The organism is Ochrobactrum sp. Q0168, assembly GCF_016427605.1.
Lineage (GTDB): Bacteria > Pseudomonadota > Alphaproteobacteria > Rhizobiales > Rhizobiaceae > Brucella.
Window position 1 is genome coordinate 457608 of sequence record NZ_JAELXQ010000001.1, and the last position, 115343, is coordinate 572950.

Below are 115343 nucleotides of genomic sequence, written 5' to 3' on the forward strand. Positions count from 1 at the left end.
TTCCTGTCCAATCGTTCGAGTTTCAGTTTAATCCAATGGGTGGTTCGCAACGCGCCAGTCAGGCCGTCCGACACCCCTTGGCCAAGGGTAGACTTCGCGGTCGTTAAAGTAGACAACGGCTGTCAGTTCCGGGAATTCAGGTTGAGGCTTGTTCGCCTCTGCTGCCCAGGCCCGAACATAGTCATCGCTGCCTTCATAGCCGAGTTCCGCGATCACGATCGGCTTGTTGAAGGCCACCACGCGGTCGTAACCGGGTTTCGCGCGCTCGACGAAACTGGTGGCGCGCCCGAGCTCCAGCTTGTCATAAGGTTCATAACCGAACACCGAGAGGCCGATCACATCCACAAATGCATCACCCGGATAATAGGCCTGAAGCCCTTCTTCGCCCTTCGGCGACCACATATATTTGGCGTTTGGCAGTGTTTTCCGGCAGACCGTCACGGCATGCTGATAAGCGGCGACGTATCCCTGCGGCGACCAGTAAGACCAGGTGAACTGGCCTGTCTTGTCATCCATTTCCTGAGCCCAGCGAATAGTTACCGGGCTTTTCAGCTTCGACGCCGCCGAGCAGACAGCGGCCATGTTGGAGTCGTAGCGACCATTCTCAATACCGCTCAGCAGTGCATCGGGTGCAACGCGCCAGTCGCGCGCCCATGACCATGGCTCGATGGTGATCAGCAGATCACGACCGCGTTCCCGCGCATAGGCATCAGCCGCACTCAGGCTCGTCAGATCCACATCTTCCCATGGCAAGAACAGATGTTCGATCTTCGAATTGGGATCATTGGTATAATCCCCATGCGGGTCATAAGCGCCGGGGGTGATCGACTTCGGCGTTATGACTGGTCGCTTGTCGTGGAACAGATTGCGCGTATCCACCGTCGCACCCGAAACACCGCTTGCGGCATAGACAGCGCTGGAAACGAATGCTCCGCAGAGCAAAATGGAAGCTATCTTGTAAGGGGTTTTCATGGCCCCCTCCCTTCTATTGTTTTGGCGTTTGCGGAATTTCTGCGTCCGCTTTCAATTCGCCATTCTTTTGTTCCGTTGAAAGACTGATCGAAATAAGCTTGCGCGCCTCGTCGTCCGCACGACCATCTGCGTGACGGAAGACATACCAGACGCCGTCGGGCTCGCGCTTCTGATAGACCACACCATCGCCGATACGGTGCGAAAAGCATGTCTTCACCGGAAACTTGCCCTTTTCGGTGTGCCAGTCAGCCTTGAAGCACATCCGCCCGGTCTCGGTAATCATCCAGCGACCTTCCGCCCAGGCTTTGCCCTTCTCGCCATCGACGCGCGCCGTAAAACGGCGATCCGTACTCACCATCTGGCCGGAACCGTCGGTCCACTGCCAGTTTTTGTCGCGGTAGAGCACATAGATTTCAAACGGCGTCATCACGCGCGTCCCGGCGGGAATATTATCGCCCGGCATGGTGGCTGCATCGTTGGCGCCTGCCGCGAGACCCGTCATGGCAGCCGTCAGTGCCACAAATGCCAGAGCCAGCTTGCTCCGGCGGTTAAGAGAGCGGCCAGCATCAAACATCGATAGTTTCATTTGATCCTCCCACAATTTTAAGATTGCGCGCGCCCGCCTGGGGTTCTTGTGGTTGGCGGACGCGCGCCTGCGGCAGCAAGTTTGTTGGTTTTATTTCCTGCCGCAGATGAACGGGGCGACCGATGGTCGAAACACGAAAGCCAAGCCTTTCGGCCATCGCCCGGGAAAAGACATTTCTGAGATCGACGAGAACAGGCTGGTGCATCAGCCGCTTCATGCGAACGAGGTCGAGCTTGCGGATGCTGTCCCATTCGGTCACGACAACGGCGGCGTCGGCATCGGCCACACAGTCATAGGCGTTCTCGCAAAACTCCACATCGCCGAGGATGCGACGTGCATTTTCGATGCCGACCGGATCATGCGCCTGAATACGGGCGCCAAAACGCTGCAAGGTTTCGATCAGCGGAATGGACGGCGCATCGCGCATATCGTCCGTATCGGGCTTGAATGTCAGCCCGAGCACGGCAATGGTTCGACCCTCGATATCGCCGCCAAGCGCATCCATGACCTTCAGCGCCATGCGGCGCTTGCGCGCTTCATTGGCTGTCACGGTTTCCTCGACCAGACGCAGAGCTACGCCATGGTCCTGCGCGGTGCGCAGCAACGCAATCGTATCCTTCGGAAAACAGGAGCCGCCATAGCCGGGACCAGCATTCAGAAAACTGGTACCGATCCGCTTGTCCAGCCCCATGCCCAAAGCCAGATCAGAAACGTCGCTTCCAACTTCCTCGCAAAGATCGGCGAGTTCGTTGATGAAGGTGATCTTGGTGGCGAGGAAAGCATTCGCCGCATATTTGATCAGTTCGGAGGTGCGGCGCTGCGTCACCACGATGGGCGTCTGGTTTGCTTCGAGCGCCGCGCTATAAAGCGCGACCAGAAGCTTGCGTGCGCGCTCGTCCTCCACGCCGATCACGACGCGGTCGGGTTCCAGAAAATCACGAATGGCGACGCCTTCGCGCAGAAACTCCGGATTGGATGCAACCGAGAATGTGCCGGGCTTGCGCACAGAGCCGATGATCTTCTGCACCACATCGCCGGTCCCGACCGGAACGGTGGATTTCACCACAACAACCGTGTTGTCATCAATGAGCGGCGCAAGTTCACGCGCCGCCATATAGACGAAAGACAGGTCCGCATCGCCATGGCCAGCCCGTGCAGGCGTGCCGACGGCGATGAGCACAAGCTCAGCGCCTTTGACGGCTTCGGCCAGATTGCAGGTGAAGCTGAGACGGCCGAAGGCAAAGTTGCGTTCGACCAGTTCGTCCAGCCCCGGTTCGTAAATAGGCACAACGCCGCGTTCCAGTCCCGTTATCTTCTGCGCATCCTTGTCCACGCAGACGACCTCATGTCCCCAGGCAGCGAAGCAGGTGCCGCTGACCAAACCGACATAACCCGTTCCAATCACAGCGATCTTCATAATAAGTCCCGCCTCTTCGCTAGTTGTTTTCGTTGTTGGACCCATTGGACGGTGTCTCACGCCAACGTGGGTTGAATATCGTTCTGTGAACATCTCGCCCGCCGACGCCTGCTCCAGCGACTGAGAACCGGTCTTCAAACAGGGTGAAACTCTTCGTGCCCCAGGCCAGCGCTTCGATGCCATCGCGTCCGCGTTCGGCAGTGGTGATACCTGTCACAGCCACGAGCACCATGAAGCTGCTGGCCAAGGCAGAGCGGTAGAACCCGCTCTTCGCACGCACCTTGTTTTCGCGGGCGTGCTGCACGATGATGACCACCATCAACATGAGATAGGCGCATGTGTTGATGATCGAGAATGCGTAGAAGCCGCGTATCTGGGCCGCGTCCTGCACCAGCAAAACCGGCAGGATGGAAAGCAGCGCGATCAGGCCATAGGGCGCCAGCAGACGAAACGGAACCGGATCGACTTCCGAAGCGCCTTTGGGCGTGACACGAAAATCAACGAATGAACCGGTCATCCAGTCGCGGATCGCAGCGAGTGTTCCCGCCATGGCCCACGGCCACCGTGCGAGCAGAAACAATGTGGCTTCCCAGCTGAATACCTTGGCGTCGACAGGACGGAAGGTCTTGCTTGACCGCCACCACAACGCCAGCAACAGCATCATGACCGACTGCGGCAGGAAATGGAGCAGAAAGTCGGGATAAGTCACGCTGACGAAATTGTCGCCGGAAACCAGAATGATGATGGGCAGCAGGAAACCCAGCAGCAGAAAGAAGGCGTAGAGTGGATACCACAGCTGCGAAAACAGAAACTGGAACTTGAGACGCAGCGGCAGGCGACCAATCAGCTTCGGCGTATACTGCAACAGCAGCATCACCAGACTGCGCGACCACTGAAACTCCTGTGTTACCAGATCGCCGAACGTCCGTGGACCGTCGCCATGCGCGATGGCATCCAGGGCATGGACACCGCGCCAGCCATGAGCGTTCATGAAAAGCGTGGTCGAGTGATCTTCGGCCGGCTCTGGTCCAAGACCGCCGATTTCCCTTAGCGCAGCCGTCCGCACTGCATAATGCGAGCCGATGCAGAGCGGGGCAAAGCCGCCATTGTAACCGGCCTGCAGGGAGCCATGCATGCTCGCCTCGACATAAAGGCGTCCGCGTGCCGACCAGCTTTCATGCGCATTTCGGTCGCAGATGCTCGGTGCTGAAACATACCCGACTGCTGGGTCCGCGAACGGACGCAGAATATTGTAGAGATAATCGGGCTCCGGCACATGATCGGCGTCGAGCTGCGATACGAAGTCATAACGGTCATAACCGTAATGATCGTAGAAGAATGCGAGATTGCCTTCCTTGCAGCGTGTACGGCGCGGCCATGTCTGCCGGTGATAGTCTGCACGTCCCTTGCGCGTCGATACGAATACGCCATGTTCGCGGCACCAAGCCAGCGTGGATGGCGACGGGTCTTCGTCCGCAAGCCAGGTATCGTGTGGCACGGTCTGCGCCAACATGGCCAGCAAGGTTTCCGCCACCACTTCAAACGGCTCGGATGGTGCCTTGGTAACCACCATTGCAACCCGGCTGCCTTCCGGCAGTCGCAGCGAGCCCGTCGGTCGCGAGGCATGAAAAAAGATCAGGATGAAATAAAGCGGCAGTATGGTCACCCAGGCCAGCAGCGCCGTGACCAGAATAGAACCAACGAGGTGGACGTGCTCGGCGCTGATCAGCCACCATTGCCAGAAATAGGCGATAGCCATGGCCCATGCGGTGATGCCGATGATATATTCCACCCGCTTGCGGCCCGTGAAAATCGGCGTCAGCAATGGTTCCTGATTATCTGCGACAGGAGCGACCCGAGGCGTTTTCATGATCGCGCCTCCAGACCGAAGAACGGAGCAGCGGTACGAATAATCGTATCGAGATCGGAATGAAGTGTCCTGAAGCCTAGCTTTTCTGCAGCTTCAGCCGGGTCAGCGTAGAGTACTGGCGGATCACCTGCCCGGCGTGCGCGCATTTCGACCGGCACTTGACGTCCCGTCACCCGCCCGATGGCATCGACGATTTCCTTGATTGACGTGCCGCGCCCGGTTCCAAGATTGAGAATCAGATTACCGCCGCCATTCACCAGATGTTCGACAGCCAGTACATGGGCCCGCGCCAGATCGACTACATGGATATAGTCGCGAATGCAGGTGCCGTCCGGCGTATCGTAATCATCGCCGAAAACTTCAAGCACATCAGCGCTTCCCGCAGCCGCCAGCATGGCGCGCGGGATAAGATGCGTTTCGGGATCGTGCTTTTCGCCCAGTTCCCCGTCGATATCCGCGCCGCACGCGTTGAAATAACGCAGCGCCGCATAACGCATCCCATAGGCTGTCGAATAATCGGCAAGCATATGTTCTGCGATCAGCTTGGTTCGCCCATAAGGATTGATCGGACGCTGCACCTCGCCTTCGCGGATCGGCAGGCGATCCGGAATGCCATAGGTCGCGCAGCTGGATGAGAAGATGATCGGACGACCGCCCGTCAAACGGCAAGCTTCCAGAAGCGATTGCGTGCCGCAGACATTGTTCTGGTAATATTTGGCTGGGTCGGTGACGGATTCACCGACATAGGCCGAAGCCGCAAAATGAATGACTGCAACAGGATCATAGGTCTCAATCGCTGCGATGAGCTTTTCCTGCGAGAGAATATCGCCTTCGACGAATTCGCCCCAACGTACCGATGCCTTGTGACCGGTCGACAGATTGTCATAGACGACCGGGGAAAATCCGTGCCCGGCCAAAAGCTTGGCCGTATGGCTACCGATAAAGCCAGCACCGCCGGCAACGAGTACGTTTCGCCTGGTCATCATGCCACCTCAACAAGCTCTCCCGAAGGTCGGACCAGCTGGCGCTCAAAGTAGGAAATCGTCGACTTCAGCCCTTCGGTGAGGGCAATCGCCGGTTCCCAGCCAAGCTCGCGCTTGGCAACGGTGATGTCCGGGCGACGCTGACGCGGGTCATCGGTTGGCAGCGGACGTTGTACAATCCGCGATGACGAACCGGTCAAAGCTATGATCTGTTCTGCCAGTTCACGCACCGTGAATTCGCCGGGATTGCCGAGATTAACCGGCGTGTGAATGGCAGGCTGACTGCCCATCAAGCGGCAGAAGCCTTCGATGAGATCATCGACATAGCAGAAGGAACGCGTCTGGGAGCCATCGCCGTAGATGGTGATGTCATCGCCCTTGAGGGCTTGCACGATGAAGTTGGATACGACGCGGCCATCATCCGGGCGCATGCGCGGACCATAGGTGTTGAAGATACGCACGATGCGAATATCGACGCCGTATTGCTTATGGAAATCGTAGAACAGGGTTTCAGCCGACCGTTTGCCCTCGTCATAACAGGAGCGCGGACCAAACGAATTGACGTTGCCCCAATAGGATTCCGGCTGCGGATGCACCTGGGGATCACCATAGACTTCAGATGTCGAAGCCTGAAAAATCCGTGCCTGATAATGGGCGGCCAGTTCCAGCAGATTGAGCGAGCCGATAACGCTCGTCTTCATGGTGTGCACCGGATCGGCCTGATAATGCGGCGGCGAAGCCGGGCATGCCAGATTGTAGATTTCATCAACCGGCAGATCGAGCGGATGCACAATGTCATGGCGAACGAAGCTGAATGTGTCATAACGCAGCAGATTGCGCAGGTTTTCGATACGCCCCGTGGAAAAATTATCGACGCAGATAACGAAATTGCCTTCGCGCAGAAGCCGCTCGCAAAGATGCGATCCGAGGAAACCCGCACCGCCAGCAACAAGAATCCGGCGTGTCGGCATACGTTCTGCAAATATACTCGAAGATTTGAAGATGATGCTCACAAAAACCTCCCGCGATACTCATCCGGTTTATGTCAATTCTTCAAATGCAAAGGACATCCCCCAGCGTCCACATAGCAGCGGCCACTTTGAACATTGTTTTCGGATGCCCTTTATTAGATGATTGACGATAACCGCACGGACTGGCTCTGTCGTTAGCGTAGAATCCTGAAACTTATCCGCGCGTCCAAATCTTCATAGAAACGAGACGAAAAGACTTTTCTGCCGAGAAAATTGAAATGCAGGCGATCTTAGCCCCAAGAATTGACAGTGAAAGGTCCCGAAGCCGCTCGTTAATAACCACCGGTCCGGGAGCATCTGGCGTTTCATGCAGTTCGCGTCAGATTTAGCTTGGTTTATGAAAATAAGTCATTGATGCGATTGCGAGGTTCAGCTAGAAACGCGGCAGAACAGGCTTTCAGCCGTCCAGTTTGCACCCGTAGCTCAGCTGGATAGAGTGCTGCCCTCCGAAGGCAGAGGTCACAGGTTCGAATCCTGTCGGGTGCGCCATTTTCCAGATAGCTCTAAAATTTGCTCAGGTCGGCTGTAGCCAGCCGTCGATACCTTCGGCTGCGGCAACGCCCATTGCGAAACAGGCCGTCAGAAGATAGCCCCCAGTGGGCGCTTCCCAATCTGCCATTTCACCCGCAACAAAGATGCCGGGCATTTTCCGCAGCATCTGCTTCTGATCAATCTCATCCCACACGATACCGCCAGCCGAAGAGATAACTTCTTCGATCGGTCGGGTACGCAGCAGCGGAACGTGCAGCGCCTTGATGGCGTGTGCGAGCTTATCAGGATTTTTATCCCGTAGAAATTCCGCGACAAGCGCTGCCTTCACACCGGTCAGGCCAGCGCCCTTACGCAACAGATTGCCAAAGCTTAGCTTGCGGTCGTGCCGTTCCAGATCAGCTTTCAGACGCTGGACACTACGCCCTGGTGCAAGATCCAGCACCAGATCAGCCTGCCCGTTTGCCGCCAGGGCGTCTCGCAAAGCTGCGGCATGAGCATAAACAAGGCTGCCTTCGACCCCCGTCTTGGTGACAACGAATTCGCCCTGAGTCGTACCGGCAGCGCTCGTGATGGTGACGGATTTGACTGGCTCGCCTGCAAAACGGCTCACCAGATGCTCACTCCAGGCGACATCAAACCCGCAATTTGCGGAGCGCAACGGCGCAATCGTAATGCCCTTCTCGGCAAAATGCGGGACCCAGGCGCCATTTGAACCGAGTTTCGGCCAGCTTCCGCCGCCAAAAGCAAACAGCGCAGCATCGCATTCCACTGCTTCATGGCCATTGGCCGCTTCCACAACAGGAGTATTGCCATCAAAGCCCACCCAGCGATGGCGCGTCAACACCCGCACGCCTTGCGCTTCCAGACGACGGCCCCACGCGCGCAGAAGCGGTGAAGCTTTCATCGCCTTTGGAAACACCCGATCCGAGGAGCCCACAAAGGTTTCAGCGCCAAGCCCGTCAGCCCAGTCGCGCAATTCATGAGGCCCAAAGTTTTGCAGCATTGGTAGAAGCCGGGCATTGGCCGCGCCGAAACGGGTTGCGAAGACCGCAAAATCTTCCGCATGGGTAATGTTGAGGCCGGATTTTCCAGCCAGCAGAAATTTCCGTCCAACGGTCGGCATCTGCTCATAGACGGTCACGGCGTATCCGAGCGCGGATAGTTTTTCGGCTGCAATCAGTCCGGACGGACCGCCGCCGAAAACCGCGATGCGGCGGCTACCCATAACTGTCTTGCCGGAACGTCGACCTCAAATCCATCAGTCCTGCTTCTCCAGCATTTCCTTCACAGTCGTCGCCAACTGCTTGAGCGAGAACGGCTTTGGCAGGAAGCCGAACTTGGCGTCCGCAGGCAGATTGCGGGCGAAAGCGTCTTCCGCATAACCGGAAACAAATACGAATTTGATATCCGGATAGGTCTTGCGGAGTTCACGCAACAGTGTCGGGCCGTCCATTTCGGGCATAACCACGTCGGAAACGACGATATCCACCTCGCCGCCCAGCTCTTCCATGATTTCCAGCGCTTCCACACCGGAAGCCGCTTCATGCACCGTATAGCCGCGCGACTGGAGTGCGCGCACGCCGCCCATACGCACGGCATCCTCGTCTTCCACGAGCAGAACCGTGGCGGAACCGGACAGGTCGGTTGCCTTTTCGACCTTCTTTTCCTTGACTGCAACAGGCGTGTCTTCGGCGCTCGTCTCCACGATGAGGCGCGGCAGGAATATCTTGAAGGTCGTTCCCTTGCCGACTTCGGAATCGCAATAGATGAAGCCGCCTGTCTGTTTGATGATGCCATAGACCATCGACAGGCCAAGACCGGTGCCCTTGCCCACTTCCTTGGTGGTGAAGAACGGCTCGAAAATCTTCTCCAGCACATCGGCTGGAATGCCGGTGCCGGTGTCTTCCACCTCGAAGACGACATAGTCGGCTTCTGGAAGATCGCGATAATTGAGCTTTGCCGCTTCATGGACAGGCACGTTGCGGGTCCGCAGCGTGATTGCACCGCCTTCCGGCATAGCATCGCGAGCATTGACAGCGAGATTGACGGCAACCTGTTCGAACTGGCCCAGATCAGCTTTGACCGGCCACAAATCGCGACCATGATCGATCTTGAGTTCGATATCCTTGCCGACAAGGCGCGCCAGCAACATGCGCAGATCGGCCAGAACATCGGTGAGATCAAGCACTTCCGGACGCAGCGTCTGGCGGCGCGAGAACGCAAGCAGCTGGCGCACAAGCGAAGCCGCGCGGTTGGCGTTCTGCTTGATGTTCATGATGTCCGGGAAAGACGGATCAGATGCGCGATGATTGGTCAACAGCAGGTCCGAGGACATGATGATCGCCGTCAGAACATTGTTGAAGTCGTGCGCGATGCCGCCGGCAAGTTGACCGACAGCCTGCATTTTCTGGCTCTGCGCCATCTGGTTTTCGAGCGCTTTCTGCTCCGTCGTTTCAACGGCGGAAATGATTGCGGCTTCTTCCGACGATTCCCCGCCCATATCACTGACCGGGCTCATATAGAAACGAATATGCCGTTCCTCATTGCCCGGAAGCACCGTGTCGACGGGTGAAATGCTGGCCTGCCCGGCAAAGGCCGCAGCCAGTGCCTTGGTGAAAACCTCGCGGTCGCGTTCGTGTACGACATTTTCGAGCTTCACGCGCCGGTCGACGGAATCACGATCCACGACTGACGAGAAAATGTCGAGGAAGCGCGCATTGGTGCGCAGCGTGTGGCCTTGCGCATCGACGGCGGCAATGGCCATCGGCGCGGAATTGAAGAAGCGCGTGAACCGCACTTCCGCCGAACGCAGCGCTGCGGATGAATCATCCCCCTCCGCACGATCCAGAACGATGGTGCGGCTTGTGCCGCGCGTGCCGTCGCGCGCCGCCTGCACTCGATGATAAAAGCGCACGGCGAGGCTCTGGCCGTTGCGCTTGATGAGATCGAGATCGATCACCGTGTTGCGGCTGGTGCCAGGTTCGGCCTTGACGGCCTTGATAAGTGCCATGCCGCTGCCCGCAACGATCTCGTTGAGCGTCAACGAACCCGGTGTGAAGGCCGTGAGATCCACGCCCAGCCATTCCGCCAAAGTGGCGTTGAGATAGATGATGCGGCCCGACGGATCGGCGGAGAAGAAGCCTGCCGGTGCATGATCGAGATGGTTGATCGCTTCCTGCAATTCCTGAAAGAAGCGTTCCTGTTCGGCGCGTTCCTCCGAAATGTCGGCAATCTGCCACGCGACGAGCGGGCCTTTGTAATCCTGACCTGCTTCGATGGGGCGAGCCTTGATCCGATACCAGACCGGAGCCAAAGACCCGTGCGCCTCGCGCGATAACCCGCCGGAGAGCCTCACTTCTTCCTGCCCAGAAAGACCGTCGCGCACTGCATTTGTAAGACGGTAGATCGCGTCGGATGCTGCCGGTTCCGCCGTCAGAACATTGTCGAGCGAGCGGATGCCGTCCGCAGTGGCGACGCCGGTCATATTGGCATAGGCCTGATTGGCATAGACGATCTGACCGCGAGAATCGGAAATGACCGTGCCTTCCGGCTGCGAATCCATGAAGGAACGCGCCAGATCCTGCCCGCCTTTCCGCTGGCTGAACTGTATGAGGCCTGTGGTCGCGCCCAGAAGATAGAAGACGCCGACCATAGATAGGATGCCCATCAGGATGAGCGCGAAGCCATCGCCGATCCGGTCGCGAAACAGGAAATAGACAACCGCCAGCCCGGTCAGCAGGAGGCCGACGATCAGCAGACGCAGCGCGCCGCTGGAATTGCGCTTCGGTGTGACGAGCGGTTTCGGATATGCGTTGTCCGTCTGTCGAGACATCAAGCCCACCGACCTTCCATGCTGCATGACTGTTCTCCGCACGCAACGACTGCGCCGCGCATTGTTTCAATCAGCCAAGACGTCTTTTCACTCATTAAGCAATCCGATCCTGTCGCCACCCATTTCCTTACGCGTTCTTCCTAAACGATCGCGCAGTGGGGCGAAACGCCATGCATCTGGGTATATCCGATTCGCAGAATGCGTTAATCGGCGAGCAGCACAAGCGTTGCTACACGGAAACGGTGTAAACTGGGGCGTTTTTCACTGTTTTGGTTGGGGATCATAGATTTCCCGTAATTCAATGGAACATTCCCAAGGCTTGCAAATTCAATTACTGTCCTGAAAATGCAAGTTACGCGATGATGCGGAATGTCGGGGGATGCGCAATCTCCGTTTCATCAGCGTTTTTCGAATAGTGAATTTAAGAGGGTATCCGCATGAAGGAATGGCTCAGCGGCATCGTTGGAGAAAGCGCGGCTAATATTGTCGGCTTTGTGCTTATATTTGCGATCATTCTCGGCGGAATTTTCGTTGTCTTGAGTATTATCCGCCGTTTCAGCGGCGGCAGCTTCACATCGAACGGGCGGTCGCGCCAGCCCCGCCTTTCCGTCATGGATGCCGCGGCGGTGGATAGCCGCCGCAAGTTGGTTCTCATTCGACGCGATGATGTTGAGCACCTGCTGCTCATCGGCGGACCGACCGATGTGGTGGGCGAACAGAATATCGTCATGGAATCACGTGCGCATGCCCGCGTGCAGACCTCGCGCATCGAGCCGGAACATATCGAGCGCTTTCGCCAGCACGAGGCGACGATTGCCAGCGATGTAAGCGAGCGCCCTGCTCTGTCATCACATAACTCCGCGCCAGAATCAGCGCCGGAAAAGGATGAAGCGATCCAGCTCAGCTCGGCTATCGAGACGCCGGTCTATCGCAAGCCGGAACCGCCGAAGGAAGAGCCCGTTCGGCAGGAAGCCCCGCAGGTTGTTGCGCCACGTGTGTCGCCACGCCCCCCACTGGCACCGACTGTTGCTCCCGCGGCCCCGCAGGCACCTGCCCGCCCTCCGGTCGCACCACCTGTACAGGCAGCACCGCAGAACCGTCCGCAACCGCGACCCGCACCAAATTATCCGCCGCAGCCCCGCACCGTGCTTCCAGTCCAGCCGCCGCAGCCTTTGCAGCCGCCTGCACGCGCTCATCCTGCCTATCCGCTTAGCCAGGTATCGCGCGGCGTAGTCAGTTCCACGTCGAACTTGGGGACCACCGCCGCGACAGCTGGCGCTGCTGCTGCAACGGTCGCCGCGGCAACTCTCGGCAGCATCGTGCCGGAGCGTGAACCGGCTTCCGCACCAACAACCGCGCCTACACCGCCGCTTGATGTAACCAGCCCATCCGTTTCGTCCACCGTAACGCCGGATTTTACCAATATAGCCGAACCGAAGCGTGTCGAGCCGGAAGTGACGGTCGCAGCACCGGTTCAATCGACACCGGCAACAGGAACGGAAGACGATGGCCTCGAAGGACTGGGCGGTGCATTGCACGACGCGATCATGGCCGATCTTGAAACAGAAGCTGCGCCGGTGAAGGAAGAAGCGTCTGAATCGGAAACGGATCTGACAGCTGATTTCTTCGAGAACGAACTTTTGAGCTCGCTCGACATCTCGGCAGCCGACGACACGCCTTCGGATGACATCGAAGATGAGATGGAAAAGCTTCTCGGCGAACTGACGAAAAACGAAACCCGCCCATAAACGAGCGCTCGTCGTTTCGCCATCCACGCGCCAGCGGTTATGCCGCTGGCGTTTTCGTTTTAGGAACATACAAAACAAAAGGCTGCGGTTGCCCGCAGCCTTCGAAATTTCTCAAACCAACGTTATGTTCTTAATCGTCGCGATAAACTTTTTCACGACGCTCATGACGTTCCTGCGCCTCAATAGACAATGTCGCGATTGGGCGTGCATCCAGACGCTTCAGGCTGATGGGCTCGCCGGTTTCTTCACAGAAACCATACGTGCCTTCGTCAATTCGGCTCAAAGCCGCATCAATTTTGGAAATCAGCTTCCGCTGTCTGTCGCGAGCCCTAAGCTCAATTGCCCGGTCCGTTTCGGAGGATGCCCTATCCGCCAGATCGGGATGGTTTGCATTTTCCTGCTGTAGCGCATCAAGCGTTTCACGCGCTTCGCGCAGAATATCATTTTTCCAAGCGATCAGTTTCGCTCGGAAGTAAGACTTCTGCCGTTCATTCATGAACGGTTCGTCTTCAGTGGGCCTATAGTCAAGGTCGATTAATTCACTCATTCTGAATCACCCCACATCTAGGAGACGCGTGCGGTTATATAAGTCCATCGTCCAGTCGACACAACATCAAAGAAACGTATCCCACTACTTTTTAGTGCATCAATTTTGTGTGTATTTGCAAAAAATTTGTGCAAATAAGGCGTCCCATAGATACGCCGCCCATTATGTCTGCAGGATGACGGCGGCGATTAAATTTAGATTGCAATGGGAAACATGAATTCACAATTTCAGATTTCGTTGCTCTATCATGCCCAATAAATCGGCATAAATCCGCTGTGAACAACGTCAGGCAACGGTGGAAAATTACACCTCACAGCACAGCGAGCGCGCATTCTAACGAAAATCATGGCAAAACATCCGTGTAGCCACGTTCGGGACGGTATGATGAGTCGATTGCTTCTCCTACGACATGCCAAAGCCCTCTGGGCAAAGCCCGGAATGAAGGATTACGACAGACCGCTCGATGTGGAAGGCCAGACCGCGCTCGATCGGCTCGCCCAAGCGATGCGCGCAGCAGACCTCGTGCCTGACCGTGTGGTGCTGTCCGGTTCCTGCCGCACACGGGAAACGGCCTCCGGCCTGCTGACGAGACTGGGCGTGGAGGTGGAAACCATCATAGACGACGAAATCTATAGCGGCGGCGCGGCAGAATATCTCCGATCCATCCGCGCGCATGGCGATGTCGAAACGCTGATGCTGGTCGGACATAATCCGAGCATGGAAGATCTGGCGCTTGCATTGTGCGCCAAAGGCGACCCGGACAGCCTCGACCGGCTGCATGCGGGTTTTCCCACCGCCGCGCTCGCCACCATATCCTTTCCAGAAAAGCTGAGCGATCTCAGCCGCGAACACGGATTTCTTGAAAGTTTTCCGCAGCCATGAGCTCTGGACAGTGGGCCTGCCGCGCGCTCTTCTTGCGAAACAGGTTCCTCATCTTATTTATAGCGTGAATTGGGTCTCACCCTGCGAGGACATCATTGGCAAAGCTTACCAGTATCGGCGATGAAGCCAAAATCGCGCTGGACACATTGACGGAACGTGCGACCGGGCTTCTTTCTCCGTCGCTGCGCCTCGGTGTGACGGGCCTGTCCCGCGCCGGTAAAACGGTTTTCATCACCGCACTGGTCCATAATCTTGTTCATGGCGGCAGACTGCCGATGTTCGAAGCTTATAAGTCGGGGCGGATTTCCCGAGCGCTTCTGGAGCCGCAGCCCGACGACGCTGTTCCGCGTTTTCAATATGAAGAACATCTCTCGGCCCTTATCGATGAGCGCATCTGGCCGGATTCCACGCGCGCCATTTCGCAGCTTCGCCTGACTATTGAGTATGAAACCGCATCGGCATGGGGACGCTGGCTGTCGCCCGGACGACTTTCTGTCGATATTGTCGATTATCCGGGTGAATGGCTGCTCGATCTGCCTCTGCTCGGCAAGAGCTATGCCGAATTCAGCGCGGATTCTTTCGCGCTCGCCAACGAACCGACCCATATCGATCTGGCCCAGCCCTGGTTGGCGGAAGCTGCCTCGGTCGATCCGACCGAAAAAGCGGACGAATTGACGGCGCAGCGGCTGGCAAAAAGCTTCACCGCCTATCTGCGGGCAGGCAAGGCTGACGAACGTGCCTTGTCCACCCTGCCACCCGGACGGTTCCTGATGCCCGGCGATCTCGACGGCTCTCCCGCGCTCACCTTTGCACCACTGCCCAATCTTGCACCGGAAGACATTAAGGCCGGATCGCTCGCCGCCATGATGGAGCGGCGCTACGAGGCCTATAGAACCTATGTCATAAAGCCCTTTTTTCGCGAACACATTGCGCGACTGGACCGCCAGATCGTGCTGATCGACGCGATGCAGGCCATGAATGCCGGGGGAGCAGTGGTCGCGGACCTTGAACGTGCACTGACAGACATTCTGTCCTGTTTCCGGCCCGGACGCTCCAATCTGCTGACCGGCTTTATCCAGCGCCGCATTGGGCGCGTTCTGGTAGCCGCAACCAAGGCCGACCATCTGCATCATGAAAGCCATGATCGTTTGCAGGCGATTGTCCGCCGTCTTGTGGAACGCGCCATCGAGCGCGCTAACTTTTCAGGCGCTGATATCGATGTTCTGGCCATGGCTGCGGTGCGTGCAACGCGGGAAGCGACCGTCACACAGGGAAAAGAGGTTCTTCCCGTCATCGTCGGGACACCGCTCAAGGGTGAGCGTATCGATGGCGAGATATTCGACGGCGAAACAGAAACGGCTATATTTCCCGGTGACTTGCCAAAGAATCCTAATGCGATTTTTGAACAGGTTTCCACACCGGATGATCCCGCCATTCGCTTCGTACGGTTCCGCCCCCCGCGCCTTGAGCGCACCGCCGAAGGTGTGACGCTGTCGCTCCCCCATATAAGGCTGGACCGCGCCCTTCAGTTCCTGATCGGAGATCGTCTGGCATGAGCGATGACACACCGCGCAAACCGACCTCCTTCAAGGTTGATGCTCCGCCACGCGCAAAACCCCTCCCGGAAGCTCCAGACGAGACGCCACGCCGACCTCGTGCCGTCAAGGATCTGGAGCAGATCGTCGTGGAGCCCGATATTTTCGAACTCAGCGACGAAGAAGCCGCCGAACTCGAAATCCTTGATCCAGCTTTCGAAGCGCCCAAACGCAAAGGCTGGTTCAGCGGATGGTCGCTCGGAAAAATCCTGACCGGCGCCTTGGGTATTCTGGTGTCCTTCACCATCGGCATCTGGACGGAAGACCTTATTCAGGCGCTATTCGCCCGTGCCGACTGGCTTGGCTGGACCGCACTGGCAGTGGCGCTCGTCGCCCTCGCCGCGTTCATCGCCATCATCACCCGGGAATTGCTAGCCCTGCGACGGCTCGCCTCCGTGCAGCATCTGCGCAAGGATGCAGCAGACGCCGCCGAGCGTGACGATATGGCTGCCGCCCGCAAAGCTGTCGATGACTTGCGCGCCATTGCAGCCAATCTGCCGGAAACGGCGCGTGGACAGCTCCTCGATAGCTTGACCGACGACATTATCGACGGGCGCGACCTGATCCGGCTTGCGGAGACGGAAATTTTGCGCCCGCTCGACCGTGAAGCGCGCGCCCTCATTCTCAACGCATCGAAGCGCGTATCGATTGTGACGGCGATCAGCCCGCGGGCGCTTGTCGATATCGGCTATGTGATTTTCGAATCGGCGCGGCTCATTCGCCGGCTGTCGCAGCTTTATGGCGGCAGACCGGGCACACTGGGCTTCATCAAGCTCGCACGGCGCGTTCTTGCCCATCTGGCCGTCACCGGCACACTTGCCATGGGCGACAGCGTGATCCAGCAGCTGGTCGGTCAGGGTCTGGCGTCGCGGCTGTCGGCCAAACTCGGCGAAGGCGTGGTCAACGGCCTCATGACAGCGCGGATCGGCATAGCGGCAATGGACGTCGTGCGCCCCTTCCCGTTCAACGCCGAAAGACGCCCCGGCGTCAGCGATTTCATCGGGGATCTGGCCCGCGTCAATTCCGATAGAGCCGCTGCATCGAAGCCCGACAAGGCATCAGCGCGTAAAACACAGCAATGAGTTTTCGGGAAAACAGACCGACTTTCAGCCCGATGAAAACCAAGCGTTAACCATTCAAGACGATTATTAGCAGACAGAAATCCTGCATCAGAATCGAGTGATCTGGTCGTTTGGCACAAACCTGTTTCGATGTTGCCCACCCAGTCCGATTGTTTCTGATATTGCCGGTCATTCCGGCTTTTTGCAGCGTATGACACGACATTCGGTCGTGACATGCTGACCAACAATGATTAGGAATAGCGTCCAGTTGAGGTCGCAAATTCCGGGACAGAGCCGACTATGAAGAATTGCATCGCTGCCTGCCTGACGCTGCTGCCCGTCTCGCTTTCCGCTGCGCCGGTTCTGGCCGCAGACAAGGACAAGCAGTTTTTCCAGACGATCGAAGGCCAGTGGTCCGGCCCCGGTGAAATCGTTGCCGGCAAGTACAAGGGCACCAAGTTCGTCTGCAATCTCGCTGGCTCCACGCCGGATGATGCGGTGGGCATGACGCTGGATGGCACCTGCCGCGTCGGTGTCTTTTCGCAGCCTATGAAGGCGACCGTTACCCGTGTCGGCTCCGGTTATTCCGGTAAGTTCAACGACGGTTCGGAAGGCAAAGGCCTCGACGTAACGTCGGGTTCCGTCAGCGGTAACAAGATGGTTTTCGGCCTCAATCGCAAGCAGCTGAACGGCGCCATGCTGGCTCGTGTTTCCGATCCGAACACGATGAATGTCACCGTGTCCGTGCGTGTCGAAAAAGAACTCGTTCCGGTCATCGGCATGAGCCTTAAGCGCATTGATAATGTCGCTGTCGGCAGCATCGCCAAGAACTGATTTTTACAGTTTTATTGGTTCCACCAGCCCGCATCTGTGCGGGCTTTTTCTATTTCGGATAACGGCACATCGGCTTTCCACGCAGCAACCGTGCGTCCGGCTACCTTCAGTGACGGTGCGATATCGTTGAGCGGTACGAGAACGAAGGCCCGCTCCTGCATACGCGGATGCGGCAGCTGAAGTTCCGGCAGCGCCATCGCAACAGGCTGCCCGGCAGCATCTTGCATCGCAAGAATATCGATATCGATAATGCGTGGTCCCCAACGCTCCAGCCGCACACGTTTCAGCGAGCGTTCCACATCGAGACACGTTTCAATAAGTTGAAGCGGTTCCAGCGTGGTTTTTACCTCGGCGCAGGCATTGTGAAACCATGCTTGATCGGTCTTTCCCCATGGTGGAGTGCGATAGACAGACGAAACAGCCACGACGTTTGTATCGGCGCGCGCATCCAGCATGCGCAACGCCTGGGCCATCGAAATAACGGGATCATCAATATTCCCGCCAAGGCCAAGCCAGGCGCGATAAGGTCCAGGGGCAGCACTCACTGGGGATAGACCACCGTCACTTCGACATGATCAAGAACGCCCGGCACTGGAGCGTTAGGCTTGCGGACGGTAATTTCCGCACGTTTAATCTGCGGAAACCGCTTGCTCAGAGCCTTGGCGACATCAAGCGCCAGCGTCTCGATCAAATAACGCTGGCGACCGGTGATAATTTCCTCGATCACTGTGAAAGCCGTCCCATAATGGACCGTACCTTCAATATCGTCGCTTTCCAGCGCATTCCCCGGATCAACATCCAGAACGGCGTCGACATAAAAACGCTGACCGAGTTTGTGTTCTTCGTCGAAGACGCCGTGGTGCGCAAAGAATGCGCAATTCATAATCCGGATCGTGTACACGGCTTCACTTTCTCATATTCTCGCTGCGTTTCACTTGCAGGATAGCATCCGCAACTGCAAGAGCGTCTCTATTAAAAGCGACATTGTGAACGCGAAAGATGTCGGCTCCTGCCAGTCGCAATGCCACCGAAGTCGCAGATGTAGCTATATCACGCTTCAGAGGATCGGTCTCACCTGTGATCGCACCCACAAAGCGTTTGCGGGAGGTGCCGACCAGCCACGGATAGCCAAAACGCTGCAACTCCTCCATCCGCGCCATCAAAACCACGTCGTCTTCGACAGTCTTGCCGAAGCCGAAACCCGGGTCGAGAACAATGCGGGATCGATCAATATCTGCCGCTGCCGCGATCTCCAGCGACGTGTTCAGAAAGACAGCGCGATCCTCGATCACATCAGGATCAGTTTCCCGGTCGCGGGTCGTATGCATGATGACAAGCCCCGCCCCGGTGTCGCGGGCAACATCGGCAATATGTGGTTCGCGCTGCAAGCCCCAGACGTCGTTGACGATATGCGCGCCAGCCTCCACTGCCACCCTGGCGGTTGAGGCCCGATAGGTATCAACCGAGATAATGCAGCCGAAACGTTCCGTCAGCGCCTTGATAACCGGAACGACGCGGCCCTGTTCAGTTGCTGCGTCCACACTCTCTGCGCCGGGTCTGGTCGATTCTCCGCCAACATCGATGATGGTCGCGCCATCCTCGATCATCTTTCCGGCAGCAGCGAGCGCTGTTTCGAAATCGCTATGATGCCCGCCATCGGAAAAGGAATCCGGCGTGACATTGAGAATGCCCATGATCACGGACTTTTCCCCGAACTCAAGGCTACGCCCGTGAGCCAGATGCCAGATTTTCGCCATTTCCGGATATTCCTGTATAGATGCTAATTAAGGCCCGCGATGCAACCAAGCTGGCCGAATGTCATTTAACCAAAGCGTTATAGTTCTCTTGACGTTTGCATGCCAAGCTGCGACGGCAAAATATGAGTTTATTCAGAGTTTAGAAAAAAGGTGCCAGAATATGATTTTCAAAAAGCGGATTCTGGCTATTGGCGCAGTTCTTGCAATCGTTGCATCTCAGGCCGACGCCGCAGCGATCTTCCGTGAATTCAAATATTACACCATCAATGGCAAGACAGCCGCGGAACTCGATAAGGCGCTATCCCGCAGCGGCCCCTTTTTGAAGAAAACAGGACAACATCATCCGGGCGCCGCGGAAATCCGCTTCGACGCCAAAGTCCGTTACGGCCGCGCAGCAGGCAAGGCCTGCAAGGTGCAGGACGTTTACGTCAATGTTCACGCAAAAGTCTCGCTGCCGCGCTGGGCGCAGCGCCGCAAGGCGACAGCGGAACTGGCACTGATCTGGGACACGCTTTATCAGGACATTCGCCGTCACGAGGAAAGCCATATCGTCATCGCGCGCAGCCATGCCAGCGAGATGGAACGCCAGATTCGCGCGCTGCCGTCCCGCTCAGACTGCGCTGTTTTGCGCAAGGATATCGACAAGGTTACTGCGCGTCTCATGGAAGCGCATGACGAAGCCCAGCAGCGCTTCGACCGCGTCGAGACCATTAATTTTGAAAAGCGTTTTGAGCGCCTTTTGACCTATCGTCTTGAAAAGATGAACCAGCTGCCGCGCTGATTACGGGGATCCGGCTTTCTGTAATCTCTTGCGCACGGCCTGCGTCATGAGAGCGGCTTCATGAAAACCGGACAAGATCAGCTTCAGTTTGCCCGGATAATGGCAGGCATCGCCAATCGCGTAGATATCGGCCTGTGATGTTGCGAAGCTCTCGGGCGAAACAGCAATCGCATTGCCTGCCCGCTCCAAGCCAAGTTCGGCCAATGGATCGGGGCGAACGATCTGACCGTCCGGTCCGAACGCCCCCAGACCAGAAGCGATCACTACGGCGTCAGCCGCAAATGAAGCATCGTTGTCCGTCGTCAGGACAAGGCGATCTCCAGCGCGTACCAACGCCGTAACGGTCTGACCATAATGAAATTTGGGTTCGTAAGGTTCGATCTGTTCTAGGAGCCGCGACACCAGCTCGTCACCCATGATCGTTGGGAAACCCGGAATATCGAAGATTGGCTTATCAGGGTAAAAGACAGAACATTGTCCGCCCGGTCCATCAAGCGCGTCGATAAGCTGACATCTGAACCCGAACAGGCCAAGCTGGAATACGGCGAAGAGTGCCACCGGCCCTGCTCCGATGATCGCTATATCGTTTCCTATACCGATCCCCGGAGCCGCCACCATTTTCTTAGTTCTGGCGTTCCGGCACCTGCACGACGAGACCGTCGATAGCATCGGTCACCCGGATCTGACAGGACAGACGCGAAGTTGGACGCACCTCATAGGCGAAATCCAGCATGTCCTCTTCCATCGGATCGGGTCCGCCAACTGTTTCCGTCCATTCTTCGTCAACATAAACGTGGCAGGTCGCGCAGGCGCAGGCGCCGCCGCATTCGGCATCAATGCCCGGAATGCCATTGCGAATGGCCGCTTCCATCACGCTGGAACCGTTATCAGCTTCAACTTCGGTACGTGTCGCGCCGTCAGCGGATACGAATACGATCTTGGTCATGTTCATTCCTTGAAACGCGTGAAGCACGCGATCTTTTATCCCTTGCGACGGACCGCCTGAAATTGGGATCTGTACGCATAATCTCGCAAAGGCAGATACGGCGTTCCGGCGTTAGTTTCAACCGCAAGAGCTCCGTTAAGCCCAACTGCGCCAATATGCCGTGTTTTATGATGTATAAGCGGTGCGCCAGCGCCGATATAATGGGTTTTCTGCAAAACTCTGCCTTGCCGTTGCGCAAGATTGCAGCATATGATGACAAAACGGGAATGCGGACACGTCGGATGTGCGAATCCTGTACCCGGAAAATACAGCTTATGATTGCGCTATCGGATATCGAATTCGAAATACGAGCAATTTTGTTAACGAATTTGCGTCGCCTTTCGAACTGTAAAAAGCGACCCCTGCTGATTTCCACAACTTGCTGATAATTGCAAAAAGCCCGGAAATACCGCATTTTTATGAAGCTAAACGTTTTCTGTTAACCTTGTATTTAAAGTTTTAGGCATCAGCAGGCGTCGCCTATTTCCTTAACAGGACCGAGCCGATACGATGCAAAATGGCGGATAAAGTTTAGTAACGGCTCTTTGACGATCCGGCCGTCACGGTAATTGAGTACGAGGTAGGCGAACAATGGCTTCCAAATCCAAGGCACAGAAGCTCGACCTTGAGGTTGAAAAGGCACTAGAACAGGCACTCGACATCGACTTCGGCGATGATCTCGATATCGATATGGATTTAAGTGCGTTCGACGAGAGTTTTTCGGTCGACGATCTGGAAGAGCAGATTTCGCGCGCCGCTGAAGAGCTGGTCGCGGAACAGAAGACGAAAGCCGCAGAACCCGAGAAGGTTGCAGCCTTGGCCGCCGAAACGAAGGTCGCCCCGATCGTTTCTGCATCCGTGATCGCCACGCCTGCAGCACCTCCCGTGCCGCCGGTGGTCAAGGCCGTGTCTTCCGCACAGCAGCCTGTACAACAAATCGTCGCCAATACGCCGCATAAGCCTACCCCGATCAAGCCCGACACGACCCAAGCTGCTCCTTCGCCTCAGCTTGCAGACGTGCCGGAAGCTCCGGAGGCCATCCTGCGCCCTGTTGCACCGGCAACGACCGTCAGCGTTGCAACACCTGCCGCACGCACGCCCGCCAACGACGACTCCCGCAACGACCGCGCCATCGCAACCGCGCCGCGCCGCGTGACCGAACGTTCGTCCAAGCTGTACTTGACGACCACGGCCATCAGCGTGCTTTGGGCCGCCGGTGGCGTTGCACTCAGCAAGGCTATCGATCCGGCTGTCTTCTCCAGCCTCGAAGCCACCAAGAACTTCTTCACCTCACCCGCTGGCATTGGTGTGGTTGCAGGCGTTGCCCTGCCCGTCGCCATGTTCTGGGGCTTTGCGCAGCTTGTGAAGCGCGCGCAGGAAATGCATAACGCCGCGCGTAGCATGTCTGAAGCCGCCATGAAGCTGCTTCAACCAGAAGCCGTGTCGGCTGACCGGGTTTCGACGCTAAGCCAGGCTGTGCGCCGCGAAGTGGCTGCAATGAATGAAGGCATCGAACGCACGCTTGCCCGTGCCGTCGAGCTGGAAACCCTCGTTCAGTCCGAAGTCAATCAGCTTGAACGCGCCTATAGCGACAATGAAGTTCGCATTCGTTCGCTGGTAGGCGATCTGGGCAATGAGCGTGAAGCCGTGGTCAGCCATGCTGAACGCGTCCGCTCCTCTATTTCCGGTGCGCATGAACAGCTCAAGGAAGAACTGTCGAGCGCATCCAACATCATCCGTGACAATGTTCTGTCTGCGTCCCAACAGCTCAGCTCACTGTTGAGCGAATCCGGCGAACGCTTGATTGGCAGCATTAACGAGAGCGGCAGCGCCATTGCCGAAGCCATCGAGACCCGCACGGGCGATATCGGCTCGCGCATCACGACTTCGGGCGAGGCTTTTGCCAATCTGCTCGACACGCGCATCGCGACGCTGGACGAACAGTCCCGCACGATTTCGGAACGCTTCACCACGGCCCTCGATGAACGCGCCGCTGGCATTGCCAACCTGCTGGGCAGCTCGACGCAATCCATGGTCAGCGAGTTCGACACGCGCCTTGCCAATCTGGAAGGCACCCTGTCCGAACGCGGCCATGCCCTGCTTTCCGAGTTCGAGGCACGCGCCCATGCGCTCGACAGCAGCACGGAAAAGCTCAACGCCGCTCTGGAAACCCGCTCGCGCCAGATCAATGAAAATCTCATCGCCCGCACGCGTGAAATCGCCGAGACCTTCTCCGGCGGTCGTGCTTCGCTGAGCTCAATGATCGACGAAACCAAGACGAAAATCAGCGACGATCTGACCTCGATCGGTGAGAGCGTCGGCAATCTTCTCGGTGAAAAGGCAGCAGCTTTCGCGGGCAAGCTTGCCGAAAGCCGCGATGTGCTGGCCGCTTCGCTCGAAGGCGAGACCGACCGTGTGTCGGCAGTCATTCGTGGCCACGCCGATACGCTGGCAGCCCGCACGGATGATATCCGCAATGCGATTGACGGCAGCGCATCGGCGCTCAACTCAGTCGCCGACAACCATGCGGCCATTCTGGCTGAGCGCACCAATGCGCTGCAGCAGGCCATGGCGAGCCATTCGGCACAGCTGGATGCAAGCTTTGCCGATCACGCCCGCTCGCTGGAAGAACGCGCTTCCGCTCTGAATACGGTCATCACCGGCAATCAGGCCATGCTTGCTCAGCTGATGGATGAACGCACGGCGGCAATGCGCGATAATTTCAACGAAAATCGCGAAGTCATGGCGCGCGCTTTCGATGAACGCGTCAACTCGCTTCAGACATTGATTGCAGAGAACCAGTCTTCGCTAACGCGCATACTTGACGAACGCGCAGCAACGCTCGGCCAATCCATCACCGCCGGACGCGAGGCTTTCGAAGCAACGCTTGGCGACCATGTTCGTCAGGTCGAGGAACGCACGAACGGCCTGCGCGCTGTTTTGAGCAACCATAACGAATCGCTCGTCGATATTCTGAACGGCCATGAACAGACGATTGAAACGCGCGCATCAGCAATCCGTGCGACGCTGAGCGACAGCACGTCTACGCTGAATCAGGCGCTGCAAGACCATAGCGACGTTCTGGATCAGCGCACCGCCAATCTGCGCGGCGCAATTGCCGACAGTGCCGCTGCCATCGGTCAGGCTTTTGAGGGCCAGACCGGTATCATCGAAGGGCATACGGCTAATCTGCGCAGTGTCATCGCGGAAAGCGGCGCCGTCATCAACGATGCGTTCGCTGGCCAGACCGGCATCATCGAAGAACGCACGCAGACCATGGAAAAGGCGCTTTCCATCGGCGTCGACAATGTTCGCCGCGCACTGGAACAGAGCGCTGGTGTCGTTGCCAGCTCGCTTCGTGAAAAGATCGGTGAAGCGGCAAGCACGCTTTCCGCAGAAGCAGCCAAGGCCGGTCAGGCTCTAGACGGCTTCGGCGAAGCATTCAGTGCACGCCTGATCGACAATCTGTCGGGTACGGAAGCCCGTCTCGGTGACCGCGCCGATGCGATTGCCGGACGCCTCGGCGAAATTGAAACCCGCCTCACCGGCGAACTCGGTTCCATCGAAGCGCGCATTGCTGACACGGCAGCCAAGACGAGCGAGACCCTTGCCGGTCATAGCGAAGCTTTCGCATCGAGCGTTGTCGAAAATCTGGCTGGCACCGAAATCCGCCTCAACGAACGCGCTGGCGCCATTGCAAGCGGTCTTGAAGCTATCGAGAACCGCCTCACGGGTGAGCTCAGCGCCATCGAAGCCCGTATCGCCGACACGGCATCGAAGACGAGCGAGACCCTTGCTGGTCACAGCGAGACCTTCTCAGCCAGCGTTGCCGACAATCTGGCAGGCACCGAAGCCCGTCTCGTGGAACGCGCCGATGCAATTGCCACCCGTCTCGGTGACATTGGCTCGCGCATCACGATGGAGCTCGGTTCCGTGGAAGCCCGCATCGCGCAGGTCACGGATACGACGGCTGTTACCCTTGAAGAGCGCACGCGTGAACTCAATGCAGTTCTCTCAGCTCGCTCGCAGGAAATCACCAAGATCCTCAACGATACCGCAGAGCCGCTGGTCCAGCGCCTTGCCGATAGCGGACGCGGTCTGGCACAACAGCTTGAAGAAGCAACCCATGCAGCAACCGACCGCCTGCGTTCGGAAAATGCCGCGCTGGTCAATGCGCTGGCAAACCGTACAGCAGAAACCATTGCAGCCGTTCAGCAGGCAAAGGCCGGTCTCTCCGACAATGTCAGCGAACTGATCGACCGTCTCGCCGCTTCTAACGGCGAACTTGGCAAGCTGATCGACGCTGCAACGCGCAACCTAACGGATATCGATGGACGCCTCGTCGACACCACGTCGAGCTTCGTCGAAAACACCAATCGCGCTGCGCAGATGTTCCAGGCATCAACCGGCCTGATCGACACCAATATCGGCACGCTGCGTGCGCTTTCCGATAGCACCCTGTCGCAGATCGCCGACATTGCTGACCGTTTCGAAGACCATGGAAAGGTTCTTTCCTCGGCCTCCGACATGATCAATTCGGCCCAGAACGGTCTTGTCACCACGCTGTCTGACCGCCAGCAGGCGCTCGACAAGCTGGCTTCCGGCCTTGTCGAGAAGTCGGAAGGCATCGAGAAGCTCATGCAGTCCTTCGAAACTCTGGTTGCCTCGGCATTCCAGCGTGCAGAAGGCCAGACCCGGGCATCGGCGGAAAAGATGCGCGAAAGCGTTTCGGAAATCGTTGAACAGGCAGCGCAGAAGTTCTCGGCAGCAACCGACGATATCCGTCGCACCGCTAGCGAAATCCGCACCGAGCTCAACACCACCCGTGGCGAGCTGAAGCGTGGCGTGCTCGATATGCCTGCCGAAGCCAAGGAAACGACCACCGCCATGCGCAAGGCCGTGAGCGAGCAGATCAGCGCGCTTAAGGAACTGGCTGAGATCGTCAACAAGTCTGGCCGTTTGGTCGATGTTGGCGAAAGCCGCGCCGACCGTCCGGTTTCGCGTCCAGCGCCAGCTGCACAACGCCCGGCCCCGGTTCAGGCGCCTGCGGCTCCGGTCGCGCAGGCTGATGTCGCCGTTCGCCAGCGTCCGGTTGAAATGCCGAAGGCTCCGGCTGCATCGGCACCTGCCGCTACTGCTGAAAAGCCCCGCGGCTGGGTTTCCGATCTTCTTGCCCGCGCATCGCGTGAGGATGACGAAGCCATTCAGCCCAAGGCACAGCCAACCGCCGCTCCGCGTTCGCCGAGCCATGTGGTTGAGTCGCTGAACTCGCTGTCGGTCGATATCGCCCGCGCTATCGATCATGAAGCATCGGTTGAACTGTGGGATCGCTATCGCCGTGGCGAGCGCAATGTCTTCACCCGTCGCCTGTACACACTCAAGGGCCAGCAGACGTTTGACGACATCAAGCGCAAGTATCAGACGGATGGCGAGTTCCGCCGCGCCGTGGACCGTTACATGGACGACTTCCAGCGTCTGCTTGAGGACGTTGCCCGTAACGACCGCGACAACATGGTGACGCAGACCTATCTGACGTCTGATACCGGCAAGGTCTACACCATGCTGGCCCATGCCAGCGGTCGCCTGCGCTAACAAGCGTCAGAGACAAAACCATTCAGAACGCGGCCTTCGGGCCGCGTTTTTTGTTTGCCGAACGGAATAGGAATGACGCAAATCTCCACCAGGAGATGGGGTAAAATGCACCGAAGCCTAGGACGACCGAATTCCGGCGCCCTCGCAGGACAAAAGAAAAGCGGGGTTTGAACCCCGCCTTTTCATTTCAACCGTTTTTGGGCGTTGTGCGTCTTAGAGCGATGAAACCGTCCAGCTAACGATTTCATTCGCCGTACGATCAAAGGCTGCATCAAGCGCCCTCACGTAAGCCGCATTGCCGGTTCCGCTGACCGGCGCGGAATTCCGAAATACGCGTGTGGCGCGCACTTCACCGGTCTTGTCGTTCATAAGCTTGATTGCCAGTTCCACAACAGCCGTTCTGGAGCCGCCGCTAACCTGAACACCGAACATGCGAAGATCAGTCAGAATCTGATAATTGATGGCGAGACCATCACCCGGACGCCCAACGCCACCAAACACTCCAGTATTTTCGTAGGCCTGGACGAGGCGAGACTGGACGATATTCGTCAGCCTGTCGCCCCATTGCGCACCCTTCAGATACTCGATGGAACCCGGCGCGGAGCTGATCACTATGTTTTCGCTGTCGAGCGCCTTCAATGCCGTCGGCGTCGGAACCAGCAGTTGCAGGCTCTTACGGCTTGGGGATGAGACCGCGGGCTTCGGCGCGGAAAGATTGAATGTATCGAGAGGTGTCGTCCCACAGCCCGCGAGCAGCGCCGCTACCAGAAGCGAAACAGAACCTGACACAACGAGCTTACGACGCGATTTCAAGCCAATTATCCCGCCTGTTGAATTTTCGCTTAAGAAAATCAATGACGCGCCCTTCCGTTATACTGAGGTACACTGCCTTGCCCGCCAAAAATCAGACGCTGCGGGTTACGTTCAAGATCTGTGATCGCCTGCTCGATACGTTGTATGGAACGCCGGCTATCCACAACCACCGACTGCACGTCCCGAAGCCCCTGCCCAGAGAAGCGCTGCAAATTCTCTGCGATCGGTGCAAGGCGCTTGTCGAGATTGTCAGAGGTCTGGCGAATGGATTCGAGCGTCGCTTTGGCCTGTGCCACCACGCCGTCCTTGTCATCCGTGGACAAGAGCTTGTCGGTCTTGGCCAGAATGCCATCGACACGCACAGAGGCAGCATTGAGACGCGCCATCATATCCTTCGCATCCGCGATGATCTGCTTGATATTGCCGGTGTTGGAACCCAGCTCGTCGACGATATCGGCATTCTTTGCCAGTGCATCGGTAAAAGTCTTGGTGTTGTTGATCGTATCGGTCAGAGGGCCGCGCGCTTCTTTGACAAAACCTTCCAGCTCGCCGAGCACGGTGTTGGCACGTCCGAAAATGTCCTGCGCAGTGGCAAGCAGATTGTTGACCGCAGACGGATCGGCATCAATGCGCGCGACGGTATCTTCCTTCGCCGCTTCGGTCAGCAGGTTCGGCTCGTCCAGACTGCCGCCCTTCAGTTCGATATAAGCCTGACCGGTCAGGCCCTGAAAGCCCAGTGTTGCAGCCGTGGAACGCGTGATCGGCGTGCTGCCATTCACGCGCGTCTGTACGATCACCATCTCCGGGTTGCTTTCATCGAGGCGCAGACGACGGACATCGCCAACCTTGATACCGTTGAAGAGAACCTGGCTACCGACAGTCAAGCCTGTCACGGAGCCGGGAATGCGCACATCCATGGGAATGGAATCGCGCGCCTCACCGAAGCGCGCAATCCAATACACGAATCCGAAAGCCAGCAGGCTGACAAGCAGCGTGAACACCCCGACCAGAACGTAATTGGCTTTTGTTTCCATATTTTATCCCGTCTGCAAGCGGCTGTCCGGCCGCCTTCTTGATGGCGCCGAAGGATCGATCTGGCGCGCACGCTTGCCCCGAAAATAGGATTTAACCCATGGATCGTCTACATGCAGCATGTCTTCTATCGTGCCGCTGACCAGTACTTTTTTGTTCCCCAGAACCGCTATGCGGTCGCAGATCGCAAACAGACTGTCGAGATCGTGCGTGACCATATAGACCGTCAGGCCCATCGTATCGCGCAGGTTCGCGATCAGTTCATCGAACTCTGCCGCACCGATCGGATCGAGCCCCGAGGTCGGCTCGTCAAGAAAAACGATGTCCGGATCGAGCGCCAGAGCACGCGCCAGAGCGGCGCGCTTGATCATGCCGCCGGAAAGTTCCGAGGGAAATTTCTCTGCCGTATCCGGCTTCAGCCCCACGAGATCGATCTTCAGTCGCGCCAGTTCATCCATCAGCTTTGGCGACAGATCGAGATATTCGCGCATCGGCACCTGAATATTTTCAAGCACATTGAGCGCCGAAAACAGCGCGCCATGCTGGAAAAGAACGCCCATCCGCATGTCGATGGCCATTTTTTCCAGTTCGTTGAGGTGATCAATGTTGCGACCGAGAATCTCGATTTCGCCAGACTGCTTCTTGTTCAGCCCCAATATTGTGCGCATCAGCACCGACTTGCCCGATCCGGATGGACCGATGAAGCCGAGAACCTCGCCCTTGTAGATATCGAGGGAAAGCTTATCGAGTACCGGTGATCGGCCAAACGACACCGTCACGTCGCGCACCGATATCATCGGTGTCGCCGTGTGATGGCTTTCATCCTGCCGTGGTTGCGACTCCGCGTCGATACCGTTCTCCATATCTATTCTTTAACCGAGCCAAGCTTCCGACTGAACAGCCGAAAGCGACCGCAGGTTCAGTTTTCTGTGTAACTGTGTCTCAAAGAACCCAAACAAAACAACGGCCATATAAATCTCTAGAAATTAATAGCTGCGTAGAACATCGCGAACAGCCCATCAACGACGATGACCACAAAAATAGCCTTCACAACCGACGCTGTAACACGGCGTCCAAGTGATTCTGCACTGCCGCCGACTTTCATACCTTCGACCGAAGCAAGAATACCGATGATCATCGCCATGAACGGCGCCTTGATCAAACCAGCGAAATAGGTGTTCAACGCCACGGCGTCATGCAAACGACTGATAAAGGCCTCCGGCGAGATATTGGAATAGAACCATGCGACGCCGCCTGCTCCAACCAATGCAGCAAGATTGGAAATGATGGTCAGCAGCGGCAGCACGATGACCAGCGCAACGAGGCGCGGAAACACCAGAACGCCAACAGGATTGAGCCCGATGACCGTCAGCGCGTCGGTTTCCTCGCGCATTTTCATGGAGCCGATTTCCGCCGTGATGGCGCTGCCGGAACGACCGGCAATCATGATCGCGGTCAAAAGCACGCCCAGTTCACGTAAAACCAGAATGCCGACGAGGTCGACCACGAAAATTTCCGCACCAAAATAACGAAGCTGAAAAGCACCCTGCTGTGCGATGATTGCGCCAACAATCGTCGACATCAGCACGATGATTGGAATAGCGCCGACGCCCATCCGATCCATCTGCGTCACGATGGCAGCAATCGGAATCCCGCTCCCGCGACCATATTTCAGCTGCGCGCCGCGAATAGTGGCGCCCAGAATATGCATCGACATCTTGAAGTCGTCGTAAATCGAGACGACACCGCCACCAAGGGCAGCCAGAAAAGCAATGAGAAAGAACGGCTTTTTCGCACGGGGAACATCCAGCGCCCGCTCAACGGCACCGCCCACTTCATCCATCAGCGGAGTCCAGGATTCGCGGATACCTTCGAGCTGAACATCGGCCTTCTGGGTGATGAGACGCTGCCTCAGCCGTTCGACCAGCCAGGCACCCGCCGTATCGAGGCCGGAAATGCCGGAGGCATCGATATGCGTGGATTGGCCGCCTGCAACTTTTTCGAGACTGCGCATCTTGTCATCGACAAGATGGACGCTCTGCGAAACCCAGCGTCCGCTCAAGCGAACGAGACGCACGCCATCCTGATCCGTCACATCGATCTTTGGCGCGACATTCGCGGCAGCTCTTGCTTTGTCAGCAGTGTCGGTCAACATGGCAAACCTCATATACGAGTCGTAACACGACCGAAATACAGCGTATTGGAGCATCCGCCCGATGAATCAGACGAATACCCCAATTTCGCGCTCTCACGCACTATCTCATCCAAAAAGCCCATCAACTTTTCGGGATTGAGATTCGGAAGGCTCTCCATGCAGAATACCTTGAATATCCTTGTCGAACGCTATCCTATCGCCGGAAAATTTACAATTTCGCGCGGATCGAAGACCGAAGCAGCGGTGGTTGTGTGTGCAATCGGCAACGGTGAACATCAGGGACGCGGCGAATGCGTTCCCTATGCACGCTATGGCGAAAGCATCGAAAGCGTCACTGCAGCAATCGAAGCCGTCCGGGCTGAAATCGAACGCGGCGCAACGCGTCAGGACATTCAAAAGTTGATGCCCGCCGGTGCTGCGCGTAACGCGGTCGATTGCGCCTTGTGGGATCTGGAAGCCAAGACCGCTGGCAAGCGCGTTGCCGATATGCTGGGCGGTGAATTCAAGCCACTTGAAACGGCGATTACCGTTTCGCTTGGCACGCCCGAAGAAATGGCGGAATCGACCGCGAAAGTCGCGCATTACCCTCTGATCAAGGTGAAGATGGGCGGCGAGAACGACATTGAGCGTATTCGCGCCGTCGCTGCGGCAGCACCAAACAGCCGCATCATCATCGATGCGAATGAAGGCTGGACCGACGCGAATATTGCCGAACACATGCGCGCCGCCGCCGATGCGGGCGTGATCCTGATCGAGCAGCCCCTGCCCGCAGATAAAGATGCGATCCTGAGCGAGATTGAACATCCGGTCATGATTTGCGCCGATGAAAGCGTCCACACGTCCGAGGGGCTGGAAGAACTGGCCAAGCGCTATGATGCCGTGAATATCAAGCTCGACAAGGCGGGCGGACTGACCGAAGGGCTGGTCATGCGCGAGAAAGCCATCAGTCTCAGCCTGAAGATCATGGTCGGCTGCATGGTCGGCACATCGCTCGGCATGGCCCCTGCGGTGCTGCTGGCCCAGAAGGCGACGGTCGTCGATCTCGACGGACCACTGCTGCTTGCGCATGATCGCGAACCGGGCCTTCGTTACGATGGCGCGCTTGTTTATCCGCCAGAAGTGACTGTCTGGGGCTGAGCAGTTTCCTGATAGGTGTGGGAAGGACGATCACCAGCAATAGAGGTTAAGGCCTCTTCAAAGAGGTCGGCACAGGTTTCCCACGTAAAGGGCTTTAGAACCTGTTCGGGATCGAAGGGCCCAAGCTCCAGCGCGGCCAGACAGGCCGCGCGCAAATCTTCCGAAAGAACACCTGCGCCCGTCTCGCCGATAACATCTTTCGATCCGGGCACGGGAAATGCCGCAACAGGCAGCCCGGACGAAATCGCCTCCAGCAGCACGAGGCCGAACGTATCTGTCCGGCTTGGAAAAACGAATACATCAGCCGAAGCATAGGTTTCGGCCAGCGCCTCGCCTTCGCGCTTGCCGACAAATACAGCATCTGGAAAGCGTGATTTCAAATCATCGAGCGCCGGGCCGTCACCAACAATCAGTTTGGTGCCGGGTAGATCGAGACTGAGAAAGGCCGGAAGGTTCTTTTCCGTCGCCACGCGACCAACGCAGATGAAGACAGGTTCCGGCAGGTCGCGGTCCACATTGGCGCGCGCATGAAAGACGCCCCGATCCACGCCGCGCGTCCACAGATTGAGGCCAGTAAAACCGCGCTCTTTCAGATCATCCAGAATGGATTGGGTTGGAACCAGCGTATGCGAGGCGGCATTGTGAAACCGCCGCAGAAAGCCGTAGCTCCAGCTGAGGGGCACCGGAAAGCGCTCCGCCACATATTCAGGAAAGCGCGTGTGAAAACTGGTCGTGAAACTCCACCCCATTTTCAGGCACGCCTGCCGGGCCATGTAGCCCAGCGGACCTTCAGTGGCGATGTGGATATAATCCGGCTTCATCTTTACGAGCCGCCGCCGAAATGCGCCGGGCGTGGTCAACGCCAGTCTGATCTCGGGATAGGTCGGACATGGAACCGACTTGTAGTCGAGCGGGGAAACGACGATCACCTCGTAGCCCCGTGTGCGCATCATCTCCTGACATTTGGTCAGTGTCCGAACGACGCCATTGACTTGCGGATGCCAGGCGTCGGTGACGATGACGAGCTTGTTCATCCGGCGATTTTCGCCACATTACGGGCCGGACGTGGCAGCCGGACTATTCTATTGTCGTCGGCCCCGTTTTCGTGAGCGATGGCCCCGCCACCGGGCGCTTTCTTGTCGCGCATCTCCGTCCATTTGAGGAGCTCCATGCGCCCGTCGAAATGCTCCAGAACCGCCGTACAGCTTTCCACCCAGTCGCCGGTGTTGATATATTCAACATCGTTCATCTTTTCGATGGTGGCGTGGTGAATATGGCCGCAAATGACGCCATCGACACCGATACGCTTGGCCTCTTCGGACACCACCGTTTCGAACTCGCCGATGAAATTAACCGCCTTTTTTACCCGGAATTTCGCCCATGCGGAAAATGACCAGTAACGCAGCCCGAAGAGAGACCGCACGCGGTTCATAACCGTGTTGATCCAGATCGCGGTATCGTAGGCCCAGTCGCCGAGATAAGCGATGAAACGGGCGTTGCGCACCACCACGTCGAACTGATCGCCATGGATCACCAAAAACTTGCGGCCATCCGCCGTCTCGTGAATGGCGCGGTTCATCACTTCAATGCCGCCGAAATGCGTTCCCTGGAAATTGCGCAGGAACTCGTCGTGATTGCCGGCGATGTAGACAATGCTCGTACCCTTGCGGCTCTTGCGCAGCAGCTTCTGGACAACGTCGTTGTGTTCCTGCGGCCAGTGCCAGTTGCGCCGCAACCGCCAGCCATCGACAATATCGCCGACCAGAAAAATCGTATCCGCATCATGGTAGCGCAGGAAATCGAGAAGCAGATCGGCCTGCGCGGCCTTAGATCCCAAATGCACGTCCGAGATGAAAATCGTGCGGAGTTTCTTCGCCTGTGCTGCATCGGTGCTCATTTGGTTGTCCTCTCAATGGCAACCTGAAACTAGATGCAGAGAACCTGATTCATGTCACAGGGGCATGACGAGACTGTAACGCGCATATGACAGCGGCAGACCAGCCAATTACGATCACCGAATATTGAGCGTGAAAAACACCGAAAAATGGTCAAATGAGCGTCGAGAAAAGTGGACACATCAGCGCGTCAACCAGAATCCGGTTGATTGCACTTGTCGCTTGGTGGCATGTCTCCATGACCTTTAAAAAAGCAAAGAGGATCGAGCCGTGGATTTGGGCTTGAAAGGTCGCAAGGCAATCGTATGCGCTTCCAGCAAAGGTCTGGGTCGCGCCTGCGCCGAAGCACTGGCCGAAGCAGGATGCGATATCGTCCTGAACGGTCGCAGTGAAGAAACTCTTCTTGAGACAGCTGACGCCATTCGCTCGGCCTACGGTGTCAATGTGGTCACCGTCGCCGCCGATGTTTCGACGCCGGAAGGCCAGCAGGCACTGCTCGCCGCCTGCCCCAACCCAGATATTCTCGTCAACAACAATGGCGGACCACCCTTCCGCGACTTCCGCCTGCTCGACCGCGAAGCCCTTCTCGAAGGCGTGACGCAGAACATGGTCACCCCGATCGAACTGATCAAGGCGGTCATTGACGGCATGGTTGAGCGCGGCTTTGGCCGTATCGTCAACATCACCTCCACCTCGGTCTATGCGCCCATTCCGGGGCTTGACCTGTCGTCCGGGGCCCGTGCCGGATTGACGGCCTTTCTCGCTGGCGTCGCCCGCACCGTTGCAGGTGCCAATGTCACGATCAACAATATCCTGCCCGGTGCATTCGACACCGATCGCCTGCGCAAAGGCTTTGCCTTCTCGGCGCAGACAACCGGCACCACCGCTGAAGCGGAAGCCGCCAAGCGTGCTGCCCGTATTCCGGCGGGACGCATTGGTCAGCCGGAAGAGTTCGGGAAAGCTTGCGCCTTTCTCTGCTCGCAGCATGCAGGCTATATAACGGGCCAGAATCTGGTTATTGACGGCGGCGCTTATCAGAGCGCCTTCTGACACGGCCATTACTTTACAGATAAACTCATTCTCCAAAACGGGCCTAATGGAACGTCCGGGTTTGAGTTAAAACCCGAAGTGCCCGACCCACGTGTTTAAAGGCTCGGTGTGCATGTGATTGCACCCTCCACGCGCCGCTCATCATCCCGGCGGTGCGGAAAAATGGAAAGCGATGCGACTATGACCAAGAAAACTCCTTCCACGCCGACGCGTTCGGACTTCGATGAAGCAGCCCTGTTTTTCCATCGTTATCCGAAGCCCGGAAAGCTGGAAATCCAGGCAACCAAGCCGCTCGGAAACCAGCGCGACCTTGCGCTCGCTTATTCGCCGGGTGTGGCAGCACCCTGCCTCGCCATTCAGGAAGACCCGGCAACCGCTGCCGAATATACGGCGCGGGGCAACCTCGTAGCGGTAGTTTCGAACGGTACGGCTGTTCTCGGCCTCGGCAATATCGGCGCGCTCGCATCGAAGCCGGTCATGGAAGGCAAGGCCGTCCTGTTCAAGAAATTCGCCGATATCGATGTTTTCGACATCGAAATCGACGCGCTTGAAATCAATCGCGTCGTTGACGTGGTTGCCGCTCTGGAACCGACCTTCGGGGGCATCAATCTGGAAGACATCAAGGCTCCGGAATGTTTCGAAGTGGAAGAACAGCTTCGCGCCAAGATGAACATCCCGGTTTTCCATGACGACCAGCATGGGACGGCGATCATCGTGGCTGCCGCCGTGCTGAACGGTCTGGAGCTTGCAGGCAAGCAGATTGCAGACGCCAAGATCGTCACCTCGGGTGCCGGCGCCGCGGCTCTCGCCTGCCTCAATCTTCTCGTCAATCTTGGCGCCAAGCGCGAAAACATCTGGGTCTGCGATCTGGAAGGCGTGGTCTATGAAGGCCGCAATACGCTGATGGACCGCTGGAAAGAAATCTATGCCCAGAAGACCGACGCGCGCACGCTGGCCGATGTCATCGGCGGCGCAGATGTGTTCCTCGGTCTTTCGGCAGCAGGCGTCCTGAAGCCGGAACTGCTCAATCAGATGGCGGAAAAGCCGCTGATCATGGCGCTTGCCAATCCGAAGCCGGAAATCATGCCGGAAGAAGCACGCGCTGCGCGCGCCGACGCCATGATCTGCACCGGGCGGTCTGACTATCCGAACCAGGTGAACAACGTTCTTTGCTTCCCGTATATTTTCCGTGGCGCGCTCGATGTCGGCGCAACCGCGATCAATGAAGAGATGAAGCTTGCCGCCGTGCGCGCCATTGCGTCGCTTGCACGGGAAGAGCCTTCCGATGTGGCCGCCAAGGCCTATTCCGGCGACACGCCAACCTTCGGCCCGGATTACATCATTCCCTCGCCTTTCGATCAGCGCCTGATCCTGCGTATTGCTCCGGCTGTCGCCAAGGCTGCGATGGAAACCGGTGTCGCCACGCGCCCGATCGAAGACATGGAAGCCTATCTCGACAGGCTGAACCGCTTCGTGTTCCGCTCGGGCCTGATCATGAAGCCGGTCTTCGCTGCCGCCCGTTCGCAGGACAAGCCAAAGCGCGTCATCTATGCCGATGGTGAAGATGAGCGCGTGCTGCGCGCCGCGCAGGTGGTGATCGAAGAACGCATCGCCGCGCCGATTCTCGTCGGTCGTCCGCAGGTTGTTGAAACGCGCCTGCGCCGCTACGGCCTGAAAATCCGTCAGGGCGTCGATTTCGAACTGATCAACCCTGAAGACGATCCGCGCTACCGCGACTATGTCGATCTGTATCTGTCCTATACGGGCCGTCAGGGCGTCACGCCGGAAGCTGCCCGCACCATCGTGCGCACCAATTCGACCGCCATTGCGGCACTTGCCGTGATGCGCGACGAAGCGGATGCAATGATCTGCGGTCTTGAAGGCCGTTTCGAGCGCCATCTGCGCGTTGTGCGCCAGATCATCGGCATCGTGCCGGGTATCCGCGATTACTCCGCGCTCAGCCTGCTGATTTCGCAGCGCGGCGCGCTGTTCCTGACCGACACCTATGTGAATGTCGATCCGAATGCGAATGAAATTGCAGAAATGGCAATTCTCGCCGCCAAGGAAATCGACCGTTTTGGTATCGTCCCAAAAGCTGCTCTGGTTTCGCATTCGAATTTCGGTTCTAAGGAAAGCGCCAGCGCGGAAAAGATGCGTCAGGCTGCGGCTATTCTCGCAGAAAAGGCCCCCGACCTCGAATCCGATGGCGAAATGCATGGCGACTCGGCGCTGTCTCAGGCGCTGCGCGACCGTGTGTTCCCGAATTCGCGCCTGAAGGGTGAAGCCAATCTTCTGGTTTTCCCGAACCTCGATGCCGCGAATATCACGCTCAACGTGGTCAAGACCGTCACCGATGCGCTGCATGTCGGCCCGATCCTGCTTGGCGCGGCCCGCCCAGCGCATATCTTGACGCCTTCGGTCACCTCGCGCGGCGTCGTCAACATGACCGCTCTGTCGGTTGTGGAAGCGCTGCAGCGCGCTGGCGAAGCGCCTGCCCGCAAGGCAAAGATTCGCAAGTAAGCCCATCCGCAAAAAGAAACAGCCGGCACAAGATCAACTGTGCCGGCTGTTTTTGTTTGCAGTCAAAAAACTGTCAGGGCTTTCGGCTCTGAACGTTGTCCGGCCCCATCAGCACCAGAAGGTCGGCCAGTTCCGGCCCGTGAGCTTGTCCCGTCAGCGCCAGACGCAGCGGCATGAAGAGGCTCTTGCCCTTGCGTCCCGTTTCCGATTTGACAGCCTCGGTCCAGACCTTCCAGGTCTGGTGATCCCAAGGGGCTGCTGGCAGCGAATTAAATGCGACACGGATAAAGTCGCGATCTTCGTCCGACAGTTCCGGTGCTTCCGGCAAGTCGCCAGTCACGATCTTCCACCAATGCTGCACATCGCCAAAGCGATCCAGATTGCCGCGTACCGCGAGCCAGAATGGCTCGGCCTTGTCGCCTTCGATACCAAGCGCGTCGAGACGCGGCTTGGCATCCGCAAAAGACATCTCATGCAGCAATGCGCGATTGAGCGTGTCCAGTTCCGCCGGATCGAACTTGGCCGACGATTTTGAAATCGACGCCAGATCGAACCGTTCCGCCAGTGCGTCCATGGTCGGCGCGGCTGCAACACTTTCCGAGGTGCCAATGAGTATGGCCAGCGAAGCAACCGCCATCGGCTCGTAGCCGTTTTCACGCAGCGAACCGACCGAAAGGGCGCCCGTGCGTTTGGACAGGCCTTCGCCGGTCGTGGTGGTCAGCAGATTGTGGTGTCCGAAGACCGGCGGTTCAGCGCCGAGCGCGCGGAAGATTGCAATCTGCACGCCGGTATTGGTTACATGGTCGTCGCCACGGATAATATGGCTGACACCGAGATCGATATCATCCACCACCGAAGGAAGCGTGTAGAGATAGGTGCCGTCTTCACGCACCAGCACCGGGTCCGACATGGAGGCGAGATCAACCACCTGGGGGCCACGCACCAGATCGTCCCAATGAACCTCGGTGCGCTGGGTTGCAAACGGATCGCTCTCGAAATTCGGCAGCAGGAAACGCCAGTGGGGCTTTCGGCCTTCCGCCTCGAAAGCAGCCTTTTCCGCATCGGTGAGCTTCAGCGCTTCACGGCCATAGACCGGCGGCAGGCGGCGCGCCAAGCGCAGCTTGCGGCGGCGCTCCAGCTCATCGGCGGTTTCATAGCAGGCATAAAGCAGCCCCGCTTCCTTCAGCTTTTCCACCGCACGGGCATAAACATCAAAGCGCTTCGACTGATATTCGACCCGATCCGCCTTCACGCCCAGCCAATCGAGATCGACGGCGATGGCTTCTGCATATTCCTGACGCGACCGTTCCACATCCGTGTCGTCATAACGCAGAATGAACTTGCCGCCATTCTTTTGCGCATAAAGCCAGTTGGACAGTGCAGTGCGCGTGTTGCCGATATGAATATAGCCCGTCGGCGACGGGGCGAAACGAACAGTAACAGTCATTCTATTATCTTTCAGCGGTCGCGGAAGCGGTTCGTTATGGGATAACGGCGGTCGCGTCCAAAATTCTTCCTGGTAATCTTTACACCCGGCGCAGATTGCCTGCGCTTATATTCAGCCAGATAGAGCAGATGTTCGATCCGTTGCACTGTCTCAACCGGGTGACCGCGCGCAACGATATCGGCATTGCTCATTTCGTTTTCGACCAGACATTCCAGAATGTCATCGAGCACCGGATAAGGCGGCAGGCTATCCTGATCGGTCTGGTTCTCGCGCAGTTCGGCGGAGGGCGCCTTGGAGATGATGTTGTGCGGGATCACCTCGCCTGTCGGTCCGAGCGAGCCTTGCGGAACATGGCTGTTGCGCCATTCCGACATCGCATAGACCTGCATCTTGTACACGTCCTTGATCGGATTGAAGCCGCCATTCATATCGCCATAGAGCGTGGCGTAACCTACTGACATTTCCGACTTGTTGCCGGTCGTGACGACCATCGAGCCAAACTTGTTCGACACAGCCATCAGGATCGTGCCACGCGCACGGCTTTGCAGGTTTTCTTCGGTCACACCACTGTCCGTTCCAGCAAAAAGCGGCTGCAGTGCGCGCATGAAACCTTCAACCGGCTCGGCGATGGGCACGATATCGTAACGCACGCCAAGCGCCTTCGCGCAATCAGCCGCATCTTTCAGCGATTCATCCGATGTATAGCGGTATGGCAACATGATGCAGCGCACCCGCTCCGGCCCCAATGCGTCAACGCCCATCGCGGCGCAGATTGCTGAGTCGATGCCGCCGGAGAGACCCAGAACGACATCCTTGAAACCATTTTTGTTCACATAGTCGCGCAGGCCCAGCACGCAAGCCGAATAGTCCGCCTCCAGTTCTTCTGGAAGCAGGGCTTTCTCGCCTTCCTCGCAACGCCACGTATCTCCGTCACGATGCCAGATCGTCATGGCGATCTGCTCGGAAAATTGCGGCATTTGCAGGCACGGGAACTTGCTGCCCGGATTGAAGGCGAATGAGGCACCGTCGAAAATCAGTTCATCCTGACCGCCAACCTGATTGGCGTAGAGCATCGGCAGTTCCGCCAGCATCACCTGTTTCAGAACAACCTGATAACGGCGGTCCATCTTGGCGCGGTGATAGGGTGAACCATTCGGCACGAGAAGGAATTCGGCACCGCTTTCGGCAAGCGTTTCCGAAACACCGAGATCGCCCCATATATCCTCGCAAATTGGAATACCGATGCGCACGCCGCGGAAATTGACCGGTCCCGGCAGCGGCCCCGGCTCGAATACGCGCTTTTCGTCGAACTCGCCGTAATTCGGCAGATCGACCTTGAACCGCTCGGCAATTACCTCGCCGCCATCCAGCACCATGACCGAATTATGCAAACCGCTTTCGCGCCGCAGAGGTGTTCCGATGATGACCCCCGGTCCGCCATCCGCTGTGTCCGTAGCAAGGTCCCGAACCGCCTTTTCACAGGCAGCGACGAAAGACGGCTTCAGCACCAGATCCTCTGGCGGATAACCGGCAATGAACAGCTCTGTGAACAGGATCAGATCGGCCTTCATCTCGGCGGCTTGCGCGCGAGCCGCACGAGCCTTGGCCAGATTTCCGGCAATATCACCCATGACGGGATTGAGCTGCGCGACTGCAATACGAAGCATAATGAGATTCTCACCAACACTATTTCTGCCAGAGATTTAGCGTGGGAGTGGAAGGGATGCAATGAGCGGCTCTGCCTCCCCTTCGAAGATTGGACTGGATTAACGATAAGAACAGCGGGAATTTTATGAAATCTGAAGAATGCTATTCTCTAACAGAATTTCCGTGGCGTAACTCAATTCACGTTAGTGTTCGGTGATTTAAGCATACAGAGACTGTAATCTACCAGATTTTCATAAGCATCACAGTGATGAGCCTTTGTTTCTAAAGGTGCGCTTTCCGCAGCGTTGGCGTTGATAAAATAAAGCCCAAGCGAAATTACGAATACCAACAGCAAAAACAGATAAATTATTCTGAGCATACACTTCTCCTGGAATCATTTCCGGATGAAGATATCAATCAGTATAATTTCCGAAATACCAACAATGAATAAACTGTTAGAAACCGCTCCATTTCGGATATTACTGTATTTATTTTAATAATAGAAATTTGAAATCAGTACATATCCCCAAGTTGCGACGACAAATACAATTGCGATCAGCACAGCCAATGAACCGCAGTCTTTCGCAATCTGGATTTCCTTGTGAAAATCACGGGACACTGCATCACAGGTCGCTTCAATACCTGTGTTCAGGATTTCCACCATCATCAAAAACAGGATCGAGCCGGTCATCAGCAGGAAGGCCAGCCAGGTCGGCGCGAGAAAGAATGCGACAGGCAACGAGATCAGAAACAGCACCATTTCCTGTTGCACGGCTTTTTCATTGCCCGCGAGATATCTCAACGCGCGCATGGAGTTTATAAAAGCCAGAAAAATGCGCTGCATAAATACCCCCAAGAGAGACTGGTCACGATTTCGCGCTGTTGCCCGAGAATGCTTTAGACAACTCTGCTTCAAAAGCAACAGGGCGGAGATCGAAACCTCCGCCCTGCCAAATGTAATTACAATCCAGGAACAGTTCAGGCGCTTGCGACCTGCTTTTCAGCGCCCGCATCGCGCTCCTTCTTGAGGAGTTCCGCCAGCAGGAATGCGAGTTCCAGTGCCTGATCAGCGTTGAGGCGTGGATCGCAATGGGTGTGGTAGCGGTCCTGAAGATCGTCTGCCGAAATGGCGCGGGCACCGCCCGTGCATTCCGTGACGTTCTTGCCGGTCATTTCGACATGGATGCCGCCCGGATGCGTGCCTTCGGCGCGATGGATCGCGAAGAAGGATTCCACTTCCTTGAGGATACGGTCGAACGGACGCGTTTTGTAGCCGCCAGCGGTGATCGTGTTGCCATGCATCGGATCGCAGGACCAGACGACCTTGCGGCCTTCCTTTTCGACAGCACGGATAAGCTGCGGCAGGTGATCGCCCACCTTGTCATAGCCAAAGCGTGCGATGAGCGTCAGACGACCAGCTTCGTTTTCCGGGTTGAGCAGGTCGATCAGGCGGATGAGATCATCCGGCTGCAAAGACGGGCCGCATTTGAGACCAAGCGGGTTCTTGATGCCGCGGCAATATTCGATATGGGCGTGGTCGGCCTGACGGGTGCGATCACCGATCCAGATCATGTGACCGGACGTTCCGTACCAGTCGCCCGACGTGGAATCGACGCGGGTCAGCGCTTCTTCATAGCCGAGAAGCAGCGCTTCATGGCTCGTGTAGAAATCCGTCTCACGCAGCGAATGGTTGCTGTCGGAGGTGATGCCGATGGCGCGCATGAAGTTCATCGTTTCGGAGATGCGCTGCGCCAGAGCTGTGTAACGTTCAGCCTGCGGGCTCTTGCCAACGAAACCAAGCATCCACTGGTGCACGTTTTCCAGATTGGCATAGCCGCCCTGAGCGAAAGCGCGCAGCAGGTTGAGCGTTGCTGCGGACTGGCGGTACGCCATGTCCTGACGCTGCGGATCGGGTATGCGCGAAGCTTCGTCGAAATCGATGCCGTTGATGATGTCGCCACGGTAGGACGGCAGTTCGACGCCATCCTTCGTTTCCATATCCGACGAACGCGGCTTGGCGAACTGACCGGCAATACGGCCAACCTTCACCACCGGTTTGGAAGCGCCAAAGGTGAGCACAACGGCCATTTGCAGGAACACGCGGAAGAAGTCGCGGATATTATCCGCGCCATGTTCAGCGAAGCTCTCGGCGCAATCGCCGCCCTGAAGCAGAAATGCCTTGCCTTCCGCTACTGCAGCCAGCTGCTGCTTGAGCTTGCGCGCCTCGCCTGCAAAAACCAGCGGCGGATAGGTGCGAAGACGGGCCTCAACATCGTTCAAAGCCTGTGCGTCCGGATAAAACGGCACTTGCTTGATCGGTTTGTTTCTCCAGGAATGCGGGGTCCAGTTCTTCGTCATTAGAGCACCTGTTTTGCGTTATCCGCTCGATAATCCTCGGATTATATCCTCCTTACACGAAAGCCGGAATTCCCATCCATGCAGCTTGCACCTGAAGAAGATGCCAGCCCCATGTCTAAAATTTCAAAACCCCGGCGTGCGTGGGTCGCGCTGATATAATGCACGCGCGGGTTTTATGCCAGCAATATTCGTTAATGATATTTGCCTGCGGCGAAAGGATCAGCCGTCTACTCTTTCGCCATTCACGACGCGATAACTTGGCTTGTACATGGTGACCAGTTCTTCGGCTGCGGTCGGATGTACGGCCATGGTGCGGTCGAAATCGTCCTTGGTCGCTCCGGCCTTCAACGATATCCCTAAAAGCTGCGCCATTTCACCGGCGTCCGGCCCCAAAATATGGGTGCCCAAAACCCGGCGACTTTTCGCATCGACGACGATTTTCATCAACATCTTTTCGTTGCGGCCCGAAAGGGTGTTCTTCATCGGGCGGAACAAAGCGCGATAGACCTCGACGTCCGGATATTTCTTCGCAGCCTCTTCCTCCGTCAGACCAACAGTGCCGATTTCCGGCTGGGAAAAGACTGCCGTTGCGATCAGTTCATGATCCGGCTTGGTAGGATTGTCCTTGAACACTGTTTCGAGGAAACACATCGCTTCGTGAATGGCCACGGGCGTCAGCTGCACGCGGTTGGTGACATCCCCGACCGCCCAGATATTGGGGGTGCTGGTGCGCGAATAGTCATCCACTTCGATGGCGCCAAGCTTGTCGAGCTTGACGCCGGCAGCCTCAAGGCCGAGACCCTCCGTATTGGGCATGCGGCCCAACGCCAGCATCGCCTGCCCGGCTTCAAGCGTTTCTCCGTTCGACAGCGTGATCGACAAAAGACCATCTGCCTGTTTCGCGACATTCTCGAAAACCGCCTCACAAATGATGCGAATGCCCTTGGCTTCCATGGTTTCATGCAACAGGTGACGGACATCGCCGTCAAAACCGTTCAGGATATTCTTGCCGCGATAGACAAGCGTGGTTTCCACCCCCAGACCATGGAAGATATTGGCAAACTCGACCGCGATGTAGCCGCCGCCCGCAATGACAATTGCCTTTGGCAACTCTTCCAGATGGAAGGCTTCATTGGAGCTGATGCAAAGCTCGTGGCCGGGCAAAGCCTCATGCGGGTTCGGACGACCGCCAGTGGCGACCAGAATGTTCTCGGCGGTAACCCGACGCCCGTCGGCCTTCAACTCGACGGTATGCGCGTCAACGAGTACCGCGCGACTTGCAAAAATATCGACCTTCGAATTCTCAAGTCCCTTGCGGTACAACCCTTCCAGACGGTCAATTTCCTTGTCCTTGGCGGTAATGAGCTTCTTCCAGTCAAAGCTGCTTTCGCCCACGGACCAGCCATAACCCGCGGCATCTTCGAAATGTTCGGGAAACTGCGAGGCATAGACAAAAAGCTTTTTCGGCACGCAGCCGCGGATGACGCATGTACCGCCCATGCGATATTCTTCGGCCAGACCGACCTTCTTTCCCATCGCGCCCGCCAGACGGCCTGCGCGCACACCGCCGGAACCGCCACCGATAACAAAGAGGTCGTAATCATATCCGGCCATGGGAATCTCCTTCGGAATTACTGACGATGATATGTAGGCAAAAGAAAAAGCCCGGCCAAGTCGCCGGGCTTTCAAATTATTTGATCTGAGCCGTGAATTACTGCTGGGCGGGCTGCTGTGTCTGCTGGCCTGCCGCCGCACGGGCCTGTGCAGCCAGAACTTCCGCCACATCGCGAGCAAGGTCACGGGCAACGCCATTTTGCCACACATTGGCGGCTTTCACGACTTCACGGGTCACGATCGGGCCTTCCGAAAGCAGCTTCTTGCCAGCTGGCGAGGTGTAGAAGGTCGAGATCGCCTTCAATTCCTCTTCGGTAAACGCCTTTGCATAAGCGCGCGCGGATTCGGTTTCGAGGTCCGAACGGCGGGAAGCCAGCGCCAGCGCTTTTTCATCGACAGTCTTGGTGATCAGACCCTCAAGGTTGGGGTCCTTCTGGATCAACTCGCCCTTGAGCGCGCGGGCTGCGTTCGGCAGAATCTCGTCGAACTGTTCGGTCGCGTGGATCGCGGAGATCGCTTCGCGGGCAGCCTGCAGATGGGCATCAGTGATTTCCTGCGCCGAAGCCGCATGAACGCCGGCCATCAGGGCGAATACGGAAAGCGGTGCAATCAGACGACGAAAGCCAGTTGCCGGGATCATATGCTCAATACTCCGTTCAATCAGTTCAACACCAGTTATAGCACTGGCAGTTCAAGACCGGTTCAGGGTTCGAATGCCGTCGGTTCCGGCAATTACTGCCGCACGCGCCAGCCCGATGAAAAGTCCATGCTCGACAACGCCTGGAATGGCGAAGAGAGCGTCAGATAGTGTCTTTGGCTCGGGAATGCGGCCAAAAGATGCATCGACGATGTAGTGTCCACCATCTGTTACAAAAGGCGAACCATCTTTTAAGCGCAGGTTAAGCGGGCCTGCAAGGCCGCATTTCGTGGCTGCCGCATCGATTGCGCGCATCGTAGCGCCGAGACCGAAGCGATTGACCTCGATGGGAAGCGGAAAACGGCCCAGCGTTTCCACAACTTTCGACTGGTCAGCAATGACGATCATGGCGTCGGAAGCCGCGGCCACGATCTTCTCGCGCAACAGCGCACCGCCGCCGCCCTTGATGAGCGAAAGCTCGCCATTGACTTCGTCAGCACCGTCAATGGTCAGATCGAGATGCGGGGTTTCTTCCAGTGTTGTGAGGGGAACGCCCAGTTCCTGACACAGGCTGGCAGTGCGTTCGGATGTCGGCACGCCGATGATCTTGAAGCCGCCCTGCACTTTTTCAGCCAGCAGACGCACGAATTCTTCTGCCGTCGAGCCGGTTCCGATACCAAGACGCATACCATCCTTGACATGCGTGAGGGCCTCGGCTGCGGCGGCGATCTTCAGCTTGCGTGCTTCGTCCATGAAAGAAATCCTAGCATATCCTCCGGCTTGACCCGGCGGATTCTCGTCCCAATTCGGTTCGCGTCTAGCACGCGTAGGCATTACAACAAAGCACCTATTTAAATATGACGCAGAATTTCACATCTGCGCGGCCAGAGAAGCCGCCCTTGAGCCATGGCGCGCTATCAGTTACGAATGGCCGACGTCATTTTATACGAGAGAGACAGTATGTCCGTTGCCAGTGCCAAACCCATCATTGTTTTCGATCTCGACGGCACGCTCGTCGACACCGCGCCGGACCTTCTCGACAGCCTCAATCACTGCCTCTCGATTTCCGGACTCAAGGTGGCAGATCGCGCAGCCCTGCGCCGCTTTGTCGGTCAGGGCGGACGCACCATGATCGAGCGCGCCTTTGCGGCGCAGCAAACCCAGATCGATGACACGCGTCTCGATAAGCTGGTAGAAGAGTTCCGCGAACATTATGCGGACAACATGCCGGGACATTCTATCTTCTTCCCTGGCGTGCTGGAAGCGCTCGACCGGTTTCAGGCGCATGGCTTCGAGCTGGCCGTCTGCACAAACAAGTTTGAATCTCTTTCGGTTAAGTTGCTGACCTCGATGGGCGAAGCCGCGCGTTTTGCCGCGATCTGCGGCGCAGACACATTCGCCTGGCGCAAGCCGGACCCACGCCATCTGACTGACACCATTGCGCGCGCTGGCGGCAATCGGGATCGTGCGCTTATGGTTGGCGACAGCCGCACGGATATCGATACGGCCAAGGCTGCGGGTATCCCCGTGGTGGCCGTCGATTTCGGTTATACCGATCTTCCAGTCCAGCATTACGAACCGAGCCGCGTGATTTCGCATTATGACGAATTTACCCTCGAAATGGCCGAACAGCTGATCGACGCGGTTGCTGACCCCGTCTGAAAGAGTATGGAACGGTGAAAAATACAGTTTTTCAGCTTGTTACACTGGCTTTTTCAACTCTTCTGGTATCTGGCGCGTTCGGTCAGGAAAAGTCTGCGCCCGGCCTTCCGGGCGTTGAAGCGCATAAGCCGCTTGTCGCGGCTCCGCCGCCCGCCCCGGAACCGGATCGGGCTCCGAAGGAAAACTGGAAGAATTTTCGGGTCGGCAACACCGATGTGTCGGTTTCGGGCGATATCATTATTGATGTCGGCACCGGCCAAGGCGCCTCCCGTCACCGATAGCTGTTAGCTTCGGGCTGAACCCGCCAGAGCCGACCAGACGGCAGGCAGCAGGCCGGGTAGGTCTTCGGCAATCAACCCGTGACCGAAACGCCGCCCTGCATCGGCATGAACCCAGACAGCCGCGCAAGCAGCTTCGAAGGGCGGCATTCCCTGCGCCAGCAATCCGCCCACAATGCCTGCCAGAACATCACCGGACCCGGCAGTCGCCAGAAACGGCGTTCCGTTGGCATTGATCGCGGCGCGACCATCCGGTGCGGCGATAACCGTATCCGGCCCCTTATAGATTACCACCGCATTGGCGAGGGCAGCAGCCCTGCGCGCCTTGTCGAGCTTCGACGCATCCTCATCGGCCACATCCGGGAAAAGCCGACGGAATTCTCCCTCATGCGGCGTCAAAACAAGCGCGGTCTCTGCGTCTTTTCTGGCCTCGAACAGTTCCCGCGGGTTCTTTTCGAAGGCCGTTATGCCATCTGCATCAAGCACAAGCCCGTGAAATGACGAGGCCGAACGACCTGTCAACATCAGAGCGTGCTCGCGTGCGAAAGCCGCATTTCCGTAACCGGGGCCGAGCACCACCGCCGCGACTTTTCTGTCGGCAATGAAGTCCCGCACATCCTTGGCGCTACGGGTTTCACGCACCATGATGCTCGTGACATGGCCCGCATTGACGGCCACAGCGTCCGGCGGCGACAACAGCGTTACGGCTCCTGCGCCGCTTCTTGCAGCGGCAAGTGCGGATAATCGCGCCGCGCCTGTCGCGTGCATTCCGCCGGAAAAGACCGCGACATGGCCGCGGCTATATTTATGGGCGTTGACGTTCAGGGCAGGCAGGCTTTCAACCCACAGCGCCGGGTCATTTTCGTGCGCCTGGGGAAGGATGGTGTCCAGCACACGGTCCGGGATGCCGATATCCGCGACATGAAGAACCCCGCACAAGGCCCTGCCCGGCTGCAACAAATGGCCTGGCTTCTTGCGAAAGAATGTGACGGTTGCCCGCGCCTTGACGGCCTCGCCCAGTATCTGCCCGCTGGCGCCCGAGACGCCGCTTGGCAGATCGACGGCGATAACCGGAATGTCAGAAGCGTTGATGGCGTCGATAGCCACGGCTTCGACTCCATGAACCGCGCGCGTCAGTCCCGCACCGTAAACGGCGTCGATGACGCCGGAAAAACTCGCTGGCGAGAATTCGTTGATACTGCGCACCTCGCCCTTGTGAAACAGGGAGGCTCGAAGCGCATCACTGCCCTTTCGCGGTGGCGCTACACTGAAGCACACGACTTCGAAACCCGCTTCCAGCAAATATTGTGCTGCGACATAACCGTCACCGCCATTGTTGCCCGGACCGCATAAAACCGCGACCGGCCCTTTGTCGGCGAACATGCGTTGCGCGACATCCGCCACCGCCCGGCCCGCTGCCAGCATCAGCGAAAAGCCGTCCCGCACGCCATTATCCATGGTCCAGCGATCCGCTGCGGCCATTTCATCGGGCAAAAGCAATTCCAACATCGCGCACCTGTTTTGTAAGACGGATTTTGCGGTGATTAAACAACCGGCAGAGCGCTTTGCGCAAGAGAGCCTATATTTGTCGCAAATTGATTACTTTTTAATCATACGCCCCCTTTCAGAATAGCTCGTCCACACCCCAGCGATAGGCACCTCCTTGCAAAGGTGCCGCCTTTAGTGCCACTCTGCTAAGGAAATGGAAGAGAAGAGAAAATTTTGCCTAGGTTTTTCAAACTGGCACGCTTCATGCTTCTCCTACAGTGAAACGGGCACAACGCTCATTTCTGAAGAAAAGCGGAGACCATTCTCTGATGAAAAAGATCGAAGCCATCATTAAGCCCTTCAAACTCGATGAAGTGAAGGAAGCCCTTCAGGAAGTCGGCTTGCAGGGTATTACTGTCATCGAAGCCAAGGGCTTTGGACGACAGAAAGGTCATACCGAGCTTTACCGCGGCGCTGAATATGTCGTCGACTTTCTTCCCAAGGTGAAAGTTGAAGTCATTGTAGCGGATGAAACCGTGGACAATGCGATTGAAGCCATCCGCAAGGCAGCCCAGACGGGTCGCATCGGCGACGGCAAGATTTTCGTCTCCAACATTGAAGAAGTCATTCGTATCCGCACCGGTGAATCCGGCGTGGACGCCATCTGATTGACATCAGCCTACCTATCCTTCGTCGTGCAAACAGGGAATTAAAATGACGACCGCCAACGATATTCTGAAACAGATCAAAGACAACGACATCAAGTTTGTCGACCTTCGCTTCACCGACCCGAAGGGCAAGCTACAGCACGTCACGATGGATATCGGCCTTGTTGACGAAGACATGTTCGTTGACGGTGTCATGTTCGACGGCTCGTCGATCGCTGGCTGGAAGGCCATCAACGAATCCGACATGGTTCTGATGCCAGATCCGACGACGGCTCATATCGACCCGTTCTTCGCGCAGTCCACGCTGGTCATTCTTTGCGACATTCTCGAGCCGATCTCGGGCGAGGCTTACAGCCGCGATCCGCGCACGACCGCAAAGAAGGCAGAAGCCTACATGAAGTCGCTCGGTATCGGCGACACGGTCTATGTCGGCCCGGAAGCCGAGTTCTTCGTCTTCGACGACGTGAAGTACAAGGCTGATCCGTACAATACCGGCTTCAAGCTCGATTCGACCGAACTGCCGTCCAACGACGACACCGACTATGAAACCGGCAATCTCGGCCACCGTCCGCGCGTCAAGGGCGGCTATTTCCCGGTTCCGCCGATCGACAGCTGCCAGGACATGCGTTCCGAAATGCTCACCGTTCTGACGGAGATGGGCGTAACGGTTGAAAAGCATCACCACGAAGTGGCATCGGCTCAGCACGAACTGGGCGTCAAGTTCGACTCGCTCGTGCGCAACGCCGACAAGATGCAGATCTACAAGTATGTCGTGCATCAGGTTGCCAATGCCTATGGCAAGACCGCAACCTTCATGCCGAAGCCAATATTCGGCGACAACGGTTCGGGCATGCACGTTCACTTCTCGATCTGGAAAGACGGCAAGCCTACCTTTGCTGGCAATGAATATGCCGGTCTGTCGGAAAACTGCCTGTTCTTCATCGGCGGCGTCATCAAGCACGCCAAGGCTGTGAACGCATTCACCAACCCGTCGACCAATTCGTACAAGCGTCTGGTTCCGGGCTATGAAGCTCCGGTTCTGCTGGCCTATTCGGCACGCAACCGTTCGGCTTCCTGCCGTATTCCTTTCGGCTCCTCGCCGAAGTCGAAGCGTCTTGAAGTCCGCTTCCCGGATCCGGCCGCCAACCCGTACCTCGCCTTCGCATCCCTGCTGATGGCTGGCCTCGACGGCATCAAGAACAAGATCCATCCTGGCCAGGCCATGGACAAGGATTTGTACGACCTGCCTGCCAAGGAACTCAAGAAGATCCCGACCGTTTGCGGCTCGCTTCGTGAAGCGCTCCAGTCGCTCGACAAGGATCGCGAATTCCTCAAGGCTGGTGGCGTGTTCACCGATGACCAGATCGACTCGTTCATCGAGCTGAAGATGGCCGAAGTGATGCGGTTCGAAATGACCCCGCATCCGGTCGAATTCGACATGTACTACTCGGTCTAATCCATGGGTAAGCGGGGCGCTTGCGCTCCCGCAACTCCAAGAGTTGCCGAGGGGAACGACGCGTTTTTAAAAACGCGCGAAAGAAAACCCGGCTTCATGGCCGGGTTTTCTTTTTGTTGTCAGTGCCTTGGATAAGCTAATTAAGAAATGGATTCAGAGCGCCTTGAGTATACGCGCCGCGATCATCATTTCGACTTCGCGTGCCTTACGCCGCGCCGCAGCTTCGGCGTCCTCGCCCCACTGCTCAGTCGTCCAGTCTTCATCGATATGCGCAAGCTGCCAGCCGTCTTCGGCGGACACTTCGCCCTTGGCGATGGCCAGCGCGATGATGGCCGAGCCGGTCAGCGTCGTCATCGTGTGAAGCGATGCGAGCGCAATCGGATCATTAAACGCCGACAGATGAATGCCAAATGCCGTGATCGCCTCACGCGGCTGCTCAACATGCATGACACCTTCGGCGAGTGCGAACCGCGCGCCAAGCGTTTCCGCCCAGTCGATCAGCGGATCCCAACGCGCTGTCTGGCGGGAAACGAGTTCCTGCGGCGCGTCGGCGCGATAGCACAGCAAATCCGTGCCTGCGAAACGTAACACATCCTCAAGCACTGCCTGCGGGTCTTGTGCAATGCCGTCAATAGCGGTGTTCACAAGACGGGTGGCAGGCATTTTGCCCGGATCGATCACCTTTTCCTGCGCGCGAAACTCATCAGCGACGATTTCTGCCGCAGCAGCCGTCGGCAATAGCAGAAGGCTGCGCGCTGGCGTCTTCACCGGGCGACCATCGAGATGAACCGCAAAGCCACCATCGACTTCGGCGACGTCCGCCCGCTCGTAGAAGCGTTTCGGCAGCTGCGCCTGCATCAGCTTCTGTGCACGTATGATGGGATTCTCGTCGGAAAGCTGCTTACCAGCTTCAAGATCGCTCAAAGTATCACGCATGGGTTTTTCCAATTTTTAAAGCGTATCCATTGCGTTCAGCAGCGGATGAAGGTCGTGCGGCGTGCTCAATATGTGCTGTGCACCGGCTTCGACGAGCGCCTGTCGGTCATGATAGCCCCATGACACACCCGCCGCCAGAGCGCCCGCCGAGCGGGCCATCTGCATATCGTAGATCGCATCGCCGATAACAATGGTTCGGTCGGGTTCTATCCCCATTTCCGCGCAGGATTCAAGCACCATCGCCGGATGGGGCTTGGACGGGCAGTCGTCCGCCGTACGGATGACCAGAAAATGCTTGCCAATGCCGTGGCGTTCGAACACCGCATGAACGCCGCGACGCGACTTGCCCGTGACGATCCCCAAAAGCAGATCGTCCCGCTCTCCAAGTTCCGTCAGAAGCGGCAGAATGCCATCATAAAGCGGTTCCGCGAAATCCGGTGCCTGCCGCAGGCGGATAAAATTTTCTTTATAGCGCTGCGTCAGCCAGTCGACTTGCTCGTCCGGCTCGCGCCGCAGCAATTGCGCTATGGCCAGCGGAAGCGACAGGCCGATGATCGAATGCGTCTCGGCCTGTTTTGGTGGCGTCAGCCCTGCATCGGCAAAGCTTTCCGCCATACAACGATGGATGAAATCACCGCTATCCACCAGAGTGCCGTCGCAATCGAAAAGAACGAGTTTCATCGTGCTGCCGCCGCCTTTGCCGGACGATTGATGATGATCAGGCCGAGGCCAATCAGGATCAAGGCTGCGAATATCTTCCAGCTCAGTGCTTCCCCCAGAACGATGCCGCTCAGCAATACGCCGAAGGCGGGCGTGAGAAAGGCGAAGTTGGAGAGTTTCGAGGCCGGATAGCGGTTCACCATCCAGAACCAGAGCGGATAGGTGAATGCAACCACGAAGAAGGACTGGAACAGCAGCGAGATCACCGAAAGAACATTCGGATCGCGAGCGAGCGGACCGGCGAAGCCGATGAACGGCAAAGGAACCAAAGCGGCAACAACAAGCTGATACAACAGGATCTTCTCAGGAACGGCATAAGCGAGTTTGCTGCGTTTGATGACCAGCGTGGTCAGCCCCCAGAGAATGCCCGAAACAAGCGCCAGCAAATCGCCATAGAAAGCATATGGCCCCGGTCGGCTGACATGGTCGGAAAAGACAATGAACACGCCGAGAAAAGCCACGCACATGCCGACAAAGGCACGGACAGACATGCGCTCGCCGAGCAGGAAATGGCTTCCGATAGCGACCCAGAACGGCATGACGTTCATCATCAGGGTCACGCGGCTGACGCTTGTCAGGTCCATTGAGATGAAAATCAGCACAAATTCGGTGCCGAAAAGCGATCCCGCAAGGAGGCCGGGCAGCAGGGTGCCGTCATTTCTGAACAGCGCAATGCGCCGCCAGAAGCACCAGAGAAACACACATATTCCGCCCAGAACCGAACGGGCGGAAGCCATCAGCATCGGATTGAAACCCTGATTGCCGATTTTCACGGCAACCTGATTAAGCCCCCAGCTGAACATGATGAAGATGACCAGAGCAACCGCCAGCCCATCGAAAGAAGCCCGGCCTTGCGCCGTCCCCCCATTTTCCCCTGCCATTTCAATTCTTCTTTATGTTGTCAGTCTTCCGCACTATCCTCATCGAACCCGAGCAGGTTCCAAGATTGCACCATATGCGGCGGCAACGGCGCAGTCACGTCGATCACGCCGCCCGATGGATTGGGGATGCGGATGCGACGCGCATGAAGATGCAGGCGCTTCTGGATGCCGCCGGGGAACTCCCAGTTCTGGTCGGCTTCGAAATATTTCGGATCGCCAATGATCGGATGGCCGATATAGGCGGCGTGGACGCGTAGCTGGTGCGTGCGGCCCGTATAAGGCTCCATTTCCAGCCAGGTCAGATTGTTGCCCGCCTTTTCAATGATGCGGTAATAGGAAACCGCGTGATCGGAATCCGGCTCACCATGCTGGCAAACGCGCATCTTGTCGCCATCCGGCGTCTGTTCCTTGACCAGCCAGGTCGAAATCTTGTCTTCGCGCTTGCGCGGGACGCCCTTCACCAACGCCCAGTAGGTCTTCTTCGTGTCCCGCTCGCGAAATGCGGCAGTCAAAGCCTGCGCAGCGCCACGCGTGCGGGCGACAACCAGAACACCGGACGTATCGCGGTCGATACGGTGCACAAGACGGGGCTTCTCGCCCTTCTTATTGCGCCAGGCTTCCAGCATGCCGTCAATATGACGCGTCAATCCCGAACCGCCCTGCACGGCCAGCCCCGCTGGCTTGTTGAAGACGAACACTTTCGGGTCTTCATAAATCAGCATTTGAGAGAGAACGTCGCCGTCCTGCTGGCTGCGGATGGTGCGCGCCGTGACCGGACCTGTCGTTTTCTCGTCGACGCCAAGCGGTGGAATCCGAACCATCTGGTTCGCCTGAAGACGCGTATCGGCCTTGGCGCGACCACCATCCACGCGAACCTGACCCGAACGCAGCAATTTTTGCAGATGGCCAAAGCCCAGCCCAGGAAAGTGAACCTTGAACCAGCGGTCGAGACGCATGCCCGCCTCGCTCGTATCCACAATCTTCTGTTCAACGCCTGCCATGGAGAAACCCGATCAATATCTTTTTGGGGCGCGACCATGCGCGCCAACTCGTTAATCCTGTCAATAGACGTGAGTTTCCCCGATTGCTAGTGCTATTCCAGAAAACTGCGATTTGAAGCCTTTCAGGCCGCTTTTACCCGATATTTAGCAAAAAACAGCCTGATCTTCACACTCGATTACATGCGTTTTTAATTTATGGTTGGTTCTGACACCCAATAGCCACTTCTTCCCGACATTAGATATTGATAGAACAGTGGGCTCATACCATTTAGCCCCGTAAATAGAACGAGCGGGAGTGCGAAAGTGTCATTGCTCAAAATATACTGGCGAGCCATGCAATATCTTGCGGTCGAGAAAGCCGCAACGATATCGATGTGTGTCGCGAGTGTCCTCGTTGCCCTTGTTACACTGGCCGAACCGGTCCTGTTCGGTCAGGTCATTCAGGCCATTTCCGATAAGGGTGACATCATCTCCCCGCTGTCGATGTGGGCGGCACTCGGCGTTTTCAACATTATCGCAGCCGTTTTCGTTGCGCGCGGTGCGGATCGGCTTGCCCATCGCCGCCGTCTCGGCGTGATGATTGACTCTTATGAGCGCCTGATCACCATGCCGCTTGCCTGGCATCAGAAGCGCGGCACATCCAATGCCCTGCACACGCTGATCCGCGCGACCGACTCGCTCTTCACGCTCTGGCTCGAATTCATGCGTCAGCACCTGACCACGGTTGTGGCTCTGGCGACACTTATTCCGGTTGCCATGAACATGGACATGCGCATGTCGCTCGTCCTGATCGTGCTCGGCGTCATCTATGTCATGATCGGCCAGCTGGTCATGCGCAAGACCAAGGACGGCCAGATGGCCGTCGAAAAGCATCACCACAAGCTCTTCGAGCATGTCAGCGATACGATCAGCAATGTTTCGGTCGTGCAGAGCTATAATCGCATTGCCTCTGAAACGCAGGCGCTGCGCGATTATGCGCGCAATCTGGAAAAGGCGCAGTTTCCCGTTCTCAACTGGTGGGCGCTCGCCAGCGGTCTGAACCGCATGGCTTCGACCTTCTCCATGGTGGTGGTGCTGGTTCTCGGCGCTTATTTCGTGACCAAAGGCCAGATGCGTGTTGGCGACGTGATTGCCTTTATCGGCTTCGCACAGCTGATGATCGGTCGTCTTGACCAGATCAGCGCCTTCATCAACCAGACTGTGACGGCACGCGCCAAGCTCGAAGAATTCTTCGAGATGGAAGACGCGACCGCCGACCGGCAGGAACCGCAGGACGTGGCCGATCTGGAAAACGTCAAGGGCGACATCGTTTTCGACAATGTCACCTTCGAATTCCCGAATTCGGGTCAGGGCGTCTATGACGTGTCCTTTGAGGTGAAGCCTGGCCAGACTGTCGCCATCGTCGGCCCGACCGGCGCAGGCAAGACCACGCTGATCAATATTCTCCAGCGTGTGTTCGACCCGGCTGCTGGTCGTGTGTTGATCGACGGTGTGGATACGCGCACTGTCAGCCGCCGCTCGCTGCGCCATGCGATTGCCACCGTGTTTCAGGATGCCGGTCTCTTCAACCGTACCGTCGAGGAGAATATCCGCGTCGGTCGTGAAGACGCCACGCATGAAGATGTTCATGCCGCAGCCAAGGCTGCCGCAGCCCACGACTTCGTTCTCGCCAAGGCCAATGGCTATGACACGGTTGTCGGCGAACGCGGTTCGCAGCTTTCGGGCGGCGAACGCCAGCGTCTGGCGATTGCACGCGCCATCCTGAAGGATTCGCCGATCCTCGTACTCGACGAAGCGACGAGCGCGCTCGACGTCGAGACCGAAGAAAAGGTGAAGCAGGCTGTGGACGATCTGAGCCAGAACCGCACCACCTTCATCATCGCGCACCGTCTTTCGACGGTCCGGTCGGCGGATCAGGTTCTGTTCATGGACAAGGGGCATCTGGTCGAACGCGGCAGCTTCGATGAACTTGCAGCCCGTGGCGGTCGCTTTTCCGACCTGCTCCGCGCCGGTGGTCTGGCTCTTGAAGACAAGCAGTCCAAGCCCGCAGAAGGTAGCAATGTGATGCCCTTCCCGGCTCGCGCCTGATCGCTGATGACAGCAAACAAAAAAAGCCCGGCAGAGATGCCGGGCATTTTATTTAGAGCGGGATTTCAAACCGGAGCCCGTCATATCCGGGCTCGACATTATCAGGCGTTTCACGCAGCACGGTCTCGTAGTCGAGCGGGACATGCATATGCGTGAGGATTGCCCGCCTGGGCGCAAACAGCTCGATCCATTCCAGCGCCTGTTCCAGCGAGAAATGGCTCGGATGCGGGCGATATTGCAAGGCACCAACGATCAGCACATCGGCATGCCGGATATGGCGCAGGCTCTCATCCGGGAACGCGCTGACATCGGTGCAATAGACAACATTGCCAATGCGGAAGCCGAGCGACTCGATGTCGCCGTGGATCTGCCGGAATGGTTCGAACCGGATTTCGCCGCCTGCACCGTCGATGGTGAAGGGTGTTTCGGCTGCAATATCATGCATGCTCAGGATCGGCGGATAGCTTGAGCCAGCCGGTGTCTCGAAACAATAGCCGAAAGCGTCGTACAGCCGGTTACGCGTGAAGCGGTTGGCATAGACATCCATCAGCCGCCGATTATCCACCACATAGGTGCGCAGATCGTCGATGCCGTGAATGTGGTCGGCATGAGGATGGGTATAGACCGCCGCATCGAGCGCATGCACGCTGGCATTGATCATCTGCGTGCGGAAATCCGGCCCCGTATCGATCACCACCGTGGTGTGGTTGCCGCTCTCATTGAAACGCTCCACCAGCAAGGAGGTGCGGGTGCGCCGGTTCTTCGGATTTTGCGGATCGCATTTCCCCCAATCGCCATTGACGCGCGGAACGCCGGGCGACGAACCGCAGCCCAGAATTGTGAATCGCAGGCAATTTCGGGGAGACGTCACGCTCAAACTTCCTCTGAAGGCCGGGGCATCTTGGAGAACAGCCTGAACACATTGTCGCTCGTGATACGGGCGATTTCGTCATTGCTCACGCCAATCGTCTCGGCCAGCATGGCGGCGGTGTGCTGCACGAAAGACGGTTCGTTGCGCTTGCCGCGATGCGGCAACGGAGCAAGGAACGGCGCGTCCGTTTCCACCAGCAGGCGGTCACGCGGAACAATGGTTGCGATTTCGCGGATTTCCGGCGAGTTCTTGAAAGTCAGAATGCCGGAAAAGGAAATATAGCCGTCCAGTTCAATGCCCTTTTCCGCCAGTGCGCGACCGGACGAGAAACAATGGAGAATGAAAGGGAAAGCGCCCTTTGCGGTTTCCTGTTCCAGAATTTCGGCCATATCGTCGTCTGCACTGCGCGCATGGATGACAAGCGGCAACTGCGTGCGGCGCGCGGCTTCGATGTGAACGAGAAAGCCCTGACGCTGCGCTTCCGGCGGCGCATAGTCGTAGTGATAATCGAGACCCGCCTCGCCTATGGCGACAACTTTCGGATGTTCCGAAAGGCGCACAAGATCGTCAGCCGTAATGTCCAGTTCTTCATGCGCGTTGTTCGGATGGGTACCGACCGAGCAATAGACGGACTCATAGGTTTCCGCGATGGCGCGGATCGTATTGAATTTGCGGACCCGCGTGGAGATCGTCACCATGCGCTTGATCCCGGCGTCGAGCGCGCGCTGCACAACAGCATCGCGCTCGGGCTCGAAATCGGCAAAGTCGAGGTGACAATGGCTATCGACAAGCATCATCGAACTCAGTTCTGCTCTTCTGTTTCCACATAGCGCGGGAAAACCGGCTGCGGGGCTGGCAGATCGGCACCGCCGACGAGCTGGCTTGCCGCCACGTCGGTGAACTGACGCTTGTCGGCTGGGACCGCCAGAATGTCGAGCAGCTTTTCCGCCGACTGCGGGATGAAAGGCTGCACCATGATGCCGACACGGCGAATGACTTCAGCCGTCACATAGAGCACAGTGCCCATGCGCGCCGGATCGGTCTTGCGCAGCGCCCAAGGCTCCTGCCCCGCGAAATAACGGTTCGCTTCCGCGACAACGGCAAAGATCGCGCCGAGCGCCAGATGCAGCGCCTGATCGTCCATGGCTTTACGCGCGGTTTCCAGCGCCGCATCGGCCTGATCCAGAATGGCCTTGTCCGCATCCGAGAATTCACCCGGCTGCGGAACCTTGCCTTCGCAATTCTTGGCGATCATCGACAGCGAACGCTGCGCCAGATTGCCAAGATCGTTGGCGAGATCGGCATTGGTGCGGTTGACGATGGCGTCATGGCTGTAGCTGCCGTCCTGCCCGAACGGCACTTCGCGCATCAGAAAGTAGCGCAGCTGGTCCAGACCGTAACGTTCCACCAGACCGAACGGATCGATGACGTTGCCGAGCGACTTCGACATTTTCTCGCCGCGGTTGAACAGGAAGCCGTGCGCAAACACACGCTTTGGCAGCGGAATACCCGCCGACATCAGGAACGCGGGCCAGTAAACGGCGTGGAAGCGCGAAATGTCCTTGCCGATGATATGCGCATCGGCTGGCCAATAAGCCCACTTGTCGCTCGTCGTATCTGGATAGCCGAGCGCGGTGATGTAATTGGTCAGCGCATCGACCCAGACATACATGACGTGCTTTTCGTCGCCCGGGACCGGAATGCCCCAATCGAAAGTGGTGCGCGAAATCGACAGGTCCTTCAGACCGGACTTCACAAAGCTCACGATTTCATTGCGGCGTTCGGTGGGCATGATGAAGCCCGGATTCTTTTCGTAAAGATCGAGCAGCTTGTCCTGATACTGCGAGAGACGGAAGAAGTAGCTTTCCTCCTCAACCCACTCGACAGGCGTTCCTTGTGGACCGTAGCGAACATTATCCGCACGGACTTCGGTTTCTTCCTCGCCATAATAGGCTTCGTCGCGAACCGAATACCAGCCCGCATAACCACCCTTGTAGATGTCGCCATTAGCGGCCATTGCCTGCCATATGGCCTGGCTGGCCTTGTAGTGACGCTCTTCGGAGGTGCGGATATAATCGTCGTTCGAGCTGTTCAGAACCTCGGCCATGCGACGGAAAGCTTCGGTATTGCGGTCTGCAAGCTCGCGGGGCGTGATGCCTTCCTTGCGCGCGCTTTGCAGCATCTTGATACCATGCTCGTCCGTACCGGTCAGGAAATGCACATCCTTGCCGTTCAGGCGCTGAAAACGCGCCATCGCGTCAGTTGCGATCAGTTCATAGGCGTGACCGATATGCGGCTTGCCGTTAGGGTAAGCAATCGCGGTGGTGATATAGTATTTTTCGCGGCTCATTATGGACCCGGTCTTTCGATGTTTGAAAGCGCGCCTGACCGTTTGCGGGAACGATCACCAGACACACACAAGAGAAAATCGTCGGCTGTGACATAAACCATGTGAGCGGTCATGTCACGCCGCAGTGCAGCAAGTCGGGCTGATCTCAGCCTATGATCCCGCGCCAGCGTGAAAGGCGCGATGCGTCTTCTCCAGCAAAATCACAACAGCCTGCTTGCGATCAAGATTATAGGTTTCGGCATCGACGATCTCGCGGCCAAGATCGCTCCAGAATCGCGACCACTGATCAGCCTCGCGCAATTGCCCGGCTTCGGCGCGCCTGCGCGCTTCAGCGGCGATGCGCTCCATCAGATGGTCGCGGAAGAGCTGATACTGTATTTCCGCCTCGCGACCGGTGAGAACGCCAGCCAGCGCCTGCGCCTTGGGCAGATCGAAAGCTGGCCTTTCCAGTATTCCATCAACGGTTTCGGAAATCTCGATGCCGCCATGCGCCAGAAGCAGAAGCGCCTTGCGCACGCTGCCTTCGGCGCGTTCCAACAGCGTTGGCGTGACGCTTGCCGCATCCAGTCCGATATGCGCTCCCACATGGGACAGCGCATCCTTCATTGCCGCCTCGTCCAGCGGACGCAGCTGAATGCTCTGACACCGCGAGCGAATAGTCGGCAAAAGGCGACCGGATGAATGTGACACGAGAACGAACAGCGCCCGCGCTGGCGGTTCTTCCAGCGTTTTCAACAGCGCATTGGCCGCATTGCGGTTCATGTCATCGGCAGGATCGACGATGACGATACGCCATGCATGGTCGGAGGCGGTGCGTGTCAGAAAATGCGTGACCCGGCGGATTTCCTCCACCGTGATGCCTGTGCGGAATTTGCCGGTCTTCTGATCGAACGGACGATTGATATGCAACACCGCCGGGTGCATACCGCCCGCGATCTGCCGCCACAGAGGCCTCGCGAAATCCGGCGTGCCGATATCTTCCGGTGCATTGGCCTGATCGCCATGGCTGAGCATATGCCCTGCCAGATGGAAAGCGAGCGTCGCCTTGCCGATGCCCTGCTCGCCCTCAAGCAGCAGCGCATGGTGCATCCGGCCCTCGCGATAGGCCTGCGCTAGAAAGCGCGTGACCTCTCCATGGCCAGTCAAATAATCGCTCGCGGAGGGCTCCGGAATGCCTTCAATGGAATCATGCGCCTTGGGGACGTCGAGTTCGTCGATCACAACAGCCCCTTCTTTTTCAGGAGTTCACTGGCCAGTGCGCCGATATCCTCGGCGATTTCTTCCTGCGGTCGATCTGCCGCAACAACCTTGCAGCGCTCAGGCTCTGCTTCGGCGATGGCCAGAAATGCCTGACGGCGCGCCTCATGCACGGCGATATCTTCCTTCTCAAAACGATCCGCAGTCTCGTTACCGCGTCGCTTTCCGGCACGGGAAAGCCCCTTTTCAGCCGGAATATCGAGAATGATTGTCATGTCGGGAACGGCACCGTCGATTGCAATACGTTCAATCGCCGCCATATAGGTCGCATTGAGATTGCCGGTCACGCCCTGATAGGCACGGCTGGAATCGATGAAGCGATCACACAGGACCACACGCCCCTCGGCAAGCGCCGGGCGGATCAGTTGATCGACATGATCGGCGCGGGCAGCCGCAAACAACATCGCCTCCATGGCCGGGCCATAGCTTTCGGCATTGCCGCTCAGGATCACGTGCCGCACAGCCTCAGCGCCCGGCGAACCGCCGGGTTCGCGCGTAATGACGGGATCAAATCCGTTGGCGCGCAAATATTTGGCCAGCAAGGCGATCTGCGTCGACTTGCCTGCACCTTCGCCGCCTTCGAATGTGATGAATAATCCTGACACTCTGGCTTCCGCATTACGTTCTGAAAAGATTCAATAGCTACAAGAGCTTGATTCAAGGTCATACCGGTCTTTGGCGGTGAGGTCGAGAATTTTGAGCATATCCCAAAACTGTCTAAAGATATTTCCGCAACCAGCCGGTCGAAAGCTCCACCGCGCTGCTCCAGGCCCTTTGCGCAAGACTGCCCTCCTCGACGGATTGCGCAGCAAACAACGGCACTTGCTGAACCATATTGCCGTTGAGGTCGAATTCCAGAAGTCCGATCTTGCTGTCAGCTTCAACCGGCGCTCGCAGCGGTCCTCGATAAATGAACCGCGCTTTCAGCTTTTCCCGCCCCTCTTTCGGCAGCAGCAATTCGACATCGTCTTTGACTTTCAGCGAAACACTGGCCTGCGTGCCGCCGAAGACTTGCGCTTCTCCCACAATTTCGTTTGCCGAATAAAGACGCATATCGTCAAACGACGTCATACCCCACTGGATGAGCTTTCTGGCTTCCTCTTCCCGTTCTTTCACGCTCGCAAGACCGCTCAATGCAAGGAAAAGACGCCGTCCATTCTGCTCAGCCGATGCGACAAGCGCATAGCCAGATGCTTCCGTATAACCGGTGCCCATGCCATCCGCACCAACGTCCAGCCGCAAAAGCGGATTGCGGTTGCGCTGCGTGATGTTGTTCCAGGTAAAGGCTTCCTGGGCGTAATATTTGTAGAAATCCGGGTGGGCCGAATGAATATGACGCGCAAGTTTGGCCAGATCATCCAGCGTGACCGACTGGCCGTTTGCTGGCAACCCGGTCGAATTCACAAATACCGAATTGGAAAGACCAAGCTCCCTGGCGCGCTGGTTCATCCGCTCTGCGAAGCTTTGCTCGCTTCCAGCCAGTCCTTCGGCCAGAATGATCGCGCCATCGTTAGCCGACTGAACAATCAGCCCTTGAAGAAGGTCCGCGACCGTCGGTGACGACTTGATGCGGGCAAACATGGTCGATGTGCCGGATGGCGCGCCGCCGGTGCGCCAGGCGTTTTCACTGACCGTATAGGGCGTTTCGAGTGTCGTCTGGCCCTTTTCCAGCGCTTCAAACACCACTTCCGCCGTCATCAGCTTGGCAAGTGATGCAGGCGGGATTGGTGTTTCTGCACCTTTAGAAAGAAGCACTGTGCCGCTGCGGTCATCGATCAGCAGGGCTTGCGGCGCCTTGGTCATAAGCGCGGTCTCGACTGGCGCGGCAATAGCCGCCAAAGGCAACAGAACGGTAGCGATTCCCACCGTTCCTGCTGTTAAAGCCCCAGCAATTCTTGAATGTAGCCCCATGGAAATCCCGTTACGACAGCCAGGTTGCAAGCTTACGCAACGAATTCGACCAAAATCAATCCTTCAAACCGCATCATGCGATCGATTAATCCATTCGCACGACAAACGCGTTCTTAGCTCCAGCCTTCCAGGCGGCACGCAGCAGGGCATCGTTACCGCCCTTTTCCGCAACAGCCGTCAGCTCGTAGAACTCGCCCTTTTCGGTCGGCACCTTTGTGCGGCTGATTTTAGCGGTTTTCGGAAGCGCACGCTGCATCTTTTCAACCGCTTCAAGCGTGTCGAACAGGCCGAGCTCGACATATTCGCCGTGCTCTTCCGCGTTGCGGCGCTTCCATGCGTTGGAAATAGCGCTCGGCGTCAGGATGCTGCCATAAGTGCGTTCTTCCGTATACGCGCTCGCTGCGATCCGGTCAGATGCATAGCCCGCCAGTCCGTTGATGTGGCCAGCATTGGCCACACCAAAGCTGGAATTCGGCTTGCGCGACGGCGTCGGCACATTTGGCGGCAATATCGGTGCCGGGCCGGAGGCATCGCCATAGGCTGGATTGACCGAGAACGGCGATTCCTGGGGAACCGGTGGGGAGCCCGGCATAGGCGCGCTCTGCGGCGCCATGGGGGGCAACGGAATGCGGGATTTCGGTGATGTTGGCGTCGGGCCGTTCATGGCCATCATCACGCCTGTTGCCGGCTGGCCGATCATATCGCCACCAGCAGGTCGATAGGATGCCAGCAGATAGGCATCGTCATTGCCTTCCAGCGGCGCACGCCCGACATATTCCACCTTCACATTGGCGGTGCCGTGATGCTGGTAATCCAACATTTCCGCCGCTTTCTGTGATAGATCGATCACCCGGTCATATTCGTAAGGGCCGCGATCATTGACGCGTACAATCACAGAACTGCCGGTATCCATATTGGTCACGCGGGCATAGCTCGGCAGCGGCATGGTCGGATGCGCTGCGGTCAGATGCGCCATATCGTAAACTTCGCCATTGGCGGTCAAACGGCCATGAAAAGCCTCGCCATACCAGGACGCACGACCGACAGCCGTGTAATTTTTGTCTTCCTTGGGATAATACCAGCGACCCTTAACCTTGTAAGGTTGACCGGTCTGATCGCGCCCGCCGCCGCGCGGCAGCGGTTTACCCGTGCCATAGGCAACACGCGGGCTCGCTTTCACGCCGTATTTGGACTCGGCGAAATATTCCTTGGAGCGCTTCGGCTTAGACTTGCCCTGCGGAGGCGTGGCGCAACCGGCCAGCGCAACGGCCAAAGCCATAAAAGTCATCATGGCAACTGAGCCGCGCTTATCACGCAGCATCGCCGCCTTCTCGCTGACCGAATTTTTCAGCCCACGCTTCGAACTCATACGCCACACGCCCGTTACTCAACACGCAGCCCAGAACGCTGGCTGCACTTTACATAAATCCAGTGATGTCACCGATTTATTGACGGATCATTAAAACTTTTAGAAAAGCCGCAATTTGAGTCGCTACACGCACAAGATGATTAACGGAGCAGCCCTTCGCCTCCCTGAATTGTGGAACCAACCTGCCCCCAACAGAGTTGAAAAACGCACAACAAGGAGAACATCATGTTTCGAGCACTCATTCTGTGGCTTTTGGGCGTACCATTTATTCTCGTGCTGATTATCTGGTATTTTTTCTTCTAAAGACGGAACATTCCCAGGACTAATCCGTTGTAGAAGTGGCTCTCTTGACCTCTGAGCCAGTCACCTAACGTCATGATTAGGCCCGCGCTTCATTGCTGCGGGCCCTTTTTTTGTTTGAATTTCAGCGACTACGCGCCGATGAACCAGGAATAAGCGCGTTGACCGCCTGTCGATGCAGTTTGAAATGCGCCGGTGTCCAGGTCGAAAGCTCGCCATCGGTATTGACCGCGCGCGGCTTCTTGGTACGGACAATCACTTCCGTCGTTGGAAAAGCGCGCACATCATGCCATTTCGACTGCGTACCACGCCGCAGGCTTGGCAAAAGACGCAGCAAGTGCCACCAATGATCAACCTCCAGACTGTAAAAATCCAACTTGCCGTCATCGATGGCGGCGTCTTTTTCGACAGCCATACCGCCGCCATAAAACTTGCCGTTGCCGACGGACACCTGCAGGGTTTTGATCTTTTCAGTCATGCCGTCATGTTCGAGATACGCCGTAAACAGCTCTGACCGCATCAAAATGCGTGCGGCAACGATGCCATAACCGAGCTTGCCCCATTTCTTTTTCGCATCCGCACTCAGCTGCTGCGCAAGTTCAGCACTAAAACCGATGCTCGCGACGTTGAAATAGAGGTGACCGTTCACCTCGCCAAGATCGATGGAATGGGTTTCATAAGCCACCATCTGGCGGGCCGCCTCTATCGGGTCGGCTGGAATGCCGACTGTGCGGGCGAAATCATTGGCTGTGCCAAGCGGCAGGATGGCAAGTGGCATCCCGGTTTCCATTAGCCCTTTTGCAGCCGCGTTGAGAGATCCGTCACCGCCGCCGATGACGACCAGATCATGGTCCCGCTCACGCAAGATGACGTCGGAAATCGTTTCGCCTTCTCGGGGCTGATGCTCGAACAACTCCAATCCGCCGCGCTCAAGCTCCGTCTTCATTGCGCCGCCGAACCCCGTCCCATTGCGGGCATTGGGGTTTACAATCAGCAATGCGCGGCGCCTGGTTGTCTTCGTCATATGGTATCCGTCAATTCAGTTTCGTTTCTGTCCCCGCTTTACGCGACAGGGCGTGAAAGGCTTTTCAGCAGATGGCGACGGATTTGCGGATATCAATATGCGCAGACGCTAATTCTGACACTCTGCCAGCAGAGTTGAAGACGGTAACGAGGTGTGATCGCGACCGCTCAGCGACTTTTCCGCAGGACTCCCCTGCCGCCGCAATCTTACAGATTGACGGGCTTGAAAAGAGACCATAGCTTGTGCGCCAGAGTGCCAACTCTCCAATCTGGTCTTGCCAAAAACGGCTTCAAGATAGTGAATTATCTTGCAGATTGCGGGTATGATGTAATGGTAGCCTGTCAGCTTCCCAAGCTGAACGCGCGGGTTCGATTCCCGCTACCCGCTCCAATTTCCGCCATTATCACAAGCAAAAGCTACTGCGACTGGGTTGATGTACGGCCTTGCGTGCTTCGTTCTATACTGCAAAATCAAGTCATTATGTGTTAAATTATTAATTTGTAACATTATTAATGTGTACCCTAATACTTGCAGTGCAATTGATTCTCATTCCGATATAGAAGACCGCATTATCCAATAACGAGACGTCTCATGCAGCGACATTCGATACTGATTTCAGTGGCAACCAGAAACCGCCCGGCGATGCTGAGCGCTCTTCTCAAGTCGTTGGAACGTGTCGTCGTGCCGGAACAGGTGACGCTTCATTTTCTGATCGTCGAGAACGATAGCTGCAAATCACTGGATGAACCGGTGGCGGATTTTGCTGCGCGAATGCCGTCCCATATCGTGCAATACGAGCTTGAGCCAAGGATCGGCATTTCACACTCGCGCAATTGCGCGCTGAACCACGCCGTCGAAAACGGGCATGATTTTCTGGTCTTCGTCGATGACGACGAAATCCCCGAGCCGAACTGGCTAATTGAGCTCTTTGCTGAGCAGCAGCGCGAGAACCTGGATATCGTCGGCTCGCCGGTACGCCCGATGCCAATCGACGGCGAATTGAGCATCTGGCAAAAATTCGTCTGGTCTGGACTTGATCAGCTCGCCAGTCGCTCCGAGCGCAAATCCCGCAGAAGATGGAAAAATGGCATGGCTGGCGGCATCAAGGTTGCCACGGGAAGCTGGATGGGCAGGCTTGATTTCTTTCGTGAGACGGAGCTGCGTTTCGATTCCTATCTAGGCCTGACGGGAGGCGAAGACTGGCACTTGTATGCAAAAGCCAAAGCGCTCGGCGCTCGGACCGGTTGGGCACCGGATGCGATCGTTTACGAGACTGTGCCCCTCAGCCGTCTGACGCTCGGCTATCACTTCCGCCGTAATCGCGATCACAATACGACGGAGTTTATTACGTCCTACAAGGAGAACCCGTCGCGCGCGGTCGGCAAGCTGCCTTCACTGCTGGCAAGTCGCAGCTGGAAGTTACTTGTAGCGGTTCTATCGATCCCGTTGAAAGGCGCACCTGCGGTACTCGCATCGGCGACAGCGCTTGGCGGCCTTGTGGGTGTTCTCCGTGGCTGCCGGGGTAAGCAATCCCTGCATTATGCGAAGACGACCGGGCATTAGAACGCTTTCGATCAGATCGAACGAGGTCACGCTCTAGGTTCAAGAAAGGCGGACCGATGGACAAACAAAAACAGCCCCGCATGACGGGGCTGTTTGTATTTCAAGATTTGGACCGACAATCAGTACCAGCCGACAGCGACCTGCGCTTCTTCGGACATGCGGTCAGCGGTCCATGGCGGGTCGAAAGTCATTGAAACTTCGACCATAGAAACGCCTTCGACAGCACCGACGGCGTTTTCCACCCAGCCGGGCATTTCGCCAGCCACCGGGCAGCCGGGAGCCGTCAGGGTCATCTCGATCTTCACGGTGCGGTCGTCTTCGATATCGATCTTGTAGACGAGACCGAGCTCGTAGATATCCGCCGGGATCTCCGGGTCATAGACGGTTTTCAAAGCCGCGATGATGTCATCCGTCAAGCGCAGGAGTTCATCCTGCGGAATGGCGGAGGCCGAGAACACGGCGCTGCCCTCGGGTTTCGCGGCCTCATCGGCAGGCTTGGTTTCAGCCTGATCCTGGATTTTTTGTTCCATCTCGGTCATCCGAAAAACTTCCTCGCCTTTTCCAAGGCTTCCGCCAATGCATCCACTTCAGCGCGGGTATTGTACATGGCAAAGGATGCACGGCATGTAGAGGTAACGCCAAAGCGTTTCAAGAGGGGTTGTGCGCAATGCGTGCCCGCACGCACAGCGACCCCGGCCCTGTCGATCACCATTGACACATCATGCGCATGGATGCCTTCCAGCGCAAACGAGATGATAGCTCCCTTGTCCGGCGCGTGGCCGAAAATGCGGAGCGAATTGATCTTGCCCAATTGTTCATGCGCGTAATCGCGCAAATCTTCCTCATGGGCGAGAATGGCGTGACGGCCAATCTTTTCCATATATTCGAGCGCGGCACCAAGGCCAATTGCCTGAACGATGGGCGGCGTGCCAGCTTCGAAACGGTGCGGCGGATGATTATAGGTCACGTATTCTTCCGTGACTTCCTCGATCATTTCGCCACCGCCCTGGAAAGGACGCATCTTTTCCAGCATCTCCGCGCGTCCGTAAAGAACGCCGATGCCGGACGGACCATAGACCTTGTGGCCGGTGAAGACATACCAGTCACAACCCAGATCCTGCACGTCGACCGGCAGATGCACCGCGCCCTGACTGCCATCGACCAGCACCGGAATGCCCCGCGCGTGAGCAAGCTCAACGATCTTCTTGATCGGCGTCACGGTGCCCAGCGCATTCGACATATGCGTGATGGCGACCAGCTTGGTGCGGTCCGTCAGGCGCTTCTCGAATTCCTCGATGTGGAAGATGCCTTCATCGTCCACCGGAGCGAAAACCAGCTTCGCGCCCTGACGTTCACGAATGAAATGCCATGGTACGATATTGGAATGATGCTCCATGATCGAGACCAGAATCTCATCGCCCTCGCCGATATGCGGCATGCCATAGCCATAGGCGACCGTATTGATCGCTTCGGTGGCGTTCTTGGTGAAGACGATTTCATCGACCGAGCCTGCATTCAGAAAACGTCGCACGGTTTCGCGCGATTTTTCATAGGCATCGGTTGCGGCATTCGACAGAAAATGCAGACCGCGATGCACATTCGCATATTCGTGCGCATAAGCATGCGTCACTGCGTCGATGACGCTTTGCGGCTTCTGCGCCGAAGCGCCATTGTCGAGATAGACGAGCGGCTTGCCGTGCACCTCACGCGACAGGATCGGAAAATCCCGGCGGATGGCTTCCACGTCATAAGTCGCAGCAAGCGGATTCTTCTGGTCCATGATCGTTCCCTTTGCCGTTCGGCAGGAAGGACGGCGCGCACATCAGCGCGCACCGTCCTATTCAATCAGGCCCGATTTACTCAGGCATGAACGGCGAGCCAGTTGGACAGCACCGCTTCCAGTGCTTCAACCAGCGTTTCGTCTTCCAGCTCTTCGATGATCTCGGCGATGAATGCCTTGATCAGCAGGCCACGCGCCTCATTTTCCGGAACACCGCGGGCCATCAGATAGAACAGATAGTCCTTGGAAAGCTCGGTCACCGTTGCGCCGTGACCACAGGCCACGTCATCCGCGAAGATTTCGAGTTCCGGCTTGGCGTCGAACTCGCCTTCATCAGAAAGCAGAAGCGTGTTGCAGGCCATGCGCGCATCGGTCTTCTGGGCGATCTGCGCGACGCGGATCATACCCTGGAAAACGCCGCGCGCACGGTCCTTCACCACATTGCGGATGATCTGGGTCGAACGCGTGTTCTCCACCAGATGACCGACCGTCATGGTGATGTCGGTGTGGGTGTCGTCGGCCAGAAGATTGAGGCCGCGAAGCTCGAAGTCGGAATCTTCACCCGTCACATTGACGTGCACTTCCTGACGAACCAGCTTGCCGCCCGCATTGACGATATAGAGCGTGAGCTTGGAGCCCTTGCCAATCGTCGCATTGAACTGCGAAAGCTGTGTCGCCTGACCGAAATCGCGCAGGATGACCCAAAGGACTTCCGCGCCGTCACCAACCGAAACATGGCTCACCGATGTGGAGAAGGCATCGCCCTCGCCGCCATTCTGGCGCTCGATGATCGTTGCCTTGACATCGGAGCCGATGCGAACCGGGAAACGCGTGTGGCCCTGCCCGATTTTCTGGATGTTCTGGATTTCGAGAGGCGCTTCCAGTTCCGTGCCGTCGGCAATCGAAATCATCCAGCCATCGCTGACATAGGCAGCGTTGATCTGACCAATCGTATCGTCCGTGCCGCGCGCTTTCAGCTGAAGAGCCAGCGAGCCGTCGGCCAGCGCTTCACGCACCGGCGTCAGCGACACGCCTTCAGGCGCCTTGGCATCCAGCGCAACGCCATTGCTGGCGGCAAGGATGGTGGAACCGGCAAGAAAAGCCGCAAGCGGTTTCGTACCGGCGGCGCTATCAAAAGGCGCAACGCCCTTCAAAAGCGTCCGGAAATCCGTGTAATGCCAGCTTTCAATGCGGCGGGACGGTAGCCCGTTGGTCTTGAGCAGTTCAAGCGCCGTATCGCGTGCGATAACAACATCGCCGTTACCGGACAAATTGCCGATAAGATCGCCAAAATTGTCGATCAGCGCGCTTTCAGCGGGCGTCCTCGGCTTTGTTGTCTGAGCGGTCTGGATATTCATAATCCAATCCTCCTCAGGCTGCTTCGCCGATTACTTCGGCATAACCGTTTTCTTCCAGATGCAGTGCGAGGCTCTTGTCGCCAGACTTGATGACCTGGCCCTTGTAAAGCACGTGCACGCTATCGGGAACGATGTATTCGAGCAAACGCTGATAGTGGGTGATGACGATCACGGCGCGATCTGGCGAACGCAGCGCATTGACGCCTTCCGAAACGATCTTCAGCGCATCGATGTCGAGGCCGGAGTCGGTTTCGTCGAGCACGCAAAGGCTTGGTTCCAGAAGCTGCATCTGAAGAATTTCAGCGCGCTTCTTTTCGCCGCCCGAGAAGCCGACATTGAGCGGGCGCTTGAGCATATTCATGTCGATGTTGAGGCCGCCGGCAACGTCCTTCACGCGCTTGATGAATTCCGGAATCTTCAGTTCCGGCTCGCCGCGCGCCTTGCGCTGGCTGTTCATCGCAACCTTCAGGAATTCCATCGTGGCAACGCCCGGTATTTCCATCGGATATTGGAAAGCGAGGAAAATGCCCTTAGCGGCGCGTTCTGCCGGGTCGAGTTCAAGGATCGACTCGCCGTTATAAAGAATGTCGCCTTCGGTCACTTCGTAGTCGTCGCGGCCAGCGAGGATGTAGGACAGCGTGGACTTGCCCGAACCGTTCGGACCCATGATCGCAGCCACTTCACCCTTGTTCACGGTGAGGTTCAGGCCACGGATGATCTCGGTATCCGTGTCGGCGATCTTTGCATGGAGGTTCTTGATCTCAAGCATGAATGTAAACCTTGTTCTAATGCCAGGAAAAGGCTGGCCAGAAAATCTGATGCGAGAAGGGAGGAATGCGTCGGTTAACCGACGCTGCCCTCAAGCGAGATGCCGATAAGCTTCTGGGCTTCGACGGCGAACTCCATCGGCAGTTCCTGAATGACTTCCTTCACAAAGCCATTGACGATGAGAGCGATTGCCTCCTCTTCCGGAATGCCGCGCTGCATCACGTAGAACAGCTGATCTTCGGAAATCTTGGAGGTGGTTGCCTCGTGCTCGAACTGCGCCGTAGCGTTCTTTGCTTCGATATACGGCACCGTATGCGCGCCGCAATCGTTGCCGATCAGAAGCGAGTCACACTGGGTGAAGTTGCGGGCATTTTCAGCCTTGCGATGGGCAGAAACCTGTCCGCGATAGGTGTTGTTCGACTTGCCAGCCGAAATACCCTTGGAAATGATGCGGCTCGACGTGTTCTTGCCGAGATGGATCATCTTGGTGCCCGAGTCGATCTGCTGATGACCGTTCGACACGGCAATCGAGTAGAACTCGCCGCGTGAATTGTCGCCGCGCAGAATGCAGGACGGGTATTTCCAGGTGATGGCGGAGCCGGTTTCAACCTGCGTCCACGAAATCTTGGAATTGTCGCCACGACAATCGCCACGCTTGGTCACGAAGTTGTAGATGCCGCCCTTGCCGTCCTTGTCGCCCGGGAACCAGTTCTGGACCGTCGAATATTTGATTTCGGCGTTTTCCATTGCAACCAGTTCCACCACGGCGGCGTGCAGCTGGTTTTCATCGCGCTGTGGTGCGGTGCAGCCTTCCAGATAGGAAACATAAGCGCCTTCATCAGCGATGATGAGCGTGCGTTCGAACTGGCCGGTGTTCTTCTCGTTGATACGGAAATAGGTCGAAAGCTCCATCGGGCAGCGAACGCCCTTCGGAACATAGACGAACGAACCATCCGTGAAGACAGCCGAATTCAGCGTGGCATAATAATTGTCCGACACCGGAACGACTGACGCCAGATATTTCTGCACCAGCTCCGGATGCTCGCGGATCGCTTCCGAAATCGAGCAGAAGATCACGCCCGCTTTGGACAGTTCTTCCTTGAAGGTGGTCACGACCGACACGCTATCGAACACGGCATCGACGGCCACGCGACCGGATGCATAGACGTTATCGGACGGATTGCCGTCAATTTCGCTCGGATCGCCCTGCTTGCGAACGCCCGCAAGAATTTCCTGCTCGCGCAGCGGAATGCCAAGCTTTTCGTAGGTCTTGAGAAGTTCCGGATCGACTTCGTCCAGCGACTTCGGGCCGCTCTGGTTCTTCGGGGCCGCGTAATAATAAGCGTCCTGGAAATCGATCTTCGGATAATCGACACGCGCCCAGCTTGGCTCTTCCATGGTGAGCCAGCGTTCATAAGCCTTCAGACGCCATTCCAGCATCCATTCCGGCTCATTCTTCTTGGCGGAGATGAAGCGAATGATGTCTTCGTTCAGGCCCTTGGGAGCCTTCTCTGCTTCGATCGTCGTTTCGAAGCCGTACTTGTACTGATCCACGTCAAGGCCGCGGACCTGATCAATGGTCTCCTGCACTGCAGGCATTGGCGTTCTCCATCCTCGTCGGGGTCAAGGCCCGACAGTTGCAAACGTCAAGGTGATATGTCTTGAACAATACCGCCTCAATATAGTGTGCGTGACGCCTCTTTAAAACCTCTCTAAACTAGATTTCAAGCGCTGCACTTAAATTTGTCCGAAAAATTCAAGAATATTTTGGGAATGGCGCAAACTTGGCGCCCATTCGAGCGCAAAATCAGTTCAGCCGGCTATTTTCTGCTGTTGTAACGCTCAACGATTGTGCGCAGCACCGCGAGAAACGCGTCGACCGAATCCGCACTGACATCCGGCTCCAGCGAAACACGGATCGCGCCCGGTCCGTCCTCCTGACCCATGGCGGCCAGCACGTGGCTTGGACCGACCTTGCCTGACGAACAGGCCGAACCGGCGGACAGCGCTATTCCGCCAAGATCGAAGGCGATCTGGACTGTCTCGGCCTTCTGGCCATCGAGCGAAAAGAATGTCGTGTTCGCAAGACGATCCACGGCTTTGCCGTGGATGACCGCACCGGGTGCGATTTCCAAAATGCCCGCTTCAAGCCTATCCCGCATATCGGAAGACCAGCCCCCACTTTCAAGCCGCTTTTTTGCAACATCGGCAGCAGCGCCGAAGCCCGCGATCAGCGGCAAAGCCTCTGTGCCTGCACGATGCCCCTTTTCCTGACCGCCGCCGCGCACCAGCGCCCGCGGCATCATCAGGTCGGAAATGGCGATAACTGCGCCGACACCCTTCGGGCCGCCGATCTTGTGGGACGAAACGATAAGATAATCGCCGCAATTGACTGAAATATCGAGCGGAATGCGCCCAGCAGCCTGAACCGCGTCCACAACATAAACGCCGCCCGCAGCTTTGACGACAGCGGCAATTTCCGCCACGGGCTGAATGACGCCGGTTTCGTTATTCGCGGCCTGCACAGCGACCAGTGGCAGGCCTTTGCTCTTGTCATGGGCAGCGAGCGCCTGCTTCAAAACATCAAGCCGCAAAATGCCGTTTTCATCGACGGGCAATGTGGTGATGCTCTCAGTCGTAAACTGACCGCCAGCGGTCATGCAGGGGTGTTCGGTCGCGCTGACATAAAGATGCGAAAGACGCACCGGCGAGCGACCAATCATGTAATTCGGCGTCAAAAGCGTCGATGCAGCCTCGGTCGCGCCTGAAGTGAAGAAGACATGTTCGGGCTTTGCATTGACCAGCGATGCAACGCGGCGGCGCGCCGCTTCCACCAGCGCACGCGCGGCGCGGCCCTCGCGATGCACGGAGGACGGATTGCCCGTAATGCCCAACGCCTCGATGACCGCCTCACGCGCTTCATCGAGCAAAGGCGCACTGGCATTATAGTCCAGATAGAGCCTCTTGCCGCTCGCGTTCACCGTCCCTATCTCCTAAATAACGTCAAGAATGGGCTTCGAGCGCAATTTCCTTGAATTTTCAATCGGGAAAAGCCTATTAAGCCATTACTGCGTGCTGAACTTCGGGTTCAGCCTGTCCAAATTTCAAATCGGTTCTAGAAGCGGCGTCCCGCAACGTCAAGTTCGCAGCTTCCGGTCCGGTCTTCCCGTTACAAGCGGAGTACACATGCCAGAAGTCATTTTTAACGGACCTGCCGGACGCCTCGAAGGCCGCTATCAGCCTTCCAAGGAAAAGAATGCGCCCATCGCGCTCATCCTGCACCCGCATCCGCAATTCGGCGGCACAATGAACAACAAGATCGTCTACGATCTGTTCTATATGTTCCAGCAGCGCGGTTTTACGACCCTGCGCTTCAACTTCCGCGGCATTGGCCGCAGCCAGGGCGAATTCGATCACGGCGCAGGCGAATTGTCGGATGCGGCGAGCGCGCTCGACTGGGTGCAGGCCCTGCATCCTGATTCCAAGAATTGCTGGGTGGCCGGTTATTCCTTCGGCGCATGGATCGGCATGCAGCTTCTGATGCGCCGCCCGGAAATCGAAGGCTTCATCTCGGTCGCGCCGCAGCCCAACACCTACGACTTCTCGTTCCTCGCGCCCTGCCCCTCGTCCGGTCTCATCATCCATGGCGATCAGGACAAGGTCGCACCGCCCAAGGATGTGCAGGCGCTGGTGGACAAGCTCAAGACCCAGAAGGGCATCACCATCACGCAGAATACGATTGAAGGCGCCAACCACTTCTTTGCGGGTCACGGCGACCAGCTGATCGAAGAATGCTCGGAATATCTCGACCGCCGTCTGATGGGCGAACTGGTCGAAGCGCGTCCGAAGCGTCTGCGCTAAGCAAACAGTACAGTCGCAAACCAGATTGACCTGGTCTTATCCGGCGGATCGCTCCGCCGGATTTTTTATGCATAGTGTTTCTCATCAGGTCGATTCGTTTCTCAGCAGGTGCGCCATGCCGGTCTATGCTCTTCTCGCCATTGCCATCTGCTCCGAAGTCATCGGTACATTAAGCCTCAAGGCGTCGGACGGTTTTACCCGTCTTGGTCCATCCGTCGTGGTGATCATCGCCTACGGGCTCGCGTTTTATTTTCTATCCCTGACATTGAAGACGATCCCCGTCGGCATTGCCTATGCGGTCTGGTCGGGGATTGGCGTCACGCTGGTCGCGCTGATCGGCTGGCTCGTGTTCGGCCAGAAGCTGGATTTTGCCGCCGTCGCGGGCATGGGATTGATTATCGCAGGCGTCGTGGTTCTCAATCTATTCTCGAACACAGCACAGCACTGAACAATCGAAGCTGTTGACGAAACCTGCTCAAATTGCGCGTTTCCCCACTCGTTGGGGAGTTTCCTTGTTATTGGCGGTTGATTGGTGCTAAAGGCCAACTTATCACTTTGTTGTACGCATCCGCTTACTCCAGTTTCAACTTCGCCTTACCAGTCAGGAAAAAGGAATGTCCGGTTTCAAATCCGATTTTCTTCGCACGCTTTCCGAGCGTGGCTTCATTCATCAGATTTCCGATGAAAGCGGCCTCGACGAATTGTTGGCCAAGGAAACCGTGACGGCTTATATCGGCTTCGACCCGACGGCACCAAGTCTGCACGCGGGCGGCCTTATCCAGATCATGTTGCTGCATTGGCTCCAGCAGACCGGTCACAGGCCCGTAGCCCTGATGGGCGGCGGCACGGGCATGGTTGGCGATCCGTCCTTCAAGGACGAAGCGCGCAAGCTGATGACTGAAGATACGATTGCCGAGAACATTGCCGGCATCAAGCGCGTCTTCGCGAACTACCTCACCTTCGGTGACGGCGCCACAGACGCGCTGATGGTCAACAATGCCGACTGGCTGCGCAACATCAATTACCTCGAATTCCTGCGCGATGTAGGCCGTCACTTCTCGGTCAATCGCATGCTGTCCTTCGATTCGGTGAAGACGCGCCTTGATCGTGAGCAGTCGTTGTCCTTCCTCGAATTCAACTACATGATCCTGCAGGCTTACGACTTTGTTGAGCTGAACAAGCGTTACGATGTGCGCCTGCAGATGGGCGGCTCCGACCAGTGGGGCAATATCATCAACGGTATCGACCTCGGCCACCGCATGGGGACGTCGCAGCTCTACGCCCTAACTTCCCCGCTGCTGACCACCGCTTCTGGCCAAAAGATGGGCAAGTCGCTGGGCGGCGCTATATGGCTCAATGCGGAAATGCTGAGCGCCTATGACTTCTGGCAATACTGGCGCAACACCGAAGATGCCGACGTGGAACGGTTCCTGAAGCTCTACACGACGCTTCCGCTGGATGAGATCGCCAAGCTGGCGGCGCTCGAAGGTTCGGAAATCAACGAAGCGAAGAAAATCCTCGCCACCGAAGTTACCGCCATGCTGCATGGCCGCGACGCTGCGGAAGAATCAGCCGAAACCGCTCGCAAGACCTTTGAGGACGGCGAACTGTCCGAAAATCTTCCGACAGTTGGCGTCCACAAGGCCACGCTCAACAGCGGCATCGGTATTCTGGCGCTGATGGTTCTCGCAGAACTCTGCACCACCAACGGCGAAGCGCGCCGTCATGTGGAAGGTGGCGCTGTACGCATAAATGACGAACCGGTCAGCGATCCGCGCATGATGATTGATGCCAGCGCGTTGAATGATCAGGGCGTCATCAAGCTGTCGCTTGGCAAGAAGCGCCACGTGCTTATCCGCCCCGCCTGATCTGGCCAATCGGTACCGATTCAAAGAAGAAGCCGGGCTCCTGCCCGGCTTTATTTTTTAAAATTCAAAGATCGAGCGGAAGATGCCCGGCGCGATGATCGAGATCGGATTGACGACCACCTGCGGCTGTTTCGCGCTTCCCGTAAGCTTATAGGTGATACCGATCAGGCCTCGGTCGCGGCCATTGCCCAGCAACATGCCGACGATAGGCACTTCTCCGAACAGGCGGTTCACGCCATAGGCGGGCATAAAGGTGCCGGTGATCGACATATTGCCCTGCGGATCGTAGAGCGTTCCCTGAAAAGTGGTGCCGACCGATGGCCCGCGCACCACGCCTTTCGACAGGTTGAGATAGCCATCGCCCTTTTCGATCAGCGAGAAGCCGCGTTCGACATCGACGCGCGACACATCGATGTCACGCTTTACCGCCTGGTTGAGGCTCGCGCCCCCGCTTGCAGGCGGGCTCGACACGAGCTTGGCCAGTCGCGGCTCGTTGATGATCGCAAAATTACGAGCATCGATCTGTCCGCGCAATGGACCGTCGCCCTGCGCTGCAAGGCCGACCGTTATCTTGCCGCCGCGCATCTTGTCGTAGAAGTCGAAGAAACGCAGAACCGCGCCCGCATCGTTTGACTGAAGCGAGATAGAGCGGGCATCACCCTGATCGTTATTCGTCGCGACGAAAGACTGACCGGATGAGGTCTGGGCATTGACAGAAACACCGGCAAGGCGGTTGCCGGAGCTTTCGTAGGAAATGGCGACATTGCGCAAGGACTCGCCGTTGAAGCCGCTGACTTCATCGACCTGCGCGCTTACGACCACACGTGGTCCCTTGCTTTTGCCGCTGGTGCCCTTGCCGCCCAGATCTGATGCCTGCTTGATCAAAGCGCGCGCGTCGAATTGCGATCCGCGCACGGTCACACGGTAGCCATTGGCGCCCTTGGTGGCCTTGACGGAAAGTTCGTCATTCCGGTTGAGACGCAGCTCGCTGAAATCCGCGGACTGGAAGTCGCCCTTGGCAATAGACAGATTGCCCTTCACGCCGAAGGCATCACCAGTGAAGACCAGATTGGTGATATCAATTTTGCTCTTGTCGTCCGGGTTCTGGACGAAATCGAAGGTGGCCTTGGCCGGTATGCCAGCGCCCTTGCGCCAACCGAGCCATGAAAGATCCACCTGCGTCTTGCCAAGATCGGCAGTAACGTGGCGCTTACCGCCTTCCGCCATACTCAGATCGACCGACATTGGCCCCGAAAAGACGGTGTTAAGTCCCGGAAACACCGCGTTGCGGGTCTTGTCGTCGATTTCCAACTTGATCTTCTGATCACGCTTCGCAGGCCCGGACAGATCAACGGGCTCGACCATCGTCACCTTGCCGGGCACCCCGTCGAGTTTTGCATCAGCCGTGATGACGGCGGCGGTCTGATCGACCTTGATCGTGCCCGTCGCATCGCTGACATTCGAGCCGCCAACCGGCTTTGCAATATCGAGATTATTGAAACCGATATCGGCGTTCCATTTCAAGGTGCCGGGCGGCGGATCCTTCGACACGGCGAAGCTGACCTTCACCTGTGCCTTCACATCGCCCGATACGTCTTCCGGTAGGAATGGCACATTTTTCAGGACGTCGATCGGCTTTTTACCGGCGATCTCGGCGATGGCGGAAGCATCGCCCGAAACCGTGATATCGAGATCGGAAATCACCGGTCGCTGAGGCCCCCATGGAATGATCAACATGCCGTTGGAAACGTCGGCTTTTCTGTTTTGCGCTGTATAGACAACGCCTTTGGGGAGCTTGATCGTCGTATGCGCACCGCGAACGGTGATGACGCCGTCGGCATCGCGCACCGGCGGTAATTCCCCGACAACATCCAGACGCGTATCGAACACGTTGAAATCGCCCTTGATTTCGTCGCCCGTCAGCGGCGGCGGCAGGCCCGGTCCGTTAAAGCGTCCTGCCGCGAGCGAGATGTCGATCTGGCTGTCCTTCATCATGCCGCCGTAGAGGTTTTTCAACACCCATTCCCGCGCGCCGTCGGCCACATCGATTGGCCAGAGATGTTTGGCATCTGCCACGGGCATTTTTGGAATGCGCAGCATGAAAATCATTTCAGGCGAACCGTTGCCGAAGGCCATGCCGCCCTGCCCGTAAAGCTGGCCGTTTTCGGTCTTCACATCAAGATTGGCAAACTGCACACGCAGTTGATCGGCCAGAAAACGCCCCGATATGCGGCTTGCAAAGGACAGCGGCGGTTCGGTCGATTCCGCTGGCATGCTGGTTGCCGAACTGGTCAAAACCTCAAAACGATAGGCCGGGCCATCCGGATTGCCCGTATCTTCCGGCTCGGGCCCAAATGCGCCATTGAACTGCGCCTGCAATCCGCCCAATTGCAGCTCCGATTGCTTGATCTCGATCTTTCGGCTGCCCACCTGATGCTCAAGACTCAAAAGCGCGTGGCCGCGCACATCTTCAACCCGCCCCATCTGCATGTCGATACCATCGACGCCGAGATCGACGCTAAGGCGTTCCGGCTGATCGGCTGTCGCCGCCGTTCCGGACAGCGTAACTTTCGCCTGCCCGTGCAGTTCAAAATGTGCAGGGTTGACCCTGTTATTTGCCATAACCGGCGTTACTTCGGGCGGCGAGCCGAGCGTCACGGGAATATCGTTGATGTTAAGCGTAAAGCCCTGAAGGCTGTTATCGGCCCCATTGCGATCAATCTTGCCGTCGATCGCTATTCTCTTGCCCTCCCAAAGCAATTCGCCCTTGATGGCAATCTTGCCCTGATCTTCGACCAGTCGCGCACTTTGGATATCCACGGACTGCTGCGCATCGCCGGCCTTAAAGCGGATCGTGCTGTTGAAAATGCCGATGGCGCGCGTGTCCTGCTGGCGTAAAAGCTCCACGCTCTTGCGCATGGCTGCAAAAATCTGCTCCGATACCGCATCGAAATCGACGATGCCGCGCTCATCGTAAGGCAGGGATTTCCAGAAACCGTCGCCCTTGGCCTCTGGCATATCGAAGGTCACGCCCTCGACCTCAAGCTGCGCCACGCGAACAGAGCCCGTCAGCAGCGGCAGAGGGGCCAGACCGAGACGGACGGATCGGATGCCTTTGATTTCCACGCCCTGGCTAGGGTCAGCCACGGAAACATCGCGTGCTTCCATGGCGACATGGCTATCCTGATCGAGCGATAATGCAGCGCTGCCGATCGATGCCGTAGCGCCATCGCCCAGAACGCCTATCAGGGCTTTCTGCGCTTCATTGCGTAAAAGTTCGCTGTTTACGCCACCCCGGAGAATCAGAAAACCAGCACCGCCAACCAGAACGAGCAGAATGCAGATCGAAACGAAAGCATGGGAACAACGCGACGTAAAAGACCGCCCCGTGCGCAGCGGGCTGTTTGCGAGACCATCCATACCGTCAGCGGCCAGACGCTCGATTCTATCCATTTCCCGCTTGCTGAAGCGGATTCGTTTCGGTTTCTCTGTCAACAACCCAGCCGGATATCAAGTGCTGCAATCGACGACGTTTCATAAATTGAATCACGAAACAATCGTATGGAATTGATTTTACTCGCCCTTTCCACCTGAGACAGTGCCTGCATTTCAGGCTTTGTCCCTTTTTCCGACATTTCGCCAATCTCTATAACGATGCCGTTTCCAAGGTTGCACAAGCGTCACTCGAATGCGATAGCTCGGACTGTAGCAGGTGATTTCCATGCTAATCCACAAAAGAAAGGCGCAGATATGGCTCATCCCCAAGTTGGCGAAACGGCACCGGATTTCAGCTTGCCGTCGGATGGACTTTTGGGCTGCGGCCAACTCACCCTGTCATCGCTTAAAGGCAAGCCTGTCGTCCTCTATTTCTACCCCAAGGATGACACGTCTGGCTGTACCAAGGAAGCGATTGCGTTTTCACAATTGAAGCCGGAATTCGATAAAATCGGCGCGCGGGTGATCGGCCTGTCGCCAGACAGCGCCAAGAAACATGCCAAATTTCGAGAAAAGCACGAGCTGACCGTCGATCTCGTCGCAGACGAAGAGCGTACGGCCCTCGAAGCCTATGGCGTATGGGTCGAGAAGAGCATGTATGGCCGCAAATATATGGGCGTCGAGCGCACGACCTTTCTGATCGATGCTGCTGGTCGTATCGCCCATGTCTGGAACAAGGTGAAAGTCGCCGGTCACGCCGAAGAGGTGCTTGAAGCGGCCCGCGCGCTGCCTCCTGTAACCATCTGACCGCATTTCCGCCCCGCATGGCTGGCGCAAGCCACAAATGCAAAGCTTTGTTAACCCTAATAAGTTGTAATCAAGCTTAGGGAATCGGTACGTTTTTCTGAAACGTTCCGCCAGACTTTGAGGGGCATGCGGGTGCCATGACGAATAAGCGGGCGAAAACAGCGGGAAACACGGTCTTTGGCGAACGCAAGGAACCACCTGTCGTCATTATCGCTCGCGGCGAGAAAATCAGCCATTTCACCTTTCGCCCATGGATGGCCATCGCAGGCGGAGTGGCCTTTCTGACGCTTTCAGCCGCTTATCTCGGCTCAACAGCCTATCTGGTGCTGCGTGACGATCTGATCAGTTCGGGCATTGCGCGACAAGCACGCAATCAGCAGCTTTATGAAGACCGGATTTCCTTGCTGCGCACGGAAGTCGACCGCATCACAAGCCGCCAGATGCTCGATCAGCAGGTCATGGAAAACAAGCTTGCCGAGCTGATGCAGCGCCAGCAGACGCTGAGCGCGCGCGACGGCAAGCTGGCGCCTTTGCTGGAACGGGCCTCGAAGCTGCAGCCAATGCCGGATATGCCTTCGCAGCCCGCACCCTTCGCCGAAGAGCATAGCCAGCTTATCCCCGACGAAGCGATTGGCGGGCGGGACTTTCCCGGCATCGATCCGATCATAACCGGGCCTGTGCCCACAAACGCCAAGCCGGAGCGTCGCGCCGATGCGGGACCGCTGGGCTTGCGTCTTGCTGGCGGCATGTCGGGTGAATCCACAATCGAAACCTCCGACAAGCTGCTTGCCACCATCAATCAGACCCTGCATCGCATCGAAAGCGAGCAGAATGGCAAGGTGCGCAATCTGGCCGATGCTGCTTATGAAAAAGCTGACACCATCGTCGATACGCTGAATTCCGCCGGTCTGCGCATAGAAACGTCAGACAGTGCGCATTCCGCCATGGGTGGTCCGCTGATCCCGATTTCAGCGCCCGGCACAGTCGTCAACGATTTCGACATGCAGATCCGCAACCTCGACAGCGCTCTGGAGAGGCTCGACAGCGTTCGCAAACAGATCAAGGCGATGCCGCTGGCAAATCCTGCCCCCGGAATGCCGGTAACGAGCCTTTTTGGGTATCGCAGCGATCCGTTTTTCGGGAGCGCCGCCTTCCATTCGGGCATTGATTTTCGCGCAGCCTATGGCCAGACGGTAAAAGCCACGGCGGCCGGAACGGTCATGAAGGCAGGACGCTTCGGCGGCTATGGCAATATGGTCGAGATCGACCATGGCAACGGCTTTGCCACTCGCTTCGCGCATCTCTCGCAGGTTCTGGTCCGCGACGGGCAAAAGATCGCACGCGGCACGGTCATCGGACAGGCGGGCAGCACCGGACGTTCAACCGGCAGTCATCTTCATTATGAAGTTCGCGAGAATGGTCGCCCGGTTAATCCGGTCAATTTTCTCAAGGCTGGTAAGCAGATAGAGCCGCTTCTTTAGAGCGCGTTTCGATCTGATTGGATCAGATCGGCGCTCTAATTGTTTGTTTAACGCGCATCTTTTCCGAAAACCGTTTCACACTTTTCGGGATGCGCTCTAATACATAAATGAAAACCCGGCGCTCAGACCGGGTTTTTGATATTGGCAGATTTCGAAGCGGTATCAGTCGATATCGTCGATCATTTCGCCGCCGCCCTGAATGCGATGGGCAAGCGCTGCCTCCATGAAAGGCGTCACAGCGCCGTCCAGCACTTCCTGCGGATTGGTGCTTTCCACGCCGGTGCGCAGATCCTTCACCAACTGGTATGGCTGCAGAACGTAGGACCGAATCTGATGCCCCCAGCCGATATCGGTCTTGGTGGCATTGGCTGCGTCGGTCGCTTCTTCGCGCTTCTTCAGCTCTTCCTCATACAAACGCGCGCGCAACATGGACCATGCTTTTTCACGGTTCTTGTGCTGCGAACGTTCCGCCTGACACTGCACCACGATACCGGTCGCGATATGCGTGATACGCACCGCAGAGTCCGTCGTGTTGACGTGCTGACCACCCGCACCCGATGCACGATAAGTATCGATGCGAACGTCTGCTTCCGTCACCTGCACATCGATATTGTCATCGATCACGGGATAGACCCAGATGCTGGCGAAGGAGGTATGACGGCGGGCATTAGAATCATAAGGGGAGATGCGAACGAGACGATGAACGCCCGATTCGGTTTTCATCATGCCGTATGAATTGTGCCCCTTGACGAGAATGGTCGCCGACTTGATGCCGGCTTCTTCGCCTTCGTGCACTTCCATCACCTCGACCTTGCGGCCGTTGCGTTCCGCCCAGCGCGTATACATGCGCAGCAGCATCGAGGCCCAGTCCTGGCTTTCCGTGCCGCCGGCGCCGGCATGCACTTCGACATAGGTGTCGTTCGCATCGGCTTCACCCGACAGCAGCATGTCGATCTGGCGGCGATCAATCTCGACCTTGAGTTCGCGGATGGTGTTTTCCGCGTCGTCGATGATCGACTTGTCGCCTTCCTCCTCGCCCATGGCGATGAGTTCAATGCTGTCGTTCAATGTCTGGGTAAGCTGATTGATGCCGTTTATGCTGTCTTCCAGCTGCTGGCGCTCACGCATCAGCTTCTGGGCTTCCTGGGCATCATTCCAAAGTGTGGGATCTTCGGCTCTCTGGTTGAGATAGCCGAGACGTTTTATCGCCTGATCCCAGTCAAAGATGCCTCCTCAGCAGGCTTATGGCCTGCTGGATTTCGTCAACCAGCGTCTCGATTTCCGCGCGCATGGGCAAATCGTTCCTTCAGTAATTCGTATCTCAACGGGAACATCAAACCGAACGCGAAGCCCGGCTCATCATTCCAGCGTCGGACAGTCAGTCCAAGCGCCGCGGACCATAGTCACGACGCCCCGCTGTGTAAAGGCAAAAGCCCATTATTCCAATCAGTAAAGTCCGCCGGAACCAGAGCTGATCGCGCGCGTGGCCTGCGGCGATTGCGGTGCGACAGGCGAGCCTTCGCGGAACGAATCCATACCAATAACCGAATAGCTGTCAGACGGTCCGGTGCCTGGCTTGAAGGCTTCCATGATGAGGTTCGGATCGCCTTCATTGGTGCGCATGCCGGTCTTGCGGTTGATCGCGATCAGCGTCATGCCTTCCGGCACGCGGAAGTCCGCCTTGGGCGTTCCGGCCAGCGCCTGTTCCATAAAGGACTTGAACACAGGCGCGGCCAGCCCGCCGCCGGTATTGCCGCGTCCAAGCGACGTCGGTGTATCATAGCCCATGAAGACGCCGACCACGAGATCAGGCGTAAAGCCCACGAACCATGCGTCCTTTTCGTCATTGGACGTGCCGGTCTTGCCAGCCAGCGGGCGGTCGAGGCTCTTCAGAATCTGCGCCGTACCGCGCTGAACAACGCCTTCCATCATCGAGGTGATCTGATAGGCGGTCATCGGATCCAGCACCTGATCGCGATTGTCGATCAGGGTCGGCTCTTCCTGATTGGCCCAATCCTGCGCATTGCAGCCTTCGCACTGGCGCGCATCGTGCTTGAACACAGTCTTGCCGTAGCGATCCTGAATACGGTCGATCATCGAAGGCGTGATGCTCTGGCCGCCATTGGCGATGACGGAATAGGCCGTCACCATACGCAGCACGGTGGTTTCACCAGCGCCGAGCGACATGGAAAGAACCGGCAGCATCTTGTCGTAAATGCCGAAACGTTCGGCATATTCGGCGACAAGCTTCATACCCATGTCTTGCGCCAGACGCACGGTCATCACGTTACGCGACTGCTCGATACCATAGCGAAGCGTGGACGGACCGGCGAACTTTCCGGAATAGTTCTTTGGAGCCCAAACGCCGAGCGAACCGCCCTGATTGACTTCCAGCGGGCCGTCGAGAACCACGGATGCCGGTGTGTAACCATTATCGAGGGCTGCCGAATAAACGAACGGCTTGAACGACGATCCCGGCTGGCGATAGGCCTGCGTGGCGCGGTTGAATTCTGATTCCGCATAGGAGAAACCGCCGACCATTGCCAGAACACGGCCCGTATGCGGGTCCATGGCGACGAGCGCGCCTTCCAGCTTCGGCGGTTGCTGTAACCGGTAGCCGTTGCCTTCTTTCGCGACATAGATGATATCGCCGGGATTGAGCACGCCTTCAGGCGATTTCGCGCTGCTGCGCTTGCCGCCAATATTGGTGACGCGCATCGCCCACTTCATGTCGTCGGCAGAGATAAAGGCCCGCTTGCGCTCCTTGCTGCGCGATCCGGTCGCTTCGACTTGCGGCTGTAGGCCGATATCGGCGCCCGCTGCGGAAACATTGAGCACGATGGCAAGCTGCCATTCGGGAACATCTGAATAGGACTGCATGTCGCCAAAAGCGGTGCCCCAGTCATTGCCGAGTTCGACATTCTTCAGCGGGCCGCGCCAGCCGCGCGCTTCGTCATAACGCAACAGCGCCGATTGCAGCGACTTGCGCGCTTCGGCCTGCAGGACTGGGTTCAGCGTGGTGCGAACGGACAGACCGCCTTCATAAAGGGCGTCAACGCCATATTTCTGGATGATCTGGCGACGCACTTCCTCGGTGAAATATTCCGATGCAAAGACGTAATGCGTATCGCTGCGCGACGTGACGCCGAGCGGCTGCTTCTTGGCGTCTTCTGCTTCCGCCGTCGTGATGTAGCCGTTTTCGGCCATACGATCGATCACCCAGTTGCGACGCTCCATGGCGCGGGCTGGCTGACGGAAGGGATGATAATTGTTCGGACCTTTCGGCAATGCTGCGAGATATGCGCTTTCTGCAATGTTCAGCTCGCCAACCGACTTATCGAAATAGGTCAGCGCCGCGCTCGCGATACCATAAGAGCCAAGGCCAAAGAAAATTTCGTTCAGGTAAAGTTCGAGAATGCGATCCTTGGAATAGGCCTGTTCGATGCGCATGGCCAGGATAGCTTCACGAATCTTGCGGTCATAGGTTTGGGTCGAGGACAGAAGGAAGTTTTTCGCCACCTGCTGTGTAATGGTCGACGCGCCCATCGGACGGCGACCCGATCCCATATTCTTGACGTTGGTGATAACGGCGCGTGCCAGACCGCCGAAATCGAGACCATGATGTTCGTAGAAGGTCTTGTCTTCGGCGGAGATGAAAGCAGCCTTGACCCGGTTCGGCACAGCCTGGATCGGCAGGTACATGCGGCGTTCGCGCGCAAATTCCGCCATAAGGCTACCGTCCGACGCGTGAACGCGTGTCATGACAGGCGGCTCATACTTCGCGAGCACCTCATAATCGGGCAAATCCTTGGAAAGGCTTCCCACGTAAAGGGCAACGCCGCCTGCCACCAGAAGCAACAGCACCGTTCCAATTCCGAAGAAATATCCGATAAGCCTTACCATATTCGCAGAATCCTGCCGTCAGATTAGTCCCATGATAAGCGTCAAAGCGCCAACCGCCAACCCACGAGCCTCGCAAGGTCTCATGATCTCAGGGCTTAGTGACCACCAAATGCGTCAAACGCAAGATCGTTTGTCGGTTTTAACAGAATTAACGCCTTTACGCTCAATACCCGTACAAAAATACGACAAACTGTTGCATGCGTGCATCGCTATGGTGACCATCAACCTTTCGTTACAACAGCTGGCCGCCGCAACGTTTCAAACGACTTAATTGCCAGCGCAAGCCGGTCAGCAAGTTTTTTGCGCCATTCCGGATTGCTGATCAGTTTTTCGTCTTCCGCATTCGAAAGATAGCCGATTTCGATCAGCACGGAAGGAACATCCGGCGCGCGCAGGACCTGAAACCCCGCAAAACGATGTGGATTGTTGATGAGATTCACCTGCCCCTGCAAATGTGTGATCACTTTTTCCGCAAAGCTGAGCGAGAATGTATGGGTCTCGCGGCGCGTCAAGTCGAGCAGGATATCGGCCACTTCCGGCACTTCTTCCGGCGCGGCACCGGCAAGATTGTCGGATTTGTTTTCGCGTTCCGCCATAGCGCGTGCTACGGAGTCTGACGCCTTGTCCGAGATCGTATAGACAGTCGCACCGCGAATATCGTGCTGGTTGATCGTATCCGCATGGATAGAGATGAATAGATCGGCCTCATGCTGACGTGCGATGCGCACGCGTTCGGAAAGACGAAGATAGGTATCGTCGTCGCGGGTCATCAGAACCTGAATGTTCTTTTCCTGTGCCAGGCGGTCCCGCAATTCGACGCCAAAGGCCAGCGTCAGATCTTTTTCCTTGATGCCGCTCAGGCTCTCGGCGCCGCTGTCGATGCCGCCATGGCCGGGATCGATCATCACCGTAAAGGGACGCATCTCGCTTTTGCCAGCATCCGGTGTTGCAACAGATTTGCGCTCGGTCGAACTGGTGATTTCGGAGCGCTGTTGCAGCTGTGCCGTGAATTCCCGGTCGGAAGTTGCCACAATATCCGCGACGAGACGATAGCCCGACGCGCTTTCATTCTTCAAAACGCGCAGGTCTTCGACCTTGAAGGGGCCGCGCAAGGTCAGAATGAGGCGCGAGCGCCCCTTCCCGGCCAATCCATAGCGGACATGGGAAACAAGACCTCTAGCTTCGAGACTCTTTTCATCAAAGCCGAAACGGGTCTCGGGCAGTTCGATCACCAGACGATGCGGGTTGTCGAAGAGACGCGTCGTCAGCGTCGGTTCATGGTCGAACATCACGACAATGCGGGTGCGCAGATCGTCGCCCGCCATGCGGAAGGTGAGCGCCGTCAGCGGCGTGTTATTCTGCTCGTCTGCTAAAGTGGCACCAACGTGAAAGACGCCGACAAAGAAAAACACAGCAAGCGCGAGCCATTGCCGCATGCCTGAAGATAGTGTCGTTGCTTTTTCACCGTTTCGAAAATGCATTCGCCATCACGATCGACTAATATTGAATTGGTGGCATCGAATAGCGATGCCCGCGCTTTTTATGTGCGCCTCCATGCACAACTGTCTACCCGACCCGCTGCACGCAACTGATGAAACTGTCGTACAGAACTACGGTTAACGAAGGATTTCCAGCCGCAATTGAGCCGCGAATATGACCTACGCTCGCGTTACGACGAAATTGCGATGCGGATGTCAACTGATATTCGTACTTGTCATCATGCATCCAACGCCATAAAAGCTAATGCAGGTTACGGGTTAGCTGTCAGAATCGTTTGCCGGTTTTTGAAAATGACCGGAGAGAACGAGAGCGAGAACAGTGGTTTATACGCTCACAGTCCCGGTAGCCGGAACAGAATTCAGTGGAGATGTGGCTCCCCCGCCCTCCGCTTTTGATAGGTCGATAGCGCATCATTACGCGCTGTCGCCGCCGCATCGAACTTAAAGCCGGGTCCGGCTTCAGGATAGAACGATGCGTGGATTTGAGAATTTAAGGTGTCCTTGTGCGCCCAGATGGACGCACGGCGCTTTAACGCTCGAGAAGAGCAACGAAATCGGCCCGGTCTCCGGGTCATATATTGAGGTCGTTTCGTTCGGAACAGCTATGGGTCTAGTAAGACTGACCATTGCAAGCCTGAAGACCGTGATCGCCACAAGGCCGTCGCGCGTAAAGGCAGCAGCTTATGTTCCGGCGAACCCAGAACCATCCGGCAGATGCAATACGGTTAGGTCGGCAGCCTTCAGGGCTTCGTCCGGCGCACGTGTTTTGCGTCTTCGCGCCGGCAGGAAAGACAATAATGTCCAACAAAATGCTCATCGATGCCTCCCACCCGGAGGAAACCCGCGTCATCGTTACGCGCGGCAACAAGATTGAAGAATTCGACTTCGAGTCGGAACACAAGAAGCAGCTGAAAGGCAATATTTACCTCGCGCGGGTTACGCGTGTCGAACCTTCGCTTCAGGCTGCTTTTGTGGAATATGGCGGCAACCGTCACGGTTTCCTCGCCTTTTCGGAAATCCATCCCGATTATTATCAGATTCCGGTTGCCGACCGTCTGGCTCTGCTTGAAGCGGAAGCCAAAGCGCAGCGCGCTGAAGACGACGATGAAGACGAGCCGCGCGCCCGGAACGAACGGTCGAGCGAACGCTCCGGCGAGCGTTCGGGTGAACGGTCGAATGACCGCTCGCGCCGTAATCGCCGCCGTGGCGGTCGCGACAACCAGAACAAGGCGCAGGCCAGCACTTCCGATAACGGCCTGCCCGCAGCAGAGCCCGTCGGCCCCGGTTTCGCAAATTATGTGCCGGGAACGCCCGCAAGCGCCCTGTCGCATAAGGGCGACGTGATTTCGGAAGCCGTTGATAATGGCGACGACGACGATATCGAGCACGAAGAAGACATGGTCGAATCGGTCGGCTCGGAAGACGCGCTGGAAGAGCTGCCGACGCATACCCGCACCCATCGCCGCCAGTACAACATTCAGGAAGTAATCAAGCGCCGCCAGATTCTGCTGGTGCAGGTGGTCAAGGAAGAGCGCGGCAACAAGGGTGCGGCTCTCACCACCTATCTGTCGCTGGCCGGTCGTTATTCGGTTCTGATGCCGAACACCGCGCGTGGCGGCGGCATTTCCCGCAAAATCACCCAACCGCAGGATCGCAAGCGCCTGAAGGAAATCGTCAAGGAACTCGAAGTGCCGCAGGGCATGGGCGTGATCCTGCGCACCGCTGGCGCCAATCGCACCAAGGCGGAAGTCAAGCGCGATTACGAATATCTGATGCGCCTTTGGGAAAATGTCCGCACGCTGACCCTTCAGTCGACGGCGCCTTCCCTCGTCTATGAAGAAGGCAGCCTGATCAAGCGCTCGATCCGCGATCTTTATAATAAGGACATCACGGAAATCCTTGTTTCCGGCGAGAATGGCTATCGCGAGGCCAAGGATTTCATGCGCATGCTCATGCCGAGCCATGCCAAGGTGGTCCAGCCCTACCGCGAACAGGTGCCGATCTTCACGCGCAATGGCGTCGAAGCGCAGCTCGACCGCATGTTGCTGCCGCAGGTCACGCTGAAATCGGGCGGCTATCTGATCATCAACCAGACCGAGGCGCTGGTTGCCATCGACGTCAACTCCGGTCGTTCGACACGCGAACATTCCATCGAAGACACCGCGCTCCAGACCAATCTTGAAGCAGCCGAGGAAGTGGCGCGCCAGCTGCGTCTGCGCGATCTTGCCGGTCTGATCGTCGTCGACTTCATCGACATGGAAGAAAAGCGCAACAATCGCGCTGTCGAAAAGAAGATGAAGGACTGCCTGAAAGACGACCGCGCTCGCATTCAGGTTGGTCGCATCTCGCATTTCGGCCTTCTTGAAATGTCGCGCCAGCGCATCCGTGCATCGGTGCTGGAAAGCACGATGCAGGTCTGCCAGCATTGCGGCGGCACCGGCCATGTCCGCTCCGATTCGTCCATGGCCCTGCATATCATTCGCGGCATCGAAGATTATCTGCTGCGTCATTCGGGCTTTGACATCAATGTTCGCACGCCAGCAGCTTCGGCGCTATATGTGCTGAACCACAAGCGCCAGTTGCTGGCCGATCTCGAAGGCCGCTTTGGCGTTGCCATCAGCATCGACGCCGACGAAAGCGTCGGTCACCAGCATTTTGCTATCGACAAGGGCGCGCCGTCCACCCGTCCGGTGACACAGCCGCCTGTCCAGCCGATGGCCTATATTGAAGACGACTTCGAAGATCCTGAGATTCCGGTCGAGGAAGACGAGGAAGAAGAAGACGTCAAGGCCGAAGCACCGGCCCGTGAAGAACGCAGCGAAGAAGGAGATCGCAAGCGTCGCCGTCGTCGCCGTCGTCGTGGCGGAAAGGATCGCGATAGCCGCGAACAGACCGCTCAGGACGATCCCGGTTCCGAGGACGCCGAAGACGATGCGGATGAAGGCGAAGCTTCTGAAGCGCGTTCGGATGCCACATTGAGCGAAGATGATCGCCGCAAGAAGCGCCGTCGTGGTCGTCGCGGCGGACGCAAGAACCGTCGTGAAGACGAAGTGCGCGGTCGCAAGGTTCCGGATCCGGAATTTGTCGGGTATACGCCGGTTCTGCCGGTGAAGGCCGAAGCGGCTATCGAAGCTACCGCTGCCGAAGTCGCGGCTGCCAAGGCTGAAATCGTTGAGGTTGTGGAAGCGGTTGTTGTCGCATCGGAAGCTGGCGAAGTGCCTGCTTCGGTCGAAGACGAAAAGCCAGCCAAGGCTACCCGCAAGCCGCGTGCCCGCAAGTCTGTAAAGACTGAAGAAGCCGCAGACGAAGTGGTTGCAGCTGAAGTGGAGGAAGCGCCTGCCAAACCAGCGCGGAAGACCACCCGGTCTCGCAAGAAGGTCGATGACTCGGCAGCGGAAGCTGTAGAAGCAACGGAAGCCGTCGAAGCTGAAAAGCCGAAGCGCCGTACCCGTAAAGCGGTCGCGAAGCCGGTAGCGGTTGAAGAATCTGCCGACGAGGCTGTTGAAGCTGAAGTAGCAGTCGAAGAAGCCAAGAGCGCGGAGCCTGTCGTCACCTCGAGCGAGAGCGACGAACAGAAGCCGAAGCGCGGTGGCTGGTGGCAGAAGAAGGGTTTCTTCTAAGCCCTGCCCGACATCAGAAATAAAAAACCGGCGGAAACGCCGGTTTTTTTGCATCTTTGGTTTCAGGCTGACTGTTGCGGAAGCCACTCTTCCAGACGGCGAACCGCTTCCTGCATTTCCTCGACTTTTCCTGCATAGGAAAAGCGCATGGTGCGGTGGCCATCCAGCGGGTCGAAATCGCGGCCCGGTGTTGCGGCGATGTTGATCTCCGCAATCATCTTGCGGGCGAACTCCATGCTGTCATTGGTGAAGCGCGAAACATCGCAATAGGCATAGAACGCGCCGTCCATCGGTGCCGCCAGTTTCAGGCCCATTTGCGGCAGATGTTCCAGCAGGATGGCGCGGTTCTGGCGATAGCGATCCTTGATGCGCTCCAGCTCGGCGGTGGCGTGGAAAGCCTCTATGGCTGCGCGCTGCGAAAGTTCTGGTGCGGAAATATAAAGGCTCTGGCTGAGCCGCTCGATAGCGCGAACATCGCCTTCCGGCAGAACCATCCAGCCGATGCGCCAGCCCGTCATGCAATAATATTTCGAAAACGAATTGATGATCGTGACATCGTCGGCGATTTCAAGCGCCGTCACATCGTCGGTTTCATAGGAAAGCCGGTGATAGATTTCGTCCGAAATCACGCGAATACCGAGCGACCGGGCCGTATCGATGACGGCCTTCAACTCAGGCTTGGCGATCACTGCGCCTGTCGGATTGGCTGGGCTTGCAAAGAGCACGCCCTTCAGCGGCTTTTCGGCATGCGCTGCGGCTAGTGCCTCCGCCGTCAGAGCCGCCGATGTGCCATTGCCGGTCGGAATTTCCACCACTTCCAGCCCGAGTGCCGTCAGAATATTGCGGTAGGCCGGATAGCCGGGCCGTGTGATCGCCACCCGGTCACCCGGATCGAAATAGACGACGAACGCCAGATTGAAAGCTGCTGAAGAGCCCGTCGTCACGGCGATCCGGTCCGCCGAAACGGAAACGCCGTAATGATCGGCATAATGCGCGGCAATTGCCTCACGCAGTTCAACCAGCCCCAGCGCGTCCGTATAGCCGATGCGCCCGTCTTTCAGTGCCTGCTCGGCGGCCTGCCGCACGATTTGCGGCGCCGGGTCTGCGGGCTGGCCAACCGCCATGGAAATGATCGGATGACCTGCGGCGCGGCGGCGGTTGGCTTCCGCCAGAACGTCCATAGCGTGGAATGGCTCGACCGCACTGCGACTAGAAAGACTGATCAACTTTACCTCCAGAACATTGCAGGCGCTCCACCGGAGCCGCCACATGGACAGAACACAACATCACCGCCGTATAAACGCCGGATTGCTAAAGCAACAGCGCTTTTAAGAAATTGGGTGCATTGTCCTGAATGAATGTTTGCGAAGGACACCCATAGCGCGGTGGTCATGCGCTTTTGGGTCTAAAGATTGATGGCAATAATATCGGAATTGACCGGATATGAAAGTCAGCAGAGATTGCACGCCCGATATTCGGCTTTTTAGATCGTGCTGCCCTGTCGAGATATCGTTTAAAAAGCGCCCGGACGGATATAAGGTCCTGAACCGGAACTTGTTTCCCGTTACGATGATTGAACCGATGCGAGATTCGCGAAAGATCACGAGGAGGACGACGAGCATTATGGCAGCATTGATCGCGCCTTTCCCGACTGGAAGTTTTTCCTTCGGAAGATTCCTTCGCCGTTCTGTAGCTGCATTCTCGGCCCTTGCGGTCGCAGCTACGGGCGTTGTACCCACATCTGCGCAGTCACGCGGCGTACCAATCGTGCGCGACGCGGAAATTGAGGCGCTTGTTGCAGATTATGCCGCGCCGATCCTAAAGGCCGCCGGTCTTTCCAGCCGCGGCGTGCGCGTGATCCTCGTTAATTCGCCGAGCTTCAACGCCTTTGTCGATGGGCGGCGCATTTTCATCAATACCGGCGCCATCATGCAGGCCGATACGCCCAATGAAATCATCGGTGTGATCGCGCATGAGGCGGGCCATTTGGCCGGTGGGCATCAGGATCGCCTGCGTGAGCAGTTGAGCCGTGCGCGGACCATGGCGGTGATTGGCATGCTGCTGGGTGTGGGTGCCGGCGTAGCGGGTGCTGCGGCAGGCAGCGGCTCGGCTGCTGGTGCCGGCGGCGGCATCGCGCTCGGCAGCGCCGAAGCGGCAATGCGTACCCTGCTCAGCTATCAGCGCACCGAGGAAATGACGGCCGACCGCATGGCGGTCAATTATCTCAACGCGACCGGGCAGTCGTCGAAGGGCATGCTGGATACGTTCCAGCGTTTTGCCTCTGCGCTTTCCCTGTCAGGCACGCAGATCGATCAATACCGCATCAGCCACCCGCTGCCGCGCGAACGTATCGCCAATCTGGAAGAACTGGCCCGGAAGAGCCCCAACTTCAACAAGACGGATTCGCCCGCACTGCAATTGCGTCACGACATGGCGCGGGCCAAGATTGCCGCCTATTCGGGCGATATGGGCGCGCTGCAACGCATGTTCCGGAGCAATGCCGGGGGACTTCCCGCGCGCTATGGCAGTGCGATCACGACCTATTTGAATGGCTCGGCGCGTTCCGCCCAGCCCAAATTCGATGCGCTCATCAAGGAGCAACCGAAGAACCCTTATTTCTATGAAATGCGGGGCGAGGTTCTCATCAAGGCGAATGATGCTGCCGGTGCCGCAAAGGCTTTCCAGACCGCCGTATCGCTCGATCCGCGCAAGTCGCCCTTGCTGCGCATGAGTTACGGACGCGCACTCATGCTGACAGGCGCCAAGGCAAACATGCCCACCGCAATCAAGGAGATCAAGGCGGGTATCGCTTCCGATCCCGAGTTTCCAGGCGGCTACGGATATCTGGCGCAAGCCTATGGGCAGCAGGGCAGCATGGGACTTGCAGACCTTGCAACCGCCGACATGAACTTCTATTCGGGCAAACTACAGGATGCCCAGATATTCGCGATCCGCGCGCAGAAGCAGCTGAAATCCGGCTCGCCGGACTGGTTGCGTGCGCAGGACATCATCAACACGAAGAAAAGCAAATAACCCCACGCATTGGTCTTCGTCCATCGGCAAGGGGGCGTAATTTTAGAAAGATTGGAATTTCAAAATGAACAAAGCAGTTTCCATCACGCTGGTGAGTGGCGTTGTCGGTCTGGCAGCGTTGGCTCTTGGCTATGGCGCAGGCCTGTCGCGCCATGCGGCTGCGCCGGTCGCGGCCACAGCGACGGCTGAAGCACCTCTTAATCAGAAGGCCATTGAAAATGTGGTGCGCAACTATCTTCTCCAGAATCCGGAACTGATGCTGGAAGTGCAGAGCGCGCTGGAAACCAAGCAGGCGCATGAGGCGCAGGAACAGGTCAAGAAGGTTTTGGCCGCCAATCAGAGCGCGCTTTACAATCCGCAGCATGATGCGGTCTTCGGCAATCCGAATGGCGACGTCACCGTCTATGAGTTCTTCGATTATAATTGCGGCTATTGCAAACGCGCCCTGCCCGACATGCAGGCCATCCTGAAAAACGATCCGAATGTTCGTTTCGTCATGAAGGAATTCCCGATCCTCGGCCCGGACTCGGTAAAGGCGCATATTGTTGCCCAGGCCTTCAAGGCGCTGATGCCGGAAAAATATGCTGAATTCCACGGTGTATTGCTCGGCGCACAGGAGCGCGCCACCGAAGCCTCCGCCATTGCCGATGCCGTCAAGCTTGGCGCTGATGAAACTGCGCTGCGCGAAAAGATGAAAGATCCAGCAATCACCGGCGCATTCCAGGATACCTATCAGCTGGCCACGCAGCTCAACATCACCGGCACACCGTCCTATATCATCGGCAGCGAGCTGGTGCCGGGCGCCATCGGCGTCGATGGTCTGGTGGAGAGAATCGCCGCGGCACGCACCGCCGCCAAGAAGTAAAATGAGAGCTGGTGCCCGATGGCTTTCTTTTTGAAGCCTATCGGGCACAGGCTTATCAAAAACGGGTGATGACGGGCGCTTGAAGAAAAAAGGCCGTAATGCCGGTGCATCTCGCAAAGAATAGCGGGAAAAACCGGTCAGGCATAACTTCTGCACTGAATTATAGGGTTTCGGCTTGCATCCAAGCTCTCTATATGGAAAGCGAAGTGTTACTGAATTTTCGTGGTAACGCGATATCGGCTGCAAAGGATTTGGCGCGGACACAAATGACAAAGACGGTTTTTGTTCTCAACGGTCCCAATCTCAATCTTCTGGGAAAGCGTGAACCGGGAATTTACGGCGTTGCGACGCTTGCCGATATTGAAGCGGCTTGCAAAGGCGAGGCCGGTTCTCTCGATCTCGAAGTTGATTTCCGCCAGTCCAACTATGAAGGCGATCTGGTCACCTGGATTCAGGAAGCGGGCGAAAAAGACGCCTATGTCCTGATCAACCCGGCAGCCTACAGCCACACTTCAATTGCCATTCACGACGCGATCCGCTCAGCGAAGGTCACAGTCGTGGAAGTGCATCTTTCGAATATTCATACGCGTGAGGCCTTCCGGCATCACTCTTACGTATCCGCAGTCGCCAAAGGCGTCATTTGCGGCTTTGGCGCGGAAGGGTATCTGCTCGGCCTACGCGCGCTCGCGGCAATTGCCAAAGAACAAGAACACAACGGGCAAAGCGTAAAAGGGGCCTGATATGTCCAGCAAAAACACTGTCATAGACAAAGAAACCATCCGCGATCTGGCGGATATCCTCAACGATACCGACCTTACCGATATCGAAATCGAACATGGCGATCTGCGCATTCGCGTTTCGCGCAATGTAACGGTTCAGGCCGCAGCGACCGTCTATCCCGCCGCCGCACCGGCTGCTGTTGCAGCACCTGCTGCCGCCGCTCCCGTTGCTGCTGAGCCAACCAAGGCTGAACTGGCAAAGAACGCCGTTCCGTCGCCGATGGTTGGCACCGCTTATCTTGCTCCGGCACCGGGCGCACGCAACTTCATCGAAGTCGGCACGCAGGTGAAGGAAGGCCAGACCCTTCTCATCATCGAAGCCATGAAGACCATGAACCAGATCCCCGCCCCGCGCGCCGGTACGGTCAAGGCCATTCTGATCGAGGACGCCCAGCCGGTTGAATACAACGAACCTCTCGTCGTGATCGAATAAGCGTCGTTCAACCCTTGTTTGACGCGTCTTCACTTCACGAAACGGGAACTGGCAGCAAGCGCATGTTTCAAAAGATCCTCATAGCCAATCGTGGCGAAATCGCCCTTCGCGTGCTCAGAGCCTGTAAGGAACTGGGCATCAAGACGGTCGCCGTTCACTCCACGGCAGATGCCGACGCGATGCATGTCCGTCTGGCGGATGAAAGTGTTTGTATTGGCCCGCCGCCATCGCGCGACAGCTATCTGAACATTCATCAGATCGTTGCCGCCTGCGAGATCACCGGTGCCGACGCGATCCATCCGGGCTACGGCTTCCTGTCCGAGAACGCCAAGTTCGCGGAAATTCTCGAAGCGCACAACATTACCTTCATCGGCCCCACCGCCTCGCATATCCGCATCATGGGCGACAAGATCGAAGCCAAGCGCACGGCCAAGCGCCTTGGCATTCCGGTCGTTCCGGGTTCGGATGGCGGCATCACAGACGATGTTGAAGCTGCCCGTGTAGCCAAGGAAATCGGCTTCCCGGTCATCATCAAGGCTTCGGCCGGTGGTGGCGGTCGCGGCATGAAAGTGGCGCGCACCGAGGAAGACCTGTCGGTTGCGCTCGCAACTGCGCGCTCCGAGGCTGCTGCCGCTTTCGGTGACGACGCGGTCTATATCGAGAAATATCTCGAAAAGCCGCGTCACATCGAAGTTCAGGTCATGGGCGACGGCGCGGGCAACGCGATCCATCTGGGCGAACGCGACTGCTCCTTGCAGCGGCGTCACCAGAAGGTCTGGGAAGAAGCCAACTCTCCGGCTCTCAACGCGGAAGCACGCGACAGGATCGGCATGATCTGCGCCAACGCTATTGCCGAGCTTGGCTATCGCGGTGCAGGCACGATCGAGTTCCTTTATGAAAACGGCGAGTTCTATTTCATTGAAATGAACACCCGTTTGCAGGTGGAACATCCGGTCACGGAAGCCATCACCGGCATCGATCTCGTGCATGAGCAGATTCGCGTTGCGGCAGGTCTCGGTCTTTCGGTGAAGCAGAAGGACGTGCGTTTCTCTGGCCACGCCATTGAATGCCGCATCAATGCGGAAGACCCGCGTAACTTCACGCCGTCACCGGGTCTCATCACCCACTACCATACGCCTGGTGGCCTCGGCATCCGTGTGGATTCCGGCGTTTATTCCGGCTACCGCATTCCGCCATATTACGACAGCCTCATCGGCAAGCTCATCGTGCATGGACGCAACCGCGTCGAATGCATGATGCGTCTGCGCCGCGCGCTGGACGAGTTCGTGGTGGACGGTGTCAAGACGACCCTGCCCCTGTTCCAGGAGCTGATTGGAAATCAGGACATCGCCAATGGCGCCTATGATATCCACTGGCTCGAAAAATATCTTGCCAGCCAGTCCGAAAGCGAAGGCGCTTAAATAAGTGACTGCAGGAGCAAAACCGGACGACTACGCAATCGAGCCGGAATTGCTCCTGCGCGCTTACGCCACCGGGGTTTTCCCGATGGCCGAAGAGGCGGATGATCCAGAGGTCTTCTGGGTGCGCCCTGAAAAACGCGGTATTATTCCGCTGGATGGATTCCATATCCCCCGCAGCCTGCAAAAGACTATCCGGCAGGGCATTTTCGATATCAGGCTCGACAGCGATTTCGAGGGCGTGATCGATGGATGCGCCAGCGGCGCGGGCGAACGCGCGCGCACATGGATCAATGGTCCAATCCGGCAAGCCTATGGCAAATTGTTCGAAATCGGCCATTGCCACACGGTCGAAGCGTGGCACGACGGCAAGCTGGTCGGCGGTCTTTATGGCGTAACGCTCGGCAAGGCCTTTTTCGGCGAGAGCATGTTCACGCGCAAGCGTGACGCTTCAAAAGTCTGCCTTGCTTATCTGGTGCAACATCTCGTCAAGCAGGGCTTCCTGCTGCTCGATACCCAGTTCACCACACCGCATCTTGAGCGCTTTGGTGCAATCGAAGTTCCCCGCAAGAAATACGAGAAAATTCTCGAGCAAGCCCTCGAAGGCATTGCTCGTTTCTGATTTCACCAGAAAATCCCTGAATCAGTTCTTTTGCGTGGCGGGTGCCGGAACGTCGGACTTCTGCTTGCAGTCCTTCAGCCAAACGTCATAGATCGGATGCTCGACGGCATTGAGGCCCGGGCTATCGGCAAACATCCAGCCGGTAAAGATGCGGCGAATCTTGCGATCCAGCGTGATTTCCTCAACCTCAACAAAACTGTCGGTGCGCGGCGCTTCATTCTCGGTGCGGGAATAGCAAACCTTCGGCGTCACCTGAAGCGCGCCGAATTGAACCGTCTCGTTGATATAGACGTCAAATGTCGTGATGCGGCCGGTGATCTTGTCCAGTCCCGAAAACTCCGCGACCGGATTGGAAACACGTTCTGCCTGAGCAGCATGCAAGCTGCCGACAGCCGCAAAAAGCGAAATCAGGGCCACATGTGCAGCCTTCTTGATTTTGTTTTTTCCGTTACCAGCCGTGCCGGGGGAATGCTTCGTCAAAACGGAAACCCGCATCAAAGATTGATCAAATAAACTGGAATCGTTCCTAGGCTCGAAATGTGACGATTCGTTGCTCTGCCGCAAGTTGCAATGGCCTGAACAGACCTTCGCCACTCGTCTATCCCGGCTTTTTAAGTGAAAAAGGCTGTAATGGGACAGGAAACAAGAAAATCCGGCGAGAAAATCACGCCGGATTCTGAACTTACTCAGTCTCAGTTGCCCGGCGTCCAGGCGTCGTATTCGCCCGTCACGCGGGGACGCTCGGCCTGTTCCGTACCCGGACGGGCAATCGAGCCCTTCGGACGATAGGCAAGCGGCGAGCCGGTCAGGTTCTGCAAATGCGGCTTCTGCCAGTCACGCGGCTTGTAGTCTTCCTTGCTAGGGGGCGTATCGACACGATGATGCATCCAGCCGTGCCAGCCCGCAGGAATTGCACTGGCCTCCGCATAGCCATTGTAAATGACCCAGCGACGCGTGCGCCCCTCGGAGTCCTTGCCGCCCTGATAGTAGATGTTGCCGAACTCGTCTTCACCGACGCGCTCGCCCTTGCGCCACGTATGAAGGCGGGTGCCGAGCGTCTGGCCATTCCACCAGGTGAAGACTTGCGTAAGAAATTTCATCATGGCCTTTTCCAGATCCATCATCATCGCAGACAGCCGAAACTGCCGCTTTGTCCTTGCTTATGGCCCTATCGCCCGATCAAGGCAAGGGTCAAGTTGCCGCTGTCACAAGAGTATGAAGAGCGTCAGACGCTCCAGCCTTCGAGCGACTTTTCCATGACCAGAACGTGTTCCTTGCAATTGGGATCGCCCCAGTCTTCGTTACGCCCGACCGTGACATAGCCCTTGCGTTCGTAGAACTTCACCGCCTTGTCGTTCTTCTCGATCACTTCGAGCTTGATTGCGCGCACATCGGGGAAAGCCATCTCGATTTCCGCCAACAGCATCGTGCCGACGCCCTGCACCTGCACATCCGGACGCACATAAAGCTGGTGCAGCGATGCCTTGCCTTCCTCGGACTGGCTGGCGAAGGCCATACCGTCGATACCGCCCTCGCCGTTATCGGCGACGATGAATTCCGAATAGGGCTTGCGCAGATTGGTTTTCAGCGCGGCAATGCTATGCCACTGGCCGGTGACGGCGTTGACCATCTCCCGGCCCAGAATGTCGTCGAAAGTCGCATGCCAGGTCGATACGAGCAGTTCGTGAACTGCCTTAAGATCAGCCTCGGTGGCGCTTCGAACCCACATTACTCTTCAATCCCGAGCTTGGCCTTGACCAGATCGTTCACAGCTTGCGGGTTGGCCTTGCCGCCCGTCGCCTTCATGACCTGGCCGACAAACCAGCCAGCCAGCGTCGGCTTGGCTTTGGCCTGTTCGACCTTGTCCGGGTTGGCGGCGATGATGTCATCGACGGCCTTCTCAATCGCGCCGGTGTCGGTGACCTGCTTCATGCCGCGTTCTTCAACGAGCTTCTTCGGGTCTCCGCCTTCGTTCCAGACGATTTCGAATAGGTCCTTGGCGATCTTGCCGGAAATCGTGCCGTCCTTGATGAGATCGATCACCGCGCCGAGCTGTTCCGGGCTGACCGGCGATTCCTCGATGCTCTTACCCGCCTTGTTGAGCGCGCCGAGCAGATCGTTGATGACCCAGTTGGCCGCGGCCTTGCCGTCGCGACCGGCAGCCACAGATTCGTAATAGTCGGCAATCGCCTTTTCCGTGACCAGGATAGAGGCGTCGTAGATCGAAATACCCTGCTTTTCGACCAGACGCTGCTTCTTTTCATCCGGCAGTTCCGGCAGTTCGGCAGCCAGCGCATCCACAAAAGCCTGATCGAATTCAAGCGGCAGCAGATCAGGATCCGGGAAATAGCGGTAATCATGCGCTTCTTCCTTGGAGCGCATCGAACGGGTTTCTCCCTTCACCGGATCGAACAGGCGCGTTTCCTGATCGATGGAACCGCCATCTTCCAGAATGGCGATCTGACGGCGCGCCTCATATTCTATAGCCTGACCGACGAAACGGATCGAGTTGACGTTCTTGATTTCGCAACGCGTGCCGAATTCGCCGCCCGGACGACGCACGGAAACATTGACGTCGGCGCGCATGGAGCCTTCATCCATATTGCCGTCGCAGGTGCCGAGATAGCGAACAATCGTGCGCAGCTTGGTGAGGTACGCGCGCGCCTCATCCGACGAGCGCAGATCTGGCTTGGAGACGATTTCCATCAACGCCACGCCAGAGCGGTTCAGGTCGACATAGGACATGGTCGGATGCTGATCATGCATCGACTTGCCCGCGTCTTGCTCCAGATGCAGGCGTTCAATGCCGATTTCCACATCTTCGAACTGGCCCTTATTGTCTGGCCCGACCGAAATGGTGATCTTGCCCTCGCCGACAATCGGCTGCTTGAACTGCGAAATCTGATAGCCCTGCGGCAGATCGGGATAGAAGTAGTTCTTGCGGTCAAAAACCGACTTCAGATTGATCTGCGCGTTGAGGCCGATGCCGGTGCGGACAGCCTGCTTGACGCATTCCAGATTGATGACCGGCAGCATGCCCGGCATGGCGGCATCCACCAAAGACACATTGGCGTTCGGATCGGCACCGAACGACGTGGAAGCGCCCGAGAACAGCTTCGACTCGGACGTGACCTGCGCATGAACTTCCATGCCAATGACGACTTCCCAGTCGCCGGTGGCGCCGGAGATGAAGCGTTTCGGTTCCGGTGTGCGCGTATCAATAAGGGACATGCTGGCTCGCAAATATTCTGATTGAGCTAAAAACGGATTGATATCTGGCTAGGCCGTAGTGACAAATTAACGATGGTTTGGCGCGAAGGTATTTTGTTGCTGAATAGGAGAAATGACCGCGTGGAGTGAACTCCACAAGGGAATTTCGACGCATTCAGAAGCAAAATACACCGCGTTCCTCCGGGATATGGTGAAAATCCTCCATCTCGGCGTCGCAACCCCTTGATTGAGATATACTCCACCTTCGGGTTTGCTCCTACAGCTGAAGAATTTTCACACATACCAAACCGCAAGCTAATTTGTCCCTACGGCCTAGAGCAAAGCCCCCATGGATGCAAGCTTTTCAGCCGTTTATCCGTGGGTTGAAACGGAAAAGGCCGCGCAATGCGCGGCCCGTCCTTATTTCAAGGGAAGAGAAGATTAAGCCTCTTCGGACTTGTCTTCGTCGGCCTTCTTCTTTGGAGCGGCCTTCTTCTTCGGCGCAGCCTTCTTTGCAGGCTTTGCTTCCGAGCCGTCTTCGTCTTCAGCCGTCAGCTCTTCCTTCGAGACCTTCTTGTCGGTCACGTTGATGTTGGCCAGCAGATGGTCAACGACCTTTTCTTCGAAGATCGGAGCGCGCAGATTGGCAACCGCATCCGGGGTCTTGCGCAGGAAGTCGTAGATTTCCTTTTCCTGGCCCGGATAACGGCGAACCTGGTCGTAAACAGCGCGCTGCAGTTCTTCTTCAGAAACTTCAACGCCAGCCTTCTCGCCGATTTCGGAGAGAACGAGGCCGAGACGCACGCGGCGTTCAGCGAGCTTGCGATATTCTTCGCGAGCAGCTTCTTCCGTGGTTTCTTCGTCTTCGAAGGTACGGCCAGCCTGCTGCAGGTCGAAGTTGATCTGCTGCCAGATGTTGTTGAATTCAGCGTCAACCAGCTTCTGCGGGGTTTCGAACTGATAATCGCCATCCAGAGCGTCGAGAATCTGACGCTTTACCTTCTGGCGGGTGATCTGGCCGTACTGGCTTTCGATCTGTTCGCGAACAACCTGACGCAGGCGTTCCAGCGACTCGATGCCGAGCTTAGTCGCGGTTTCGTCGTTGAGTTCCAGTTCATTTGGCTTGGCAACTTCCTTGACCTTGATGTCGAAGGTAGCTTCCTTGCCTGCCAGATGCGCTGCGCCATATTCAGCCGGGAAGGTCACGGTGATGACCTTTTCGTCGCCAGCCTTGACGCCAACAAGCTGCTCTTCAAAGCCCGGAATGAACTGGCCCGAGCCGAGAACCAGCTGTGCGTCGTTGTCTGCACCGCCGTCGAACGGCTCGCCGTCGAGCTTGCCGAGATAGTCGATCGTCACGCGATCTTCGTTTTCGGCCTTGCCCTTCTTGGTTTCGAAAGTGCGGGTCGAGGAAGCGATGCGCTTGACCTGCTCGTCAACTTCTTCTTCCGAGATTTCGACGACTTCACGGGTCACGGCGATCTTGGAGAAATCCTTGACTTCAATAGCCGGCAGAACTTCATAGTTCAGCGAGAAAACGAAATCAGCCTTGCCGTCGAGAACCTTTTCGGCCTCTTTTTCGTCTTCCGACATGATGACTTCAGGCTGGGTTGCCGACTTTTCGTTACGGTCTGCGAGAACCGAACGCGACGAATCGCTCAGGATTTCGTTGACGATCTCGGCCATGAACGAACGGCCATACATCTTGCGCAGGTGACCGGCAGGCACCTTGCCCGGACGGAAACCATTGATCTTGGCGCGGCCGCGCGCAGTTTCCAGTCGCTCAGCGAGCTTGGCTTCGAGATCTCCGGCCGGAACCACGACTTTAATCTCGCGCTTCAGCCCTTCATTGAGCGTTTCGGTAACCTGCATGTTCAAACCTTCACTTCTTGTCATTGTCCCGCCGTTTCCGGCACCTTGCTCTAGACGCTGGGCCTCTAGACGCGGGAGAGAAATTCTTTAGCCTTAAGGCAGTTGGTGCGGATAGAGGGACTCGAACCCCCACGGTCTCCCGCCAGAACCTAAATCTGGTGCGTCTACCAATTTCGCCATATCCGCTTCTGAACCGAAGCGCATTCTTCAGAACGCACCAAATTCGTCTCAGATCTTGAACTGCCCTCGAAAGCGCGCGTCTCTATATCATCCAATTTTCCCGGTTCAAAGGAAAAAAGCCGCCTTCCCGGGATAGATTTTCCGGGCTTGGCAAGACAAAACGCTTCCGGCACTCTGCCCCTCTATATAGCGATCATTCCGCGCATGCCAAGCCTGAGATAAACATCAGCTTGATGCGGCAGTATAAGAGTGGCGAAACTGCCGGAAAACCGTATCAATAGAGCGGTTCTTCATAGAGTTGCCGCCCCTCGTCCCGCAAAGCCTTGATGACTGCGGTGCCGCTATCATCGACAGCAACAACAACAGAAATCCGACTTTCACGTTGTCCGATTTCGATATCGCGACCCTGCCCTTCAGGAACATAATAGCGCTCGATGCCGAAATTGAGGCGAATGGTCTGATCCGGATAGCCAGAAACCGGGTAAGTCGACTGGCCGCGAATCTGCACCTCATCCGGCGCGAGATCGGTGAACGGCCTGAGCGCCGCCCGCGAGAAATGCCATAGCTTTTCTGCATCCGGCTTTAGCGCGACATAGACCGTTCGCGGCTCGCCTGATGGCTTGCCCTGCACGTCCTTGCCCATGACACTGGAAATCTCGTAGCCGAGAATGACGTAATCGCCGCGCAACAGATCGCGCGGATCGACCGGTTCGGTCTGCAACACGATTTCATGGCCCGAGCGCAATATGGATGCGCGCTGTTCGATGCCTGCAAAAAGAATGCCGCTTTGCAGCAAGGCGGAAAGGGCAGCACCAATATAAAGCGACTTCCTGCTCATGACTGGCTCCCCGCTTCGCGTCTTTTACCGAACCGTCGCTCCATCCGGCGAACGAAGGCCGCCAGAAGCAGTACGAGAACACCCGCGGTCAGGAAGAAGCCGGACGTGCCGATCATCGTGCCGACAGTTGTGAATGCCAGATAAAGCACCTGAAACGAAAACGCGGCATAGGCGATGGAGCGCAATCCGCCATTGTCGCGACCGCACAATGCGATGGCGCCAATCGATAGGCCAAGGATCAGCATACTATAAAGGACGTCCTGATCGAGGGAGGCCGACCCGCCCGAAGACGAGAACATATGATTGAGCTGCAGAATGCCGAGCGACAGCAGCGACAGCAGCAGCCCATAGGAAGCCAGCGGCTGCGCAAAGCGCGTGAGCCGCTCCATCATGTCATGCGCAAAGGCATCCGCCAGCATGAAGGCGATGCCGACTGCGATCATGATGCACAAGACCACATCGCTTTCATTCTTCGCGTAAAACAGCAAGGCCCAGCCAATCGTGAACAAGGCCCAGAGATGGGCTGCATGGCGCGAGCGCGTGAAGAGCGCGGCACCGACGCCAACCAGCAGGAGAAGCGGACCGATCCAGCGATAGGCCAAATCGGCATTGTCCGCCGGTGTGCCGTCAAACACGAATGTCGATAGATAGAAACACGCAACGCCTGCGCCAAAAGCGGCCAGAACCGGCGCGCGCAGCAGGAAGGCTGATGCAAGCACGCCCAGTGTCCAGTAGACGGCGGCGGAATGAACATCGCCGGACACGTGATACATCTGCCCGACAAGCGCGATGCCTGCGCCGAAGGACGCAGCGCCGACGACATAAAGGGCAGACGAAAACACCTTGTCGCCTTTTGCCTGTCGCCACGCGCCGCCGAGATAACCAATCCAGATGAGGGCAAGCACGAGCCCAATCCGCATCAGGCGCGGCATATCCTGCCAGTTGGCGGCAATCAGCATGATGACGGCGGCCCCCAGAAGCAGTCCGCCAAGCGTGGCGAGCACCGCACCGAGGCTGAAACCCGTGGCTCGTTTTTCAAGATCCGCGTTCAGGCGCGATGCGGTCACCGCATCGATCAGCCCTTCCTGCTGCCAGCGCTCAATCAGGCGCTCCACTGAGATTGAAAAAGACAAAATGACTCCCGGGTCAACGAACTGAGATGACGGTCGCCACCGCAACCGGTTGAGAACATATAAGAAACTTCGAAACCAGCAAACCATGCGTTCAAATCGCATTGCGGCAATTTTGTGCCGGAACAGTCCAATCGATTTAAAGCGTGTTGCAGCGCCCGCAAGGCAGCTATGCAAACTCGGCTCTGCAACTTGCAAAAACAATAGCTTATATCATGGGCAACAAACGAGATGAATTGAACCCAAGCGATAGCATCGCACACTGAAGGATGAAGACCATGAACCTGTTTCGCTCTTACAACAACTGGCGCCGTTACCGTGAAACCGTCAGCGAACTGAACCAGCTTTCGACTCGCGAACTGAACGATCTCGGCATCTCCCGCGCCGATATCCCTTACGTCGCTCGTCAGAGCAAGACTCGCTAAGCATCACGCTGAAGACCGAAAAGCTGTTCGCGACACGATTGCATTACGCTGAACGCCTTTCGATGAAAATTTCAGAGTGAAGTTTCGAGCTTAGAGCGGTTCCTGTTTTGACGGAATCGTCGGAACCGCTCTAAGTCTTTGTTTTTACGCATCTTCCGACGCAAAACCGCTTCACACTTTTGCTGGAAATGCTCTAGAATACTACCAGGACTGGATCCTCCTCCCACCAGCCCTGGTTCATCGCCAAGCCATCCTCCTCCCAGGCTTTGCGATAACAAGACCGGTTCTCCTCCTCCCAATCCGGTCTTTCCATATGGCATCCGTCGCACCTCCTCCCGCGACGGATGCCATTTGTTTTTTGGGATATTGCTGCCCCATTGAAGGCCGTCCGCAAAGGCGATATGGGAAGGATCATGACAAATACATCCGATCTCTCCCCCATCCACGTCGTTGGCGGCGGTCTCGCTGGCTCAGAAGCCGCCTGGCAGATTGCGCAGGCAGGCGTTCCTGTCGTGCTGCATGAAATGCGCCCCGTGCGCGGCACCGATGCGCACAAGACCGAGCAGCTGGCAGAACTCGTCTGCTCCAATTCATTCCGCTCCGACGATGCCGAAACCAATGCTGTCGGCGTCCTTCATGCCGAAATGCGCCTTGCAGGCTCGCTCATCATGGCCTGTGCCGATGCGCATCAGGTTCCGGCGGGCGGCGCGCTTGCCGTGGACCGCGAGGGATTTGCGCAGGCCGTGACGGAAAAGCTTGAGGCTCATCCGCTGATCACCATCAAGCGTGAAGAGGTCACCGGCCTGCCGCCCGCAGAATGGGGCACCACAATCGTGGCCACCGGCCCGCTGACCGCCCCGTCGCTGGCCGAAGCCATCGCCGCTGAAACGGGTGCCGACGCGCTCGCCTTCTTTGACGCGATTGCACCCATCGTGCATTTCGATTCGATCAATATGGACGTCTGCTGGTTCCAGTCGCGCTACGACAAGGTCGGCCCCGGCGGCACCGGCAAGGACTATATCAACTGCCCGATGGACAAGGAGCAGTATGAAGCGTTTGTCGCCGCACTCGTGGCGGGCGACAAGACGGAATTCAAGGAATGGGAAGGCACTCCCTATTTCGACGGCTGTCTGCCGATTGAAGTCATGGCGGAACGCGGACCCGAAACGCTGCGCCACGGCCCGATGAAGCCGATGGGGCTGACCAATGCGCATAACCCGACGGTGAAGGCCTATGCAGTCGTGCAACTGCGTCAGGACAATGCGCTGGGCACGCTTTACAACATGGTCGGTTTCCAGACGAAGCTGAAATACGGCTCGCAGACCGGCATCTTCAAGATGATTCCCGGACTGGAAAATGCTGAATTCGCCCGTCTCGGCGGCTTGCACCGCAACACTTACCTGAACTCGCCCGTGCTGCTCGACAGCGTGCTGCGTCTGAAGTCTCGGCCAACCCTGCGCTTTGCCGGTCAGGTGACGGGTTGCGAGGGCTATGTCGAATCATCGGCCATCGGCCTTCTCGCCGGTCGGTTCACCGCCGCAGAGCGACTGGGCAATGCTGCCGTACCGCCACCGCCGACAACCGCCTTTGGCGCACTGCTCGGGCACATCACCGGCGGCCATATCGTCGCTGACGATGCCGAGCCGGGCAAGCGGTCGTTCCAGCCGATGAATGTCAATTTCGGCCTGTTTCCACCGGTCGAAGTTCCGAAGGAAGCAGGCAAACGTCTGCGTGGCAAGGAAAAGACCATCGCCAAAAAGCGCGCGCTTTCCGCCCGCGCTCTTGCTGATTTCCGCAAGTGGCTGGAACTACCGGCCTGACGGTCAGAAATTCGCGCGAAACATCAGCCACTGCTTACGGATAGCCGAAATATCGGCTGTCCGTTCCGCGGCCTTGCCGCCAAGGCGTTCAATCGCTTTCAGATAGGCGGGCACAATGGCCATCGGCAAAAACGCCGGTGCGAGGCTTTTGGGCAATGTCGCCTTTGCCTTATCGAAAATCGCCAGATGCTCACTAGCGAGCGCCAGCATGACGCTTACCAAGCGCTCGCAGGCCGACGCATCGTCCTTGGCTAAAAATGCCTCCCGCGTTACGCCAACCGAAGCCAGCATGTCGGCTGGAACATAGAGCTGGCCGCGACGGCGATGGATCGGCAGAAGACGCAGCAGGCCTGTTATCGCCTGCGCAACGCCCGCATGACCGGCGGTTTCGCTATGCGCCTGCGCGGCATCGCGATCCAGAATAAAGCCGGCTAACTGAATGATAGCCGATGCGGTCTCACCGCAATAGCCCTCAAGATCGTTACGGCTTGGCATCGGATCATCATAAAGATCGAATATGCGCGCTTCACAATAATTGTCGAACGCCGTTCGAGGAAGCTCGTACTTGTTGATCGTTTCGACCAGAGCGGCGGCGACGGGATGCGCTTCGGCGCTGCCCCTCGCCTCACCATTGATCAGATCGCGCCACCATTGCAGGCGCACTTCGCCCGGCAATGGTTCGTGAACGAGATCGCGAATGCGCGCCACTTCCGCATTGAAGGCATAAAGTGCGGCCAGACAGCCGCGTTTTTCCTCCGGCGCATAGAGCACCGACAGGTAACGGTCCCGGTCAGCCTCACGAAGAAGCGCCAGGCAATGTGCCTCATTCTGGTTCATGATCGTTATTCTACTGCAATAAGCGCCGCCGCGACCGCGCGATCTTCCGCCAGCAGCACATTATAGGTCCGCACGGCAGCACCGGTGCTCATCGGGTCGGATGAAATGCGATGCTCTCGCAAAACCGCGCGCACGTCTTCTGGAATACGCCGCAAATCCATTCCGGTTCCAACCAGCAGAATTTCGATATCCGAAGCCTGCTCCAGAATCAGCTCCAGATCGGCCCGCGAAAGCACCGGCGGCGTTGCGGGCTTCCAGCCGTGAATGCCGGACGGCAGGCACAAGATCGAACCGCGATGCGACATTTCGGCGAAGCGAAAACCGCCATCGCCATATGCATCAATCGGCGCGCGCCCCGGAAAATGCGCTTCGCGTATTTCAATTCCCTTGGCCATTCTCAGCTTTCCAGATTGAGCGACTGCGCCAGTTCGTCGCCCATTTCCTCATCCTGCTCGGGACCGCGCGGCTTCAGTCCGAACTGAACCAGCAGCGGCGCGGCGATGAAGATCGACGAATAGCTCGCCACGATAATACCCACACTCAGCGCCAGCGCGAACATGCGGATATCGGCGCCGCCGAAGGCGTAAAGCGGAATATGCGCAAGGAACGTTACAAAGGACGTCAGCAAGGTACGCGACAGGGTCTGGTTGATCGAGGCATCGATGATCGCAGGCAGCGGCGCGCTGCTGTAACGGCGCAGATTTTCGCGCACCCGGTCATAGATCACGACCGTATCGTTCAACGAATAGCCGATGATCGTCAGGATTGCCGCCACGCTCCAGAGGTTGAACTCCATCCGGAAGACAATGAACATGCCCGCAAGAATAACCACGTCATGCAATGTCGAAAGCACTGCGCCAAGCGCCAGCTGCCAGCGAAAGCGAACCCACACATAGATGAAAATGCCGATCAGCGACAGGACTACGGCCAGAATACCGGCGCGCGATAGCTGTTCGGAAACGGTCGGACCGACCACCTCCACCCGCTGGAACGAATAATCCTGTTCGAACTCGCCGCGCAGTTTCACGGCGACCGTTTGTTCGGCATCGTCGCCCACTTCCTGGCTGCCGATGATCACAAGCGCCGAACGCGGCGATTTGGCAGGCAGAACGCGGGCGCTATCGATATTCAGTTCGGAAAGACGATCCTGGATGTCTTCAAGATTGGCGTCGCCGCTACGCGCCTGAAGCTCGACCATCGAACCGCCACGAAAATCGATGCCGTAGTTGAAGCCGATATTCACAAATAGCGCCACCACGATGGCACAGGCCAGCACGGAGATGCCGAGCGTGATGAACTGCAGGCGCATGAACGGAATATGCGTGACCGTCGGCACCAGCTTGAGACGACGCTTCGGCACTTCCTTCGGCTTCGCCGTCCGCACCCATTGGGCGATCAGCAGACGGGTAAAGGTGAGCGTGGTGAACAGCGTAGTGCCGATGCCGACTGCAACGGTCAGGGCAAAGCCATGCACCGTGCCGGAGCCCAGCAGGAACAGAACCAATGCTGCAATCAACGTCGTCAGATTGGCGTCAACGATGGTGGACAGCGCACGGTAGAAGCCGGATTCCATCGCCTGCACGACCGAATAGCCCTTGCGGCGATCTTCACGCACGCGCTCGTAAATCAGAATATTCGCGTCCACCGCCATGCCGATGATCAGCACCAGACCCGCAACACTGGCAAGGCTGATCGAAGCACCGATGAGCGACATAACCGCCGTCAAGATGATGATGTTGACTACAAGCGCCACCATCGCGATGACGCCTAGAATGCCATAGGACAGCACCATGAACAGGCCGACGAGAAGTGCGGCCAGAAGTGCAGCCGTCACGGCGGCACTCGCATAATCTTCGCCAAGCGCTGATGCGATAGTGCGTTCTTCCAGCACGGTCACCGCTTGCGGCAATGTGCCAGAGCGCAGAACAACGGCCATATTATTGGCGGCCTGCAAATCGAAGGCGCCAGAAATCTGCAATTCGTTTGTGTCGAGCGGCTCGCTGATGACCGGCGCAGACACGACCTGATTATCGACCACGATGGCAAAGCTCTTGCCCGTCGCATTGGCAGTCAAGGCGGCAAGGCCTTTGCGGCCTGCATCATCAAGGGTCAGGGTGATGACCGGCTCATTATCATCGGAAGAAAGCGTTGCCTTCGCGTCGGTGATATTTGCGCCGGTGAGAATTGGCTGCTTCTTGACGAGATAGCCGACCGGCGGATCGTCATAAGAATAGACGATTTCGCTATCTGCTGGCGGCGTGCCGCGAATGGCGTCGTCCGGCGAAATGGAATCGTCAACAGCGTGGAACGAGAGATCGCCGCGAATGCTGAGAATATCTTTCAGAAGCTGCGCATCGTACAGCCCCGGCACTTCGACGCGGATCTGGTTGCGCGCTTCGGTTTCTACAACAGGATGACCGTAGCCCAGTTCCTCAAGGCGCTGCCGCATGATTTCTGCGGAGCGTTCAAGATCGTTCTTGCCCGCATTTTGCACCTGCATGACTAGGCGCGAGCCGCCGGAAAGATCAAGGCCGAGCGCGACTTGCTTCTTCGGCAGGAAACCGGGCAGATTTGCCAGCGTTTCACGCGAGAAAAAATTAGGGGAAGCGATGACGAAGCTGACGAGAACCGCCAACCAGATCAGGGCCGATTTCCAGCGTGAAAAATAGAGCATAGAGCAGCAATTCCGTTTCAGCTTGGCCCGTTTTGGCCTGGATAGAGCATGCCGGGGTGCGCGTGCGCACCGCTCTCCGGCCTTGGATCAAGCGCGCATACAAAGGTCGCGCCGACCGAATATTGCATGGGCTCCGGTTAGAAAAAACTTACCGGAGCCCGTAACATCTCAAAAAGAGATTATTTGTTCTTATTATCGGCGACAGGTTCCCCCTTGACGCGCACATCCATCAGCGTGCTGCGCAAAACCTTGATGCGAACGCCTTCGGCGATTTCGACTTCGACTTCATTGTCGTCGACGACTTTCTGCACCTTGCCGACAATGCCGCCGCCGGTCACGACCGTATCGCCACGGCGCACTGCGTTCAGCATTTCCTGACGCTTCTTCATCTGGGTCCGCTGCGGGCGGATGATGAGGAAGTACATGATAACGAAGATCAGGATGAACGGCAGAATGCTCATCAGCATGTCTGGGCCAAAAGCGCCGCCGCCAGGTGCTTGAGCGAAAGCCGGTGTTACGAACATTAGGAACTCCTCTGAAGTCTCAAAGACAATTTGTTAAGGGCATTACAATGGTTGGCGCGCCAAATGCAACCGACGATCACCCCGCCTGCGCCAAGGTCGCACACTTTTCGCCTCCGCTGTGACATGTTAAGCCGTTCCGAGACCACTAGGGGCATGGAAATGACAACCGAAGACATACTCAGCCAGAAACTGGACCGTTTGATCGCCGCGCTCGAACGTATCGCACCACCAGAAGCCAAAACGCCGGAGCTCGACGCCGCAGACTGTTTTGTCTGGGCGCCGGAACGACTGACGCTTGATCCGGTGAAGCGGGTTAACCGCGTGGATATCTCCCTGATCCGTGGCGTAGATTTGGTGCGTGACCAGCTCGTAGACAATACCCGCCGCTTCGCAAATGGCTATCCGGCAAACAATGTTTTGCTGTGGGGCGCACGTGGCATGGGCAAATCCTCGCTGGTGAAGGCTGCACAGGCCAGCGTCAACGCCGAACTTGTGTCCCAAAAGCCGCTCAAACTGATCGAAATCCACCGTGAGGATATCGACAGCCTGCCGACGCTGATGAACATGATCAAGGATACGGACTATCGCTTTATCCTGTTCTGCGACGACCTTTCCTTCGACCACGATGATACTTCGTATAAGTCGCTCAAAGCCGCGCTCGAAGGCGGCGTTGAAGGTCGTCCCGGCAATGTGATTTTCTACGCAACATCAAACCGCCGTCATCTGATGCCGCGCGACATGATCGACAATGAGCGCTCCACGGCGATCAACCCGTCGGAGGCCATTGAAGAAAAAGTCTCGCTGTCGGATCGCTTCGGGCTCTGGCTCGGCTTCCACAAATGCAGCCAGGACGATTATCTCGCCATGGTGGACGGCTATGCGGCCCATTTCAAACTGAACTACGATCACGCCAAGCTTCACGCGGAAGCGCTGGAATGGTCGACCACACGCGGCAATCGCTCCGGGCGCGTGGCATGGCAATATGTTCAGGATCTTGCTGGCCGTCTCGGTGTGGCCATGTAAAACAGAAAAAGGCGGGCTTTCGGCCCGCCTTCTCGTTGGCATTTCTCACTACGTTCAGCTTTCCAGATATTTGGAAGGATTGACCGGCGAGGAATTCTTGCGCACTTCGAAGTGCAGCTTCGGCGACTTCGCGTTGCCGCTCATGCCCGACTTGGCGATATCTTCGCCGCGGCGAACCTTCTGCCCGCGCTGGACCAGTATCTGGCTATTATGGCCATATACCGTGACCAGCCCGTTGTCGTGGCGGATCAGAACCGTCTGACCGAATTCCTTCAGGCCATCGCCAGCATAGATCACGACGCCGTTTTCAGCTGCTTTAACCGCTGTTCCTTCCGGAACCATGATGTCGATACCGTCGCTGACTGCCGTACCATCCCGCTGACCGAAGCTTGCCAGAATACGACCGCGAACCGGCCAGCGCATCTGGGATATACCGGTGGAGGATGGCGCTGCGGCCTGATCCTTCTCGGCGTCTTCAATCACCTTGTTGCTCGCCTGCGGCGGCGTGTAAGGCTTAACACTTCCGGCGTCCGCATCGTTTGCGGCGGCTGCGGCCTTGGCCGGACTTGCTGGCTGCGGGGTGACCGCTGCAACTTGCGTTACAGCGGCTGCGCCTGCTGCCGGAATTACCAGCGTCTGACCGACCCGGATCGCACCGTTGGAGAGACCATTGGCCCGCTTCAGATCTTCAACCGGGACATTGTGCTTCTGTGCGATCGAAAACAGCGAATCGCCACTCTGAACCGTATAGCCGCCCTTCGGCGCAGGAGGCGTCGCCGTGTTTGCGCCCGCCGAAGCCATATCGGTAGCGGCAGAAGACTTCTTGCCATTGACCGATGGGGCTGCCGGGACGACGGCAATGTTATTATCGGTCGGGCGCGGGGCGCCCTGCCCGGGCGTTGCCGGAAGCTGACCCAGAACCTTTTCCTTGGCACCGTTAACAGTACCGTTCACAGCGTTGTGGGTCGTGGTCGCGGCGCTTGCCACGCGGGTCTCTGCACCGTTGATCTGATTGGTTGCCATATTGCGGGCCTGACCAACCTGATTCTGCATCTGCGTCGAGGCTGCAGCGACAGGAGCCTGAACCGACTGGCGCGCTGCCGCGACCGGTGCCGCCATTGGGGCGGAAGACACTGCTGATGGTGCCGGCAGCGAATTACGCTGAACCGTTCCGCTGGAAACCCGCGGAGCCGGCGCTATTGGGGCGGACGCATAAACATCGCCTGAGGGCTGTTGCGCAACGCGCTGATTGGACGTCGAACCGGTAAAGATGCCGTCTGTGAAACGCATCGTATCGGAACTGCACCCGGCTCCAAAGCCGGCAATCAGAACGATTGCGACATTCCGCAGGAGACGTTCGGACGTATGCTGCAAAATTGGGAAACGCATGTTCAACTCGTCCATACTCGAAACTCAGTAAGACGATTAAAGCGCGTTAATGTTACTCGCTGGTTAAGAACGACCCAACTTTGAAAAAAGATTCACCAATTAAACACCATAAGCGCACATTGGCGCGCAGCCACCCTTCCGATGAAGACCGGAATGGATGGCACTATAGTTTGGGAAAATGGCGATTTAGAGCGCCGATCTGATTCAATCAGATCGGCGCTCTAAATGTTTATTGAAACGCACATCTCATCCGAAAACCGTTTCACACTTTTCGGGATGTGCTCTAAAGAACCGAAGAAACGCCTTCAATGAAGGGCTGATAGCGGACAACCATCAGGTTTTCCTGCTCGAAACGGCTGCCGACCTTGGAGATCCGCGTCATGATCTGTTCACCGTCACCAGGACCGATCGGCGCGATCAGTACACCGTGCGTCGCCAGCAGCTCCACGAAATGGCGCGGCACTTCTTCGCAAGCCAGCCAGAGAATGATTCGGTCGAACGGTCCGCCCGGCATACCGTGGCGTCCATCGGCGTGCTTGACCATGATATTTTCGCGCTTCAGCGAAACGAACTGCTGCAAGGCGTGGTCGCAAAGCTTGCGATAACGCTCCACCGTCGTCACGCGGCCCGATAACGACGACATGACGGCGGCGGTAAAGCCCGATCCCGTGCCGATTTCCAGCACGCGATGGCCCGGTTCCAGCTTCAGCGCTGCCAACACACGCGCCTGATCGTCAATGCCTTCGATATATTCACCGCAATCGAGCGGCGCTGTGCGGTTGCTATAGGCAAGATGCG

The 115343-nt window shown here is 57.2% G+C and carries 94 protein-coding genes, 3 tRNA genes and 2 pseudogenes (1 of these 99 only partly in view); 33 read left to right on the forward strand and 66 right to left on the reverse strand.

The features are described 5' to 3' along the window. Positions 1-27: 27 nt before the first annotated feature. From JAU75_RS02230 to JAU75_RS02255, 6 genes are read right to left on the reverse strand one after another with little or no spacing between them, the layout of a single operon-like run. Positions 28-972: a glycoside hydrolase family 26 protein gene (locus JAU75_RS02230; protein WP_199054232.1), complete on the reverse strand. Its 945-nt coding sequence runs from the start codon at positions 970-972 to the stop codon at positions 28-30. A 13-nt stretch (positions 973-985) separates the two neighbouring features. Continuing rightward, a complete protein-coding gene (locus JAU75_RS02235) occupies positions 986-1558 on the reverse strand; it encodes a DUF995 domain-containing protein (protein ID WP_199054234.1) in 573 nt (190 codons plus the stop codon). After that, a complete protein-coding gene (locus JAU75_RS02240) occupies positions 1539-2975 on the reverse strand; it encodes a UDP-glucose/GDP-mannose dehydrogenase family protein (RefSeq protein ID WP_199054236.1) in 1437 nt (478 codons plus the stop codon). The genes JAU75_RS02235 and JAU75_RS02240 overlap by 20 nt, the downstream gene beginning before the upstream one ends. A gap of 19 nt (positions 2976-2994) precedes the next feature. Next, positions 2995-4845 (reverse strand): glycosyltransferase family 2 protein, encoded by a 1851-nt coding sequence (locus JAU75_RS02245; protein ID WP_199054237.1) that lies wholly within the window; start codon positions 4843-4845, stop codon positions 2995-2997. Continuing rightward, positions 4842-5828 carry a UDP-glucose 4-epimerase GalE gene (gene galE / locus JAU75_RS02250; RefSeq protein ID WP_199054238.1) on the reverse strand — a complete coding sequence of 329 codons (987 nt, stop codon included), beginning with the start codon at positions 5826-5828 and terminating at the stop codon, positions 4842-4844. The genes JAU75_RS02245 and galE overlap by 4 nt, the downstream gene beginning before the upstream one ends. Further along, a complete protein-coding gene (locus JAU75_RS02255) occupies positions 5828-6841 on the reverse strand; it encodes a UDP-glucuronic acid decarboxylase family protein (protein WP_371836098.1) in 1014 nt (337 codons plus the stop codon). Before JAU75_RS02255 ends, galE begins: the two co-directional genes overlap by 1 nt. Before the next feature lie 430 nt (positions 6842-7271). Between JAU75_RS02255 and JAU75_RS02260 the strand changes: the two genes are divergently transcribed. Further along, a tRNA-Arg gene (locus JAU75_RS02260) sits at positions 7272-7348 on the forward strand. Positions 7349-7373: 25 nt separating this feature from the next. On the opposite strand, the gene JAU75_RS02265 is transcribed toward JAU75_RS02260, so the two are convergent. Then, positions 7374-8576 (reverse strand): TIGR03862 family flavoprotein, encoded by a 1203-nt coding sequence (locus JAU75_RS02265; protein ID WP_199054239.1) that lies wholly within the window; start codon positions 8574-8576, stop codon positions 7374-7376. Positions 8577-8609: 33 nt separating this feature from the next. Next, positions 8610-11183 carry a cell cycle histidine kinase CckA gene (cckA, locus tag JAU75_RS02270; protein ID WP_199054240.1) on the reverse strand — a complete coding sequence of 858 codons (2574 nt, stop codon included), beginning with the start codon at positions 11181-11183 and terminating at the stop codon, positions 8610-8612. Positions 11184-11620: 437 nt separating this feature from the next. Between cckA and JAU75_RS02275 the strand changes: the two genes are divergently transcribed. After that, positions 11621-12931 carry a flagellar biosynthetic protein FliO gene (locus tag JAU75_RS02275; protein ID WP_199054241.1) on the forward strand — a complete coding sequence of 437 codons (1311 nt, stop codon included), beginning with the start codon at positions 11621-11623 and terminating at the stop codon, positions 12929-12931. A 130-nt stretch (positions 12932-13061) separates the two neighbouring features. Here JAU75_RS02275 and dksA read toward each other — a convergent pair whose 3' ends face one another. Continuing rightward, on the reverse strand, positions 13062-13478 hold the full coding sequence (gene dksA, locus JAU75_RS02280; RefSeq protein WP_119041654.1) for an RNA polymerase-binding protein DksA: 417 nt from the start codon (positions 13476-13478) through the stop codon (positions 13062-13064). Positions 13479-13862: 384 nt separating this feature from the next. Here dksA and JAU75_RS02285 point away from each other — a divergent pair, with 384 nt between their 5' ends. From JAU75_RS02285 to JAU75_RS02300, 4 genes are all read left to right on the forward strand, one after another. Further along, a complete protein-coding gene (locus JAU75_RS02285; RefSeq protein WP_199054242.1) occupies positions 13863-14360 on the forward strand; it encodes a histidine phosphatase family protein in 498 nt (165 codons plus the stop codon). Between the two features lie 95 nt (positions 14361-14455). Further along, a complete protein-coding gene (locus JAU75_RS02290; RefSeq protein WP_199054244.1) occupies positions 14456-15916 on the forward strand; it encodes a YcjX family protein in 1461 nt (486 codons plus the stop codon). Next, the gene (locus JAU75_RS02295; protein ID WP_199054247.1) at positions 15913-17037 is read left to right on the forward strand and encodes a TIGR01620 family protein; all 1125 of its coding nucleotides are present in this window, start codon (positions 15913-15915) and stop codon (positions 17035-17037) included. The genes JAU75_RS02290 and JAU75_RS02295 overlap by 4 nt, the downstream gene beginning before the upstream one ends. 279 nt (positions 17038-17316) lie before the next feature. Next, the gene (locus JAU75_RS02300; protein WP_199054249.1) at positions 17317-17850 is read left to right on the forward strand and encodes a hypothetical protein; all 534 of its coding nucleotides are present in this window, start codon (positions 17317-17319) and stop codon (positions 17848-17850) included. An 11-nt stretch (positions 17851-17861) separates the two neighbouring features. Here JAU75_RS02300 and folK read toward each other — a convergent pair whose 3' ends face one another. The 3 genes from folK to folP are packed head-to-tail and all read right to left on the reverse strand — an operon-like array spanning position 17862 to position 19607. Beyond that, positions 17862-18395 (reverse strand): 2-amino-4-hydroxy-6-hydroxymethyldihydropteridine diphosphokinase, encoded by a 534-nt coding sequence (folK, locus tag JAU75_RS02305; protein WP_199054251.1) that lies wholly within the window; start codon positions 18393-18395, stop codon positions 17862-17864. After that, a complete protein-coding gene (folB, locus tag JAU75_RS02310) occupies positions 18392-18751 on the reverse strand; it encodes a dihydroneopterin aldolase (protein ID WP_199054252.1) in 360 nt (119 codons plus the stop codon). Before folB ends, folK begins: the two co-directional genes overlap by 4 nt. 4 nt (positions 18752-18755) lie before the next feature. Next, the gene (gene folP / locus JAU75_RS02315) at positions 18756-19607 is read right to left on the reverse strand and encodes a dihydropteroate synthase (protein ID WP_199054253.1); all 852 of its coding nucleotides are present in this window, start codon (positions 19605-19607) and stop codon (positions 18756-18758) included. A 160-nt stretch (positions 19608-19767) separates the two neighbouring features. Between folP and JAU75_RS02320 the strand changes: the two genes are divergently transcribed. Continuing rightward, on the forward strand, positions 19768-20388 hold the full coding sequence (locus JAU75_RS02320) for a DUF922 domain-containing protein (RefSeq protein WP_199054254.1): 621 nt from the start codon (positions 19768-19770) through the stop codon (positions 20386-20388). Here JAU75_RS02320 and JAU75_RS02325 read toward each other — a convergent pair whose 3' ends face one another. Both JAU75_RS02325 and JAU75_RS02330 read right to left on the reverse strand, forming a co-directional pair. After that, positions 20389-21006 carry an NAD(P)/FAD-dependent oxidoreductase gene (locus tag JAU75_RS02325; RefSeq protein ID WP_199054255.1) on the reverse strand — a complete coding sequence of 206 codons (618 nt, stop codon included), beginning with the start codon at positions 21004-21006 and terminating at the stop codon, positions 20389-20391. It abuts the gene before it with no gap. Positions 21007-21010: 4 nt separating this feature from the next. Continuing rightward, positions 21011-21334 carry a 2Fe-2S iron-sulfur cluster-binding protein gene (locus JAU75_RS02330; RefSeq protein ID WP_199054256.1) on the reverse strand — a complete coding sequence of 108 codons (324 nt, stop codon included), beginning with the start codon at positions 21332-21334 and terminating at the stop codon, positions 21011-21013. A 1128-nt stretch (positions 21335-22462) separates the two neighbouring features. Here JAU75_RS02330 and JAU75_RS02335 point away from each other — a divergent pair. Further along, positions 22463-26965: pseudogene (locus JAU75_RS02335) on the forward strand (kinesin); the annotation flags it as partial. Between the two features lie 213 nt (positions 26966-27178). On the opposite strand, the gene JAU75_RS02340 reads toward JAU75_RS02335, so the two are convergent. The 4 genes from JAU75_RS02340 to JAU75_RS02355 form a co-directional block, all read right to left on the reverse strand. Then, complete coding sequence (locus JAU75_RS02340; protein WP_199054260.1) at positions 27179-27778, reverse strand: ABC-type transport auxiliary lipoprotein family protein; 600 nt, start codon at positions 27776-27778, stop codon at positions 27179-27181. A gap of 38 nt (positions 27779-27816) precedes the next feature. Continuing rightward, positions 27817-28812 (reverse strand): MlaD family protein, encoded by a 996-nt coding sequence (locus tag JAU75_RS02345; RefSeq protein WP_199054262.1) that lies wholly within the window; start codon positions 28810-28812, stop codon positions 27817-27819. A 3-nt stretch (positions 28813-28815) separates the two neighbouring features. Continuing rightward, positions 28816-29673: an ABC transporter ATP-binding protein gene (locus JAU75_RS02350; RefSeq protein WP_199054265.1), complete on the reverse strand. Its 858-nt coding sequence runs from the start codon at positions 29671-29673 to the stop codon at positions 28816-28818. 116 nt (positions 29674-29789) lie between these two features. Next, entirely contained in the window at positions 29790-30965 is a 1176-nt protein-coding gene (locus tag JAU75_RS02355) for an ABC transporter permease (protein WP_199054267.1), read from the reverse strand. Positions 30966-31121: 156 nt separating this feature from the next. On the opposite strand from JAU75_RS02355, the gene dgcA reads away from it, so the two are divergent. Beyond that, a complete protein-coding gene (dgcA, locus tag JAU75_RS02360) occupies positions 31122-32102 on the forward strand; it encodes an N-acetyl-D-Glu racemase DgcA (protein WP_199054269.1) in 981 nt (326 codons plus the stop codon). Here the strand turns inward: dgcA and JAU75_RS02365 are convergent. Further along, complete coding sequence (locus JAU75_RS02365) at positions 32072-33136, reverse strand: glycosyltransferase family 1 protein (protein ID WP_199054270.1); 1065 nt, start codon at positions 33134-33136, stop codon at positions 32072-32074. The genes dgcA and JAU75_RS02365 overlap by 31 nt on opposite strands. After that, positions 33133-33999 carry a UDP-2,3-diacylglucosamine diphosphatase gene (locus tag JAU75_RS02370; protein WP_199054271.1) on the reverse strand — a complete coding sequence of 289 codons (867 nt, stop codon included), beginning with the start codon at positions 33997-33999 and terminating at the stop codon, positions 33133-33135. Before JAU75_RS02370 ends, JAU75_RS02365 begins: the two co-directional genes overlap by 4 nt. A gap of 268 nt (positions 34000-34267) precedes the next feature. Between JAU75_RS02370 and JAU75_RS02375 the strand changes: the two genes are divergently transcribed. Both JAU75_RS02375 and JAU75_RS02380 read left to right on the forward strand, forming a co-directional pair. Further along, positions 34268-35047: an SDR family oxidoreductase gene (locus JAU75_RS02375; protein WP_199054272.1), complete on the forward strand. Its 780-nt coding sequence runs from the start codon at positions 34268-34270 to the stop codon at positions 35045-35047. 180 nt (positions 35048-35227) lie between these two features. Then, positions 35228-37567, forward strand: coding sequence for an NADP-dependent malic enzyme (locus tag JAU75_RS02380; RefSeq protein WP_199054273.1), 2340 nt, complete (start codon positions 35228-35230; stop codon positions 37565-37567). 73 nt (positions 37568-37640) lie between these two features. Here the strand turns inward: JAU75_RS02380 and gltX are convergent, their stop codons facing one another. From gltX to rpiA, 7 genes are all read right to left on the reverse strand, one after another. Next, complete coding sequence (gltX, locus tag JAU75_RS02385; protein WP_199054274.1) at positions 37641-39014, reverse strand: glutamate--tRNA ligase; 1374 nt, start codon at positions 39012-39014, stop codon at positions 37641-37643. Positions 39015-39025: 11 nt separating this feature from the next. Next, on the reverse strand, positions 39026-40681 hold the full coding sequence (locus JAU75_RS02390; protein ID WP_199054275.1) for an NAD+ synthase: 1656 nt from the start codon (positions 40679-40681) through the stop codon (positions 39026-39028). A 473-nt stretch (positions 40682-41154) separates the two neighbouring features. After that, positions 41155-41505, reverse strand: a complete 351-nt coding sequence (locus JAU75_RS02395) for a diacylglycerol kinase (protein ID WP_199054898.1) — start codon at positions 41503-41505, stop codon at positions 41155-41157. 134 nt (positions 41506-41639) lie between these two features. After that, positions 41640-43019, reverse strand: coding sequence for a class II 3-deoxy-7-phosphoheptulonate synthase (locus JAU75_RS02400; protein WP_199054276.1), 1380 nt, complete (start codon positions 43017-43019; stop codon positions 41640-41642). Positions 43020-43238: 219 nt separating this feature from the next. Then, complete coding sequence (gor, locus tag JAU75_RS02405; protein WP_199054277.1) at positions 43239-44633, reverse strand: glutathione-disulfide reductase; 1395 nt, start codon at positions 44631-44633, stop codon at positions 43239-43241. Between the two features lie 97 nt (positions 44634-44730). Next, positions 44731-45273: a DUF2059 domain-containing protein gene (locus JAU75_RS02410; protein ID WP_199054278.1), complete on the reverse strand. Its 543-nt coding sequence runs from the start codon at positions 45271-45273 to the stop codon at positions 44731-44733. Positions 45274-45324: 51 nt separating this feature from the next. After that, positions 45325-46023, reverse strand: a complete 699-nt coding sequence (gene rpiA / locus JAU75_RS02415; RefSeq protein WP_199054280.1) for a ribose-5-phosphate isomerase RpiA — start codon at positions 46021-46023, stop codon at positions 45325-45327. A gap of 207 nt (positions 46024-46230) precedes the next feature. Here rpiA and JAU75_RS02420 point away from each other — a divergent pair, with 207 nt between their 5' ends. Continuing rightward, the gene (locus JAU75_RS02420; RefSeq protein ID WP_199054281.1) at positions 46231-46932 is read left to right on the forward strand and encodes an HAD family hydrolase; all 702 of its coding nucleotides are present in this window, start codon (positions 46231-46233) and stop codon (positions 46930-46932) included. Between the two features lie 14 nt (positions 46933-46946). Next, positions 46947-47213, forward strand: a complete 267-nt coding sequence (locus JAU75_RS02425) for a hypothetical protein (RefSeq protein WP_247880358.1) — start codon at positions 46947-46949, stop codon at positions 47211-47213. Positions 47214-47216: 3 nt separating this feature from the next. On the opposite strand, the gene JAU75_RS02430 is transcribed toward JAU75_RS02425, so the two are convergent. Then, positions 47217-48719, reverse strand: coding sequence for an NAD(P)H-hydrate dehydratase (locus JAU75_RS02430; protein WP_199054283.1), 1503 nt, complete (start codon positions 48717-48719; stop codon positions 47217-47219). A gap of 308 nt (positions 48720-49027) precedes the next feature. On the opposite strand from JAU75_RS02430, the gene JAU75_RS02435 reads away from it, so the two are divergent. Next, positions 49028-49366, forward strand: coding sequence for a P-II family nitrogen regulator (locus JAU75_RS02435; protein ID WP_078338549.1), 339 nt, complete (start codon positions 49028-49030; stop codon positions 49364-49366). A 46-nt stretch (positions 49367-49412) separates the two neighbouring features. Next, positions 49413-50822: a type I glutamate--ammonia ligase gene (glnA, locus tag JAU75_RS02440; protein WP_199054285.1), complete on the forward strand. Its 1410-nt coding sequence runs from the start codon at positions 49413-49415 to the stop codon at positions 50820-50822. 153 nt (positions 50823-50975) lie between these two features. Here glnA and JAU75_RS02445 read toward each other — a convergent pair whose 3' ends face one another. Genes JAU75_RS02445 through JAU75_RS02460 form a run of 4 tightly spaced genes read right to left on the reverse strand, consistent with a single transcriptional unit; the run spans position 50976 to position 54360 of the window. Further along, positions 50976-51758 (reverse strand): ATP12 family chaperone protein, encoded by a 783-nt coding sequence (locus JAU75_RS02445; protein ID WP_199054286.1) that lies wholly within the window; start codon positions 51756-51758, stop codon positions 50976-50978. Positions 51759-51773: 15 nt separating this feature from the next. Continuing rightward, positions 51774-52439 carry an HAD-IA family hydrolase gene (locus JAU75_RS02450; RefSeq protein ID WP_199054287.1) on the reverse strand — a complete coding sequence of 222 codons (666 nt, stop codon included), beginning with the start codon at positions 52437-52439 and terminating at the stop codon, positions 51774-51776. Next, positions 52436-53359, reverse strand: coding sequence for a DMT family transporter (locus JAU75_RS02455; protein WP_199054288.1), 924 nt, complete (start codon positions 53357-53359; stop codon positions 52436-52438). Before JAU75_RS02455 ends, JAU75_RS02450 begins: the two co-directional genes overlap by 4 nt. Positions 53360-53379: 20 nt before the next feature. Beyond that, complete coding sequence (locus tag JAU75_RS02460) at positions 53380-54360, reverse strand: RluA family pseudouridine synthase (RefSeq protein ID WP_199054289.1); 981 nt, start codon at positions 54358-54360, stop codon at positions 53380-53382. A gap of 303 nt (positions 54361-54663) precedes the next feature. On the opposite strand from JAU75_RS02460, the gene JAU75_RS02465 reads away from it, so the two are divergent. Further along, the gene (locus JAU75_RS02465; RefSeq protein WP_199054295.1) at positions 54664-56448 is read left to right on the forward strand and encodes a glucan ABC transporter ATP-binding protein/ permease; all 1785 of its coding nucleotides are present in this window, start codon (positions 54664-54666) and stop codon (positions 56446-56448) included. 52 nt (positions 56449-56500) lie between these two features. Here the strand turns inward: JAU75_RS02465 and JAU75_RS02470 are convergent, their stop codons facing one another. The 8 genes from JAU75_RS02470 to JAU75_RS02505 all read right to left on the reverse strand — a co-directional run bounded on the left by JAU75_RS02470 (position 56501) and on the right by JAU75_RS02505 (position 65530). After that, complete coding sequence (locus JAU75_RS02470) at positions 56501-57319, reverse strand: MBL fold metallo-hydrolase (protein ID WP_199054296.1); 819 nt, start codon at positions 57317-57319, stop codon at positions 56501-56503. A gap of 2 nt (positions 57320-57321) precedes the next feature. Beyond that, on the reverse strand, positions 57322-58113 hold the full coding sequence (locus tag JAU75_RS02475; RefSeq protein WP_199054900.1) for a TatD family hydrolase: 792 nt from the start codon (positions 58111-58113) through the stop codon (positions 57322-57324). An 8-nt stretch (positions 58114-58121) separates the two neighbouring features. Next, a complete protein-coding gene (gene metG, locus JAU75_RS02480) occupies positions 58122-59669 on the reverse strand; it encodes a methionine--tRNA ligase (protein ID WP_199054298.1) in 1548 nt (515 codons plus the stop codon). Between the two features lie 150 nt (positions 59670-59819). Next, positions 59820-60890: a DNA polymerase III subunit delta' gene (locus tag JAU75_RS02485; RefSeq protein ID WP_199054301.1), complete on the reverse strand. Its 1071-nt coding sequence runs from the start codon at positions 60888-60890 to the stop codon at positions 59820-59822. Beyond that, the gene (gene tmk, locus JAU75_RS02490; RefSeq protein ID WP_199054302.1) at positions 60887-61531 is read right to left on the reverse strand and encodes a dTMP kinase; all 645 of its coding nucleotides are present in this window, start codon (positions 61529-61531) and stop codon (positions 60887-60889) included. Before tmk ends, JAU75_RS02485 begins: the two co-directional genes overlap by 4 nt. Positions 61532-61643: 112 nt before the next feature. Next, the gene (locus JAU75_RS02495) at positions 61644-62837 is read right to left on the reverse strand and encodes a D-alanyl-D-alanine carboxypeptidase family protein (RefSeq protein ID WP_199054303.1); all 1194 of its coding nucleotides are present in this window, start codon (positions 62835-62837) and stop codon (positions 61644-61646) included. Between the two features lie 85 nt (positions 62838-62922). Then, entirely contained in the window at positions 62923-64206 is a 1284-nt protein-coding gene (locus JAU75_RS02500) for a septal ring lytic transglycosylase RlpA family protein (protein WP_199054305.1), read from the reverse strand. A 424-nt stretch (positions 64207-64630) separates the two neighbouring features. Then, positions 64631-65530, reverse strand: a complete 900-nt coding sequence (locus JAU75_RS02505) for a lipid kinase (RefSeq protein ID WP_199054307.1) — start codon at positions 65528-65530, stop codon at positions 64631-64633. A 316-nt stretch (positions 65531-65846) separates the two neighbouring features. Between JAU75_RS02505 and JAU75_RS02510 the strand changes: the two genes are divergently transcribed. Next, positions 65847-65920 (forward strand) — tRNA-Gly (locus JAU75_RS02510). Between the two features lie 201 nt (positions 65921-66121). After that, positions 66122-67093 carry a glycosyltransferase family 2 protein gene (locus JAU75_RS02515; protein WP_199054309.1) on the forward strand — a complete coding sequence of 324 codons (972 nt, stop codon included), beginning with the start codon at positions 66122-66124 and terminating at the stop codon, positions 67091-67093. Between the two features lie 119 nt (positions 67094-67212). On the opposite strand, the gene JAU75_RS02520 is transcribed toward JAU75_RS02515, so the two are convergent. The 6 genes from JAU75_RS02520 to JAU75_RS02545 form a co-directional block, all read right to left on the reverse strand. Continuing rightward, the gene (locus tag JAU75_RS02520; protein ID WP_199054311.1) at positions 67213-67632 is read right to left on the reverse strand and encodes an SUF system Fe-S cluster assembly protein; all 420 of its coding nucleotides are present in this window, start codon (positions 67630-67632) and stop codon (positions 67213-67215) included. Then, entirely contained in the window at positions 67629-68873 is a 1245-nt protein-coding gene (locus tag JAU75_RS02525; RefSeq protein WP_199054313.1) for a cysteine desulfurase, read from the reverse strand. Before JAU75_RS02525 ends, JAU75_RS02520 begins: the two co-directional genes overlap by 4 nt. An 80-nt stretch (positions 68874-68953) precedes the next feature. After that, a complete protein-coding gene (sufD, locus tag JAU75_RS02530; RefSeq protein WP_199054315.1) occupies positions 68954-70231 on the reverse strand; it encodes a Fe-S cluster assembly protein SufD in 1278 nt (425 codons plus the stop codon). Positions 70232-70244: 13 nt separating this feature from the next. Further along, a complete protein-coding gene (gene sufC / locus JAU75_RS02535; RefSeq protein ID WP_078338532.1) occupies positions 70245-71000 on the reverse strand; it encodes a Fe-S cluster assembly ATPase SufC in 756 nt (251 codons plus the stop codon). 74 nt (positions 71001-71074) lie between these two features. Further along, the gene (sufB, locus tag JAU75_RS02540) at positions 71075-72598 is read right to left on the reverse strand and encodes a Fe-S cluster assembly protein SufB (RefSeq protein WP_199054317.1); all 1524 of its coding nucleotides are present in this window, start codon (positions 72596-72598) and stop codon (positions 71075-71077) included. A 221-nt stretch (positions 72599-72819) separates the two neighbouring features. Beyond that, positions 72820-73980 (reverse strand): cysteine desulfurase family protein, encoded by a 1161-nt coding sequence (locus JAU75_RS02545; protein ID WP_199054319.1) that lies wholly within the window; start codon positions 73978-73980, stop codon positions 72820-72822. A 205-nt stretch (positions 73981-74185) separates the two neighbouring features. Here JAU75_RS02545 and JAU75_RS02550 point away from each other — a divergent pair, with 205 nt between their 5' ends. The 3 genes from JAU75_RS02550 to tyrS all read left to right on the forward strand — a co-directional run bounded on the left by JAU75_RS02550 (position 74186) and on the right by tyrS (position 76728). After that, a complete protein-coding gene (locus tag JAU75_RS02550; protein ID WP_199054321.1) occupies positions 74186-74860 on the forward strand; it encodes an alpha/beta hydrolase in 675 nt (224 codons plus the stop codon). Between the two features lie 115 nt (positions 74861-74975). After that, positions 74976-75308, forward strand: a complete 333-nt coding sequence (locus JAU75_RS02555; RefSeq protein ID WP_199054322.1) for an SMR family transporter — start codon at positions 74976-74978, stop codon at positions 75306-75308. Positions 75309-75474: 166 nt separating this feature from the next. Next, positions 75475-76728, forward strand: coding sequence for a tyrosine--tRNA ligase (tyrS, locus tag JAU75_RS02560; RefSeq protein ID WP_199054323.1), 1254 nt, complete (start codon positions 75475-75477; stop codon positions 76726-76728). 57 nt (positions 76729-76785) lie between these two features. On the opposite strand, the gene JAU75_RS02565 is transcribed toward tyrS, so the two are convergent. Next, the gene (locus tag JAU75_RS02565) at positions 76786-80181 is read right to left on the reverse strand and encodes a DUF3971 domain-containing protein (RefSeq protein ID WP_199054324.1); all 3396 of its coding nucleotides are present in this window, start codon (positions 80179-80181) and stop codon (positions 76786-76788) included. A gap of 297 nt (positions 80182-80478) precedes the next feature. Between JAU75_RS02565 and JAU75_RS02570 the strand changes: the two genes are divergently transcribed. After that, complete coding sequence (locus tag JAU75_RS02570) at positions 80479-80970, forward strand: peroxiredoxin (protein WP_199054328.1); 492 nt, start codon at positions 80479-80481, stop codon at positions 80968-80970. Between the two features lie 137 nt (positions 80971-81107). Next, the gene (locus tag JAU75_RS02575; protein WP_199054331.1) at positions 81108-82451 is read left to right on the forward strand and encodes a M23 family metallopeptidase; all 1344 of its coding nucleotides are present in this window, start codon (positions 81108-81110) and stop codon (positions 82449-82451) included. A gap of 162 nt (positions 82452-82613) precedes the next feature. On the opposite strand, the gene prfB is transcribed toward JAU75_RS02575, so the two are convergent. The 4 genes and pseudogenes from prfB to JAU75_RS02595 all read right to left on the reverse strand — a co-directional run. Further along, a protein-coding gene (gene prfB / locus JAU75_RS02580) for a peptide chain release factor 2 (RefSeq protein WP_199054333.1) occupies positions 82614-83742 on the reverse strand; the annotation gives its coding sequence in 2 pieces (ribosomal slippage) (positions 82614-83672 and positions 83674-83742; 1128 coding nt in all). Between the two features lie 155 nt (positions 83743-83897). Beyond that, a complete protein-coding gene (locus JAU75_RS02585; protein WP_199054335.1) occupies positions 83898-86354 on the reverse strand; it encodes a penicillin-binding protein 1A in 2457 nt (818 codons plus the stop codon). A gap of 221 nt (positions 86355-86575) precedes the next feature. After that, positions 86576-87679 carry an N-acetylmuramoyl-L-alanine amidase gene (locus JAU75_RS02590; protein WP_247880378.1) on the reverse strand — a complete coding sequence of 368 codons (1104 nt, stop codon included), beginning with the start codon at positions 87677-87679 and terminating at the stop codon, positions 86576-86578. A gap of 789 nt (positions 87680-88468) precedes the next feature. Then, a pseudogene (locus JAU75_RS02595) lies at positions 88469-88648 on the reverse strand (hypothetical protein); the annotation flags it as partial. 2 nt (positions 88649-88650) lie between these two features. Between JAU75_RS02595 and JAU75_RS02600 the strand changes: the two are divergent. Next, positions 88651-91473, forward strand: coding sequence for a ribonuclease E/G (locus JAU75_RS02600; RefSeq protein ID WP_199054340.1), 2823 nt, complete (start codon positions 88651-88653; stop codon positions 91471-91473). Positions 91474-91535: 62 nt separating this feature from the next. Here JAU75_RS02600 and JAU75_RS02605 read toward each other — a convergent pair whose 3' ends face one another. Then, on the reverse strand, positions 91536-92699 hold the full coding sequence (locus JAU75_RS02605; RefSeq protein ID WP_199054342.1) for an aminotransferase class I/II-fold pyridoxal phosphate-dependent enzyme: 1164 nt from the start codon (positions 92697-92699) through the stop codon (positions 91536-91538). 397 nt (positions 92700-93096) lie between these two features. Here JAU75_RS02605 and JAU75_RS02610 point away from each other — a divergent pair, with 397 nt between their 5' ends. The 6 genes from JAU75_RS02610 to aat all read left to right on the forward strand — a co-directional run bounded on the left by JAU75_RS02610 (position 93097) and on the right by aat (position 98623). Then, a complete protein-coding gene (locus JAU75_RS02610; protein WP_199054344.1) occupies positions 93097-94506 on the forward strand; it encodes a M48 family metalloprotease in 1410 nt (469 codons plus the stop codon). Positions 94507-94570: 64 nt separating this feature from the next. Next, positions 94571-95371 carry a DsbA family protein gene (locus tag JAU75_RS02615; RefSeq protein WP_199054345.1) on the forward strand — a complete coding sequence of 267 codons (801 nt, stop codon included), beginning with the start codon at positions 94571-94573 and terminating at the stop codon, positions 95369-95371. Between the two features lie 266 nt (positions 95372-95637). Further along, a complete protein-coding gene (gene aroQ, locus JAU75_RS02620) occupies positions 95638-96111 on the forward strand; it encodes a type II 3-dehydroquinate dehydratase (RefSeq protein ID WP_199054347.1) in 474 nt (157 codons plus the stop codon). Position 96112: 1 nt separating this feature from the next. Beyond that, positions 96113-96583 (forward strand): acetyl-CoA carboxylase biotin carboxyl carrier protein, encoded by a 471-nt coding sequence (gene accB / locus JAU75_RS02625; protein WP_199054349.1) that lies wholly within the window; start codon positions 96113-96115, stop codon positions 96581-96583. A 62-nt stretch (positions 96584-96645) separates the two neighbouring features. Beyond that, positions 96646-98004 (forward strand): acetyl-CoA carboxylase biotin carboxylase subunit, encoded by a 1359-nt coding sequence (gene accC, locus JAU75_RS02630; protein WP_199054350.1) that lies wholly within the window; start codon positions 96646-96648, stop codon positions 98002-98004. Between the two features lie 49 nt (positions 98005-98053). Next, positions 98054-98623 carry a leucyl/phenylalanyl-tRNA--protein transferase gene (aat, locus tag JAU75_RS02635; protein WP_199054902.1) on the forward strand — a complete coding sequence of 190 codons (570 nt, stop codon included), beginning with the start codon at positions 98054-98056 and terminating at the stop codon, positions 98621-98623. 21 nt (positions 98624-98644) lie between these two features. Here the strand turns inward: aat and JAU75_RS02640 are convergent, their stop codons facing one another. The 8 genes from JAU75_RS02640 to JAU75_RS02675 all read right to left on the reverse strand — a co-directional run bounded on the left by JAU75_RS02640 (position 98645) and on the right by JAU75_RS02675 (position 105856). Beyond that, positions 98645-99118: a DUF2155 domain-containing protein gene (locus JAU75_RS02640; protein ID WP_199054351.1), complete on the reverse strand. Its 474-nt coding sequence runs from the start codon at positions 99116-99118 to the stop codon at positions 98645-98647. A 197-nt stretch (positions 99119-99315) separates the two neighbouring features. Next, positions 99316-99726: an NADH:ubiquinone oxidoreductase subunit NDUFA12 gene (locus tag JAU75_RS02645; RefSeq protein WP_199054353.1), complete on the reverse strand. Its 411-nt coding sequence runs from the start codon at positions 99724-99726 to the stop codon at positions 99316-99318. Positions 99727-99848: 122 nt separating this feature from the next. After that, positions 99849-100352 (reverse strand): GNAT family N-acetyltransferase, encoded by a 504-nt coding sequence (locus JAU75_RS02650; RefSeq protein ID WP_199054356.1) that lies wholly within the window; start codon positions 100350-100352, stop codon positions 99849-99851. Continuing rightward, positions 100352-101854, reverse strand: a complete 1503-nt coding sequence (gatB, locus tag JAU75_RS02655; protein WP_199054358.1) for an Asp-tRNA(Asn)/Glu-tRNA(Gln) amidotransferase subunit GatB — start codon at positions 101852-101854, stop codon at positions 100352-100354. Before gatB ends, JAU75_RS02650 begins: the two co-directional genes overlap by 1 nt. Positions 101855-102274: 420 nt before the next feature. Further along, positions 102275-103705, reverse strand: a complete 1431-nt coding sequence (gene tig / locus JAU75_RS02660; protein WP_199054904.1) for a trigger factor — start codon at positions 103703-103705, stop codon at positions 102275-102277. 103 nt (positions 103706-103808) lie between these two features. Beyond that, positions 103809-103891, reverse strand: a tRNA-Leu gene (locus JAU75_RS02665). A 268-nt stretch (positions 103892-104159) separates the two neighbouring features. Continuing rightward, positions 104160-104723 (reverse strand): GDYXXLXY domain-containing protein, encoded by a 564-nt coding sequence (locus JAU75_RS02670; protein ID WP_199054362.1) that lies wholly within the window; start codon positions 104721-104723, stop codon positions 104160-104162. Continuing rightward, on the reverse strand, positions 104720-105856 hold the full coding sequence (locus JAU75_RS02675; RefSeq protein WP_199054364.1) for a DUF2157 domain-containing protein: 1137 nt from the start codon (positions 105854-105856) through the stop codon (positions 104720-104722). The genes JAU75_RS02670 and JAU75_RS02675 overlap by 4 nt, the downstream gene beginning before the upstream one ends. Positions 105857-106131: 275 nt before the next feature. Between JAU75_RS02675 and JAU75_RS02680 the strand changes: the two genes are divergently transcribed. Then, entirely contained in the window at positions 106132-106278 is a 147-nt protein-coding gene (locus JAU75_RS02680) for a DUF1127 domain-containing protein (RefSeq protein WP_199054365.1), read from the forward strand. Positions 106279-106691: 413 nt separating this feature from the next. Continuing rightward, positions 106692-108098, forward strand: coding sequence for a methylenetetrahydrofolate--tRNA-(uracil(54)-C(5))-methyltransferase (FADH(2)-oxidizing) TrmFO (gene trmFO, locus JAU75_RS02685; protein ID WP_199054366.1), 1407 nt, complete (start codon positions 106692-106694; stop codon positions 108096-108098). 3 nt (positions 108099-108101) lie between these two features. On the opposite strand, the gene JAU75_RS02690 is transcribed toward trmFO, so the two are convergent. The 4 genes from JAU75_RS02690 to yajC form a co-directional block, all read right to left on the reverse strand. Next, positions 108102-108935, reverse strand: a complete 834-nt coding sequence (locus JAU75_RS02690; protein WP_199054367.1) for a phytoene/squalene synthase family protein — start codon at positions 108933-108935, stop codon at positions 108102-108104. A 5-nt stretch (positions 108936-108940) separates the two neighbouring features. Beyond that, the gene (locus tag JAU75_RS02695; RefSeq protein ID WP_151589570.1) at positions 108941-109330 is read right to left on the reverse strand and encodes an Mth938-like domain-containing protein; all 390 of its coding nucleotides are present in this window, start codon (positions 109328-109330) and stop codon (positions 108941-108943) included. 2 nt (positions 109331-109332) lie between these two features. Next, a complete protein-coding gene (gene secDF / locus JAU75_RS02700; protein ID WP_199054368.1) occupies positions 109333-111609 on the reverse strand; it encodes a protein translocase subunit SecDF in 2277 nt (758 codons plus the stop codon). Positions 111610-111788: 179 nt separating this feature from the next. Next, positions 111789-112133, reverse strand: coding sequence for a preprotein translocase subunit YajC (yajC, locus tag JAU75_RS02705; protein WP_109368868.1), 345 nt, complete (start codon positions 112131-112133; stop codon positions 111789-111791). A gap of 159 nt (positions 112134-112292) precedes the next feature. Between yajC and JAU75_RS02710 the strand changes: the two genes are divergently transcribed. Further along, positions 112293-113156 carry an ATP-binding protein gene (locus tag JAU75_RS02710; protein ID WP_199054369.1) on the forward strand — a complete coding sequence of 288 codons (864 nt, stop codon included), beginning with the start codon at positions 112293-112295 and terminating at the stop codon, positions 113154-113156. A gap of 54 nt (positions 113157-113210) precedes the next feature. Here JAU75_RS02710 and dipM read toward each other — a convergent pair whose 3' ends face one another. Further along, a complete protein-coding gene (dipM, locus tag JAU75_RS02715) occupies positions 113211-114560 on the reverse strand; it encodes a cell division endopeptidase DipM (RefSeq protein WP_199054370.1) in 1350 nt (449 codons plus the stop codon). 268 nt (positions 114561-114828) lie between these two features. Next, a protein-coding gene (locus JAU75_RS02720) for a protein-L-isoaspartate(D-aspartate) O-methyltransferase (RefSeq protein ID WP_199054371.1) crosses the window boundary here: on the reverse strand, positions 114829-115343 show its 3' portion. The gene runs 154 nt beyond the window's last position; 515 of the gene's 669 nt are visible here — the last part of the coding sequence; its start codon lies beyond the right edge, outside the window; it ends in the stop codon at positions 114829-114831.

Coding starts and splice junctions, on each gene's coding strand:
- JAU75_RS02230 (WP_199054232.1), bottom strand. CDS start 972: ATGAAAACCCCTTACAAGATAGCTTCCATTTTGCTCTGCGGAGCATTC.
- JAU75_RS02235 (WP_199054234.1), bottom strand. CDS start 1,558: ATGAAACTATCGATGTTTGATGCTGGCCGCTCTCTTAACCGCCGGAGC.
- JAU75_RS02240 (WP_199054236.1), bottom strand. CDS start 2,975: ATGAAGATCGCTGTGATTGGAACGGGTTATGTCGGTTTGGTCAGCGGC.
- JAU75_RS02245 (WP_199054237.1), bottom strand. CDS start 4,845: ATGAAAACGCCTCGGGTCGCTCCTGTCGCAGATAATCAGGAACCATTG.
- galE (WP_199054238.1), bottom strand. CDS start 5,828: ATGACCAGGCGAAACGTACTCGTTGCCGGCGGTGCTGGCTTTATCGGT.
- JAU75_RS02265 (WP_199054239.1), bottom strand. CDS start 8,576: ATGGGTAGCCGCCGCATCGCGGTTTTCGGCGGCGGTCCGTCCGGACTG.
- cckA (WP_199054240.1), bottom strand. CDS start 11,183: ATGTCTCGACAGACGGACAACGCATATCCGAAACCGCTCGTCACACCG.
- JAU75_RS02275 (WP_199054241.1), top strand. CDS start 11,621: ATGAAGGAATGGCTCAGCGGCATCGTTGGAGAAAGCGCGGCTAATATT.
- dksA (WP_119041654.1), bottom strand. CDS start 13,478: ATGAGTGAATTAATCGACCTTGACTATAGGCCCACTGAAGACGAACCG.
- JAU75_RS02285 (WP_199054242.1), top strand. CDS start 13,863: ATGAGTCGATTGCTTCTCCTACGACATGCCAAAGCCCTCTGGGCAAAG.
- JAU75_RS02295 (WP_199054247.1), top strand. CDS start 15,913: ATGAGCGATGACACACCGCGCAAACCGACCTCCTTCAAGGTTGATGCT.
- JAU75_RS02300 (WP_199054249.1), top strand. CDS start 17,317: ATGAAGAATTGCATCGCTGCCTGCCTGACGCTGCTGCCCGTCTCGCTT.
- folP (WP_199054253.1), bottom strand. CDS start 19,607: ATGGCGAAAATCTGGCATCTGGCTCACGGGCGTAGCCTTGAGTTCGGG.
- JAU75_RS02320 (WP_199054254.1), top strand. CDS start 19,768: ATGATTTTCAAAAAGCGGATTCTGGCTATTGGCGCAGTTCTTGCAATC.
- JAU75_RS02325 (WP_199054255.1), bottom strand. CDS start 21,006: ATGGTGGCGGCTCCGGGGATCGGTATAGGAAACGATATAGCGATCATC.
- JAU75_RS02330 (WP_199054256.1), bottom strand. CDS start 21,334: ATGACCAAGATCGTATTCGTATCCGCTGACGGCGCGACACGTACCGAA.
- JAU75_RS02345 (WP_199054262.1), bottom strand. CDS start 28,812: ATGGAAACAAAAGCCAATTACGTTCTGGTCGGGGTGTTCACGCTGCTT.
- JAU75_RS02350 (WP_199054265.1), bottom strand. CDS start 29,673: ATGGAGAACGGTATCGACGCGGAGTCGCAACCACGGCAGGATGAAAGC.
- JAU75_RS02355 (WP_199054267.1), bottom strand. CDS start 30,965: ATGTTGACCGACACTGCTGACAAAGCAAGAGCTGCCGCGAATGTCGCG.
- dgcA (WP_199054269.1), top strand. CDS start 31,122: ATGCAGAATACCTTGAATATCCTTGTCGAACGCTATCCTATCGCCGGA.
- JAU75_RS02365 (WP_199054270.1), bottom strand. CDS start 33,136: ATGAACAAGCTCGTCATCGTCACCGACGCCTGGCATCCGCAAGTCAAT.
- JAU75_RS02370 (WP_199054271.1), bottom strand. CDS start 33,999: ATGAGCACCGATGCAGCACAGGCGAAGAAACTCCGCACGATTTTCATC.
- JAU75_RS02380 (WP_199054273.1), top strand. CDS start 35,228: ATGACCAAGAAAACTCCTTCCACGCCGACGCGTTCGGACTTCGATGAA.
- gltX (WP_199054274.1), bottom strand. CDS start 39,014: ATGACTGTTACTGTTCGTTTCGCCCCGTCGCCGACGGGCTATATTCAT.
- JAU75_RS02390 (WP_199054275.1), bottom strand. CDS start 40,681: ATGCTTCGTATTGCAGTCGCGCAGCTCAATCCCGTCATGGGTGATATT.
- JAU75_RS02395 (WP_199054898.1), bottom strand. CDS start 41,505: ATGCAGCGCATTTTTCTGGCTTTTATAAACTCCATGCGCGCGTTGAGA.
- JAU75_RS02400 (WP_199054276.1), bottom strand. CDS start 43,019: ATGACGAAGAACTGGACCCCGCATTCCTGGAGAAACAAACCGATCAAG.
- gor (WP_199054277.1), bottom strand. CDS start 44,633: ATGGCCGGATATGATTACGACCTCTTTGTTATCGGTGGCGGTTCCGGC.
- JAU75_RS02410 (WP_199054278.1), bottom strand. CDS start 45,273: ATGATCCCGGCAACTGGCTTTCGTCGTCTGATTGCACCGCTTTCCGTA.
- rpiA (WP_199054280.1), bottom strand. CDS start 46,023: ATGGACGAAGCACGCAAGCTGAAGATCGCCGCCGCAGCCGAGGCCCTC.
- JAU75_RS02420 (WP_199054281.1), top strand. CDS start 46,231: ATGTCCGTTGCCAGTGCCAAACCCATCATTGTTTTCGATCTCGACGGC.
- JAU75_RS02430 (WP_199054283.1), bottom strand. CDS start 48,719: ATGTTGGAATTGCTTTTGCCCGATGAAATGGCCGCAGCGGATCGCTGG.
- JAU75_RS02435 (WP_078338549.1), top strand. CDS start 49,028: ATGAAAAAGATCGAAGCCATCATTAAGCCCTTCAAACTCGATGAAGTG.
- glnA (WP_199054285.1), top strand. CDS start 49,413: ATGACGACCGCCAACGATATTCTGAAACAGATCAAAGACAACGACATC.
- JAU75_RS02445 (WP_199054286.1), bottom strand. CDS start 51,758: ATGCGTGATACTTTGAGCGATCTTGAAGCTGGTAAGCAGCTTTCCGAC.
- JAU75_RS02450 (WP_199054287.1), bottom strand. CDS start 52,439: ATGAAACTCGTTCTTTTCGATTGCGACGGCACTCTGGTGGATAGCGGT.
- JAU75_RS02455 (WP_199054288.1), bottom strand. CDS start 53,359: ATGGCAGGGGAAAATGGGGGGACGGCGCAAGGCCGGGCTTCTTTCGAT.
- JAU75_RS02460 (WP_199054289.1), bottom strand. CDS start 54,360: ATGGCAGGCGTTGAACAGAAGATTGTGGATACGAGCGAGGCGGGCATG.
- JAU75_RS02475 (WP_199054900.1), bottom strand. CDS start 58,113: ATGCTTGTCGATAGCCATTGTCACCTCGACTTTGCCGATTTCGAGCCC.
- metG (WP_199054298.1), bottom strand. CDS start 59,669: ATGAGCCGCGAAAAATACTATATCACCACCGCGATTGCTTACCCTAAC.
- JAU75_RS02495 (WP_199054303.1), bottom strand. CDS start 62,837: ATGGGGCTACATTCAAGAATTGCTGGGGCTTTAACAGCAGGAACGGTG.
- JAU75_RS02500 (WP_199054305.1), bottom strand. CDS start 64,206: ATGAGTTCGAAGCGTGGGCTGAAAAATTCGGTCAGCGAGAAGGCGGCG.
- JAU75_RS02505 (WP_199054307.1), bottom strand. CDS start 65,530: ATGACGAAGACAACCAGGCGCCGCGCATTGCTGATTGTAAACCCCAAT.
- JAU75_RS02515 (WP_199054309.1), top strand. CDS start 66,122: ATGCAGCGACATTCGATACTGATTTCAGTGGCAACCAGAAACCGCCCG.
- JAU75_RS02520 (WP_199054311.1), bottom strand. CDS start 67,632: ATGACCGAGATGGAACAAAAAATCCAGGATCAGGCTGAAACCAAGCCT.
- JAU75_RS02525 (WP_199054313.1), bottom strand. CDS start 68,873: ATGGACCAGAAGAATCCGCTTGCTGCGACTTATGACGTGGAAGCCATC.
- sufD (WP_199054315.1), bottom strand. CDS start 70,231: ATGAATATCCAGACCGCTCAGACAACAAAGCCGAGGACGCCCGCTGAA.
- sufC (WP_078338532.1), bottom strand. CDS start 71,000: ATGCTTGAGATCAAGAACCTCCATGCAAAGATCGCCGACACGGATACC.
- sufB (WP_199054317.1), bottom strand. CDS start 72,598: ATGCCTGCAGTGCAGGAGACCATTGATCAGGTCCGCGGCCTTGACGTG.
- JAU75_RS02550 (WP_199054321.1), top strand. CDS start 74,186: ATGCCAGAAGTCATTTTTAACGGACCTGCCGGACGCCTCGAAGGCCGC.
- JAU75_RS02555 (WP_199054322.1), top strand. CDS start 74,976: ATGCCGGTCTATGCTCTTCTCGCCATTGCCATCTGCTCCGAAGTCATC.
- tyrS (WP_199054323.1), top strand. CDS start 75,475: ATGTCCGGTTTCAAATCCGATTTTCTTCGCACGCTTTCCGAGCGTGGC.
- JAU75_RS02565 (WP_199054324.1), bottom strand. CDS start 80,181: ATGGATAGAATCGAGCGTCTGGCCGCTGACGGTATGGATGGTCTCGCA.
- JAU75_RS02570 (WP_199054328.1), top strand. CDS start 80,479: ATGGCTCATCCCCAAGTTGGCGAAACGGCACCGGATTTCAGCTTGCCG.
- JAU75_RS02575 (WP_199054331.1), top strand. CDS start 81,108: ATGACGAATAAGCGGGCGAAAACAGCGGGAAACACGGTCTTTGGCGAA.
- JAU75_RS02585 (WP_199054335.1), bottom strand. CDS start 86,354: ATGGTAAGGCTTATCGGATATTTCTTCGGAATTGGAACGGTGCTGTTG.
- JAU75_RS02590 (WP_247880378.1), bottom strand. CDS start 87,679: ATGGCGGGCGACGATCTGCGCACCCGCATTGTCGTGATGTTCGACCAT.
- JAU75_RS02600 (WP_199054340.1), top strand. CDS start 88,651: ATGTCCAACAAAATGCTCATCGATGCCTCCCACCCGGAGGAAACCCGC.
- JAU75_RS02610 (WP_199054344.1), top strand. CDS start 93,097: ATGGCAGCATTGATCGCGCCTTTCCCGACTGGAAGTTTTTCCTTCGGA.
- JAU75_RS02615 (WP_199054345.1), top strand. CDS start 94,571: ATGAACAAAGCAGTTTCCATCACGCTGGTGAGTGGCGTTGTCGGTCTG.
- aroQ (WP_199054347.1), top strand. CDS start 95,638: ATGACAAAGACGGTTTTTGTTCTCAACGGTCCCAATCTCAATCTTCTG.
- accB (WP_199054349.1), top strand. CDS start 96,113: ATGTCCAGCAAAAACACTGTCATAGACAAAGAAACCATCCGCGATCTG.
- accC (WP_199054350.1), top strand. CDS start 96,646: ATGTTTCAAAAGATCCTCATAGCCAATCGTGGCGAAATCGCCCTTCGC.
- JAU75_RS02640 (WP_199054351.1), bottom strand. CDS start 99,118: ATGCGGGTTTCCGTTTTGACGAAGCATTCCCCCGGCACGGCTGGTAAC.
- JAU75_RS02645 (WP_199054353.1), bottom strand. CDS start 99,726: ATGATGAAATTTCTTACGCAAGTCTTCACCTGGTGGAATGGCCAGACG.
- JAU75_RS02650 (WP_199054356.1), bottom strand. CDS start 100,352: ATGTGGGTTCGAAGCGCCACCGAGGCTGATCTTAAGGCAGTTCACGAA.
- gatB (WP_199054358.1), bottom strand. CDS start 101,854: ATGTCCCTTATTGATACGCGCACACCGGAACCGAAACGCTTCATCTCC.
- tig (WP_199054904.1), bottom strand. CDS start 103,705: ATGCAGGTTACCGAAACGCTCAATGAAGGGCTGAAGCGCGAGATTAAA.
- JAU75_RS02670 (WP_199054362.1), bottom strand. CDS start 104,723: ATGAGCAGGAAGTCGCTTTATATTGGTGCTGCCCTTTCCGCCTTGCTG.
- JAU75_RS02680 (WP_199054365.1), top strand. CDS start 106,132: ATGAACCTGTTTCGCTCTTACAACAACTGGCGCCGTTACCGTGAAACC.
- trmFO (WP_199054366.1), top strand. CDS start 106,692: ATGACAAATACATCCGATCTCTCCCCCATCCACGTCGTTGGCGGCGGT.
- JAU75_RS02690 (WP_199054367.1), bottom strand. CDS start 108,935: ATGAACCAGAATGAGGCACATTGCCTGGCGCTTCTTCGTGAGGCTGAC.
- JAU75_RS02695 (WP_151589570.1), bottom strand. CDS start 109,330: ATGGCCAAGGGAATTGAAATACGCGAAGCGCATTTTCCGGGGCGCGCG.
- secDF (WP_199054368.1), bottom strand. CDS start 111,609: ATGCTCTATTTTTCACGCTGGAAATCGGCCCTGATCTGGTTGGCGGTT.
- yajC (WP_109368868.1), bottom strand. CDS start 112,133: ATGTTCGTAACACCGGCTTTCGCTCAAGCACCTGGCGGCGGCGCTTTT.
- JAU75_RS02710 (WP_199054369.1), top strand. CDS start 112,293: ATGACAACCGAAGACATACTCAGCCAGAAACTGGACCGTTTGATCGCC.
- dipM (WP_199054370.1), bottom strand. CDS start 114,560: ATGGACGAGTTGAACATGCGTTTCCCAATTTTGCAGCATACGTCCGAA.